Raw genomic sequence first — 94199 nt, forward strand, 5'->3', positions numbered from 1 at the left:
TTCTTTTTATAAAGGAGGAAGACGTTTGATTCAAAATACGAAGGAAACTTTGTGGACGAAGTCTTTTATTATGTTAATGGTTGGAAACTTGTTTTTGTTTATGTCGTTTCAGATGCTAATTCCGACTCTGCCGCCATATATTAAATCGATCGGAGCTTCTGGGCTTGAAATTGGGTTGGTGACGGCGCTATTTTCAATTGGCGCGGTTCTTAGCCGTCCGTTTATTGGCTTTATGCTTGAATATAGGGCGCGGAAACCGCTCGTGCTAATCGGAGCAGCTGCGTTGTTAGCGATCACAATCATTTACCCGCTATCCCAATTAGTTATAATTTTTCTATTGTTCCGGTTTGTTCACGGGCTTGCGTGGGGATGGTCGACAACTGTAAATGGAACGGCTGCTGTGGATGTCGTGCCGAATTCAAGGCTTGGTGAAGGAATGGGTTATTTTGGCCTTTCAGTTACAATCGGAATGATCATTGCTCCCAGTCTAGGTATCTATCTATTTCAGATTACTTCATTCACGAATCTTATTTATATTTCTAGCATTTTAGGTGTGATCGCGCTTGTCCTGCTAGCCATTGTGCGATATCAAACACCTGAAGCAGTAAAGAATATGAAAAAAGAGGATTTAACTTTCTCCTATTTCGGTTCGTTAGTAGAAAAATCAAGCTGGTTCCCTGCGTTCGTTACGATGATTATTTGTTTTGGATATGGCTCGATTGTTACGTTTATTGTCATTTTTGGCGAGGAGCGCGGCATTGACCAGATTTTTCTTTTCTATTTAGTAAATGCCATTATGGCTTCCGTAACGAGGCCAATTGCTGGAAAATGGTTTGATCAGCGAGGGCCAAAAGGACTCGTTCTCTTCTGCACATTTCTGACTTTTATTGGCATGTGGGCGCTTTCTTTCGCACATTCCAATATGCTAATTATTGTTGCCGGTATTCTGTTCGGAGTTGGATTTGGTTCCTTAATTCCGACATTACAGTCGTGGACTTTATCAATGACACCGGCAAACCGTCGGGGAGTCGCTACTGGAATGTTCTTTTCAGCGATCGACCTCGGGATCGGTTTGAGCGGGATCGTCTTCGGGGTTCTTGCCCAGTTTGTCGAAACGGCTGCACTTTTCCAAATTTCTAGTGCCTTTCTCATTATTGGCATCATTGTGACAGCTTTACACGGCCGGAAAAAAGCAGTTGCAAGACGGGAACAAACCTTACCATTATAAGAGCAACGAGCTGGCTTGCAGAGGAATAATCTTCTGCAAGCCAGCTTTTTTGTATTTATGCGTGTAAATTAAGTAGAATAAGAGTAGAGGATTATTTTCCCATTATTAAAATTGTTACAACGGAATACATTAATGTATCAAAAATGAAATTTTTCGTAAAAAATAATTTGTTAGAATACAAGGATAGAGATAAGTACGAAGATGAATGAATCTCTTTTGAAAAAGGACGGGGTAAGCAACACTGGTGCTGCGCTCCTTTCAACATTCGTAAAAAAGAGCTGGTTATTTTTCACGCAGCTATTTTTAAAATCAAAGCCTTGAAAAAAATACACAGCGGGGGAACGATATGACAATAGATAAGCAGCTAATAAATAAAACATATTATGAAACGTTAATGGAGGAGAATGGAAATCTGCATCCGATTAAGGTTCTTGGGAATATGTATATAGATGAACATCAAGAAGAAGTGTCCGATTTATCCTTTATCCGGTTTGCGCAGGGGGAAGTATATTATCATAATCGGGACTTTGAAGCGGCTATTTTTAAATGGGAGAATATTAATAATGAATTAGAACCGTGGGCAAAAAAGAATATGGCCGATGCTTATTCCGAGCTGGATTTACATTCTATGGCAGAAGATATTTATCTTTCAATTAATACGGAGTCAGATGTGTTGAAAACGGAAGCGCTGCTGCAGTTGTTTTCCCTTTACATCCAAAGAGGCAAGCTTGAGTTGGCAGTTGACGCTATCAAGAAAGCCGTGTCCTTAAATCCGGATTATCCGGATGTGACCGACATTGCAAGGTCATTCTTTGAGGAGCATCAGGACTGGCATCATGCGGTCGAACTTGCTGTGAACGAATCCGTTCGCACAGAAGAACTTGCATGGTTTGAAATCATTCAAGCTTATGTGGAGGAAGGGCGGACGGCAAAGCATGAACCAAATTATTTTAATGAAGCACTAACCACGTTATATAGAGTGAGCTTGGCTCGGTTTGAAAGCCTTGCTGTATCGTTATGGGAAAGCTATAAAAATGGTAATCTTTACTTTTCGTGGATTAAAGAGATTAATCACATTTTTTTACATATGGAGGGCGGAAGTTCACATACATGGCATGAACTGTCAGCCTTCTATAACGAAACCTATTTTGAATTAATCAGTGGGAACCATTTAGTAAGGGATTTGTCGGATTTGATTCCAAATCATTTAACAAACTGGGTGAAAATCACCGATCCTTCCCATGCCTTGATTGCATCTGCCTCCATTTTAGCTTGGAGCGAGATATTCACAACGAGTATCGATCCGTCAGCAATCAATAAAGCTGAGAATCACGTTACCCGGTCAGCTCGGTATTTTGATGGATTAGAAGATGGCTATCAGTTGTTTATGATGATTATTAACTGGGCGAAAAAGAACGGAGTCGAGCTTGGGCAGCGGTTTGAATGGATGGTCAGCGAGCTTCTTGATTTGAAGGCCCATCATCTTTTAATAGCTGGTGCAACCGGCAATGGGAAGTCGTCCTTTATCAATTCCGTACTTGGTGAAAACTTATTGGGTGATTCCACCTCCGCAACTGTTATGTTCAAAGATCATGAGGTGGAGGAAATCAAGGAAATTACTGATGAGGGAATACGTGGAATTTCGGATCTCGGTGAATTCCAAGCTAGTTCGGAACAGACGATAATCCGGTGTCAAATGCCAATTACATTTTTGAGTGATCATAAAATCGCTCTGATCGACACACCGGGATTAACAGGCCATAACAAATTCAGAAATGATGTTTTTCAATACTTGCAAATTGCCGACAGCCTGTTATTTGTCCTCAATGCTAATAAACCGTTTATGGATAAAGAGCTAGAAATGCTTATCAAAATTCGTGAGCAGGCACCGGAGCTTCCTATCCATTTTCTCTTAAATAAAATGGATACCATTTACAATGAGCAGGAAGCGATTGATTTAGTTGAAAAAACGACTTCCAGGGTGAATACTTATTTTCCAAATGCGGAGATCTTTGCTTTTTCAGTCCATTATGAAAGAAAAGAGCAGTTAAGGGATTTCGCTGATTTTATAAAGGGAATGAAGGGCAATCGAAATCTGGAAGGAGAACGTACAACTAAAGTGTTGCATTCCATTCGAAAAACGATTAAATATCTTTTGGAAAAACGTGTTGAAATGGAAAATGGTTTCATTGATTCGATTAAATGGAATGAAGAAATGGTAACGAAACTGAATGGGGCCATCCATCAATTGAGTGATATCGAGGAAGAAAAGACGCGTGTCATTAAAAGAGCGTACCGGAAGATTAAGGACGAATTAAAGCGAGGGCTCTCTGAGGATATTCCGGAATTACTGCGAAATTGCTCAGAGCTCATTCTTGAAGATAGCGATTTCGGGAAAATTCATGTCAAGCTAAATGATGAAATGAATAAAAGGATTCAGAGCCATATCGAAGAAACTGTTTTGCCTGATTTTCATCTTGCTATTCAAGAGTGGATTACTGAAGCAAATGAGGAATTTGGTCAGAGCCAGTTATATTTAAATGAAATGAGCGAAGGCTTTAATGATCTTTTCGGGGAAGAAAAACTAAAGTTAGAATGCGATTTTAAGGTTCTAGATGATTGGCGCCGGGACGCTGACCGGATGACGAGAGGCAGCGTACAACTTGAAAAGACGAATATTCTTCTGCGCTTCACACCATCGCAGTTTTTACTGAAAAGTGCCGGTAAGATTTTTGGTGCCTTGCCGCAAAATAAGAGCATGCTGCAAAATAAATATAAGCAGTTTATTGAAAATGAAGACTATAGCGAAGCAGCGGCTAGGATAACTGACAATTTCGTACAGCAATTCGAATTATTCGAAAAAGCGTTAGACAGAGACGTGAACATGTTTTTCCTGAAGCCGGTTGCTGTTTTAAAAGAAACGGTAGAAGAATCGCATACAGAAATCGAATCGAACAAGGATTCATTAAGTGATATGAGGCAGAATCCTGAAACATACAGGGACCCTTTAACACTTTTTGAATTAAAACTCCGCCAGTACGAATGGATGACAAGTGCAGGCGTGGAGAATTATCAATATCGTTAACAACTGCATAACATAATTTAGCCTAAAATCGGAAATAATATTTTAAGAATACACCTTCATATTAACAGAAGGTGTATTTTTATTTTTGCGTTTTCGTAAAGTTTGTTGCTTTTATAATGTGATTTTTATTTAATAATCTGAGTTGATTGGAGCGAAGGGCACTTGACTCCTGCGGGAATAGAGGGAAGCGGGAGACCCCGCAGGCGATAGCGCCGAGGAGGCTCCCGTCCCTCCCCGCGGAAAGCAAGTGTCCGCAGCGGAAATCAACGGGCAAAATTTGTAGGCTAAAACAACAATATATGCGAAAACAGCCTTTTATTTTTGCGTTTTCTCAAATCGTCATAATTGTAATGTTACTTATTTTTTGGTAAGTTATTATTATGTAACATTAGATTGTGGGAGGAAGTACGTTGGAGTGTGTCGATCCTATAAAAGACATCGAAAAGATTAATGCAATAAAAAGCAATTTACTGAAGCAATCAAAGAGAGATCTATTGCTGTTTGTATTGGGTATTAATACCGGAATTAGAGTACATGATTTACTTTCTCTAAAAATTGGTGATGTCTGGGACGGAAAAGGGATAAAGGAATTTCTATCTGTTAATGATGCTGATAGTAGAGATAAAAAAGTTCATTACATTAATAATCAAGTGAAAACGGTATTGCTAAGTTATTTAGCTGGCATGGAATTTGTGGAAAGTGATTATCTTTTTAAGTCAAAAAAAAATGATCTGCCCATTTCACGTCAGCAAGCTTATCGAATTATTAATCATGCGGCAAAAGAAGTTGGGATTACTGGAAAGATAGGTACTCAAACACTGAGAAAGACATTTGGATACCATGCTTATCGTAAAGGAATCGCGATTTCAATTTTAATGGCCATTTATAATCATCATACACATGCAGAAACATTACGCTATATAGGAATCGAAAAAGATGAGGAACAATTTATAAAGGTAGACGTTAATTTATAAACAAGGCTGTTTTCGTAAACTTTGTTGCAAAAAGAGGTGTAGTTGATTTCCGCTCCAGGATGCTCGCTTTCCGCGGGCGGTGATCCTCCTCGGTGCCTTGCGCCTGTGGGGTCTCACCTGTCCCGCTGCTCCCGCAGGAGTCTCGCACCTTCCGCTCCAATCAACGTCATACAAAACCTATTTAAAAACAACAATCATTTTAAAAACAGCCATAAATAAAAACCCCTCCACCTATCATAAAGGCGGAAGGGCTAAATAATCATTGATCATCATCTAGCGGCGCTGTCATGCTGACATTTGTCAGCTTTTTAACAACGTCATCTGTCACTTGAACCTGCAATGTTTCTTTGTTTTTCATAAACTTGAACACACCATTATTAAAATCGGTGCCATGCTCCTTAAAAAAGATTCCTTCGAACTCAACTTCTTTCGTATGGATGAAGCTTAACCGATAGTTTTCCTCTTCTTTAATTAGGTAGGCACGAACGCCTTTTTCAAACTGGCCTTCTTGGTCTCTAAGGGACCTAGCAACTGAAATAATGTGCAGATCGATGAAGGGAATTTCTCGTAACAGAGCGTTGATAATTGACCCTTTTGCGATCTGTTCCCACCGGCTCTGGGCTGTTTGGCCTAGAATGATTTGAGTTATATGTTTTTCTCGAGCAACTTCGGCAATTACTTTCGAGATCGGTCGTTTTTCATTATCTTTGAGAATAAATTCCTCGATGCTATGATGTTCAGCAATTTGCTTCCATCTAGTAATGTAATCTGATTTTTCAGCATCCAGTTCGTCAAAAGGCAAGGGATCAATGGTCAGAATATAGAGCGGGCAATCGAGCATGCTTGCAAGTTTACAACCACGTTGAATCAGACGTTCTCCATTTGGTCCATAATACACACAGACAAGGATGCTTTCGTCCATACGTCCTTTTACTTTTTTCATTTAAAATTCACCTCGAGTTAGATGGCATTTAACAGAGTATGGATTCCATTAAACTATGATTGACTATAGCCCATGACTCTTCGTCAGTCAATCCATATCTGTCGTTACAAGGATTTTTCGTAGTAAGGAGGGAAATTGATGTCTTTGTTTTACGTCGTAATTTTTTTGCCGTTTATATTTGCAATCTTTGTACCATTTATTTATAAGCTGTTCACACCGCGAATACATACGGGATGGTTTGTATTCCTCGTTCCGCTATCAGTATTTCTTTTTTTGCTGCAGTATATCCCCGCCATTTCAAAGGGGAATACGATCTTCTATGATCTCCCTTGGATGCCGTCATTAGGAATAAATTATACAACTTATATTGATGGGTTAGCACTCATTTTTGGACTGCTAATTACTGGTGTGGGTGCACTCGTTGTCCTCTATTCAATTTCCTATATGTCGAAGCACCGCGAAGCGCTTCATAATTTCTACGTTTATATGCTCTTATTTATGGGGGCGATGCTTGGACTTGTCTTCTCTGATCATATTCTAGTCTTATATGTGTTTTGGGAACTAACGAGTATCTCTTCGTTTCTACTGATTGCGTACTGGTATCAACGTAAAAGTTCACGTTATGGTGCTCAAAAGTCGATGCTAATTACGATATTTGGCGGCCTGGCGATGCTGGCAGGACTCATTATGCTCTCGATGCTGACGGATACTTACAGCATACGTGAAATGATTAGTAAGGCAAACGTAATTTCTTCGGATTCATTATTTCTTCCCGCAATGATCTTGCTTCTTTTAGGGGCTTTTACAAAATCTGCCCAATTCCCATTTAGCATTTGGCTGCCTGATGCGATGGAAGCACCAACTCCAATTAGTGCTTATTTGCATTCAGCTACAATGGTGAAAGCTGGTATTTATTTAGTTGCCCGATTTACGCCTGTTTTTGGGGGCAGCTCTGAATGGTTCTGGATTGTTTCAGGAATTGGAATGATTACGTTGATCTGTGGTTCCGTAACGGCAGTTAATCAAAAGGATTTAAAGGCATTATTGGCTTATTCGACAATTAGCCAATTAGGGTTGATTATGAGCCTTCTTGGTTTAGGGTCTGCAGCTATGTATTTTGGGGATGGCGATGCATCAACCATGTATGCCGTTGCGGTCTTAGCTGCCCTGTTTCATTTAATTAATCACTCGACATTTAAAGGGAGTCTGTTTATGGTTGTTGGAATTATTGACCATGAGACAGGGACGCGAGATATTCGAAGATTAGGCGGTTTAATGAGCTTAATGCCTGTGTCCTTTACTCTTACTATTATTGGTAGCTTTTCCATGGCAGGGCTGCCGCCATTTAACGGGTTTTTGAGTAAAGAAATGTTTTTCACAGGTGTTTTAACAGTCATAAAGTATCCGGTTTTTGGAATGGAGGCTTTCGCACTGCTTGTCCCGCTAATTGCATGGGTAGCAAGTGTGTTCACTTTTATTTATTGCATGATTCTTGTTTTGAAAACATTTTTAGGAAAGCATCGTCCGGAGAGGCTCGATAAAGTGGCACATGAAGCCACAATTGGAATGTTAATCCCGCCGATCATTTTAGCTTCTCTTGTCATCGTTATTTTCTTTTTCCCGAATGTGGTTTCACATAATTTATTGCAGCCCGCACTAGTTGGGATTTTGCCAGAGTTCGCTGAAACTGGTGGGATTGATGTGGAAATTAAACCTTGGCACGGTTGGAACACTGAATTATTTATGACGGTCGGAGTAGTCGTCTTTGGTGCTCTGATGTATCGCTACTTGAAAAAATGGTCTTTGTTCTATGGGCTAATCCCTCAATTTTTGATATTAAATAACATCTATAATCAGTCACTTAAATTGATGGAGACGATTTCACTAAAAGTAACCAATCGTTATATGACGGGATTTATCCGTGATTATTTAGTATATATTTTCTCTTTTATGATTCTTGTTCTCGGCGTTGCACTATGGCTGTCAAATGACTTTTCCTTTGATCCTTCAAATGACGCATCAATTAGTTTGTATGAGGGGGGAATCATCTTCTTGATGGCTATTACCGCATTGAGCGTTTTCTTTGCGAATTCAAGATTAACTGCCATTATTGCTGTTGGTGCACTCGGTTACCTTGTTTCCTTGCTCTTTGTTATTTTCCGGGCTCCTGACTTAGCACTTACGCAGCTCGTTGTTGAAACGGTGACAACCGCCTTATTCCTGTTATGTTTCCGCTATTTGCCGGAACTGCGTAAGGAAATCAGCCGGATTCGATTCAAGATGACGAATTTAGGCGTTTCAATCGGAGTGGGTGCCATTGTAACGCTAATGGCATTATCTGTAAATAATCACCGTCTCTTTGACTCAATTTCAGGCTATTTTGAAGGCGCGTATACACTTGCTGGTGCGAAAAACATTGTCAACGCCATTCTTGTTGATTTCCGTGGCTTAGATACAATGCTTGAAATTCTCGTTCTATGTATCGCGGGTCTTGGTGTTTACACAATAATAAAGCTTCAGTTAGCAGGGAGGGAGAAGGAATGAAGCCGAACGATGTGATATTGCATTCCGTGACAAAAGCCGCCGTTGTTATTATTCTTACCTTTTCCATTTATCTTTTCTTCGGGGGGCATCATAATCCTGGCGGAGGGTTTATCGGAGGACTTAGCACGGCGTCCGGGTTGGTGCTTCTCTACCTTGCATTTGATATCGAAACAGTGCGTACAAATATTCCAATTGACTTTAAAAAAGTCGCGGGATTCGGTGTATTACTTGCGATAATGACAGGGTTTGGCTCCATCTTTTTCGATGTGCCGTTTTTAAGTCAAACTTTCGGCCACTTTGATCTTCCGATTTTTGGAGAGACAGAGCTTGCTACTGCGGTTCTTTTTGATGTCGGTGTTGCCTTAGCTGTCATTGGAACTGCTATCACAATTATTCTAAGTATAAGTGAGGATGGATAGAAATGGAAACGTTAATGTCTATTCTTATCGGTCTATTTTTTACGATTGGAACTTATTTAATTTTGTCAAAAAGCTTGCTACGAATCATATTAGGGACATCGATTATAAGCCATGGTGTCAATCTTCTTATTTTAACAATGGGTCGGTTGAAAACAGGCGGCCCTCCATTATTAGGTGAGAAATTTATAGCTTTTACTGATTCACTGCCGCAAGCACTTATTTTGACAGCGATTGTGATCAATTTTGGGGTTACTGCGTTATTCTTAGTACTAAGTTATCGTACGTTTAAAACATTGGGGACTGATGATATGGACCAATTAAGGGGTATTGAAGATGAATAATATTGTCATACTGCCGATTATCATTCCCGCCATTGCGGGGCTGATATTGGTCATCTTTCGGAAAAGCGTTGGTTTTCAACGCTTAGTTAGTATTCTTGCTATTTTAGTCATGGGTTTTGTATCTGTCATTCTAATGGGGCAGATTAGAAGAGAGGGTATACAGACACTTCAGGCAGGAGGATGGGCGCCACCGTTTGGAATTAGCATTGTAGCAGATATGTTTTCCGCTTTACTTCTTCTGAGCACAGGTACTGTGGCCCTTTTCTGTTTATTATTCGCTTTTCAATCCGTTGGAAAAGAGAGAGAAGCTTATTATTTTTACCCGTTGTTTTTGTTTCTAATTACAGGTGTGAATGGATCGTTTTTGACGGGTGACTTATTTAATTTGTTTGTCTGTTTTGAAGTCATGTTAATTTCATCGTATGTGCTTATTTCATTAGGGGGAACGAAGTTGCAGCTTCGGGAATCTATCAAGTATATCTTGATTAATGTTGTCTCCTCTTCCTTATTTCTTCTAGCAATCGCTTATTTGTATGCAATGATAGGGACCTTGAACTTAGCCCATTTATCCATACGTGTGGCTGAGGCAGGGCAAGATAGCCTCATGACAACGGTTGCGCTATTATTTTTAATTGTGTTTGGAATGAAAGCCGCTCTCTTCTTGTTTTTTTGGCTGCCAGGCTCATATAGCGCACCACCGACAGCCATCGCAGCTATTTTTGCTGCCCTTTTAACAAAAGTGGGGATTTACGCGATTTTTCGTATGTTTACACTCGTGTTTTATCATGAACCGCAAATCACGCACTTGTTGATAGGTATTCTAGGAGCAATAACAATGATACTTGGCGCAATCGGGGCAGTAGCTTATTGGGATATTAAAAAAATCCTAACCTATAATGTCATTGTAGGTGTAGGGTTTATCATAGCCGGTCTAGCCTCGTTTACATCAACGGGCATGATGGGGTCGATTTACTATCTCATTCATGACATTTTTATTAAAGCACTGATTTTCCTTTTAGGAGGGACAATCATTCATCTTACTGGTACGAGTAAGCTGAATGAAATCAGTGGTCTCATTCGCAATCATCCCTATTTAGGATGGATATTCTTTATTGCAGCATTGTCCTTAGCAGGCATTCCGCCATTGAGTGGATTTTTGGGGAAAGTCTTTATTACACGCGGTACGTTTGAAACAGGGTACTACTGGTTAGGCGCAATTGGATTAATAACGAGTTTAATGGTTTTGTATTCAATTATGAAGGTTTTTATGAATGTCTTTTGGGGTGAAACTTATTTAAGCAAGGAGATGGAAAAAGGAAAAGCAAAGGGCCCTATAATGTTTCCGCTCGGTTTTCTTACCGCTATTACGATCTCACTAGGATTAGGAGCAGAAGGAATCCATGAATATGTCCGTCTAGCCACTGAGGGCTTATTGAATCCGAATCTTTATATAGAAGCGGTTATGGGCGGGAATCAAATCCGATAAGTAGTACGGAAACTGTCTGAAAATTTGAAAGGAGGTAGAAAATTGCCCATTCAAGTATTAATTAATCTTTTTATCGCCTTCTTATGGATGTTTCTTCAAGATGAATGGAGTGTCTTGTCCTTTTTTAGCGGCTATTTGGTCGGTTTACTCGTTTTATTTAGTTTGCGGCGTTTCTTTCCTACATCCTTTTATCCGAAAAAACTTTTTGCGTTTTTGAATTTATTTTTATTGTTTATTCAGGAGTCGATCTCATCCAGTATCGATATTATTAGAGAAGTGATAAGGCCGAAGATCAATGTAACGCCAGGAATATTTAGGATGGAAACAGATTTAGAAGGTGATTTGGAAATTACTTTGCTAGCATTGCTTTTGACTTTGACTCCAGGATCGGTCGTGATGGAAGTTTCACCAGATAATAAGGTTTTTTACCTTCATGCATTGAACTTGCCGGAATCAAAAAATGCTGTATTCCAGTCACAAGTTAGATATGAGAAAGCCATTAAGGAGGTAACCCGATAATGTTTAATCTATTTTTGATGGGCTGTTTATTTTTCTTGACACTTTCCATCATGGCTGCCCTCTATCGTGTCATTAAAGGCCCTTCTATGCCTGATCGGGTCATGGCATTGGATAACATAGGCGTTAACCTTATTGCCGGAGTTGCCATTCTCTCTATCCTTCTTCGTACCCATGCTTTTCTAGACATCATCCTTTTAATCGGAATCCTCTCCTTTGTTGGCACAATTGCCTTCGCAAGATTTATTGAAAGGGGTGTTGTCATTGAGCGAAAACATATACAGTGAAATTATCGTCGCTATTTTTTTGCTTATTGGAACGATTTTTAGTTTTCTGAGTGCGATCGGATTAATTCGTTTACCTGATGTGTATACTCGTGCTCATGCCGTTTCGAAAAGTGCAAGTTTAGGCGTGCTTTGTACGTTATTTGGGGCTTTTCTTTTTTTCTTGATAGCAGATGGTTATTTCAGTATCAGGTTAATCCTCGGAATCTTCTTCGTGTTTCTAACATCCCCGGTTGTGGCCCATTTATTAAACCGAGCTGCCTATCGTTCGAATGTAGAGCTTGCGAAAGAAAGTGTACAGGATGATTTGAAGGAATTTTTGGGAGGGAACGAGAAATAAGGAAGGAATGCAATAAAACCTGCTGATAATGATCTAATAAATAACGCAAGGAGGAGTGCTATGACCGGAATAGTTGCAATCATTATGGTTTTTTCAATTCCGATAGTCGCAATCGTAACAAGCCACCTTCAGAAACAGTCTAAGATTAAACACAAAATGATTCAAGATGAATTGGAACTTGAGAAACTAAAACACGATAACTATGTAATAGAAACACAAAAACTAAGAATTGAACTTGAACAAATGAAACTTGAAGAATCTAAAGATAAGCCTAAAATTATGTAATAAACTTGTTGTTCTTATTTAAAGAGGAGCAAGATTAAATGATAAAGAGCTGATTAGCATGTTTGATTTAATAAAACATCAAAAAAACAGAGTGTAAAATCGATATTATTTTACGCTCTGTTTTTTTTGTTTGAAATTGGCTGATAAAACCAGTATTTGGCTGACAAATCGGTGAAATTGGCTGACAAAACTAATATTTGGCTGATAAATCGTTGAAGTTGGCTGACAAATTTAAAATGGAGTTTGATGGTGATACATTTATGTATATGTTCCTAAAAAAAGGAAATAACGCTTGTGCCATTTACGCTATATGTCCTCTGTATACAAACAAATGTCTATATATGATAGAAAACCCTTGATTATTTTCTGAATAGGAGTAAAATTAGGATTATATTTTTAGAGATTAGGAGATGTAAGGGATGAAAGTCGTTAAATTTGGAGGATCTTCTTTAGCATCCGGAAAGCAACTCGAAAAGGTTTTTCAAATTGTTGTTTCTGATCCAGAGAGGAAAGTGGTCGTCGTATCAGCTCCAGGAAAACGTTCGGCTGAAGATCGTAAAGTAACTGATTTATTGATTGAGTGTGCAGAGCGATGTCTGCTGGATCAAGACGCAGATGAATTTGTAGAAGCTGTAATAGAGAGATATGCTGATATTGCAGAAGAATTAAACTTGCCTTCTGGCATTGTCGAGGAAATTCATGCTGATTTATTAAAAAGGTTGAATGGAGATAGAAGTAAACCTGATCGTTTCATAGATGCAATGAAAGCGAGCGGAGAGGATAACAATGCGAAATTAGTAGCTGCTTACTTCCGTAAACAGGGAGTTGAAGCTCATTATGTTAACCCAGGAGAAGCTGGGCTCCTTGTCAGCGATGAACCAGGAAATGCGCAAGTGCTTCCTGAATCGTATGATCGCTTGTTTTCGTTGCGTGAACGGTCTGGGCTCTTAATTTTCCCAGGATTTTTCGGCTATAGTGAAGAGGGAGAAGTGTTTACATTTTCACGGAGTGGCTCAGATATTACAGGTTCCATTCTTGCAAACGGATTGAAAGCCGACTTATATGAAAACTTTACGGACGTGGATGCCGTTTATTCAGTCAATCCGTATATCGTTGACAGGCCAAAGGAAATTAAAGAATTAACTTATCGGGAGATGCGCGAGTTATCTTATGCTGGCTTTAGCGTTTTACATGATGAGGCACTTGTTCCGGCATTCCGAGCGGGCATTCCCGTTCATATAAAGAACACAAACAATCCTTCCGCACCAGGGACGAGAATTGTAAATGACCGGGACAACACGAATGGGCCTGTCATCGGCATTGCAAGTGATCAAGGCTTTTGCAGTATTTATGTCAGCAAATACTTAATGAACAGGGAAGTTGGATTTGGACGCAAGCTATTAGGGATTTTAGAAAGCTTCGGTCTTTCCTATGAACATACACCTTCTGGAATTGACGATATTTCCATAATCTTAAGAGAAAACCAACTCAATTCCGCAATGGAAAACGAAATTAGAAAGCGTATTGATGCAGAACTCCATGCAGATGAAGTCATAATCGAGCGAGGCCTAGCTCTCATTATGGTCGTAGGTGAAGGTATGCGTCATAATGTTGGCACAACAGCGAGAGCTTCAAAAGCCTTGGCAAATGCAAAGGTCAATATTGAAATGATCAACCAGGGCTCCTCTGAAGTCAGCATGATGTTCGGGGTTAAGGAAATTGATGAAAAAAGAGCAGTACAGGCGCTGTACGAAGAGTTTTTTGCAGCAGTGCTAGTTTAATGGAATTGGCATCATCCGAAGATAGACGTAGTTGGGGTGCCTGATTTTATGTGGGGAGGATAAATGTATTTCCTCCATCTAGTAATAAAAAAAGAGTTGACGCAAAGCATCAACTCTTTTTTTATTAAACCAATTTCTCAAAATTCACGCGCTTATTCAGAGCATATATAATTGGCATTCCCACGGCCATGACGATAAATTCGCCGATTGCAGTTGTAAGCCACGTAAACATAAATGGCAAACCAAAAGCAAGATGAAGTTCAAGGGCGATAAGGAACATGGTAATCGTGAAGACAATCGTGTTCACTACCATCCGTGCCCAAATGTTTTTTACGAAGCGGCAGCAGGCAATTGTGATCAATAACGAAATCATCGTTTGTCCGACACCGAAAATTAAATCGTAAGCTTTCATTGGCGAAAACAATAGATTCGTTAAAAATACACCTAATACCATTCCATAAATATATTTTTTATTGAAAACGACTAGGTGGTTAAACATTTCGGATACCCGAAACTGGATTTGGGTAAACCCAAAAGGCTGAATTAGCATGGAGACTGCGATATATAAAGCTGCTAGTACTCCATTTCCGACAAGCGTTCTTATATTCATTATTCCATTCTCTCCTTAGTTTTTTATCGTGGGAGGGTTACGAACCACGTGAGTACGCTCAAATATAATATATTAATATAGGTGATGGAATTATTCAATGGAAAAGTGTGGGGAGGCGCAAGATTGAATGTAAGTCAATTTCTTTCATAAAATACTTCCGTTATATCCACTTTATCTCCTGTAATTTTAAGGCTGTTTTCGTAAAGTTTGTTGCTTCTATAATGTGATTTTTATTTAATAATCTGAGTTGATTGGAGCGGAGGGCACTTGACTCCTGCGGGAATAGAGGGAAGCGGGAGACCCCGCAGGCGGTAACGCCAGGAGGCTCCCGTCCCTCCCCGAGGAAAGCAAGTGGCCGCAGCGGAAATCAATGGGCAAACTTTTTAGGCTGAAAAACAACTATATATGCATATGCGATAATAGCTAATTTTAATAATTAACGTGGAGCCCTAATCAGGGAAACCATCGGATATATCGATGAATAACAAAACCAACAGACCAAAACGCTGAGCGAATTGGTCTGTGTTATGAATATTATTCATTTTATTTTACTAACATTTAAATCAACCGGATGAAGTTTATTTTTGCTTAAAGAAATCCATAAAAGCATGGTAAATTTCCAATCCCTGATAAAAGAACAGGCTTGAAGCAGTAACTGAAAATAAACCAATGATTAAGAATCGAATCCACATATATTTTCCTCCTTTATTGTCATTTCGAGTTTTGACAACTAAGGAGTGTGGACACATAGTTCGCCTGGTAAAAGACTGGGGTTAGGATAATAGATCGTCTGTCGGTTTGGAAAAAAAGGGCACGAAACAAGAAAAGAATGAGAATCAAAAAAGCAATGGATTCTGTTACTGCGAACGGCATAAATGGGTGCTTTTTATTATCAACTTTTAAATGAAGGCTTTCAGCTGAATCATTTATCACAATAATTGCTTTGCTTTTTTGCATCGTCAGCGCTTTGACATTCCCACCAGGGTAATGGGAGATCAGAAAAGATAAAAAGGCAAACAACAGCATAATCGATAAGACTCGCTTCTTTTCCATCTGCCCACCTCCCTTTAAAATGATTGTTTTTATCATAACGACTATTTTAATGTGTGTAAATATAAATATTCTGACATTTTTCTCGAATTGCATATTATTCTATGAATCAAGTTTTGAAAAGGAAGGGCTAAAAGATAGGAAGATGAAAGTTTATCCACTAACTTGTAACAAAGCTGTCACTTATAAAAACTTGACATTATTATTTTTATATATTATTCTAAATTTAGAGAAAATTTAATATTAGCGGATGACGGTTGTGGGAGAGTGCAATGCGACAGGCCACCGAAGGAGCAAGTTCCAAAAATACCCTTGGAACTAATCTCTCAGGTAGATAGAACCACAACAAGACGCATCTCTGGAGAGCGCGTTATAAAATAGTACGCCACCAAAGGGGAAACACTCAATTACTAATCGAGTTAAACTTTCAGGTAAAAGGACAGAGAAGGGGAGAAATACTACACTACCCTTCTCTGTTCTTTTTTGTGTTCAAAAAAGAGCAGTAGGTTGAATCCTATTTAAAAAGAAGGGTCCGTAGTAAAAAAAGACCTTTAACTATAAGATTTTCGGGAGGAAAGCAACAGATGAAAAAAGAATATGATGTGGTCGTTATTGGTGGAGGAACGGGCGGATATGTTGCAGCTATTCGCGCGTCACAATTAGGTTTAACAGCTGCGGTCGTAGAAAAAGGAAAACTTGGCGGAACATGCCTCCATGCTGGCTGTATCCCGAGCAAGGCATTATTAAGAAGTGCTGAAGTCTATGCGACGACAAAAAACGCAGAAGCGTTTGGCGTTATTGCCCCGGAGGTTGGACTTGACTTCTCTAAAGTACAGGCAAGGAAAGCAGAAATTACAGATCGTTTATTTAAAGGTGTACAACATTTAATGAAAAAAGGAAAAATTGATGTTTACGAGGGAAAAGGTAGAATCTTAGAGTCAGAAGATATCGCAGTGGAAATGAACAATGGAGATGGGGAAGTTACCTTAGCACCCCGAAATATTTTGATTGCAACAGGATCACGCCCAAGAACACTTCCGGGCTTAGAAGCGGATGCGAAGTATGTGATGACATCGGATGAAGCATTACAAATGGAAGCACTGCCAAATTCGATTATTATTGTTGGTGGCGGGGTTATCGGAATGGAATGGGCATCAATGCTCGTTGACTTCGGTGTAGAAGTAACCGTAATTGAATATGCGGATCGAATTTTACCAACGGAAGATAAAGATGTGTCAAAAGAAATCCAACGTTTAATGAAGAAAAAAGGTGTAAAAATAGTAACAGGGGCAAAAGTTCTTCCGGAATCATTGGAAAAAGGCGAGGGTGTTTCGATTAAGGCGGAGCATAAAGGGGAGGAAAAGTCATTTACTGCAGATAAGCTGCTAGTATCCGTCGGCCGATTGGCTAATGTAGAAGGCGTTGGCCTTGAGAATACGACAGTTGAAGTAGATCGCGGGATTATTAAAGTGAATGAAAACTATCAAACAAATGAACCAAATATATATGCAATCGGTGATGTCATTGGCGGTTTACAGCTTGCCCATGTTGCTTCACACGAAGGAATCATTGCAATTGAACACATTGCAGGGAATAGTCCAGCAACCCTTGATCCGACGCTTGTTTCAAAATGTATTTATTGCAGCCCGGAAGTAGCGAGTGTAGGACTAACAGAAGATGAAGCAAAGGAAAAAGGACATGACGTCAAAATAGGAAAATTCTCATTCCGAGCAATCGGAAAGGCTCTTGTGTTTGGTGAATCTGATGGTTTTGTCAAACTAGTTGTAGAAGAGGAATCTAATAAGCTATTAGGCGTGCATATGGTTGGACCGCATGTGACCGATATGATAACCGAAGCTGCGCTTGCCCGAGTACTAGATGCAACAGCCATGGATATTGCTAATACGATACATCCGCACCCAACGTTAGCTGAAGCAATTGGTGAAGCGGCGCTGGCGGTAGACGGGAAGGCAATTCACGCTTAGATACAGGTGTTACCCGATTTTTGGAGCATTTTGTTGAAAAGAGCTAGCGGGGATGCGAGTTATTATAACAGCAAAATTGAAGGGAGCTGAAAAAAATGAAAAGGAAAAAATTATCTTTTGCTGAGTTAATTAGAAGAAACAAAGAAGAGCTTCTAAGAGATAGGGCTCAACTCGAAAAAATTGAAAAACGTCTTGATGAAAGATATGAGAAGGCTAAATAAGGATGCACATGAAATAGAAGAGCACATATGATTAGAGGTTAACCCCATTTGGTTGGCCTCTTTTGTATGCCTGCCTAATTTGTAATTAGAACTTCAGCAAAATAATAGGATAAACTTGCGATAGAAATGTGGTTCAATTAGATGAAGAGTATTGGTTAAACAAAACGGATCAATTTATCTTTGTTTTTTTGAATTTTATTTTTGTTCTTTCAACATTTTTATTGATATACTATCGTTTTGCGTAGGAATTTGGACTGGAAAGAAAGATTCCCGAAAGAAATACAAACATAGCTTTCAATCAAACGCTTTGATTGAAAGCTTTTGAGTGTTTAGGATTTTTTAGAAACCGTTTAAAGTCATGTTAAAGTAATACATCGCCGTCACCGACGGCGGTCTAGCTGAAAGGAAATTAAGGAAATGAAAAAGTTAACATTTGTAATTCCAATTATGATCCTTGTAGCATTTATTGCAATGTGGATGCTTAAGAAGGATTACTCAGAAATTGACCTTGCAACAAGAATGATTATTGCAGCAGGTGCTTCTATTCTATCAGGGGTAATCTCGTTTTTTTTAATCGGTGCAGATAAAGGGAGAAATTAGAGTAAAGGAACGCCTTACATTTTTGCGAACGTCTATACTCTAAAAATAAGATTGTTTATTCGTACAAGGTAATTTGCAAAGAGTAAGCGCAATTGTTTGACAATTCTTCGGACTTGTTCTAATGATTATAGTAATTAATTTAACTTTATTCAGCAGAAGTCTCTTAGCGATATAAGTGGCAAGATGAATGTAAACAGGTAACCAATTCATTGGGGATTCAAACCCCGGCTGAATAAAGTTAAGCCTCCGGCGGAAGCCTCAGATTTTTAATGAAATTTATCGAGTAAGTAAGGTAAAAATCAGGGCGCAAATACGCCAAGGCGAATTTGATTAGAGCAGAAGTTTAGAGGTGTGTTATATGGGATTGCCAGACAAATATGAACCAAGTGATTTTTCACAAGAAAAGAAATTGAAACGGGCCGGCTTTTTTCGAGATATGACTAGTCAGAACGTCTCCTCTGGACTGATTTCTAGTACCTTGGTCATGACGGGTCCAGCCATTATTATTTTACAAGCAGCCTCTGCTGGTGGATTTACGGATCAGCAGACGATCAATTGGATGTTTGCTGTCTATTTCTTTGGCGGAATTTTTGGAATTCTGATGCCGTTGCTGTTTCGAATTCCGATTACCGGTGGGCATTCGATTACCGGTGTGGCCTTTTTAGCAACGGTTACTGCCCAATTTACATACCCGCAGCTGATTGGCGGATATGTCATGTCAGGACTACTAATTTTGTTAGTCGGGATGTCCGGCCTTTTTACAAAAATTATTAAATGGGTGCCAAAAGAGGTTATTGCTGCGATGCTGGGCGGATTAGTTGCTGGCTATGTTGTTCAATTGGTGTCTGCTGTTAAAGTGCTGCCGATAGTTGGCGTTGCTGCCGTCGTCAGTTTCTTCATTTGCACGAAATATATGAAGCGGCTTCCCCCGGTCATGGTGGCTGTTGTCGTTGCTTTCATTGCCTTGTTTCTAACACAGGATTTGGTCCCAGCTAAGGGAATTCCATTTTTCTTACCAACTTTACAAATGCCTGAATTCACCTTGATGGGCCTGCTGACACTTGCTCTCCCACTTGCGATGCTAATATTAAGCAATGACGCGGCACCAGGAATAGGAGCATTAGAAAGCTCTAATTTTAAGCCGCCGATTCGGAAAATCATTTCCTGGAGTGGTGTTTTTTCCGTTATTGCTAGCTTTTTTGGCGGACAAAGCGCCAATATTGCCGGTATGATGACAGCGATCTGTTCTGGTCCGGATTCCGGACCTAGATCTAAGCGGTATATGGCATCAGTAGTTTCTGGCATCGTGATCTTATTATTTGGTATTTTTGCTTGGAAGATTGTACCTTTCATTCAATCGCTGCCACAGGCATTTGTTTCCATGCTAGCAGGTTTTGCACTGATTGCGGTATTGCATTCCAGTTTGCAGATGGGCTTTTCCGGAAACCGCTATCGATTAAGCGCACTAACTGCTTTTATTGTTACCATGTCAAATGTGTCATTCCTGCATATCAGCGCGCCGGTATGGGGGCTTGTCTTCGGTGCAGTCGTGGCACGGGTGATTGAGAATAAGGATGTTGGTTAAGTTTTGAGTGCCAGTCAATGCATATGAGTTTTGTTGGTTGGCAAAGTGCACGGTCCAGTTTTGCGTCTTTTTACGGGGAAACGTGAAAAAAACACGACCATCTTTTTCATTAAAGAGAATATCTAGCCTCATTTCAAAATAAGATGAACTATCTTCTGTGGAATGAGGTGATAGAATTGAACAAAGATGTAGGTTCCTTGGTTACAAAGGAGATGCTAGCACATTACATTGAATTAAACCGTAAGAAAAAGGGAATTGAAACGCAATTGGATGAGTTGAAAAAGGTTATTAATCTTTATTTTGATATGTCAGTTGGTCATAATGTTAGAGGGGAAATTACCCTTAGTGATTACAAATTACAAAGACAAGTTAGGAAAATAGAAAAGTATGAACAAGAAGAAACAGTTAAAAGGTTAGAAGAATTAAATCTGATGGACCTTATTCAAAAAAGGCCTGATGAGAGAAAAATAAAATCAGCTTTAGATCTAGGATTATTAAAGGACGAAGATTTAGCAGGTTGTAGGATTATTAACACTTCACAGGCGATTTATGTAAAACATTTAGATTCTAAATAAGCTAATTAGGCGCCGGTCAAGTGAGGGAAATTGCAGTAAATACGGCTTCATCCGCTGAAGAGACGAGTGCAACTACCGAGATACAGCTTGAGGCATTCGAACAGATATCCGTTATCATCCAATATCCCAGAGGAAACACACAGAAATACCTAAAAGTTTCAACATGTAATTATAAGGCTCTTTACTTAAACTTTGTTGCTTATGAATCGAATAACCATGCTCTAAGACAAACTTTTTGTAAATTAATTTGAATGGTTTGAAGAAAGACGCCGGGAAGCCAATATGAATACGTTGGCTGAGCATGTACCAAAACAACAATCAATGCGAAAACGGCCAATTATTATCATAATGATTAGGTTCAGTCCTCACCACGCTAAAGTAGTGGGGACTGACCTTTTTTAGTTAGCCTAATAAGGAAGCAGAGCTATAGAAGCAATCCGTATGATTTTCAGATAAAGCTCACCTTGTTTTAACATCCATTACTCGTTTCCTAGTATTTAATGCTTCATTCCATCAGCAAATACCTCAAAATCAAGCTTTTCATAATATGGAGTATTTTTCTCTTCGCTAAACAATTGAAGATGTAATTTCTCTTCACTGCTTTTCTTCAATAACCTTCAAACAATTTTGCTTCCTATTCCTTTATTTCATAAAAACTTAACGACAAAAATGGACACCCGCCGAACAAGGCTATGTCTTTTTCATATGTGCAAAATTATTGGTTTTGTCTTTCCTTGGTGCCTGAAACCTTTTTTAGAAACCAATGGGGGGACGCTCTTTCTAGTCTTTTCCCAATGTCAATAATTTAGCTCCTGTTTTCTCTTTATTAATTATTTGAAAAACGATAGATGCGACAATAGTACTATTTACTAGGTAATTAGTTGACATTCCAACGCAATGGAATAAGATTAAATTAATGTAGATTTTTGTCTCTTTTTATCTCTTTTTATCGTAGATTAACAGTTAGTAAGCCTCAAATTCATGGGGACAAGGGATTAAAAAAGCCGAAGTAGGGGACGAAATTCTGTGAATTCCGAAATAAGGACTAAATTATTATTGATAATTTTTATGGAGACGTCTTCACTTCTACACTGATGGAAGTTTCACTTTCTCATTTTATACAAAATTTTAGTGCTTGAGGAATATTCATAATTATTGAAAAGAGGTGGGTTTATGATGAAGGATAAAAAAAATAGACCAACAAGCTGGTTTAAAGGTGTCTTATCTAATCGTAATGAATCAGAACATTTACATAATCATAGGGAAGAACTAATCTTGGAAAACGATGATAATGAAGAAGTACATAGTAGTATTGATGAAGGATTAGAAAAAGATTCATTAAATGACTCTATGAAAAACAATTTGCTATTCTTCAAGGAAAATCAAGATAAAGTTTCCTTAGATATAGTTGTTGCTGTTGAAAATTTATTGAATGATCGACAATTAGTTCTTTATAAAACAAATGGGCTAGAAGAACAATTGCAAAATGCTAATGAAACGATTATGCGTTTAAAAAATGAACTAACCAAAAAAGAACAAATGATTCTCGAAAAGGATAAAGAAATGAGAGCTTTAGAGGGGCAACTTACGAGTAAACAAATGAATTACGATCAGGTCCTAGAGGATTATAAAGACTACCAAAATACTTCTAATAATAGTTTTGAAAACTTAAAATATCAACTAGAAAAAGAAGTGAGTAAATACAGCAAACTTGATGAAGAATTTACTAAGTTTAAATACCAAAACATACAAAAAATAAAAGAGCTTGAGGATCAAATAAGAAACTTAGAAGTTGAAAATCATAATATTTCTAAGCAATATGAAGATATTTTTGAAGAGAAATCACAATTAGTGGAAACAATTAATGATTTCACAGATAGAATGTCTTTCTCATTTTCTCAAGTAGATAAATCTAAATCGAATGTTCCTCCTACTTCATCTAAATAATTAATAGAGATTAAACCTCAATATTTAGAACTCAAAAGAGATAAGGAGGGAATTTAAGCGTTGTATTCTCAAAAACTACTAGAATTCTTATATATTGAAAATACAATTGAGACAGCACATATCATCGTTAATCTAAAATTAGGGCAGGATGAAATTCAATTAAGGTGGGAAATAGATCAATATACAGCGAATCATCTTAAAATGCTAGAAAAGCAAGATGAAAACTGCAAATATAGATTATCACTCCGAAGTTTTTGGGATTCCACATTAGATCAATATTATTGTTGCTTGACAAAAACTTATCGAAACCAAAGTGAAAAATTACACTTTCATTGCTCCGAAACATTCATAGCGTGCTTAAAGTCTATTAAAAACATAGATAACTTAAGTGATTTAACGGCATTGCAGCACCCATTCATTACAATACTTCCTAATGAATGTATCTTTACGAATGATGAAGAAGCAAAACCTACATATAAATCTCGAATAGTAGTTGCAATGACAAGCATTGTAGCCATTCTCTTTTTGGGGTTTTCTGGCCATTCATATATTATTGAAACGGTATTTGCAGAGAAATCTCCGTTAACCTCTTTAGATTTAAAGGGCTCAGTCGTAGAGTTTGAAAGTGAGCAAACAAAGATGCAACTAAATCATGAAATCAACGAACTGTTGCCGGTATCTGGAAATATTGAGAATAGTGTTGAATCAATAATTGAGCCACCTATTCCTCATGTCAAAATGGATGAGCTACTTACATACAGCATTGAAAAAGGTTCAGTTGCTCTTACATTTGATGATGGGCCTTCTAAATATACAAAAGAAATTGTAGATATTTTAATCAAGTATAACGTGGGAGGAACATTTTTTTTCATTGGACATAATGTGAAAAAACATCCTAACATTGTACAGTACGTAGACGCCAATAATTTCTCAATTGGAAATCACTCAATGTCCCATAAGGAGTTTACTAAACTATCTAATGAGAAAAAAAGACTTGAATTAATCGAAACCAATCAATTAATTGAACAGATAATTAATGCTCCTGTTGTCCTCTTTAGACCACCTTATGGGTCAAAAGACCAATCAACAATTGATTTGACTAGGAACAATAATATGAAAATGGTCTTGTGGAATAAGGATACAGAAGATTGGAGATCACAGAATTCAGACAAGATTATGAACTCTATCGCCAGTTCCAAATCATCGGGAACGATTATCCTCTTACACGAATCACAAGCAGTTGTAGATACGTTACCGAAAATTATTGAATACTTACAGAATCAAGATTTACAACTAGTGAGTTTAAAATAATAAATTTCCAACAATAGGGTATACCCATTAATCTAAAAATGTGTGTCTCTCTTTACGTTACAACGATAATGTAGTTGGGGCATCATTTATACATCTACAGTGGAATTAAAAAAATAAGGTTTTCAATAGACTAGACAAGGGCGAATGGGTTAAAACCTATCGCTTTTTTCTATGCCTTCCCAGGGAGGTACTATACACCTTCCTAGTTCTTGATATAAGTCAATGTTATTCACGTTGTTTCTGTTATATTTTACTCAATCTCCCAAAGTTAACGAGGTGAAGTAAATGAAATGTGGTCATATTCACACTTTTTATCAATTATTTAGTATGAATTCCACTTACCAATTTAATCATTTATGATCCTGCTTCTTAATATTCCAAAAAAGTGCGTCAATTCCTTTCGAGAAATGTGAAAGAGGTTTTACCTCAGAAAGGTCAAAATGAAAGGGAGAAAAAAGAGTATTCGTATAGATTTCAGCCTCAGCTTTTTGTAACGGCCAAGGACGATGGTGTAAGTCAACGCTGTAAATGTTCGATCCTTTATCTGAACTAAACATGCAATACCGTTCTGTGAGCCAATGGTCTAATGTTCCCTCTTGAGTAAAATAAACCTCAGAAGAGTGGGCATAGTTGCAACTAAATTTTATTGGTTCGTCTATTTTTCCTTTACGAGTACTTTGGAAATGAAAGGCTTGTCCTTTTTGTTGAAAAGAAATTTGTGCGTAATAATAAGGTAGGTGGAACCAGCTCTTTCCTATCATGGTGGAGGCCCAGTTTCTTGAGTCAAGTGACAAAAAGTAGATTCCAGGTTTCCCATTATAAATTACATATGTCCTTAAATTTATTTCCGGAAATTTACAGGCAAGTGATACAGATGATAATCCACGTGGATAAACCCCCTCTGTAACAAATAGAATAACCCCAAGCCAAGCGTACTCACCAAAGATATCAATCTGAATGGAGGGAGGAATATATGGTCGCAGAGATTCAGAAGAAATAGGCCAATGAAGAAATAGTAAATTACTCCAAGTTTGCCTCATAACCCATTTATTCGAAGGTACTGGCCAAGGGCGGTGGGCAACTTCATTTATTAAATTCATAAACATAGCCCTCCTTTTTTAACGCTGGCGTTACATTTGTATTTTTCCCACCAACAATAGTATAGAATTACTATTTGTCTTTATTCGAATTTTAATATCTCCTACTAGTCTTTTTTTATGCTCTCTTTTTTGGCAGAACTCGCAGAATTTGTCCGTTATGAGATAAGGAATAACTAGGACAGTGCAAGATGGTTGAACGGTACTAGGCTGGAATCAAATCCTATGAAAGCTTTTTGTTATAGTAAAAAACTATCATAAAAAATAATTTTAATACTAATATTTACCAATACCAAATATAAATAAATTGTGAGATCTAATAGTTAATATTAAGATACCAACCTTGTTCGGATTTGTTTGAAATGTCAGGTTGTAATAAATTGTAATCTGTGTTTCTAGAATTATTATTCTGAATAATATTAATTAGGTGAAAAAATAGACTAGACGGAAAAGAAAGTTTGTTTTAAAATATTAATAGGCACAAAGCAGTAAATAGAAATATCAAAATATATTCAGATATTTCTAAATATTAGCTATGTTCTAATAGTAGAGATAAAAAAAGGGGGAAACGTTATGAAGAAGAAAAAGTTTGGCTATTTCTTAATGACGTCAGCATTAGTAGCCGGCATCTTAACAGGATGTGGAACTGGTGAAAAGTCGTCCACAGACTCGGGTTCGAGCACGAGCACGGAGAAAGGTGAAGTCATTAAAATTGGGGCAAACCTAGAACTTTCAGGACCGGTTGCTTCATACGGGTCTAGTATTGCTAAGGGAGTTGACCTTGCTGTTGAAGAAATTAATGCGAGCGGTGGAATCGATGGCAAAAAGATTGAAATTATTAAGGTAGATAATAAATCCGATGCAGCAGAGGCAACGAATGCTGCAATTAAATTAACGAGTCAAGATAAAGTGGCGGCGATTATCGGAGCTGCGACAAGCGGTAACACAGTAGCGCAGGTGCAAATTGCAAATGATACGAAAACAATCCTTCTTACTCCATCTGGGACAAGCCCGACTGTTACGATTGGAACAGATGGGAAATTGAATGAATATGCTTTCCGTACTTCTTTTATTGACCCATTCCAAGGAACAGTTGCAGCTAACTTTGCTTTGAATGAAATAGGAGTAAAAACGGCAGCTATTTATGCGGATAATGCAAGTGATTACGCAAAAGGTCTTGCTGCTTCATTTAAAGAAACATTTGAAGCTGCAGGTGGAAAAATCGTTTCTGAAGAGGCATATGTTGCAAAGGATACAGACTTCCGTTCAATATTAACACGTATTAAATCAAAAGAACCAGAGTTCGTTTTCATTCCAGGTTATTATGAGGAAGTCGGCTTAATCGTAAACCAAGCACGTGAGATGGGGATTGACGTTCCTTTAATGGGTGCTGATGGTTGGGATTCACCAAAATTAATTGAGCTAGCTGGAGCAGAAGCTCTTAATAACACATTCATTACGAACCCCTATTCGGCAGAAGATCCAGATGAAACAATTCAGACATTCGTTGCAAAGTTTAAAGAGAAATATGATGGCAATTCACCAGACGGTTTCAACGCACTAGGTTATGATTCAGTATATCTATTAGCGGATGCGATCAAACGTGGCGGAACGGATCCAGAGAAAATGAAGGATGCGCTTGCTTCCACAAAAGACTTTGTTCTTGTAACAGGTACCGTAACGGTTGATGACGTTCATAATCCGATTAAATCAGCCACTATTTTGGAATACAAAGATGGAAAGCAAATCTTTAATACAAAAGTTAATCCTTAAGGCTTAATTTAGAGAAATGGGGGGATTAATCCTCCCATTTCCCATTTATCTTCATATCATTGAAGATTTCTAGAAGGAGTGAAGAGTGGCATGGAGTGGATTCAACAACTTGTTAACGGTGTTTCACTTGGCAGCATCTATGCATTAATTGCACTGGGCTACACAATGGTATACGGAATTATTAAATTGATTAACTTCGCACATGGCGATGTCTTTATGGTCGGTGCATTTATTGGATTTTTTGCTATTACGGGCTGGGGATTAAGCTTCTTTCCTGCCCTATTACTTTCAATGGCTTTATGTGCAGCGTTTGGGGTTCTAATTGAGCGTATCGCTTATAAGCGATTGCGGAATGCGACAAGGATTGCAGCGTTAATTACGGCAATTGGGGTTTCCCTTCTTATCGAATATGGCATGATCTATTTCCGCGGTGCACAGCCGGAAGCCTATCCGAAAAATGTGATTCCAAATAAAACATTTGATCTCTTCGGTGCCCAAATTAGTAGCCAATCCCTTTTAATTCTTTCTGTTTCTGTCGTTCTTATGATTATTTTACAATTTATCGTACACCGAACAAAGATTGGAAAAGCCATGCGTGCAGTTTCTCACGATATGGATGCAGCAAGGTTAATGGGAATTAATGTGGATCGGACGATTTCATCAACGTTTGCCATTGGTTCCGCTTTAGCTGGAGCTGCCGGTGTTATTTTTGGCGTTTATTATACGAAGATTGATCCATTAATGGGTCTTATTCCTGGGTTGAAGGCTTTCGTAGCTGCAGTATTAGGTGGTATTGGAATTATTCCAGGGGCGATGGTCGGAGGACTTGTTCTTGGGGTTGTAGAGACAATCGTAAGTGCATTTGGATTTTCTCTCTGGAGAGATGCCGCAGCATTTATTATTCTTATTCTGATTCTTATTTTTAAACCTTCTGGCATCTTTGGGAAAAATACAAGAGAGAAAGTGTAGGTGATGCAACTATGAAGAAATCGAATAAGTTCTGGTTGTTTATAATCCTAGCTGTCTTCGTATATGGAATTATCCAGTTTTTAATTACGACTGGGGTGTTAAATCCGTTCTATAGTAATATGTTAATTTTTATGGCGATCAATACGATGTTAGCTGTGAGTCTACATCTTATTATTGGGATTACGGGTCAGTTTTCAATTGGGCATGCAGGGTTTTTAGCTGTTGGTGCTTATATTTCCGCAATCTTTACGATGAAATTGCATTTGCCGTTTCCAATTGCGATTTTAGCGGGGGGGATCGTTGCAGCAGCGGCGGGTTTAATAGTCGGGATTCCAACCTTGCGTTTACGTGGGGACTATTTAGCGATTGCAACTTTAGGATTTGCCGAAATTATCCGGATTGTGTTTTTGAATATTGAATATGTTGGTGGGGCTGCGGGAATGCAAGTTTCCCATTTGACCACTTGGACCTATACATTCATATGTTTATTCATTACGGTATTAGTTATTGTCAACTTTACGAACTCTAGACATGGTCGGGCTGCGATCTCAATAAGGGAGAATGAAATTGCGGCGGATGCAATGGGAATTAATACGACATATTATAAAGTTGTTGCTTTTGCTCTCGGATCATTCTTTGCGGGTATTGCAGGATCATTGTATTCTCATAACTTCTATATCATTCAGCCGGCGAACTTTGGCTTTTTGAAATCGTTTGATATTCTCATTTATGTCGTGCTTGGCGGGCTAGGAAGTTTATCTGGATCTGTCATTGCAGGGATTCTTTTAACGATTATTTCTACTTTCCTACAAGATTATCCAGAAACGCGAATGATCATTTATAGCTTAGTGCTAATCATTGTCATGCTTTATCGTCCTCAAGGGTTAATGGGGACCCGCGAAATAACAGACTTCTTTGGTAAATGGAAAGGTACGAAAGGAGGCAGCTCTTATGGAAAATAAGACTTTGCTTCAAGTAAAAGGTGCCGGTATTCAATTTGGCGGGTTAAAGGCTGTTTCTGGATTTAGTATGGAGATTAACCAAGGGGAACTAATTGGTTTAATCGGACCAAATGGTGCTGGGAAAACGACAAGTTTCAACTTGCTAACCGGGGTTTACGTTCCGACTGAAGGGGAAATCCTTTTCGATGGCAAGCGGTTAAATGGGTTGGCTCCTTATCAAGTAACTCGTTTAGGAATAAGCCGTACGTTCCAAAACATTAGGCTATTTAATGAACTCTCTGTATTAGATAATGTAAAAGTAGCGAATCATTCATTAGCGAAACATTCCATTTTAAGTTCGATCCTACGCCTCCCATCTCATTTTTCCGGAGAGAAGGAAATGGAGGAAAAGTCGATTGAATTTCTGAAGATTTTTGGACTCGATCGTTTTAAGGATGAAAAGGCAAAGAATTTACCGTATGGGCAACAACGGCGCTTAGAGATTGCCCGTGCGCTGGCAGCTGGTCCGAAACTTTTATTGCTTGACGAGCCTGCGGCAGGGATGAATCCACAGGAGACACAAGAACTAATGGAAATGGTTGCATTTATTCGCGAGAAATTTGACTTGACGATCCTTTTAATCGAACATGATATGCCTTTAGTCATGGGAATTTGTGAAAGGATTTATGTATTAGATCACGGGCAGCTCATTGCAGAGGGAACGCCGGATCAAATCCGAAATCATCCGAAGGTCATTGAGGCTTACTTAGGTGAGGAGGTCAGCAACTAGATGCTAAATGTCAATGAGATAGATGTTTTTTACGGAAATATACATGCACTTAAAGGGGTTTCATTAAATGTACAAGAAGGCGAGATTGTTACCCTGATTGGTGCGAATGGGGCAGGGAAAAGCACACTTTTAAAAACATTGTCGGGACTCCTGAAGCCTAAAAATGGCAGTATTACGTATTTAGAAAAGAATATTTCAGGAAGGCCTGTTCAGGAAATTGTGAAAGCGGGAATTTCTCACGTACCTGAAGGTCGCCGGGTGTTTGCAAACATGTCAGTTGAGGAGAACCTAGAGCTAGGTGCTTTTCTAAGGAATGACGCGTCTGAGATTCGTAAAGATTTTGAAAAAGTTTACGAGCTTTTTCCGCGGCTCCATGAGCGAAGGAAACAATTATCGGGAACGCTTTCAGGTGGGGAGCAGCAAATGTTAGCGATGGGACGGGCAATTATGGCAAGACCAAAGCTTCTTTTCCTTGATGAACCCTCCATGGGATTAGCGCCAATTTTTGTTAAAACGATTTTTCAAATCATAGAAGAAATTAATCAAGACGGTACAACGATCTTGCTAGTTGAGCAAAACGCTCATATGGCTTTATCGATTGCAAACCGAGCGTACGTGATTGAAACTGGAAAAGTAGTCATTTCCGGAACTGCAAAAGAACTGGCATCAAGTGAGGAAGTTAAATCCGCTTATCTTGGCGGACATTAAAAGTGGCTTGCCCTTTAAGGGCAGACCACTTTTTTTGTGTCTTTTCCAAAGAATCAATAGAAGGAGACCGAAAGATCAAAAAAGGCTGTGGAGGATAATGAAAAGCAACAAAGTTTAAGAAAAGAGCCTTTTAAATTGTTACAGCACCTTTGTAAGTATATAAAACTATCTGCTTCTTTATAAGATTGATAAAAATCACATATGTTGACAATGGGGTGTTTGAGTGTTGACAAATTATCAATATATTTATATATTAATAGCATTGAGCACTTCAAATGAAATTCTATTTAGACGATGCTATCGCTGCATAACTTGTAAAAATTCACTTTATAAATAACATAGCGTAATAGCTCAACGATTGAAGGGCTGAATGATTTTGGAAACTGGTCTCCAGCTTTTGGCTTGCCTGGATTAGAATAGTAAACACCTTTTTAAGTTAAAGGTGTTTTTTTGAGCAGAGCCTTTAGTAAATAGAAATGGTCAGAGGCGATGATTAATTGAAAAGAAAAGAAATTCAGATTGATAATATGCTGTTATTTACGATATTTTGTTTTATTATTTTCAGTCTTGTAGTCGTGTATAGCGGGTCAGGCCAATATCAGACGCATGATCCCTTTTATTTTGTGAAAAGACAAGTGATTTGGTACATTATTGGAATTGGTGTAATGGCTGGGGTGGCTTATTTCGATTTTGAGTTACTAGAAAAGTTAGCAGCTCCATTATATGTTACTGGAGTGGTGTTATTAACTCTAGTACACTTTTTCGGTACGTTCAAAAATGGATCCCAAAGATGGATCAACTTGGGCTTCTTTGAACTGCAGCCATCGGAGTTTATGAAAGTATTTATCATTATTTATATAGCAGTATTAGTGAATAAATTTGGGCAAAAGCCACTTTCTTTCAAAGGCAGTATTCCAATTACAATAAGGGTCGTTCTATTTACGATCATACCGTTTTACCTAATTCTAGTACAGCCTGATTTAGGGTCTGCTCTTGTAATCGCGGCTATAGCATTCACAATCATTTTGGTTTCAGGTATCTCTTTTAAAATGATAGGCTTATTAGCTTCTGGTTTTACAGTCATCATTGCATTTCTTGTTTATCTGCACAATCACTTCTTTGAAATTTTTATCAAGATCATAAAACCTCATCAGCTGGAAAGAATTTATGGTTGGTTAAGCCCTGATGACTTTGCTTCCACCTATGGATATCAATTAACACAGGCAATCCGGGGAATAGGTGCCGGGCAGATGAAGGGAAGCGGGTTTAACCTTGGGCCACAGGTGCAAAGCGGGAGGATTCCTGAAGCACACACTGACTTTATATTTTCTGTTGTTGGTGAAGAATTTGGTTTTATTGGCGCTGCAGTGTTAATAAGTTTGTATTTTATTTTAATATATAGAATAATTATCATTGCACTCAATTCCAATAATGTTTTTGGCTGCTATATTTGTGCTGGAGTAATTGGATTAATCTCATTCCAGGTTTTTCAAAATATTTCGATGACTATCGGGTTGATGCCAATAACTGGAATACCACTTCCGTTCGTGAGTTATGGTGGAAGCTCGCTTTTAACGAATATGATGGCCTTAGGATTAGTCATTAGTGTAAATATAAGATCGAAAAAATACATGTTTAGTGACGATTAGGAAATTCATTTGTTCTTATAGCGTTTTCTCGCAGGTAAAGGTGATCTCTCCATTGGGGCAGATCACCCTTTTTGTTGTTGAACTTTTGTCTGTTGTCGAATGTTTCGTTCGTAATAAAAAGTTGTGCATGCACAAAAAATATTTACGAAGACAAGAAACCCTGTTAATCTATTTACGTATAATCTAAATGAGCGAACTTCATTACTTTAAAAGTTGCACTAACGAAAATTATTTAGCTTATCGCAATGAGGAGGGATGAATGATGAATACTCAATCAAAACATGTGCCGGAAGAGCAGGGCTGGTTAAAACAAAGCACGAATATAAGTTTAGAAGAGGTAAATAACACCGTTCGCATCCCCAATAAAGGTGGTTTTTGGCGTAAGTTTATGGCATTTGCCGGCCCTGGTTCCTTAGTGGCGGTTGGATATGTGGATCCCGGAAACTGGGCGACATCGATTGCAGGTGGCGCACGTTTTGGTTACACCCTTTTGATTGTCATTTTACTAGCTAATTTAGTCGCCATGCTCCTCCAAGCATTGTCAGCAAAACTAGGTATCGTAACTGGAAGGGACCTTGCTCAAGCAACAAGGGATGCAACTGGAAAGAAAACGGCTTTTATTCTATGGGTTTTAACAGAGCTTGCCATTATTGCAACAGATTTAGCAGAGGTCATCGGTTCTGCGATTGCGTTAAATTTATTATTCGGGATTCCTTTATTACTGGGAATAGCGATAACTACATTAGATGTGTTACTTTTACTTTATTTACAAAAGAAAGGCTTTCGTATTATAGAAGCGATTATTATCGTATTAATGGTAACAATTTTTTCCGTATTTGCGTTTGAAGTTATCATATCGAAACCAGAAATTTCGGCATTATTTGGCGGATTTGTCCCGAAGGTAGAGATTGTCACAAATCCAGAAATGCTCTTCATTTCTCTCGGGATATTAGGAGCAACGGTCATGCCGCATAATTTATATTTGCATTCTTCGATCGTTCAAACGAGACAATATAAAAGAACGATAGAAGGGAAAAGAGAGGCGCTAAAATTTTCACTAATTGATTCCACATTTTCTTTAACTATCGCCTTCTTCATCAATGCTGGTATTTTAATTCTTGGAGCAGCTGCCTTTTATGGGACTAATTTAGATGTTTCAGAAATTGAAGCAGCTTATGAATTATTAAGCCCAACATTAGGAGTAGGTATTGCAAGTACATTATTTGCCGTCGCGTTACTTGCTTCTGGGCAGAATTCGACGATTACTGGAACAATAAGTGGTCAAATTGTCATGGAAGGATTTCTTCAATTACGGATTTCACCGTGGCTTCGCCGTTTGATTACTCGTTTAATAGCAGTTGTTCCCGCCTTTATTGTGACATGGATCGCAGGGTCAAAAGGGACAGGTGAATTACTGCTGTGGAGTCAAGTAATTTTAAGTCTACAGCTCCCATTTGCGGTTATTCCTTTAGTATTATTTACAAGTGATAGAAAGAAAATGGGCGAATTTGCAAACAAATTACCAGTGAAAATATTAGCATGGCTATGCACAATTTTGATTGTCATTTTAAATATATTCTTAATCGGTTATATCGTCGTTACTGGTCAAGATTTAGGGTAGTAGTGGAGAAAGGGTACTAAGCAGCCCTGAATTAATAAATTTTGTTTTGACAGATTAAATGAAAAGCATGTATTTTCAAAGACCCAAAATGGTTCTCGAAAATACATGCTTTTTTTAATGTAGAGTGTATAAAAGTCAAAATGTGACTTTGTATTTTTCACGTGGACAAAATCACCCGATTTGTCTCTTGATGGTGCCTGACACCATCATGCTGCGGACTAATGACTCCAACATGACCGGAAGCTGAACGAATGCACTTTCGATATGAAGTCGTTCCGTAAGTTTGTGGGCATCTTTTCCGAAAGGACCAACGTTCAATACTGGGGCTTGAAGTTGTTGCATTTCCGCAAAAGGAATGCTGTATGTGTCTCCCCATACTGGTGTGTTCCGTTCGAACGTCGTCCAGCCTTCATCAGTATCCTCGTATGAAAGGTAGCTTAGGTCACAGATTCCGTTAAAGTAATGGATTTGATTTACTTCTAAATTAAACTGTTCGCTGCCGACTTTTTTCATTAAATCGATCGCTTCAATAACGAATGGATCATTGGAAGTATTGACAGCTGGGTAGTATGGCGGTGCATATAACAGAACCATAGCGGGCCCGAGTTCTTGACACTGGATCATGAGTGAGTCAACGATACGGATAGACTTTTCACGGTCATCCCAATTTGTGTTGGCTAATACTTTCGTTTTGATACTTGTAATAGCATCAGATCCTAATTTTTTTTCAGCATGCTGGAGCAATTCTTCATAGCGCAGAACATTAACATTCCCAACTGGCTCAACGTTTTCGCGTTTACATATTTCTGAATACACTGCATTACAGGCTTTCGCTGCTTCTTTAGCCACATCTGTAAAAGTATTCATCACTTCAGCTGCGTTTCGATTCATAAGAAAGACGTTATAAAGAGCTGCTGCACGATAGGGCGTTTGGGTCGAATATTCCATTTTCAGATCTTTTTGATGGAGCGTAACTGGCAAAGGCGTGCTTTCACCGAGGTCAGATTCCCGGAATAACGGATTCCATTCCATGTGCTGTGTCAGAAAAGAGGCCATAAAGTTAGCCGTCATGCCGCTCATGGGCTCACCGACATGTGTTTCTTTTCCGTAGAATAAAACAGCTGGCATGATTTTTCCGATGGTTCCGGAATAAATATAATAATTCGGATCTCCCGGTTCCTGAGAGAAAGACGGTTCGCAATTAAGGAATAATTTGTATGATAATTGGTGTTTTTCACGCAAATGGACTAGCTCTGGCACTGCAGCCCGCATGCCATCAGAGTTTACTTCTTCATCTGGAACAGTTACGAGTAATAAATTGATTGGCCATTCTTCTATACTAGCTTTTTCAATCAAAGCCATTTGAAGGGCAAGACCCATTTTCATGTCCATTGTGCCGCGGCCGAATAAATAGTCGCCAGATTCGAGATCGATACGAGCATCTTCCGGGAGCTCGTCCGAACGTTCTTTCAACATTTGTGTCAGTTCTTCTGGTTGGAACGCTAATGGTCCAACATCGCCGTATTCCTCCGTGTTGACGGTGTCGAAATGGCTTATAAGGACGATTGTTTCTGTCACTTCTGGATTTTTATATAAGGCTGTGACGACATTCCGTCCTGACCCCGCGTCATGAAGTGCCGTGTAGGACGGGTTCACTTTGAAGTAATCTAGTTCCATAAACTTTGCTTTTATATTATGAGCGAATTCACGCTCTCCTTCTGTGAACGTTCTACTCTGCCAGCTTACGAGCTCACAAAGTAATGCGCGCAATGAGTCTGGTGTGCCCCATTTTAAATTACCCATGTCAATAACTCCTTTGTTCCAAAATAACTACTTAAATTGAGCAGGGGTTCTTGCCTAATATTAACGGTAGCGTATAAATTCGATATAATTTTGTGTTCATTGGGGATTATCCTAATATTTCCAAAATTTTTAGCTGTTTTCTTCTTTTGGGAAAAATCTTAAATATCGTTTTTCAATGTTTTGTATATGTTCAAGCATTTGTTCTTTTGCAAGTGAGACATTTTTAGTTTCAAGGGCTTCGATAAGTTTGACGTGTTCTTTATACGCTTCCGCTGCGCTTACTTGTAAAGTGCTCGACAAAATGAGGAAGGCACGGTTGATTCCAGTATTCATTTGTTGGATCATTTCCTGGAATTTCCTATTCCCGTTTCTTGATGCAAGGATCAAATGAAATTCGCGGTCAAATTGAATGAATTCATAATAGTTCTTGTTTGAAATCGCATCTAATTGTTTTGCTAAATTTCTTCTCAAATCGTTAATTAGTTCCTTGTCTACTGATGGCGTAATCTTTTCAATGTTGTAAATTTCCAGGACGCGCCGCAATTCCATGTATTCGAGGGAATCTTCTTTAGTGAAAGTAGCGACGGTGGCTGGACGCCCTTTTTGCAGTACAATAAGTCCCTCCATTGCTAGTCGTGTGAGTGCTTCACGGAGAGGAGTACGGCTAATGCCGAGGTCAGAGGCTAACTTTTCTTCCGGTAATTCTTCTTCGGGTGCAAGTTCAGCTGAGATAATTGCTTTCTTTAATAAGTTGTATGCTTGATCAGCCAATGAAACATTCTGAGTAATTTTTTTCAAAAACACTCCCCCCTCACAAATGTCAGTATACTGTATACATCAATGATAAATTATGCTAATCTATTTGTAAATTCAAATATTAAAATAATTACAAAAACGAGAAGGTGTTTAACATGTTTATTCAAAAACTCATAGAGCGTCTTGGAAGTGATAAAGTCAGTCAAAACGAAACCGAATTGTTCCGTCATAGCCATGATGAATCGTTTCATAAGGCAGTAGAGCCGGATGTCGTCTGTTTCCCTGAGAGTCGGGAAGACGTTGAAACGATAATGGATATTGCAAGGGAGTTTAAAATTCCAGTAACAGCGTTTGGAGCGGGATCAGGATTAGAGGGACAAGTTATTCCTATCCAAAAAGGTATTTCAATTAATTTTGAAAACATGAATAATGTAGTGAATTTTTCACCTGAAGATTTAATGATAACCGTACAGCCGGGTATTACACGCTTACAATTAAATAAACTAGTGAACCGACACGGTTTGATGTTCCCGATCGATCCAGGGGCGGATGCGACAATTGGCGGTATGGTGGCAACGAATGCGAGTGGGACAACTGCAGTTCGTTATGGATCAACGCGGGATCAACTGCTTGATTTAGAAGTTGTTTTAGCTAATGGAACTGTGATTCACACAGGTTCACACGCGAAAAAATCATCGTCTGGCTACCATTTGACAGGGCTGTTTGCTGGTTCAGAAGGTACGTTAGGTATCATCACAGAAATTACATTACGTCTTCATGGGATTCCGGAACATACGGTGGCGGCGCGATGTACGTTTGAAACGCCAGAAGCGTGCGCAGAAGCAGCGAAGACGATTTTACTAAGCGGTATTCCGGTGATGCGCATGGAGTTAGTGGATGCAGAGAGTATCTCAACAGTGAATGCGTATGGTGGCTATTGTCTTCCAGTTAGTCATTCCCTGTTTTTCGAATTTGCAGGCACCCTTGCTGGCGTGGAAGAAGAGGTGAGACTTGCAGAACAATTAATGCGCGAGCTTGGCTGCGGCAACTGGGACGTTGCAAGCGGATCTAAAGAACGGGCGGAGCTCTGGAAAGCACGCCATGAAATGGCGTACGCTTACCAGCATATTAAAGGAATGGCCAATACAGGAGCGGATGTGTGTGTGCCTATTTCACGTCTGCCAGAACTTGTCGTCTATGCGCGGGAGTTAATTGATGCAAGTGGATTAACCGGTGGTGTATTAGGGCATGTCGGCGATGGGAACTTCCATACAATCGTGCTTTATGATCCGAATGTGGCAGGTGAACAAGAAAAGGCTGAGTATACGAATGAAGCACTTGCAATAAGAGCGATCGAAGTTGGCGGCACATGCACAGGTGAACATGGAGTAGGGCTTGGCAAGAGAAAATTTCAAGAGATGGAGCACGGGACAGCAGTAGGCATTATGAAGCAAATGAAGCAGTTGTTAGATCCGGAAGGGCTATTAAATCCTGGGAAAATATTCTTTGCAGATTAATGGGGGGATTTTTCCTACGTGCTGAAGTTGTTAAAACATTAGCAAAAGCTAACAGTTTAATAAAAAGCCGGCAGTCTCGACAACCTTGAAAGGTTAACGAACTGCCGGCTTTTTGTATATACTAATAATGTCTTTTCCATGTGGACAAAATCAGCTGAATTGTCTTTCGACAGTGCCTGACACCATCATACTGATTACGCTGCTTTTTCAATGGAAGAAATGTATTCATTTCCCTTTTTAGCATCGAATCGGCCTTCCCATTTAGACATGACGACTGCTGCTAATGAGTTTCCGATGACGTTAACAACTGTGCGGGCCATATCGAGAATTCGGTCGATCCCAGCGATGAAGGCGAGACCTTCGAGTGGAATCCCTACAGATCCTAAAGTTGCTAAAAGAACAACAAAGGATACTCCCGGAACGCCAGCAATTCCTTTTGATGTAACCATCAATACAAGCATTAATGTAATTTGTTGGGTAATGCTTAAATCAATCCCGTACATTTGGGCAATAAAGATTGCTGCAAGTGCTTGATAAAGGGTGGATCCATCTAGGTTAAATGAATAGCCGGTTGGAATAACAAAGGAAACAACGTCTTTCGGGCAGCCGTATTTCTCCATTTTCTCCATTACTTTAGGCAATACTGTTTCTGAGCTTGCCGTAGAATAGGCTAATACGATTTCGTCTTTTAAAATCTTAACAAGATGAAGGACGCTTGTACCGCACATTTTCGCAATAACGCCAAGTACAACAACAACAAAAAAGATCATTGTTACATATACACAAATAAGTAACTTTCCAAGCGGAATTAATGACTCTACACCAAATTTTGAAACAGTTACACCAATTAGGGCAAAAACGCCAAATGGAGCAAATTTCATAATTTGATTTGTTACCCAGAACATGGCATCTGCGGTTCCTTGGAAGAAAGCCAAAACCGGTTTTCCTCTTTCGCCAATAGCAGCAATTCCTAATCCGAACATAACCGCAAAGAAAATGATTGCAAGCATGTCCCCATTAGCCAATGATTCAATGATGTTCTTAGGAACAATATTAACGAAAGTATCGGCAAGACTATGACTCTGTACTTCAGTTGTCGTATCAACGTATTTTTGAATATCCCCTTTAGCTAGCTTGGACATATCGATACCTTCACCAGGCTTAACGATATTAGCTGCAAGCAAGCCAACGATGATGGCAATCGTTGTAACAATTTCAAAGTAAAGAATTGTTTTTCCGCCGAGTTTACCTAATTTTTTCATATCCCCAGTTCCGGCCACACCGAGAATTAATGTAGAAATAACAATTGGTACAACAATCATTTTAATTAATCGAATAAAGATGTCTCCGATTGGCTGTAAATAGGTTGAAACTGCTGGGTTTCCGTAAAAAATCGCTCCAACAATTATCCCTAAAACCAATCCGACAAGAATTTGATAAGCTAAACCAAACTTAAACTTTTTCATTCAGTCACCTCTCCTTATATAATGAAAGCGTTTTCTAAGTTGTAAAAACCAATGTTTCAATTATTATATAGAAGAATTATCAAATCCGACAAAATCCGACATTAGTTTCGGGTATTATTTTTTTAGTCTCTGTTAGTGATTAATTTGATAAATAAAGGCTAGCGTGGCGATTTTGCCTGGCTGACAAAATCGCCACGTCCTTGAAAAAGAAATTCACTTTTTCTTCGTGCGATAGCGAGGATCGCTTTTCGGAAGGTAAATCGATCCCGCGGTTAATCACAACACTATTTAACACAGCTTTTTTTAAGAAGATTCATCAAACCTTTCAACTGTTTCCAGATACAAGACTTGAAGGAACTTCTTTATATTAATTTTTACTTTCATTGTTTCTCTGCTGTCATTTTCAATTTCTTTCATTCGGATCCTTATTTCCTGAAATTCAAAATAGCGGGGGGCATAATATTCAAATTTAGGATTCGTGTAATCAATTGTACCCAATGAAGCTAAATTATTGAGTGCAGCTAATATAGTTCTGCGGATTCGCTGTTCAATCGATTTACTCTCTTTTTTTATATCAGTCGTGTCAGCTTTATTTGAAAGTGCAGCAGCTTCGTATAAGTCTTTTAATGGGGGCAACAGAGTGAATGTACCTTTTTGGTTAATGAGAAATTCCATCATAAACACCATATCTCCGCTTCCTGCTTCACCAATAATACCCATATCATTCAATATCGATAAAACGATTTCTTTGATACTTCGCTGCTTTTTCATCATTTTAGCTGATTCGATGTGAGCTAAAGATTCCCTGATAGCCATGAGTGAATGTTTGAGACGAAATTGTTCGGCTGTTTTTTTCAAAATGCTATTCACTTCAATCCGATTGATCGGTTTATGTATAAAGAACTCGATGCCCTTTTCATAGGCTTCACCTACCATTTCTTTATTTACGATTTGAGAAATCATAATGAATTGACCTTGAAATCCCTGGTTTCTCAAAGTTTCAATCGTTTCGATCCCATCCATTTTGGGCATTAAAAAATCAATCAAAACGAAATCGGGGCGAGTAGAAAGGATGAGCGGAATTGATTTCTCTCCGCTTTCAGCCTCACCGATTACTTCGCCAAGTTCCCCGTCTGAAATGATTTTCTCCAGCATCCTTCGGCTTGCTGTATCATCATCTACAATAAAATACCGCAGTTTCATTCAACTCTCTTTCTAATAGTTCTAGTTGGAATTTGGACGGTGAAAATCGTTCCTTTGGCTTTCGATTCTACATGAATTTGACCTTCTAGAGAATTGACGATGTCTCGTACGTGCGAAAGGCCAATCCCAGTTGCAGCAACTCCATGATCGTTGAATTTTGTCGTATAACCTGGTTCAAAAATAATGGATAGATCCTCCTCAGAAATTCCTTTGCCAGAATCTTTTATAATGAAGCATATGTGCTCAAATTCCTCAATGATGTCTATATCGATTGTCCCGTTTTCTAAAGTTTCCTCGACTGCATTAGCCGTGAGATTATTCAATAGAGCGAGAAGCGGGATTTGTTGATCCGTTTCAAAATCATTTGACATCGACTGATTAAAAATAATTTTTTTCCCTAGAAGCTCACTATATTTTTCATTCGCTGTGAGCACAAAACCAAGTACATCGGAAAGAAAGACAACATCATTTCTTTTTTGATGAGATATTTTTGAAAGTCCTGAAAGAATCCGCTGTGAATCCTTTTTCACTTCGTGGATTTCTTGTGCAATGAGCAGTGCTTGCACGCTCAGTTCCTGAAGATTGCTCTTTTTTAATTTTCGGTATAAATCATGGCTAGAAGCTGTAATTTGTTCGATATGATCCATTGATTTTTGCAAATAGAGTGTCTCGGCATACAATTCCGAACCAACTTCGAGCATTTCTTGCATCCGTTTCTTTTGTTCCGAAACTGTAATACTACTATATAGTCCGACTACAAAGTAGCTGCGGAATAATGCAACCCCACTTAATAATGCCCATTCATGAAAGCCTAAATTTTCATGGTTTAACAGCCAATAGCGCATGAGGTGCTCCACGCCGTTTCCTATAAATTCTAATCCGGCAGCTAAGGCACCGAGCAGAAGTGGAGAGGTTTTGTATTTCTCTATTTTTATGATGCTAAAACCAAGAGCAAAGAGAAAATAAAACAGAAAAGCAGGGAAATGATTCTTCAAGCTTGTCCAAAAAGGAACAGGATCAATTAGCATATCTCCAAAGATACGAAAACAAACGACTGCCACGCCAGTTATGACCCCTGCTCGAATCAAAGAAGCCGGTGGGCGTATCAGTGTAAGAAGGAAAAAAGTGATACTTCCTAAACCGAAGCGAAAATCCTCTCCGTTAAAGGGAATCACTTTGATTTCACTGGCAATCGCGGTCAGCAGGGCGGTAAGAAACAATATACCCCAGTCGGATTGGTTAAAACTTTTAGTCGAAAACCTTTTTGCAGTATCCATTTATTACTCCATTTTTTAGACATATATGTGAATCTCCTTTATGTAGGAAACATCCTAATTATAATTCAATAGCAAAACAAAAGAAATTCACATTGGAAATATCCTTTTTAACTTTATCCAGCAGAAGTCTCTAAATGATAAGTGGCGAGATGAATGCGAATAGGTATTTAATTCGTGGGGGTTCAAACCTCGGCTGAATAAAGTTAAGCCTCTGGCGGATGCCCCAGATTTTAAATGAATCTATCGAGCAAATTCGATGAAAATCTGGGCGCAAATAGGCCAAGGCGAATTTGATTATAGAATTTCACATCTTCATGCAAAGCAGTGGTATACAAAAAATAAATTTTCTATTTGTTTTTTAGAAAATCAGATGATTATTATTTTTACTTCGCCTAGAATAAATTTAATCAGCTAGGAATGACAGGAGAATTAATATATTTGTTAAATGGGTTGTTGTATAGGGCGAGAAATGGATCGATTAATTTAGGGAAAACGAAGTTGGGAGGAATAGCGTGAAAACATGGACGAAACATGAAGATCCTAATAATAAGTATGGAGCCACTTTTACTTTGGGAGATAGAAATATCGAGCTGCCCGAAGGTGTGGTAATTTCAGTTACAAGAGGGGAATTATTTAATATTCCACGATTAATTTTAAACGGGATTTTGAACCAATTTATTATGAAAGCAATGACCAAAAACGAGGACTTACTATATGCTGAATTGACCGGTCAAATGCAGGGAGGAATTGGTCAAACAATGACCGTTTGGAAAAGTGGGAAGCAAATGAACCAATTCAGAACAACGGGTTCCCATAATTTTGCACGAAAATTTTTTAGCTGGGTGTTTTATAGTGGGAAAGTACAATCCTATTTTTTGACTTGGGGACACGAGGGAACTCTTCCCGCTTCAGAGGAAATAACTGCATTTATAAAAACATACGGCCGACATTTTGACGGAGGAAAACTGATTAAGAAAGCTAATCCACCTAAAAGCAGTACCCCGAATGATTTTCCAATGTAATTTTTATTTGCTTTTCAATACTGACCTGATTACTGCTTTCAAACTTCCTAGGGGGGTTGGAAAGTCTTGAATCAGTTCTTTTTTTTGCCTTCTTCATTCGTTACTTCTCTGTAACCATTTTTAACCACTATTTAACACCTTCCATTCAATTCAAATGTATAGTAAAGATATTCCAAAGAGAAAGAAGGAGTTAAGATGAAGAAAAAAATTATGGCTTTTACAGGGACTGTGGCACTTGCATCAATGCTAATGGCTAGTGGGGCTCAGGCTGTTGAGTCGCCCAAGGAAACAACCGTTTCAGCTGTACAATCAGTGAATTATAATGGCACGGACCAAGCAACAGAACGATTGAAGCAGCAAATTAGTTTATTGGAACAGGCGGTTGCTCCGGTTTCGGCGAAAGACGCAGCTGCCAAGTGGGCGAAAGCTTTGTCCGATCGAAATGGAGCTTATCAATTTGCTTTATTTACAGAAGCCTATAAGAAAACAACACTCCCATATTTTGAATATGAAGGCTGGGTAACAGGTGGCTCAAGTCCATGGGTCAACGATTTAAAAATAAAAGAGGAAAAAAAGGTAAACCAATCGACCTACACGTTTAAAATTGAGTTTAAACTTCAGTCATCAACTGGCTCTTATGGGAAGGAAAGCGCAACAATAACTGTCAAACAGGTAAATAAAAACTGGTACATCGATAAAGCTGATCTTAAAGCAGATTCTGCCTTAATTATCCGCACACCTTATGAAAATAATATGACGATATACAAAGCAGCTGAATATTCTTTCTCTATTCCCGCTTCGTGGACTAAGAAATATAATGTCACAGAAAAAAATGGAAACCTTGTGTTTAAGTACAAACCAAAAAATACCTCAATAAGTGAAAGAACCCTTTTTAGTATCGATAAAATTAAAGAAACGGTTTGGGAAAAGGACGGATATTCTGAAGGTTTATATAAACAGCTAGGAGTGAAGGATGGGTATGTCTATGCGATGCTGCCAGCTAGCGAGAACCAATATGCTGATCGTCCAAATAGTGTCGAGTATAGAGAGTTCCATGATATGTCCCTTCAATTCAATATGATACCTGCAACGTTTAAGTTTGAAAATAATAAAACTAAATGAGAATGAAGAACCCTTTATTAAAATAAACATTTATAGAGGTGTTTTCGTGGAGATAACTAGATATTCGTGGGCAACAGTATTCATTGAATCAAGTAGAAGTTCAGTCTTAATTGACCCATTAGGCGATGAAATCCCTAATCAGGAAAAACTGTTGGCAGCGCGCCTTGAGTTGTTGTAAAATGCAACTCAAGGTTTTTTCATTGCAGAAAAATTCCAATACTCCCTTTGATTAAGAAGATAATCGAGGATGTCATTTCTTTTATATTGCTCCATGCTCCAACCAATGTAGAAATATAAATGCATTGCGCCATAAAGAAGGATGCAATAGTATGGGAGCGGGAATGATTCAAATCTTTAATTTTGAGAACGAGCTTATCTCAGATAGAATTAAAAAGGATGAAACTGAATTAGGATTAGTTCACTGGCCTGTAGAGTTTGACAATTGTTGAAGGAGAGAAAGTAAACATGCCAATAAATGAAATACAAAAGCTCATAAAAGCCGATTGTAAAAATCGCAGTTTTATATTAGGAATTGATGGTTTAGGAGGAGCAGGGAAAACAACCTATGTCCAGTCAGTTTTAGATATTTTTGAAAAAAAAGGCATTAACGCAGTCGTTTTACATATGGATGATTTTATCCAGCCTGAAAAGATACGCTATGATTCTGCTAAAGAGGAATGGTATTGTTACTATTACTTGCAATGGAGGTATGATTACTTCATATCAGAAATTTTGACGCCCATTCACTTGGGAAAGGAAATTCAAAAGGAAATAGAATTATATGATAAAACGACAGATACATATAAAAAACACTATATAGAAATATCGAGGGATACAGTCGTCATAATAGAGGGGATATTTTTACAACGGCCTGAATTAAGTCCTTATTTTGACTATGTTATTTTTATAGATCTCCCCAAGGAAGAACGATTAAATAGAGTGATAAAAAGGGATACATATATTGGCGGGAATCAAGCCATCCAAGAAAAATATGAGCAGCGTTATTTCCCTGCGGAAGAAAAGTATATGACAGACTGTTCTCCTGCAAAAAGAGCGAATTATATTATAAGGACCTAAAGGTTACAAAAACGAAATGGCGTATTTACGCCACCATGTACTATGAAGACTATATGACATACTTAAGCCAAACTAACACAATATGGTGGCGCGAGCAGAGCAAAACTTCACTTGCTTATTAAGCAAACCAGTCTATTTGCAGATGAGATTGGCTATAACTTATTAAGTTAAGCGGCGCTCCGTCCCCATTTCTTTCATCGAAAGGTTACAAAACGTAACAGAAGATCATCTTAATCTGTTACCGAATTGTAACCCTTTTTGTTTCCATCCCACTTATGATGAAAGCATATCAAATAATATCAAGACGATTTTATGGGCTAGGTTGGGTGAAAGATATGCAAGAAGCAGATTTTAATCATTTTTATCAAAAGTATCATGGCCATCTATTTCAGTTTTTGTTTTATATGGTGAATGACCGTGCCTTAGCGGAAGATCTTGTTCAGGAAGTATATATTCGTGTATTGAAGTCATATGACCGCTTTGAGGGAAAGAGCAGTGAAAAGACTTGGCTATTCTCAATCGCTCGAAACGTTGCCATTGATTCTTTCCGAAAACAGAGAAGCTTGAAGCAACGTGTCTTAGGAAAATTCAATTTGAGCATATATGAGCTGAGCGATCAAAAGCCATTACCTGAAGAAATAGCTTTAGCAAAAGAAGAGATAGGTTATTTGTATGACTGTTTGCAACTTTGTAGCATTGACCAGAGGATGGTCATTATTCATCGCTACATCCATAAGAATTCAATTGCTGATACAGCTATAAGTTTAGGCTGGAGTGAAAGCAAAGTAAAAACAACACAGCACCGTGCGTTAAAAAGACTAAAGAAACATATTCAAGAACGAGGGATGGGATTGCCAGGTCATGCCAGTGGACAATAAAATTTTTTCTATATCCCATCTATTTCCTATATTGTAAAATATAATTAGATAAAGTAATTAAATGTGAGGTTTGATATATGAAGGATGGGAAGATTTTAGTTGTAGAAGACGAAGTGTCAATACGGAAACTAATTGTTTTTAATCTGCAGCGTTCTAATTTCGATGTCCTTGAAGCGGGAGAAGGGAAGACTGCGTTAATGCTCGTGAAAGCTGAGGAGCCATCTCTTATTGTGTTGGATTTAATGCTGCCGGATATGGATGGCTTTGAAATCTGTACACAGCTTAAAGAAAATCATCCCGATCTTCCAGTTATCATCGTTTCGGCACGAGGGCAGGATATGGAAAAGATCATGGGCCTTGAACTCGGAGCGGATGATTACATTGTTAAGCCTTTTAACCCCCTTGAGCTGGTTGCAAGAATCAGGTCCGTGCTAAGGAGAACGAGAATGGAGTCTGTTAAGGAACAGCGAAACAAAATCAAATCAGGTCCGTTCAATCTTGAAATTAAAACACAGCGTATTTATAAGAACGGGAAGTTGTTAAAACTAACCGCTCGCGAGTTTCAGTTAATGAAGCTTTTTCTTGGAAGAGTGAATGAACCTATTACAAGAGATGACCTTCTAGATGAAATTTGGGGATTGGATTATTTTGGCGATTCTAAAACAGTAGATGTCCATATTCGCAGATTAAGAGAGAAAATTGAAGAAGATCCGTCTAACCCCATTTTTCTAAAAACGATATGGGGTTTTGGCTATTCATTCCAAGAGAGTGTGATGGAGGAATGAAGAAAGGCATTAAGCGAAGGCTTGTCTGGAGTAATTTGTTATTAATTATTGTTACTGTTGCTCTATTTGAAACGATTATTTTATCGGGATTAATGTACTATTATCAAGGAAGCATTAAACAAACGTTAAAGGATCAAGGAGCGATGTTCTCCTCCTTTTATGAACAAGAGCTCATTAATGCTCCACTAGAGGATCAGGCCGAACAGTTATTGTACCAATATAAATTTTTAGTGAATGTGCAAGTTCAGCTCATTAATCAGAACGGAAATGTAGTGGCAGAGACACAGAAAAGCCAGCAAAGAAATATTCTTCATTTAAACGATGTTAAAAGTGGATTAAGCGGAACGACAGGGTATCTTACTAGTAAAATAGAAGGTGAAAAAGTGTTATCAGTTACCCACCCCTTAATAGCCGGGGGAAATAGCCTAGGGGCTATCCGCCTAACGACCTCAATGGAGCAATTAAATGAAGTCTTTTTAAAAAACGCAGTCGTTCTGTTGTCTGTTGGGGGAATTGTTATCATCATTGCTGCCTCGCTGGGCTTTTTTTTGGCCAACACAATTACCAAGCCGGTCAGCCAAATAACAAGGGCTGCTAAGGAGATGGCTGCCGGCAAATTTTCAACAAGAGTAAAAAAGGAAAAAGATGACGAGATCGGAAAGCTGGCAGAAACACTCAATTTTATGGCGCAGCAGGTTCAACAGCATGAACAATTTAAAAATCAATTTATCGCCTCTGTCAGCCACGATTTGCGCACCCCTCTCACCTCTGTAAAAGGGTGGGCTGTCACCTTGCATTCGATGACTCAAGATCAATTTTTTAAGGAAGGTCTTGAAATTATTACGGATGAAAGCGACCGCTTAAATCATCTTGTTTCGGATTTACTTGACCTTTCCAGCTTATCGAGCGGCAAGCTTTCTTTCGATTTTGAGGACATAGACATAGCTGCTTTGATACATGAAGTCGTTCACCAGTTTGAACCGAGAGCGGCCGGAAAAGATATCTCTTTAGTAACCCAGCTCGGTGAAAATATTGGATTGATTCGAGGTGACCGAAACAGATTGAAGCAAGTATTGCTTAACCTGCTTGATAATGCCCTTAAATTTACCTCACCCGGTGGATCGATTCGCATTCTTCTTGAGAAGAGGGTTGACACTGTCTTCATTCATATTATTGATACGGGCATCGGAATTTCCAAAGAAGATTTGATCGACGTGAAAGAAAAGTTTTTCAAAGGGAAAACGAAAGGGTCTGGAACTGGTTTAGGGCTGGCCATCTGTGAGGAAATTATGAAAGGTCATATGGGGGAATTTGTGTTGGATAGTGAAGAAGGTAAGGGGACGACGGCAATAATTAGCTTTCCTCTGTAACTAATTATTAACCTTTTCTTAATCGATTACTAGCGATTTCTCTTTCAATAACGACTAAAGTCAAGATAGAAGGAGAAATGGAGGAATGAAAAATGAAAAAGCAACGAGCCTCATTAATATCTCTAGTCGTAGCAGGCACCCTAGTTTTGGGTGGATGCAATTTTTTGCCTGAGCCGACAAGTCTTATACAAGCGCCTGCACATGCCAGTGCCGACTCTGAAATCAATCAAAGCCTGGACACACTTGCCAAACGGTATTTACCAAAGGGGACAGAGCTTTCTATTCCTAATGCACCAATTGGAGCGAGCGCCGTCTTATCAGCTGATTTTGAGGGAGATGGACAAAAGGAAGTAGTCGTCCTCTATCATTCAAAAGACGCAGAGAATCAAGTTGGAGCATTTGTTTTAAAAAAGAAGAAGGGAAACTGGGAAAAAGTATTTGCGAAGAAAGGGTCTGGGTATGAGATCAGTTGGGCGAGTGTGGCTGACGTAACAGGTGATGGAAAGAATGAGCTGTTGCTTGGCTGGAAAGTGGGGAGCCTGGCAGGAAACGTGCTTGAAATTTACACTTGGGAAAAAGAGGGCTTTAAAATCCTGCAAAAAATAAATTACCATCAATTGGAGGAAATCCGATTTAGTGATGAACCAATGACAAGGCTTGCCGTCTGGAAAAAGGATATTGGAGACGCGTATGATATCGAATTGCTGAAATGGGAAAAAGATCGTTTCGTAGCTGATGAAGCTCATTATCCTTCCTATTTTCCAAAGGCGGTTAAATATTATGAAGGGCGAACTGAGGCCGTTCCTAATGCCGCTTATTATTGGTATTATCTTGCTGATGCCCAATTAAAAGCTAACCACCCTGAGCTTGCGTATAGTGCTGTTACAAAAGGAATGGAGAATAAAATGGTCGTTCCTTCCTATGACAAATTTGCAGAGCTGAAAGAAACGATAGAAGCAAAACTTTCTGAACTAGGGAATGATATTCAATATGAAATTCGTGATGCTAGAATCCATCTTGCTATACCTAAAGAAATTGCACCATATGTAATGATCGAAGAAGAAAGTGGCCCTCATAACAACTATATTGTTTCCGCTTTCGTTTCACCGAAGCAAAGAGAGAAACAATTATTATTCGCAGTGGAAATTTATGCAAAAGACATGATTCAGGATCGTGATGAGATTGGGCTTGAAAGCTTAGCGGAAACCGAACAATTTTTATATTATGTAAAAAGAAACAATGAAGAATTTATTCATCACAAAGATTCTAGTACGTATGAAATTTACGAAAAGGCATTCGCTTTAAAGGACAAAATCATTCAGAGCATAAAGCCTGGGAGTGTTTATCCGATATACAGCAGCCGCGAGGAAGAAACGGTTATCCAAATGACAACTGAAGCAGTGAATAAATACTGGTATGTTGTCAGAGGAGGGGAAATGCCTGAGGGGCATATTGAATCATTTCCTATTAATGGGTTAGATTATCGTTATATGGGATCCGATTTAGATACGAAATCCAAGCTAGTTAACTATCTGTCTGAATCATATGCTTATGATTCGATCCAGTCATATATAAAACGAGCTGGAATTGTCGAGCATAATGGAATCCTTGCTCAGCCTAATGCGGATGGAGGCTCCATTGCATCTTACGATAAAGCCACTGTTGTTCAGTCAACAGGAAATGGGATAATGGCAGAATTTGATCTCAAAGTACCACTTGGTGATAGCTTAATATATGAATTTATTCATATCGAATTTCAAAAGACAGAGGATGGGTGGAGAATTTCCTCTGATCCAGGCACATTCTAAAATAGGGACAGCAGCTACGATAGTGGGCTGCTGTTTTTTTGTACTTTCAATCTGAGTAACTGATAAAAAAGGAATTCGCTGATATATTTGAAAGTACGCTGATAAAATACCAAAAGTCGCTGATATATTTGAAAAGTCGCCGATAAAATACCAAAATTCGACGATATATTTTAAAAATGAGCGATATTGGCAGTCTAAGTACCAGTCAAGTCCGCTGTTTTATAGAAAGATGATCAATACGCTCTTTTTTACTTTATACCGTAACATCTGGCTACTGATAAGTTTTCTTTATCTAGATAAGGAGTAATATGGCGACTAAACTTTTTAAAAGCTTTGTCAAAGAAAAAAACAAAGAGCCGGAAGGGCTCTTTGCTCAATATTTTACTAGAAAAAGGAATAGGAGGAAGATCAGCATCTGGCAAATGAGTATAATTAGGAACACTGCTATGATAAAAGATAGGTATTTTCTAGATTTGAGTTTTTTCATCGTATTTGTCTAGATTATCCCCTTATTTGATAATTCTTTTTGCTCCTACATAACAATTCTTCCAATAAGCTGAATTCATTGACTGGACTTTGACGCCATTTGATGTTGCCCCGACAAATTGTTGATTCCCGATATAGACAGCTACAAATGAAACCGATTTTCCATTTGTTTGATAGAATACTAAATCGCCTGGCTGAAGCTGATTCACTTTTACGCTTGTGCCTAATTTATATTGATCTGCACTTGTTCGGTGCAGTTTCACTTTTAAGCTATTAGCATAAACATACTGTGTGAATCCTGAAGCATCAAAACCATTTGGTTTGGTTCCGCCATATTTAAATGGGGAGCCAGTGAATTTCTGGGCATAGGAGGCAACCTGCTGACCCTTTGTTTGCGCTGCTTCTGCTTGCAGGCCGAACAATGATGAAAACATAACCGCTAAAGCCGTGACGAGAGCTAATACAAACGATGATTTTTTTACTGATACACTTGCCATAACAAATCCCTACCTTTATTCTTTTATTTTTCCTACACAATTGATGATAAAGGATAAAGGAATTTAATGGGTTTCTAAATAGTTAAAAATGATTACATAAAGGTTAAAAACCAAGCCCTGAACTCACTGTCTCCCCAACATGAACAAAAACAATGGATTTGTCTTTCTTTGGTGCCTGACACTTTTTTCTTGACTGCGTTTGGGAATGGGAGTAGATTTAAATAAAACATTTGCGGATTGTTCTAAAATGAACAGTTCTAATATGGATGAGGTGGAATAGTATGGATTTTGAGCAACAATCCTTCGTGCGATCATCAAAGCTTTTAAAGTCGTTCTGGCATGTGCAAAGGAATTTAGCTCGATATGTGCAAAAAACGGCAATGGCAAATGATCTATCCGTACCACAATTTTTTCTGTTAAAGACAATTGCACCGCTTGGGGCAGTGACACAAAAACAGCTAGGGGAGACAATACAGCTTCCAAAGAGCACATTAAGTCAAGCGGTTGATGGACTTGTACAAGCGGAATTGGTCATGCGTCAACCTGTAAAAGATAATCGCCGAGAAATGCAGCTGACAATAAGCGAAAAAGGAAAAACGTTGTTTGAGACGATTCGTTTACAAAAAGGCAGTATTCAACAAACAATGGAAAAAGCGATTGATACACTTACTGAAGAGCAGTACGAAGAATTACTCGCTATACATCTCAAAATTGCGACGTTTTTAGAAAAAGAAGCCACAGAACAAGGGGAATGTTCGAAATGATTAAACTGCTTAAAAACCTATCAGTATATAAGTGGATCGTTCTATCCGTGGTTGGGCTTGTTTTCGTGCAGTCCATGGCAGATCTCTTTTTGCCAACACTAATGGCGGACATTATCGATAAAGGAGTAGTGGTCGGTGATAAAGCTTATATCTGGAAAACTGGAGGATTGATGCTTTTAGTTGCTGCATTTGGAGCTTCCGCATCTGTTGTTGCGAGCTATTATTCATCTAAGGCGGCAATGGGACTCGGACGGGATATTCGTCGTAAAGTTTTTAATCATGTTGAGAAATTTTCATTGCAAGATTTTGATAAGGTTGGAACAGCATCACTGATTACGAGAACTACGAATGATATTACACAAGTCCAACAAGTCGTGATTATGATGCTTCGCATGGTCGTAAGTGCACCGATTATGTTTGTAGGGGGTGTCATTATGGCTGTTTCAAAGGATGCAAAATTATCACTTGTGATTGTTGCGACGATCCCAATATTAATTGGAGCAGTTCTCCTTATTGTGTATAAGGGGATCCCACTTTTCAAAACTGTTCAAATACGATTGGATCGTTTGAATTTAGTTTTGCGTGAAAATTTGACGGGTATTCGAGTTGTTCGTGCTTTCAATCGTGAAAAACAAGAGAATGCTCGTCTGCAAAAGGCTAATAAAGAATTAATGGATGTTTCAATTAAAGTTAATAAGATTATGGCGTTTATCATGCCCGTTATGATGCTTGTGATGAACATAACGGTTGTTGCCATCATCTGGTTTGGTGGGATTCGAATTGATAATGGCGGAATGCTAATAGGGGACTTGATGGCCTTTATTCAATACGTCATGCAAATTATGTTCGCACTTATTATGGCATCGATGATGTTTGTGATGGTCCCGAGAGCTTCCGTGTCAGCAAAACGTATCAACGAGGTACTAGATATGGAACCGACATTTCTCGACGAAGGGACAAAACCAGCAAATCGAGAACAGGGCTCACTTGAATTTGACCGTGTTGCATTTAGCTATCCGGGTGCAGAAGAGCCGGCATTATCAAATATTAGTTTTCGCGCACATGCAGGTGAAATGACTGCGATCATTGGCGGAACGGGTGCTGGGAAATCAACGCTTGTGAACTTGATTCCTCGTTTTTATGATGTCACAAGTGGGACCATTCGGTTAAATGGTGTCGATATTCGCGAGTCTTCTCAAGAGGAAGTTCGTTCGAAAATTGGTTTGGTTCCCCAAAAAGCACTGCTGTTTTCGGGTACAATTGCTGAAAATATTCGCTTTGGCAAACAAGATGCAACGCAGGATGAAATCGAGCATGCCTCACGGGTCGCACAAGCAGAAGATTTTATTAACCAAATGAAGGACGGCTATGATTCCGTTATCACACAAGGTGGTTCAAACGTATCGGGCGGTCAAAAACAACGTCTGTCGATTGCACGGGCCTTGGTCAGAAAACCGGATATTTATATTTTCGATGATAGTTTTTCAGCCCTTGACTATAAAACAGATGCAAAATTACGTGCTGCGTTGAAAAATGAAACAAAGGACTCTACGGTGATCCTTGTTGCTCAGCGGGTCAGCTCTGTAGTCGAAGCAGATCGAATCATCGTATTAGATAAAGGGGAAATCGCTGGAATTGGTACGCACCAAGAATTGATAGAAAATAATGATGTGTATCGTGAAATCGTCGAATCACAGCTCTCAGAGGAGGAAATCGCATGAGTGAGCAAAGGAAATCGCAATCTCAAGGCGGCGGTGGGGCAATGGGATTTGGCGGCGGAAACATGATGATGGCTGGACAGAAGGCAAAGAATTTTAAAGGAACGTTCAGACGTCTGATTGCCTATCTAAAACCACAGCGTAACCAATTAATCGCCGTGTTTTTCGCCGCGATTATGAGTACAATCTTTATGATTGCTGGACCGAAAATAATGGGGAATGCGATTACGGAGTTATTTGAAGGTGCTTATAGTAAGTTTAAAGGTGTACCTGGAGCTGAGATTAACTTTGATAAAATTGGTCAAATACTACTTGTTTTAGCTGGACTATATATAATTAGCAGTCTCTTTAGCTATATTCAGCAGTACATCATGTCTAGTGTTGCACAAAAAACGGTGTATCATTTGAGGGAAGATGTGAATGAAAAGCTGGCAAGGCTGCCGCTCAAATATTATGACAGCAGGCCAAATGGGGAAACGTTAAGCCGTGTGACGAATGACATCGATACGATCGGGAGTACGCTCCAGCAAAGTGTTACGCAGTTCATCACTTCAATTGTAACGATTGTCGGAATTATCATTATGATGCTGACAATCAGTCCGATCTTGACGCTGATTGCAATTATTAGCTTGCCACTATCGATTTTTGTCATCCGACCGATTTTGAAAAGATCACAAAAGCATTTTGCTAATCAACAGCGAACACTTGGGCAATTAAATGGGCACATTGAAGAAATGTATACAGGACACCAAGTCGTAAAAGCATTCGGCCATGAGAAAAAAGCCGTTGCTCAGTTTGATAAGGTAAATGAAGAATTATATGAAGCGGGACGTAAAGCTCAATTTATCTCAGGAATGATTATGCCGATGATGTTTTTCATTGGGAATTTGAGCTATGTCTTGATTAGTGTTGTTGGTGGGATTTTAGTAACCCAACGTTCGATTTCAATCGGTGATATTCAAGCATTTATTACGTATTCGCGTCAGTTTACACAGCCAATTACGCAAACTGCAAACATTGCTAACATCATACAGTCAACGGTTGCAGCAGCTGAGCGTGTCTTTGAACTACTTGATGAGGAAGAAGAAATAAAAGAAGTGACGTCGGCAAGTTTAAAGCAGGCAAAAGGTGCAGTTACTTTCGAACACGTCGATTTTGGGTATGGGGAAAATTTATTGATAGAAGACATGAACATTGAAGTGCAGTCAGGGCAAACGGTTGCGATTGTTGGACCAACTGGAGCGGGGAAGACAACATTAATAAATCTATTAATGAGATTTTATGAACTGAATGGCGGTACGATTAAAATAGACGGTCTTGACACACGAAGCATGTCACGTGAAGATCTCCGTGCGACTTTTGGAATAGTGCTCCAAGACACATGGCTCTTTAATGGAACGATAAAAGACAATCTGGCTTATGGAAAGGAAGGTGCGACAGACGAAGAAATATTCGCAGCTGCCAAAACAGCCCGTGCCCATCAATTTATCCGTACGCTTCCAGAAGGCTATAACACAATCTTAAACGAGGAAGCATCGAATATCTCTCAAGGGCAAAAACAGCTTTTAACCATTGCTCGCGCCGTTTTAGCCGATCCGCCAATTATGATTTTGGATGAAGCCACGTCAAGTGTTGATACAAGAACCGAAGTACTTATCCAGCAAGCGATGAAACGCTTAATGAAAGGGCGAACAAGCTTCGTCATTGCGCATCGTCTCTCAACAATTAGAGATGCTGATTTGATCTTAGTGATGGATCAAGGAAAAGTCATTGAACAAGGAACACATCATGAAATGTTAGCATCAAATGGTTTCTATGCTGAGCTCTACAATAGTCAGTTTTCGAAACAAACGGCGATATAAAGATGTGGCCCGATTCCGCAATGGAGTCGGGTCTTCTTTGAAATGTTAAAGCGGCCCATTCATTTCCTTTTAGTGAGTGTGACGGTGGAGTAGGATTTTTATTAGGCAACCGCTGTTTAAGAAATTGGAGGTAAAAAATGCTGCACATTCTTAAATAGTCTAATACTGCTATCATTTACTTAGATTACTTATATAAAGGCTGTTTTCTAAAAGATTGTTGCTTTTATCACCATTGAAAACGGTGAGTGGATTGGAGCGGAAGGCACTTGACTCCTGCGGGAGATAGAGGAAAAGTCTAGACCCCATAGACGGAACGTCGAGGAGGCTCGACTTCCTCCCCGCGGAAAGCAAGTGCCTGCAGCGGAAAGGAATGGGTATTGTTTATTCGATAACAACAAACTTAACGAAAACAGCCTATATAAAAGTAAAGTCCATTCACAGAAAAAAAAGTTTATATCCGCCGAAAAAGAATATTGACAATTCCTTAAATTTTTTTTATTCTATATGTAACCGGTTACACATCATGAAAAAATAAAAATAAATACATTTTTTGATATAATTTTACTTTTATTGATCAATATGTAACCGATTACAGATATTAAATACAGGATGGCTAAAATCTCCCAATTATGTAACCGGTTACATGTAGGTAGGTGATTAAATTGTGAATGTCACAATAAAAGATGTAGCAAAGCTAGCTGGTGTTTCGGTTGCTACTGTTTCAAGAGTTATTAATAACAAAGGATATGTAAGTGCAGAAACAGTCCATAAGGTAAAAGATGTAATGAAACGATTAAAATATGAACCAAATCAAGTGGCAAGGGGGTTAACTGCAAAGAAAACCAAAACAATTGCCTTAATCGTTCCTGATATTTTAAATCCCTTCTTCCCAGTTTTAGCTAGGGGCGTAGAGGACGTTGCTACACTCCATGGATTCACACTAATATTATGTAATTCTGATGAATCTGGCATTAAAGAGAAATCATATATCGATGTACTTAGGAAAAAATATGTAGATGGCATCATATTCGCTTCCAATAATCTTAGTTTAGAAGATATCGAAGGGCTGGAAAAAGCTAATATCCCTTTAGTTGTTTTAGATAGGGCGCCTAATATGGAGACAAATTGTGTCATACGTGTTGATAATTACAGCGGAGCCATTCAAGCTGTACAGCATTTAATAGATGTAGGGTGCAAAAAAATTGCCCACATATATGGCCCTCTAGAATACAATACTGCGCGTGAAAGGTTAGCTGGATATGAAGATATTGTGAAAAATTCACCCTGGTTTACACCTACTTTGATGGTGCCTGGTGATTTTACAATAGATGGAGGAAAGAAAGCAACGGAAGAGCTTCTTCGGAATCATCCGGATATAGATGGGATTTTTTCAGGTAATGACATGATGGCAGTTGGTGTGTTGAAACAATTACACAGTAAAAACATTCAAGTCCCTGACCAAATTGCAGTGTGTGGCTTTGATGGGATAAATCTTACCGAAATTACACAGCCGGAACTCACAACTGTCGTTCAACCCATCTACCAGGCAGGCAAGCTAGCCGCAGAAAAGTTAATTACCAGAATAAATAAACAATTAATAGAAAATGAGATTATTAATTTAGAAGTTTCCCTAGTTGTAAGAGATTCAACAAGAAGGAAGGTCGAAGGGGAAAAATGATACCGAAAATTGCGATAATAGGAAGTCTGAATATGGACTTTGTTGTCCAAACAACAAGGCATCCAGTTGAAGGTGAGACACTCCTAGGAGAAAAGATAAGCTATTTCCCAGGAGGTAAGGGTGCAAACCAAGCTGTAGGTGCTTCTCGGCTTGGTGCTGATGTCAAAATGATAGGGAGTGTAGGAAACGATCTCTATGGAAATGAGTTAATTTCATCCCTAAAGTCGGATGGGGTTGATGTATCTTCTATCAAGGAGGTTGATTCGACCTCCACTGGAACAGCCATTATATTGTTAGCTAAAGGAGAAAATAGCATTATCGTTATTCAAGGTGCTAATGCAGAATGCTCGCCTAAAGATATTGATCATAACATTGAGATCATCAAGGAATCGGATATTGTCCTTATACAAATGGAAATTCCATTAGAGACAGTTTGCTATGCGGTACAGGTTGCAAAGCGGTTAAACAAGACCATTATCCTAAACCCTGCACCAGCGCAGCATCTTCCAAGTGAAATACTGAATTGTATTGACTATATTACTCCTAATGAAACGGAGCTAGCCATTCTTACAAAAGATAAAGCAGAAAGCGATGATCTAGAAAGCAAAATTGACACTTTGCTACTGGCGGGGGTCAAACATGTAATAACGACACTCGGTTCAAACGGAGTTGCTTATAAAGGAAATGGACAAAGTTTACAGAAAATTCAAGGTTACAACGTACCTGTTGTAGATACAACTGGAGCAGGCGATGCATTCAATGCAGGGTTTGCTTACTCAATCGGTCAGGGAAAATCAATAATCGATTCTATAGTATTTGCCAATAAAACAGCTGCATTAGCGATCGGAAAATCTGGCGCACAGTCAGGTATGCCTCTTCTAAAGGAAGTCTTGGAATTTTAATGGTAATAATATTCAGAATCAATAAACTATTAAAATATTAAACCTAAACTAGCTACAATTTTTTTAAAATATATATTAATAAATTTATAGGAGTGTTTATAAATGAAGGTACTTTTTGTTGGAGAATCTTGGGTTGTTCATATGGTTCACGTGAAGGGGTATGACAGTTTTACTTCAACCAAATATGAAGAGGGCGCTACACATTTACTTACTTGTTTAAGAAACGCGGAGATCGAAGTAGATTATATGCCTGCTCATGAGGTTCAAGTTCGTTTCCCTAAAAAATTGGAAGAACTTCAGCAATACGATGCAATTGTTCTAAGTGATATCGGTGCCAATACGTTCTTATTACAAAATTCGACGTTCTACCAAATGGAAATAATTCCAAACGCTTTAGAATTATTCAAGGAGTATGTTGAAAAGGGCGGCGGCTTATTAATGATTGGCGGCTATCTATCCTTCATGGGTATTGAAGCAAAAGCTAATTATAAAAATACGGTACTTGCGGATGTTCTTCCTATTGAAATGTTAGACACAGATGACCGTGTAGAAATGCCACAAGGAATTAAACCAGAAACTGTAAAGAGTCATGCTATTACTGAAGGAATGGAAAACTGGCCAAACTTCCTCGGTTATAACAAATTTAAACCGAAGGATGGTTCAGAGGTTCTAGTTAACATACAAGAAGATCCGCTTCTTGTGATAGGCCAATATGGTGAAGGAAAAACAGCATGCTTTGCAAGTGATTGCGCGCCACATTGGGGACCAAAAGAGTTTATGGACTGGGAGCATTACCAGCCATTGTGGGTTCGGATTTTAGAACACATCAAAAAATAATAGTAGCGGGTTGGTGATCAAAATGCGAATAGATGAAATCGTTCAGGCAAATAAAGACGAATATATTGATTTCTTGTCGCGATTAGTCCAAACAGATACTCAAGTCATCGGGCACGGAGTGCTAGGTGGAAAAGAGAAAGCTGGGCAAGAAATCATCAAGCATAAACTATTGAACCTTGGCTTTGAGATTGATGAATTTTTGGTGGATGATGAAAAAATCAAAAAATACCCCGGTGCCAATTTAGGTCATGAAAATCGCGACCGACCTAATATTGTAGGAACTTTAAAGGGAGCTGGCGGCGGAAAATCTTTAATCCTAAATGGTCATATCGACACAATGCCATTTGGTGATCGGGAAAAGTGGTCAGAAGACCCTTTTCTTGGACAAGTTCAAGGAGATGTCCTTTACGGGCTTGGTTCTACCGATATGAAAGCTTCTTTAGCCGCAATGATTTTAGCAGCACAAGTCATCAAAACCTCAGGGTATAGATTAAAAGGTGATTTAATCATCCAATCTGTCGTAGATGAAGAAGGTGGAGGAAATGGAACTCTTGCGTGTGTAGAACGTGGGTATACAGCTGATGCAGCTATTGTGGGAGAACCTACCCAATTACATTTACAGCCTGCACATATGGGGTTTTTATTTCATGAAATTATTGTTGATGGGCACAGCCTCCATTCTAGCCAGCTTTGGGAAGGTGTCAATGCCATTGATAAAGCGATTAAAATCTATCAGTCTCTAAAGGATTTGGAGCATAGATGGCTGATGACAGAAAAACACCCGCTTTTACCTGGCCCTACTATAAATTTGGGAGTGATTGAAGGAGGGATTGCTGGTTCAGTTGTACCAGGATCGTGCACGTTAAAAACATGCCTTCATTACCAGCCTAAGCAAAATGAATCATATGAACAAACGAGAGAGCGTGTGAACCAACAAGTTTTAGAGGCCATTGAAAGCGTTGTCAAGGGGGATGAATGGTTAAAGGAACATCCTCCTCTCGTAAATGTCTTTCAGGAAGGCTATCCTTTTGAGACACCAATTTCTCATCCGCTCGTCCAAGAGATGAAGACTATTATAGGGGACGTACTTCAGGAAGAGGCTGTAATTGAAGGAATGCCGGCAGGATGTGATGCTCGTATCCTTTCAGGATTCGGCAACATACCTACAATTATTGTTGGATGCGGTGATCCAAGGCAGTGTCATTGCATTGATGAATCAGTTCCAGTTTCTCAGTTCTTAAAGTTGATTGAAATTTATGTGAACTTCATTATTTCTTGGTGTGAAGTGGAGTCTGTAGATAATAAATAATGGCTGTACTAAGTATCCCTACTCCTCTGTGGATATAGCATTGGATACGCTTCAGTGTATAGCCGGCGACTTAACATAACGCAAGCATTTTTTAATAAAGGCGCTTTTCTTAAACTTTGTTGCTTTTGAATAAAAAAACTATGTTCTAAGACTATCTTTTTATTCATTAAATAAAAAATTTAACAAACCCTAAAAAACATTGGAGGAGAAATTTATGAAAAAAGTACTTTTACTGATCATTGCAGCAATGGTTGCCATATTGTCAGCTTGTGGATCGTCTGAAGGGAAAAATGCAGGATCTGACAAGAAGGACGATGGAAAGTTAACGATTGGGGTTACGACAGCTACGCTTCGTCACCAATTCTTTATTGATATTGACAATGGGATGAAAAAAGCAGCAGAAGAAGCAGGAGTAGAATTATTAGTAAATGACCCGAACCTAGATTTAGCGAAACAAGTGTCTTCGATTGAAGATTATATGCAAAAGGGAGTAGATGCTTTAGTCGTTCTAGCTGTAGATAATGCAGGTGTTGTTCCTGTAATTGAAGAGGCGAAGGATAAAGGGATTCCCATTATTACTGCAGACTCAGTTGTGGAAAGTGAAAGTGTAGACACTTTCATTGGAACAGAAAACTATGATGCTGGAAAGCAGTTAGGCGAGTATTTAAAGAAGGATATTGAAGCAAAAGGAAAAGACGTACAAGTCGCTGTTGTCACTCATGAACAATCTTTCGTACAAAAACAAAGATTAGAAGGATTGAAAGAAGTGCTCAAAGATATGAAAAACGTAAAGATATTGAACAGCCAGCCAGGTTATGACCGTCAAAAATCGATGGCTACAGTTGAAAATATTCTTCAAGCTAACCCGAATGTCGACTATATTTATGCTACTGCGGAGAACAGTGTATTAGGTGCATTAGCTGCTCTTGAATCAGCAAATAACAAGCATACAAAAATTGTTGGATTTGATGTGACAGAAGAGGCAGCTGAAGGAATCCGTGAAGATTATATTCTTGCAATGATCCAACAACAACCTTCTAAAATCGGTGAAGAATCTATTAAAGCAGCTCTTGAAGCAATCAAAGGCACGAAATTAGATAAAAACATTACTGTTCCAGTTATTCTAGTTGATAAAGAAAATGTTGATGAACATTTCAAAAAATAATCAGGGAGATCTTTCTCCCTGATTTTAACTCCAAACGAGAGGGGAGTTATTATTGAACTCACCAATAATTGAGTTGAAAAATATTACAAAAGAGTTTTCTGGTGTTAAAGCGCTGAAGGGTGTATCGCTAACCGTTCATCCAGGTAGTGTTCATGCACTTGTAGGTGAAAATGGCGCAGGAAAGTCTACCTTAATGAAAATATTAACAGGTGCTTACTCAAAAACGAGTGGAGAAATTTATTATAATGGTGACATCATTGAGAATATGGATCCGAAAGCATCAAAGAAAATTGGGATTCATTGTATCTATCAAGAATTAAATGTTGCAAATTACCTAACAGTTGCAGAAAACGTTTTTCTCGGCAGTCAGCCTGTAAACAGCATGGGGCTAATTGATTGGAAAAAAATGAATGAAAAGGCAAGAGGAATTTTCACATCGTTGCAAATTAATCTTGATCCTAAACATTTGGCAAAAGATATTAGTATCGCCCAAAAACAAATGATAGAAATTGCCCGTGCTATTTCTCAAGAAGCAAAAATATTAATAATGGATGAACCAACTTCTTCCTTATCTGAAAGAGAAACAGAGATTTTACTTTCTTTAGTGACAGAACTAAAGAACAAGGGTGTCAGCATTCTATATATATCTCATAGAATGGATGAGATTTTCAAGGTGTGTGATACTGTAACCGTTTTACGAGATGGCACGCATATTAAAACATTGTCAATGAGTGAAATCGAGAATGTTGATACACTTGTAGAATTAATGGTTAACCGTAAGATGGATGATTATTTTAATAAGGTTGAAGTTCCTATTGGTGCACCTATATTAAAAGTAGAAAACCTTTCTAAATCCGGGGTACTTAAAGATATTAATTTTGAGTTACGGCGTGGGGAAATTCTAGGGATTGCTGGACTGGTAGGATCAGGTAGGACAGAAATTGCCCAGGCACTATTCGGATTGTTAAAAAAAGATTCGGGTGAAGTTCTGATAGACAATGAGTTAACAACTATTAAAAATCCTAGTGACGCTATTAAGCTAGGTATCGGTTTCGTTACAGAAAACCGCAAAGAAACAGGGCTTGTACTTAAGCAGACAGTAAGAGATAACATATCTCTCCCAAATCTTAAAAAGTATACTAAAAGCCTTATTGTTAATAAAAAGGCAGAAAAAATAGAATCGGAAGACTATAAGAAGAAACTAAATATTAAGGCTAGATCAATAGAACAGACGATTTCTACTTTAAGTGGCGGAAATCAACAAAAAGCAATTATTTCCCGCTGGATGATTCAAGAACCGCGTATCCTTATCTTGGATGAGCCATGCCGTGGGGTAGATGTAGGAGCAAAAGCCGAAATCTTTGCGCAAATTAGCAAACTTGCTGAGCAAGGAGTTGGGATTATTATGATATCTTCTGAACTATCAGAGATCGTTGGGATGAGTGATCGTACAATAGTAATGAGAGAAGGCGCTATTGCGGGTGAGCTTAAAAAAGACATGATAACCTCTGATAATATTTTGAAATTAGCTTTTGGAGGTGGAATAGGTGCTTAAGAGTACTTCATCAAATGTGAACCTTAATGAAAATAACCAAATGACAAACTGGAAAAAAACACTTTTTGTCATTTTCGATAAAGGAAGTACAACAATAGGACTTGCTCTTCTCTTTATTATAATGTCCATTGTTACAACAGATTTTTTAACAGTTGACAACTTAATCAACGTTATGCGCCAATCTGCTGTGCTATGTATTATGGCTGTAGCCATGACCTTCATAATAATTACGGGAGGAATCGATTTAAGTGCAGGGTCCCAGCTGGCAGTCAGCGGTGTGGTAGTGAGCGGACTGATCGTTGCAGGTGTACCTATTCCCCTTGCAATTCTCATTACTGTAATGGTGGGTGCGATGATTGGCTTATTTATGGGAACGGTTATTTCTACACAAAATATCCCTCCGTTTATTGTAACTTTAGCTATGACCACCATTCTAAGTGGTATCGCTTTCGTGTATACAGCAGGTACGCCAATTGTTATTACTGATGCTGCTTTCCGTCAAATTGGCCGAGGGTATATCGGTCCGATTCCTACGGCAATTGTCATCATGGTTCTAGTTGCAATCATTGGCTATGTTTTATTATCGCACACCCGTTTTGGAAGATATGTTTATACAATAGGTGATAATGAAGAGGCTGCTAGATTATGCGGAATAAATGTAAAACGAGTTAAAACGGGCGTATATGCATTTGGTGGTGCAATTATGGCGATTGCAGGAATTGTACTTGCCTCTCGTCTTTCTTCAGGCTCACCGAATGCAGGAACAGGTTCTGAATTAGATGCAATTGCAGCTGTTGTTTTAGGAGGGACAAACCTTTTTGGCGGTGAAGGGAAAATTTCTGGAACGTTAATGGGTGTGGCGATTATCTCCATTCTGAATAACGGATTAAATTTATTAGATGTTTCTTCTTATAATCAATTAATGATTAAAGGTGTCGTTATTCTTTTAGCGGTGTGGTTAAATTCAATGAAAGCAAGAAGAAAGGCTTAGGTGAAAAAAATGAGCGGTGGAATATTTCCAGAAAAGAAACTTGTATTAGAAAATATATTTAATGTAAGCAAACCAATCATTGGTATGGTTCATTTAAAACCACTTCCAGGAGCTCCACATTATAAAGGTGAAAGCATTGATGAGATGATTGAATTTGCCTTGGAGGATGTTCGTCGATTGGAAGAAGGAGGGGTAGATGGGCTGCAAATAGAAAATGCATGGGATATCCCCTTCCCGAAGCCTGAAAATTTTAGTTTTGAAACAGTAGCAGCCATGACAGCAGTAGGAGTTGAAATTGCAAAAGCTTCAAAGCTGCCGCTTGGTGTAAATTGTTTGGCTAATGCCGTTATTCCAGCTATTGCGATTGCGAAAGCATGTAAAGCTAAGTGGGTAAGATCTAATCAATGGGTAAATGCGTATGTTGCGAATGAAGGGATCGTAGAGGGTGCCTCAGCAACGGCAATGAGATATAAGGCTAGTCTTTTCGGTGATGATATTAAAGTTATGGCTGATGTTCATGTAAAACATGGAAGCCATTCCATTGTGGCAGACCGCAGCTTAGCAGAGCAAACAAGGGATAATGAGTTTTTTGATGCAGATATTTTAATAGCTACAGGTAATAGAACTGGTGACGAAACATCATTAGATGAGTTGATTGGGATAAAGGAAAATGCTAGCTTGTCAGTAATTATTGGCAGCGGAATGACAGCGGAAAATGCGAAAAAAATCCTCTCTATAGCTGATGGAGCCATTGTAGGAAGTTCATTAAAAGAAAATGGAAATTGGTGGGAGAGAGTGGATATTGAGAGAGTAAAACAGTTTATGGACGAAGTTAATTCACTCCGGTAGAATAGGAAGTTTTTGACATGCGAAAAATCGCCGTACATGGATTTATTAATGCGGATTTAATTGGATTGGTCGATCAGTTTTCAGAGGTTGATCAGGAAGTTGAATTTAAAGATTTACAAATAACTCCAGGAGGATCAGCAGCGAATGTCGCTGTTGGTCTATCCCGTTTAGGGGAGGAAGTATATTTTTTGGGGGCCGTTGGTGAAGATGCTAACACCTCTTTTCTTTTAGAAAGTTTAGAGAAGGTTAGACTTGACTATGTCCAGAAAGTTACTGGAGTAGCTTCGGGAACGGCGATAGCATTGGTTGACAATATGGGTCTAAGAACGATGTATACTTATCCTGGAGCAAATTTAAAATATGACCCCAGTCAGATACCGGCATCATTTAGTGAAAATGTAGGATTTTTGCATTTGAGCAGCCCAAACCTAAATTTAGCTAAATCATTCCTTGAGTGGAAAGAAAAGAACAAAAATCTAAAGATTTCGTTAGATCCCAGTACATTATTGACTAAGAAAGGCTTGCTCTTTTTAGAACCATTGTTGTCCAAATCAGACATTTTGTTTTTGAATCGCTCTGAAATAAATGATTTATTTCCAGATCAAGAAATAGACAAAGCTATTCAATCCCTGCACGAATTTGGTATTGAGCAAATCTTTGTCAAATTAGGTAAAGATGGTGCGCTGTCAAGCTTTTCTTCAGAGGGAATGATCGAGCACCTTATGTTACCTTCTTTAAAAGTAGAAGCAATTGATTCTACTGGGTCCGGGGATGCTTTTGCTGTAGGTGTATTATATGGAATCATGCGAGGATGGTCACAAGAGTCAATTTTGCAGACTGGAATTAATTTGGGTGGGCAAGTAGTATCTCAAATAGGTGCTAGAAAAGGATTGCCTTTTTCTATCGAATAGGGGGAGTTTCAATGGGGATTCAGGATATTATAAAATATATTGATGAAGATGACGCCATATCATTTTTACAATCTTTAATTCAATTGAACACAATAAATCCACCTGGGATGGAAAAAGCGTTAGCTGATTTAATTAGACTCCGTTTACGAGATACCGATTTATTGATACATTCTGATGTTGTTGAAGAAGATAGAGTAAATTTAATTGTTTCAACTACTAGTGAAGAACAATTAAATAATACATCAAAAACACTTGTTTACAGTGGTCATTTTGACACTGTTCCTGTCGGCAATGTCGAATGGACTTTTCCGGTTTTTGAAGGAAAACAAGTAGAAAATCGAATATATGGACGCGGCTCCTCAGATATGAAAAGTGGAGTTGCAGCAATGATATTAGCGATTGAATGTATACAAAAAGCAGGCATAAAATTAAATGGAAATCTTCAATTCATTGGAACCGTTGGAGAAGAAGTAAATTGTCTTGGTGCCAAAGAAGTGGTTAAAAAAGGGCAAATTGATCAAGCTACGGCTATTGTTATTAGTGAACCTACTTCTAATGAGGTTGCTGTTGCACATAAAGGAGCACTTTGGCTTGAAATCTCTATTTATGGTAAAACAGCCCACGGTTCGATGCCATCACAAGGTATTAATGCAATATTGGCTATAAATCACTTTATTAATGAATTAAATAATTATCATATCAAATATGAGCGCCATGATATATTAGGGGATTCTACTTTAAATATCAGTATGATTAATGGGGGAGTAGGCCCTAATGTAGTGCCTGATCAGTGCAAAATGACAATTGATATTCGAACTGTCCCAGGACAAGACCATCAGGAAATTATCGAAGAAATAAATAAACTCTTACAAAAAGTTTCTGAGGCAAAGAACGTATCTTATGAAATTGACGTAATAAACGATATGGGGTCTGTATATACCCCGCCAGATCACCCGTTTATCCACTCAGCTATGGAAATAGCTCAATCATATTTGCAGGAGAATCCTTATCTAGGGGGAGTAAATTATTACACAGATGGATCTATATATAGGAAACATCTTCAAAATGTTCCGATTTTAATCTGTGGGCCCGGTGAGCCAACAGTGGCCCATCAGCCAGATGAATGGGTTGACGTACAAAAATATCTAGACTCCATTCGCTTCTATATTTCTCTTGCTATTAGTTATTTAAAGTAATGAAAAGAACGTAGAATTTGAATAAAATATATCCATAATATTGTTTAACAGCGCCTTTTATTTTAACACTAATATTCACGTTTAATAAAAGACACCTATTATACTATCGTGAAAAGGAATGTGGGGATTATTGAATATGAAGGTAGTCGTTATTACAGGTGCCGGTAGTGGGCTTGGTGCTTCTTTGGCTAAGAAATACTCCAAACTAGGTTACCATGTATGTTTACTTGGAAGAACTAGATCAAAACTTAATCTAACGGCTGAAACATTAACTCAGAGCTATTCGATTTACGAAGTGGACGTTACATCTAATAGCGATGTAGCAAAGGTAATACAATCTATTAAAGATGAAATAGGACCCATAGATATATTAATTAATAACGCAGGAATGGGTGTTTTTGGTTTAGCTGAAAACTTAAATGAAAACTCTGTTCATGCAATGATTGATATAAATTTAAAGGGAACTATATTTTGTACACAAGAAGTATTACCCGACATGAAAAAGCGAAATCAAGGATTCATTATTAATATTGTCTCAACTGCTGGAGTAGAAGGGAAAATTAACGAGACGGTTTATTGTGCAAGTAAATTTGGCGTAAGAGGATTCACTGAAAGTTTGGCACTTGAACTAAAGGAAACCTCTGTTGGGGTGTTTGGAGCTTATATGGGTGGTATGAAATCAGAATTTTGGGATGGCATATTTACTCAAGAACAAATCAAGGACTTTATGGATCCTGATGATGTAGCTGATATTATTATTGAGAACACTAAACTGAGAAAAAACCTTTTAGTTACGGAAGTTATTATTAAAAACAAAATCTAATTCTCTATTTATGATGTTGAGACCACCCCGCCTAGTTCATGAGGGCACTGGAAAAGCCCGTTTATAGTGAAAAAGAAGCTAATACCTACTACATATAGGTTCTTAGCTTCTTTTATATTCTGTAAATGGATAATAATCTTTAATAACTACATGTTAATGTTCGTTAATTGTATATATCCCACCAAGTAATTCAAATGCTGATTCGTTTTTATCGCTTGATAAGTTTACCTGAAATGGCTTTTCTCCCTGATTTTTAAGTGCCTCAGAAACTATACCGTCGCCAATGGGGCAACAGAATACGAAATTGCCGCCAGGAAGTTGGATCGTTTGACATCTTGCCTGAAGGTCTTCATTTATGAATTCTTTCCCGGCTTTTAAATCTAGCCAGTTGGACCATTTTTCTACTGTATTTTTCAAGTCTTTAACTGCGAAGTTTACATGAGAGAAAGTAGTTCCGGCTGGATGAGGCATAATCGCCTTTTTTTCAGTTAATTGATTTCTTCTATCCTCATCACTTTCATTCCATTGAATGATAAAAGGCAGTTCTAGCCCCTCATCTTCATCACCAATATATAGCAACTTCCACTCTATTACACTTCCATCCGGTCTTTTACGATTCATCGGAACAGGACCATTAACCGTCAAACCTTTTTTACGAAAGTAGTGCGCTGCTTCTTCAATATCGGTTGTACGAATGGCAACGCGTGAAAATCCTTCTTTATATCGATCTCGTACGACAGTTTCAAAAAAACTATTTTTAAGATGTTTTGTTCGTTCGAGTAAATCGCGATCATATGTACTTAGAAACTCAATATAACTTAAATCGAAATAACTAAGTGCATTGTATGTACCATAATTCAGGTGTTTTCCACCTTCAACGGCGTGTATTCCATTTTCTTTGAAGATTGCTATCGCCTTACTGGGTTCCTCAACAAAGTGAACGATGTGATCAAACGTAAAACGCATTTGTTTTCCTCCAATCTTTAAAAAAATAATAAAAGGCTTAACCAACAGTGGGGGAGGTAGACTTGGAAAGCAACGTCTGCACAAGCACCCCCACGTAAAAACTAACGCTTTTCCTTCTTTCGAATCTCTGCCAAGGCTTTCCTTGTCCTGTGCGTCAATTCTTCCCTGATGTAAGTTTCATTTTATCGATCGGTTTTCTTTTATTCTCAAAACATTAAAATACTGTGCTTTAGGGTGAGCAAAAACCATCGCTGAAACAGAAGCTTCAGGTTCTATCATACAGCCTTCAGTTAAATGAACGCTAATATCTTCTGGGCTAATTAACTGTGCATCACTGAAACTGGAAAAGTCAACCACTTAATATTAAGAATGAGAAAATATGTTTAAGAAACATAAAATGGCACACCTACCAATAGTCTAAAATACAACTAATAGATCGTTAACTAAATAAGGGTAAAACAAAAATGAGTATTGACAAAATTTTCTTAAAATTATAGGATTAAACCTATCGAAATTATAGGTATTTGAGAAATATAAGAAAAAAAGCGTTCTGGAAATGATCATAAAAAGGGAGATTTTCATATGAGTTTTATTCGTAATGAATTGGAAAGAAACAATCTTGAGAAACTTTCAAAAGCAGTATCAGACTTTTCATCCAGGGCAAACCAACTTGATGAAACGAGAGATTTTCCTTTTGAGAACATAAAGGAATTAAAAAAAATAGGCTACACAAAGCTTACTCTTCCCAAGGAATTTGGTGGGGGTGGGAAAGGATTATATGAATTTATTTTGTGTCAAGAGAAAATTGCGGAGCATTGTGGACCAACAGCATTGTCGATTGGTTGGCATGTCGGGAACGTATTACAAATGCAAGATGGGAAAAGAGGATGGAATATAGATGTCTTGCATGAAACTTTTGAAAAAATCAATAACGGAGCGCTTGTGAATCGCGCTGCTTCAGAACCTCAAACAGGCAGTCCTACACGTGGCGGAAAGCCAACAACAACTGCTGTAAAAACAAACGGAAAATGGGTTATTAATGGCAGAAAGAACTATACCTCCATGGCCCCGGTATTAGACTTGTTTATTGTTAGTGCATGGATCGTTGAAGAGAGTAAAGTAGGTTGGTTCTTAATCGATCGAGACACTCCAGGCTTATCAATTGAGAAAACCTGGGATGTTATGTCCATGCAAGGGACAGCAAGTGAAGATTTATTATTGGAAAATGTGAGCATTGACGAGAAGTATCTAGTTGAATATGCAAGTTCGGGTTTTGACACCAGTTCATTGCTTCACATACCAGCATGTTATTTGGGAATAGCTTCAGCAGCTCGGAATTATGCTGTTGATTTCGCAAAAAACCATTCCCCTAATAGCATTTCTGGGACGATAAGTGAACTGCCAAACGTGAGAAATAAAATTGGAGAAATGGAAATAGAACTCCTTCAAAGTCGTTACTTTCTTTATGGTGTAGCAGCTAAATGCGAAGCTCAGCCTGAACTTCAACAAGAGTTACAGCCACAACTAGCTGCTGTAAAAAAAGCTGTTACGAATTCAGCCATCTCAATTGTCGATCAATCAATGAGAGTGGTTGGTGCTGTTAGTTTACAAAGAAGCAATCCGCTACAAAGATATTATCGTGATGTAAGATCGGGGCTGCATAATCCCCCGATGGACGACGCAACGATAAATTTACTGGCACAATATGCAATTGAAAAATAAATAAGTGACTAGTAAACTTGAACAATAATTTCATTTAAAATTATTGTTCTTTTTTTACGTTAGGCTAAGTAAAAATTGTTTAATTTATACTGAATAATTTAGCGGTTTTAAGAACCTTCTTTTGTTCTCATCAACAAGAATGTATGATTTCTTCTCTTATAAGTATTATAATGGCAGTGTATATATACTAGATAATAAAATGGTAAGCCAATAAGAAAACTGAATTGATTGGGTGAAGGCATGGATAAAGCAGTACGTTTAATAGTGAAGAATTCATATTTAGGAAATTTTCAAGCAGGATATCCTCTAATAACTGAGGATGCCATCCTCAAAATTCCAGATGGAATCGTAGAAGGCGCAATTTTTGATCTTGTAGATGAGAAAAATAAGTTTCTAGCTAAAGGTTATTATGGCAAGCAAAACAAAGGGAGGGGCTGGATTTTAAGCAGAAACGAGCGGGAAGTGATTGATCAGGTATTTTTCGAGAAGAAATTCAATATTGCCTTGGAAAATCGGGAATCTCTTTTTAAAGATCCAGATACAACCGCTTTCCGGGTCTTCAACGGTGAAGGAGACGGAATTGGCGGATTGACGATTGACTATTTTGCTGGTTATTACGTGATCAATTGGTATAGTGAAGGAATTTATTATTTCAAGGATGAGGTTATTCAGGCGCTCACAAAAGTCGCTGATGTAACAGGCCTATACGAAAAGAAACGATTTGCCGTAAAGGGCACTTATATAGAGGATGATGATTTCGTAACAGGGGAGCAGGCTTCTTTTCCTCTTATCGTAAAAGAAAATGGCATTAACTTTGCAGTTTATCTAAATGATGGTGCAATGGTAGGGGTATTTTTAGATCAAAGGGACGTAAGAAAAACGATTCGGGATAAATATGCGAATGGTAAAACGGTATTAAATACGTTTTCGTATACAGGGGCATTTTCCGTTGCAGCTGCACTAGGTGGTGCAGTGAAAACAACAAGCGTCGATTTAGCGAATCGCAGCAAAAGCAAAACGATCGAACAATTCAGTGTGAACGGGATTGATTATGAATCACACGACATTATTGTTGAAGATGTGTTTAATTATTTCAAATATGCAGTTCGAAAGCAATTATTATTCGATATGGTTATCCTTGATCCACCGAGCTTTGCACGTTCTAAAAAGCATACATTTAGTGCAGGAAAAGATTATCCAGCACTGCTCGAGCAAGCAATTCAAATAACCGAAAAAGACGGAGTTATCATTGCTTCTTCCAACTGCAGTACCTTTAGCATGAGTAAATTTAAAGACTTTATAAAAAAAGCCTTCAATCAAACGGGAGGGAAATACAAAATTCTCGAAGAATTTAGTCTTCCTGAAGATTTTAAGACGATAAAGGAATTTAAAGAGGGGAATTACCTTAAAGTTGTTTTTATTAAAAAAGAGGTATAACTTTTCTCGGATATAAGAAAAGTTATATTTACTAATCAAGTAAAAAAGAGGTGCTTAGAATTTTCTAAGCACCCTTTTTTATAAGTGTTTCCCTTTAAACCAATCCCTGTACAATCATGGCGTCGGCTACTCGGATAAAGCCTGCGATATTAGCGCCAACAACGAGGTTGCCAGGATAGCCGTAATCATCAGCAGCTTTCACACTGCTGCGGTAAATGTTTGTCATGATGCTGTGGAGTTTTTCATCCACTTCTTCAAAAGTCCAGGCTAGCCTTGCACTGTTCTGGGCCATTTCAAGAGAAGAAACTGCTACGCCGCCTGCATTGGCAGCTTTTCCTGGTGCGAAAAGGATGTCATTGTTAAGGAAGACATCAATAGCTTGCAATGTTGATGGCATGTTGGCTCCTTCGCCGATCGCTTTGACCCCATTAGCAACGAGGATATTTGCTGAACATTCATCAATTTCATTTTGAGTTGCACATGGCAATGCAATGTCACAAGGGATGGACCAGATTCCAGAACAACCTTCGACATATTGGGCGTGCGGATGTTCATTAACATATTCATAGATCCGTTTATATTCGACTTCTTTGAGACGCTTGATCGTTTCAAGGTTCAGACCATTCTCGTCATAAATATAGCCATTTGAATCACTGCATGCAACCACTTTAGCACCCAATTGGATAGCTTTTTCAATCGCATAGATTGAAACATTGCCTGATCCGGATACAATTACTGTGCTACCCTCGAAGGTAAGCCCCTTGTCTGCCAGCATTTCTTCAACAAAATAAACGGTCCCATAGCCTGTTGCTTCTTTGCGTCCTAGGCTCCCGCCGTATCCAAGACCTTTCCCTGTTAAAACGCCGGCTTCATACGCACCGCGGATCCGCTTGTATTGCCCGAACATATAACCAATTTCTCTTGCACCGACACCGATGTCTCCAGCAGGCACATCAACATCAGGTCCGATATATTTGCAAAGCTCAGTCATGAAGCTTTGTGTGAAACGCATGATCTCACCGTCTGATTTTCCCTTCGGGTCAAAATCAGATCCGCCTTTTCCTCCGCCGATGTGTTGCCCAGTTAAGGAGTTTTTGAAGATTTGTTCAAATCCGAGGAATTTGATGATGCTAGTATTAACGGAGGGATGGAAGCGGATGCCGCCTTTGTAAGGACCAATCGCACTGCTATACTGAACACGGAATCCACGGTTCACCTGTACTTTCCCTTTATCATCTGTCCAAGGAACGCGAAAAGTAATCACTCTTTCAGGTTCCACGATTCTTTCAAGTATGCCGTGATTGATGTATTTTGTATGTTTGGAGAATACAGGTACGAGTGAATCGAATATTTCCTTTACTGCTTGATGGAATTCAAATTCGAAAGGGTTACGAATTTTTACTGTTTCATACACTTCATTCACATAATCAATCGCAGCTTTAGTTTCGTTACTTTTCACTTCCTCTAATGTTTTCATATTTTATCAGTCTCCTCTAATATCGAATGGATGGTAAAATTACGACAAATACTGTATTTAAACTGCATATTTATTTAAAAATTGGATTTTCTATTAAGGAAATTTTATAATGAAAAAACAATCTAAACAATATGAATAATAGATAATATCAATGCCGTCATGAGATGAATGGGGAGAGGTGAGCGATATGGAGTTACGACAAATCCAATATTTTATGGAAGTTGCGAAGCGAGAGCATGTGACGGAGGCCGCTGTTGCCTTGCATGTAGCCCAATCCGCTGTCAGCAGGCAGATTGTTAATTTGGAATCAGAGCTAGGGGTTGATTTATTTATCCGTGAGGGCAGAAACGTTCGCTTGACTCTTATTGGTAAAATATTCCTTGAGTATATGGAAGAAGCAATAAGTGTAATTGAGAATGCAAAACGTGAAGTAGACGAGTTTTTAGATCCGAAGAAAGGGACGATCCGCATCGGCTTTCCGAGCAGTTTAGCTGCATATACATTACCTACAGCGATATCTGCTTTTCGAAGTCGCTATCCGGAAGTGAAATATCAGCTGAAACAAGGCTCCTACCATCAGTTAATTGAAGGGGTCATAAAAGGCGAGATGGACATGGCACTGCTAGGCCCGGTGCCAAAAGGTGAAAAAAAGGTAAAGGGAAATATTTTATTTACCGAAAAAATTGTTGCCCTGCTTCCAATCAAACACCCACTAGCTGATAAAAAGTCTTTGAAATTAAGTGAATTACGAGATGCTTCATTTGTATTGTTTCCAAATGGCTACATTTTACGCGAAATTATCGTGAATGCTTGTGGGCAGCAAGGTTTTCAGCCTAAAGTATCTTTCGAGGGGGAGGATATTGACGCGATTAAAGGATTGGTCTCAGCTGGTCTCGGTGTAACACTCATTCCCGAAATTACGTTGATTGACAGCTTGCCGCGCCAAACAGTAAAAATTCCGGTCATTGATCCCCAAGTCACCCGAACAGTTGGGGTGATCACACCGAGTGACCGCGAGATGCTTCCGACCGCAAAACTATTCCAAGAGTTTTTAAATGAATTTTTTGCGATGCTTGGCAGCTTCCAAAAATAGGACTATCGTGTCTTTCTGCAGTGCCTGACTATCAGGTGCCAGGCACCATCCGTGGACAAATCACGAATGAATGTCTTTCTGCAGTGCCTGGCACCGTCCGTGGACAAAACACAGATAAATGTATTTTTAAGGTGGACGTTGATGATAAAAAAACACGATGGTGCTCTTAAAAGAACTCCATCGTGTTATTTAAAGAAGAATTATTCCAGACCCTCAATCACTATTTCCTTTGCAGGTGAGAAGTCTTCTCCGGTATCCAAGTAGTTAACCTTAACTTGATCTCCTTCCTGTAAATAAATAGACATTGGACTGTTTTCAGAAGATATCACATAGCTATGACGGTTATCTAATAGGAATGAAACAATCGTGAAATCACCAGACCTTTCTTTGTAGACTCTCACAACAGTTCCACGAATATGTTTTTCTTCCGCTTTGGAGCTGCCGTCCACGGTACTGCCTCCTCTTTGTAAGGCTGTTTTATACAGTTTTAACGCTTCATTTGGAGTAATCGCATAGGCAGAAATCTCTGGATTTGCCGCTGATACGATAAAGTAATTTTGCAGGAACCCATTCGAATCCAGTACTGGAGTTAACCAACTTGCTTCACCGTAAAAGTTATAAATAACGGGCATTTCTCCATACCACTCTTTTTCGATAAATTTCTTTTCAATAATTTGCAAAGCCCCTTGTGAATCCATGTACGATTCTTCAAGATTCCCAGTATAATAAGTTGCTTTTCCGGTTCTTGAGTTTGTAAGCGAGTATCCAAGCATCGAATCGACCCCTGCTTTAGGACTAGTGAAATCAGTGAAATAATGCATCACACCATTTTCGTCAAAAATCGGACTGACATTGGCGACAGTTCCTTCATCGGAAGGAAGTTTCACGTCTCTTTTTCCAAATAGGCTATTCCAAAATCCATGTACGTAATTTCCATAATAGCTATTTTGTAAACTAACGGCTTCAGGTGAGACTGCTCCGTCAATAAATGCGGGAACATCTGCTAAAATATAAGTTTTTGTTTCTCCACTCTTCGGGTCAACCATGACAATTCCCTTCACTTTAAATCCATTACGGGCGGAAATAAATTCACCAAAAGAACGAATATAAAATGGTTTTCCATTATCATCAATCTCTAATCGTGGATCGCCATAAAAAATATGCTTCGGATATTGCATACGAATATGTCGTTCAATATCTTTATTAAAATACGAAGAAGGAGTATAAATCATTTCCGCTTTTACAAATTTAGGGGTTGCCGAAGAATCGGTTGCGCTGATCGTAAAGTAACCAGGCGTCACTTTCCCATTCAACCATTTGAAAAAGCCAGAAAACTCGACTGGCGCAATGTAGACATATTTCCCATCCACCTTCTGGATTTGCAGATGTCCCAGTTCATAATAACTCGTATTCGGAACTTGGCTAAACGCTTTCCTCATTTTATTACGGGCGAACTGCGGTGGAACACTAGCTGGTGTTTCTTTCTCATCAAACGTCTCAATTTCCATTTTAACTTCCATTTTTGCCGTTTCATATTTTTCATCGGCATTAGAAAGAAATGCGGTGAGGAAATACCCGCCTATAAAAAGACTTCCTAAGAACAGAACTGCTTTGATCATCTGCTCCTTTCCGGAGGCAAAGAACATTCCTGCCGCGGTAATGATGATGAGAAAAAACCATAAAGAGGAAAAATTCCGATCTAGATTAGTAAGATAATAGAAAGAAAATACAAGGAATACTGAAAGCAGGATGGTAGCAATCGGGGCAGCAGTTTTCCTCAGTTGCATACCCCTTTTTTTATTTGCTTCTTTATTTTTAGAGTAGGGGATTAGCACAAGCGAGGCTGCTAGCCCAGCAATAAGTGAAAATAGGTAAATGTTTCCCATAAATTGTCCCTCTTCGAAGTTGTTATTGTTATATTTAAGAATAATATAACAGAAAAGTTCCATAGAGTGTTATTGGTGTATTTTTCCAGGTGGATAAAAAGAGGTGGTGCCTGGCACCACCCGTGGACAAATCATATGCAAATGTCTTTCATCGGTGCCAGGCACTTTCATCTTTCTACATTATGAGCGGTGTTTTTCCGTAGAAGCGTAAAAACGATCTCTTACACGTTTAAGCCTAGCGTGGTAATTAAGGATATCTAGACGGGCCTTTTCTGCTTCAGGAGCGATAGGTCTCAGATTCTCCAAATCCCAATAGTCCACAATAACATCTAACACTTGATCAAAATATTCTAGTGGCCCGTAATTCGCTTCCTTTGCAATAATGGCCATTCGATCTTCGAAATCAGGCATAACTGCACCAGGCATTTGGAAATTCTTAATTACGTGCCCAAGGTAATAGCAATAATTCGGTTCCAATTGTAAATGGAATTTGATGACGTCACGATAAAAAGCATAATGAAGGATTTCGTCTTTTGCCAGTCTTCTAAGAAGAGTCGCCAAGTCCTTATCATGTTCCCCTGCTACTTTTGCAACGTTATTATAAAAAACCATCGTTGCTAATTCTTGGAGAGCCGTATATACCATCGTTTCAAAGGGAGTGTGGAAATCAGGCTCCCATCCTTCTTCAACCGTTTGCTTATGCAATTGGCGAAGTCGCTTAGGATCTACATTTCTTGTGATTAGTAGATAATTCTCTAAAAGGTTCGAGTGCTGATCTTCTTCTGCAGTCCAAGTATGAACAAAATCCTTGATTACAGTGAGAGAACCTTTAAAGGTTTGATTGAGATAGGATGTGAACCAAGGTAAGTTAACCTCTGTTAAAAGTGCTGTTTCTACAGCTGTAACTACTCCTTGCGGTAGTGTTACTTGTTCTGGAGTCCAAGGAACTCTTCGAAAATCCTGTGCTTTGTCCCAAGGCAGAAAGTCATGATATCCCCAATCAATTTTTTCCGCTCGTTTCTTGTGTTCCTCGTAAAGTTCCTTCAACTGCGGTTCAAGCCTAAAGTCTAAATGGTTCGTCAGCAAATGTGTTTTCCTCCTCTTTTTAATATTCCTATTTTTCCGTTAAATCATTCTGTTCATTTATATCACATAAACACTATCGTTAACAGATTAATTCATAAATATAGGGTAAACCAGATAAGAGCAAGGTGAAACTAACAATAAGTGGTAGTTTCTCATAATATAAATAACGCAGATTTCCTTAATGGAAACTGCGTTATTTTCATCTCTATAAAAAGGAAGGGAGGTGTCTTCAGAATAATTAGGTTCCTCTTCACACAATTCACCGCACTGATCACAGCTAATAAAAGTGTCGTTTGTGTGGAATCCAACATACCCATGCGTTATTCTTGGATTTCCCAGGTTGTTTCCCATTCTACTTCAAAATGATAATTACATTTATGACAGTAAAACTCGGCAGACCAAAAGTATTCCTTTTCCTCCCGTTTTCTTTTTTCATTGTAAAAGCCCTTTCAACTATTCCTCATTATTTGGAATCGCACAGCTCCCATCCGTACAACTGGCATCTGCTGCTCCTCCAACAGAAAGGTCTTTCAATTTAGGTACAGATGACTCCTCTTCCCATACTTTTTGCAGCGCATTTGCAAATGTTTCAGGAGGCTGAGCACCTGAGATTGCATATTTTTGATTAATAATAAAATAAGGCACGCCACTAATGCCATATTGCTGAGCTATGGCTTCATCGATTCGAACATCATTGGCAAAGGCAGTTTTGTCTTGAAGAATATTTAATGCTTCCTGACGGCCAATCCCGACTGTCTCTGCAATATCTGCCAGTGTTTCTTGATCACTTAAATCCTTTGATTCTGTAAAATAAGCATGAAGAAGTTTTTCCGTTAGGACGGATTCTTTTCCAGCTGTTTTTGCGAATTTCGCGAGGCGGTGGGCATCAAATGTACTTCCAGGCTTCATCTCATCAAAATTGAACGTCAATCCTACACTCGCTGCTTGCAGCCCAACGCTCTTGTTTGCTTCCTTAGCTTGTTCAATGCTCATCCCATATTTTGCCGCCAGTACTTCGTGAATATTTTTACCACTATACTTTGGCGCATTTTGATCAAGTTCAAAGCTTTTAAATTCGACCTCAACTTGATCTTTATGTGGAAAATGGGCAATTGCTTCTTCTAACCTGCGCTTCCCGATATAACAAAATGGACAAACAAAATCAGACCAAACTTCAATTTTCATACCGTCACCTCAACTATTTTACATTTCTTTCAATAGTAGCATATCCTGTGAGAAATCATTTGAAAGATGCTCATACAAAAAATGATTTGTCCAAAGTGAATTTTTTAACAAATAATCTTAAAAACTAACAACAAGCACTATATAACTCAATATAATAATTGTACCAACATGCTATTAGAAAGAAGTAAGGTCCCATTCGGTAATTATATGTGGAGTTTAATGAATACGATCCCAATATAATGTGGTGATATCAGGTGAAAACTGATTTGAATAGTCCATACATGTTTCAAAATTTACAGGAGCGAAATATGACGTTTGAGCAAGTGTTTAACCGAATTCTATTGTTCATGAATAGAAATCCCTCCGGAAATTATCGGCTAATGGTCGGGACTGATTCCCAAGTCCATTGTAAGCAAACTGTATTTATTACGGGAATCGTCATTCAAAATGAAGGGAAGGGTGCATGGGCCTGTATAAGAAAAGGAATTATCCCCCGTAGAATGCTTCATTTGCATGAGCGGATTTCCTATGAAACTTCCTTAACTGAAGAAACTGTTTCAATGTTCACTTCGGAGCGGAAAAATCAAATGATTGATATTGTGCTCCCCTATATTTATCATGGAGCAACATTTATAATGGAAGGCCATTTGGATATCGGGGCAGGAAAAAGGAATAAGACGAGGGAATTCGTGAATGAGATGGTGTCAAGGCTCGAATCAATAGGAGTCGAACCAAAGATTAAGCCGGATGCGTTCGTGGCCTCAAGCTATGCTAATCGTTACACAAGATAGATTGATAAAAGCGTATAAATAAAGCGGAAGACTCAAAACCAAAGTTCAGATAACACAACAAAATATTGTTGAGTGAATGAGTTAACTTCCACCACATACAGATAGAAAGTGAAGTCAGGCTTTTTGAGTCATCCTTTTCTTTATATGTTTTACAAGGATATTAGGGATTCGCGATATTCCGTCTAACGGAAGAATCTATTTCGAAATGTTAATGTTCGCGTGATACCCTTCTTCTATTTTTGCAGCGACCGCTTCTGTCAGTTCGGCTGTGATTTCAGGAAGTGACGTATTTAATATCGAATTCGCCATTTTTGCCATCAAGCCTTCTGCATTGATATCGAGGAAGCCGGTCATATTTGTATTAGTTTCATTTCGCACTTCCGCACGGAAATAGCCATTGCCTGTAAACTTTTCGTTCATCCCTATTAAATCAAATGTTACTTTTGTCGGTTCTTGCCAACTCGTAATATCCACTTTCAATTGAACTTTTTTCTTCATAATGCCAATATCGGTTTTAAAGCTCCAGGTTGATTCCTTTTCGCTTATAATATGGTGTTCCAAATAACCAGGTACGAGTGGTGCCCAATTATCGATCCTGCTTACAAATTCCCATACTGAACGAATGGGCATATTCACTTCAACTTGATGGCTATAACTCGGCATTCTTTTACCGCCCCTTTTGATAGAGTCTTTACATAAATATCTATTCAAATTATTAGGCTGGTATTCCATTCAAGTTTTTAGTGATAGGCGTCGTTCGTGAGTAGGTGTGAATTTTGAAATTAAATAATAAATTGGTAAAGGTCAGAGTTGAATTAAGGTAGGATCTAACTATCCACTTGAATCAGAGTTGTTATCGCTTGATTTCTTGTTTTATTTTGCTCAATTTACAAGTTCTACAATTTACTTTGGTTGGAATTTTAACTTATTTTACTAAGTGTACTTTTTCATTCAGTTGCATAAACCAAGCCCTCGTCAACTCTGGATCTTTATCATTAACAAAGATTTTCCTGTTTTTCAATTCAATATAGATGTAAGGTGAAGAGTCTTTCTGGATAAAAAGCAGACTGCTGCCATAATCCTTAACCTTAAAACGCCCTTTCGCCAAAGTTGGTAGCCCTACACCGTTCTGTTTCCACGTGATTTCGGGCATCCCCTCCATTAATTCAATCCGCTTAATATCCTCTATCGCCCATTCATTTCCATATATGCCTGTGATTTCAAAGCTGTCTTTTTTGATAATTAATTCATAACCCTGATAGCTAGACATAGAAAGAAAGATTAGGGTTCCCAATACGCCTACAAAGAGGACTGTACTGATCAAATAACTGCGCTTTCGTTTTTTTGGTACTTCATATTTAGACAAATAAATGAGTCCCCCAAGTAAAAAAACGAGCATGAATCCGAATTGAACTTCCATTGCATATTTGAATTGTGTGAAAAGCAATGGCAGGAGGATCAGCATGCCGCCAGCAGTTGCAATCAGTAAGGCCCCAACCTTTTGCGGAAAACCATTTGCAATCAATTGCTGCTTTTCTTCCTCCGAACGTGAAGCAAGTCCAGAAATCAGCCAATAAGCTTCCTTTTTCCGAATGGCCCACCCAAACACGGAAAACAAGAGGATTAGAAATAATTGAGTACTTACAAGTGCCCACATAAAAAGGCCTCCTTTAAAAGTGTTAAATAACAAAACCATCTTAAGAGAGATTTTTACAGTTTAATCTATCTAAAAGAAAATGACAGAAGGGAAACGAAAAATAATTTTTTTAGAGTCTTTTGGCCTTTGGAGCTTAGAATATCTAAGGTTTTTTTGTGTCTTTTCTTTCAGGTAGTAAAATGATTGGCCTAGAAAAAATTTTCGCTTAAATCATTTGCCAGCTTCCTTTTTTCGCCCGAATCGGGGCAATTTCGCTTAATTATTGGATTTTAGCCTGATTAAGGGTTCCGAGTTTATTTTCATTCAGCTACCAATAAAAAAGAAAGTATTTCCGGCAACTAATTACTTCTCAATTGCCTGAAACCCTTTCCGTTTTTCTAGTTATTGCTTAATATTTCCTTTACCCGACCGACTTGTCCGTCTTCAAGCCTAACTTTTATTCCATGGGGGTGGGAGCTAGATTTAGTTAATATATCTTTTACGATCCCGCTAGTCAGTTTTCCTGTCCGTTGGTCCTGTTTCAATACGATATTCACCTGAATACCTGGAGAAATATTTGACCGATTTTGTCCGTTCATATTAAACGCCCGTCCGTCTTCGCTGATTATTCGTCTTTTTGGTTTGCTGGCTTTTCAAGGGCTGAGTCTTCTTAATGAGACCATTATTTGATTGACCTGCTGTTGCGTTTTGTTTTTTACTAGCTAGCTTTTGCATCATCGCATCCTTAAGATTAACCTTCTTTTTTATTTCTGTTTGCTGCTCATTTTTTTCTATATTAGTCATATGAGTGAATCTCCTTTTTCTAGTATCTCTTCATTATAATTGAATTGAAGTCATCATGATAGGGGAGAGAAAATAAGAGAAAATCCCTCACTTTAGTCGTGGTTTCGATTGATTCCCGTATTTTAATAGGAGAAAGTCAGAAGGGAAGCCAGACACTTTCCGAAACAATCGTTTTTAGAAAGTGTCTGGTTTTTCTTATTGCAAAGATTTTTCATAGATTTTTAAATTGGCATAGACGGTTTCCAAAGTAGGGGCTTTAATCCTTTTTGCCTGTGCTTGCTCTAATAAGTAGCCAAAGAAATGCTCAGCCTCAATTGGCAATTGTTTCTCCATATCCCTTTGGAGGGAGGACTTCATATCATAGCCGATTTCTTTTAGTTTATTCATTTGAACCCCTTCTATTTGGTCCATGATTGGTGCGCCGATAGCCCTCATGATTTCGGTTGCTTCATGAAGAACTCTTTGAATCGTTTGAAAACCAAATTCCAGATCACGAATAGGTCCTATTGGTGAGCGGAAAAGGGATGTAACACCAGATAGTGTCGAGATAAATAAGTATTTATGCCACATTTCCTGTTCAATATTTTCCGAAAGGCGGAAGTTTGCCTTTGTTCCTGAAAATACATCCATCAATTTCAAAATCCGTTCTGTTTTCTTTCTGTTTCTTTCCCCGAAAACAAAATCATGGATCGGACTTGTTTGAACGACTTTGCCGTTCTCATCAAGGGTCGTTTCAATAAAACACAACCCACCAAGAACCTGTTCTTCCCCAAACGTCTCAATTAGTTCATTAACATGGGCAATTCCATTAAGGAGAGGAAGGATCAGTGTATTCTCGCTGACATAAGGTCGGATACTTTCAATGGCGTCCTGCAGATGATAAGCCTTCGTTGAAAGAAGAATGACATCGAAAGGATCTGCTTCTTCCCCAGTTAAAAGGGTCTTCGGCTTCAATTTAATATCTCCATGAATACTTTCAACGATCAGTCCGTCCCGATTCAACTGCCGTTTTCTTTTTTCTCGAACAAGAAATGTAACATCCTCGCCCTTTTCTAAAAGGCGCCCGCCAAAATAGCCTCCAATGGCGCCTGCACCAATAACTAATATTCTCATTTCAATTTTCTCCTTTAGTCTGATTTGGTGGTGGAATAAAGGAAGGAGTAAAATTCTGTTGTCCACCCCCATTATAATATTGAGGCACTTCTCCAGGCAGAAACAAGTCACCGACTTTAACTGAATTAGAAATTTCAATTGGCTCCTTTTTTAGAGGAATAATGACATTCATTCGAACGGTCATATTGATATAGAGTTCTAGATAGGTGTTGTTAATTCCTGTCGGAACGATTTTTGTTTCCACATTTGAAGTGACAGCACCGAGAAATTCTAATTTAACTGGAATCTGGGGTCCTAAATTGGAAAGTAAAGTCATATTTGTCGCCATCCCTAAAGGAATTTGATAGACAACACCGTTTGTTTTTCGAGGATCGGCCTCTTTAACCTCTTTCCCTTCTTTGAACTTTTCTAATTCTTCTATTTCACCAGCTTCTACATAATCCAAGTATTTTTGTACCCAAATTGTTGCTTCAGAAATGACTTTATTATAATTTGGATTAAAACTATAACTTGTTTCCCCGGCATTTTCGTGTTTCACAATCAATTCATTAATATCAATGCTGTCAGAGATTTTTTTCGAAATCGCATCATTGATCGCTTGAGCTGCTAATTGACGTGATTTAGTTACGGCTATGCTCATTAATGACGGTTCAAGATTTTTGTTAATGATAATCAAACTGATCACCGTGAATATATTAAAAATAATAAACGTAATTAAAAATACATATTTAAATGGCAGAGGACCTTTGAAAGTCTTTCTCCTTTTTGAAATCACATAAAACCCTCCTGCTCCGAATGAATGCTTTCACTCTTTTTCATTTCAACTTGGTTTCTTTCGTGTTCATCAGGTGTTCTTAAAAGGGGATAAATGGTTTATATTTTAGGAGCTTAAGTTTAATTATTTCAGCGGGATTGGCCCCTTTGTACAAATATATGTTTGTAATAAGAAAATAAAACGGAGCGTTTTGTCTCTTTTTGTGGGATTTTGTTGAATATTATGGAGTGAATGTCACCATATAAAAAACACACGCATTCGCGGAGCAATTGCAATCAGCCTAACGAAGTGACATTGTCGCATAAGTATCCGGTATCGCCGCGTAAATTTCGGAAAAGCCCTGCATAAAGTTATAGAACTCCCGTATAAATTTTAGGGTGATTTACCTTTTGATAACTAAAGCGTAAGAGGTAAAATGTTAAAATTAATGCTAAGTGTGCTAAATATTAGGTAATAATATTGGATAAAAGGTACCGGATTGTGTTCATACTTTCATTTTTTCTTTAAAAAGTTGATTTTTATCATTCAATCGTTTGCTAATTTTTTTTTTATCTGTTATCATAAAGAGAATTATTTTTGTTCGCTATGTAAGGAAAGAATAAGTTTGATACTTTTCGCCTGAATATGTTTGAGCAAGAATAGTAATACATTGTGTGTTTATACACTGGGAGGCAACAAAAATGGCTACAGGTAAAGTTAAATGGTTTAACGCAGAAAAAGGATTTGGATTCATCGAAACATCTGAAGGACAAGATGTATTCGTTCACTTCTCAGCTATTCAAAGCGAAGGTTTCAAATCACTTGACGAAGGTCAAGAAGTTTCTTTTGATGTTGAAGAAGGCCAACGTGGACCTCAAGCATCTAACGTTGTTAAATTATAATAATAATTAGCAATGGAAAAACAGACTCTAAATTTTAGGGTCTGTTTTTTTTGCGTTCATCTTTTAGAAATTGCAATATATCTTGTCATTCATTTGTAATTCGTGTAAAGGGTTATTTCAGTTCTTTTCCCTAATTCCCTTTAAGTTCATCGAAATTAGAATATAATAAGAAAGATAAACATTTAACGTAAAAGGTAGGATATCAAAATGATTGTAAAAACAGAAGAAGATTTAAAAGCCCTTAAAGAAATTGGCAAAATCGTAGCAATAATACGTGATGAATTAATCCAGAAAGCCAAGCCTGGCATCACAACAAAGGAGCTGGATGATTACGCTGGCAAGCTTTTTGAAGAGCATGGAGCGATTTCGGGACCTAAAGGGGAATATGACTTTCCTGGTTTCACTTGTATTAGTGTTAATGAAGAAGTGGCACATGGGATTCCTGGGCAGCGGGTCATTCAGGAAGGTGACCTCGTAAATATTGATGTTTCCGGTTCGAAAAATGGCTATTTTGCTGATACCGGTCTTTCGATAGTTATCGGTGAAACGGACAAAAAACTAATGGATCTTTGTGAGATTGCTCAAAAGGCTTTTGAAGAAGGCTTGAAAAAAATAAAAGCAGGGTCAAAACTCAGCATGATTGGAAAAGCGGTCAACAGAACGGCCAATCAGCATGGGTATACAGTGATTAAAAATCTCACAGGCCATGGAGTTGGCAGATCTTTGCACGAGAAGCCAGATCACATATTAAATTACTTTGAACCATGGGACTCTCAATTGCTAAAGGATGGAATGGTAATTGCATTCGAACCCTTTATATCAACGGGAGGGGAAGAAGTCGTTCAACTTGATGATGGCTGGACATACGTCACACCTGAGAAAAGCTTCGTCGCACAGTGCGAACATACGATTATTGTCACAAAGGGAGAACCGATTATCCTTACTAGGTGATTCAGGCATCTATCGAGTATTTATACACGAAAGCCCTCTATTTTTTAAAAATAGAGGGCTTTTTTGTATGGATTATTTTTCAACCCATATTTCAAAAAGGGGGATATCCCTCTTTTGAAGATTCCTTATTAAAAACTTAGACGTGTAAAAATTTAACACAAACCGGATCTGGGACAATCACATCAGATTGTAATAATGTTAATTTACCTGTCGTTCCATCTCTCGAAAATAAGACAAGGTTACTTGAATTTTGATTGGATGCAATTAAAAACTTTTCAGTAGGGTCCAACACGAAGTCCCTAGGCCAATTTCCCTCAGTTGAAGTATGTTCTACAAAGCTGACCTTCCCTGAATCCTGATTGACACTAAATACAGCAATGCTGTCATGCCCGCGGTTTCCCGCATAAATAAAGCGACCGTCAGATGAGATGTGGATGGCGCTGCCTTGATTGTTGTCGTTAAAGTCTTCAGGAAGTGTAGAAATGGATTGAAGCTGAGTAAAACTGCCATCCACCGCATGATAGTTTAATACAATGACCTCTGAACTAAACTCAGTCATGACATAAGCGAATTTTCCATTCGGATGGAATACAAGATGTCTTGGTCCACTGCCTGGCTTCACCGACAAACTGCTTTTTTCTGTCAATACTCCCTCATTTACCAGATAGGTAAAAATTTTATCAATTCCAAGATCGACGACTGCTACGTACTTCTCATCTGGAGTAGGTCCAGCATAATGGGTATGCGGTTTCTCCTGCCTTTCATCCGGCCCTGAACCAGTATGTTCGATGACAGAGCTTGGTGGTTGAACCAATCCAATATCATGATTCACTAAAAAGGACTCGACCGTGCCTTTGTGATAATTTGAGCTAAAGATCACGCTGTTTTTGCTATCAACACTCACATGGCAAGGAGGAGCCCCTTTTGAAACTTGGCTACTTAAATCCTTTAAAGTACCATTTTGAGCATTAATTTCAAAAGCAGCAATCCCGCCTGCGTCACCTTCCTTCACAACCGAGTAAAGAAATTGGTTGTTCTTGCTAATCGTTAAGTATGTTGGATTATCAAGCTTTGCAGCCAATCTGACGTCAGTTATTTTTCCTGTTTCAGTATCTAAGGTAAACGTATAAATGCCCTCGCTGTTCCCCTTCGTATACGTTCCAACATATCCAATTAGTTTGCTTTTGACCATAAAATAATTCCCCCTTATTTCAAACTAGATGATAATTACTCTATCATAGAATTCCGCAAAACAAAAAATATCCATCGGCAAAGTGAATCGAATGATAGGTTTCTTAGTGAATTGATATATTTAGAGTTGAAAGTAAAACTAGCAAAGTCGATAATAAATCTGTGAAAAGGATAATAATAAAATTTATGCACGACTGTAAAATACCTCCATTTAACCAAGTATTGTTTGCCTTCCAACTCAGAAGTAAATAAATCCCCATCTTACATTCCGCCAACAAACTTAATGGTTTTAACTTTATTCAGCAGAAGTCTCTAAACGATATAAGTGGCGAGATGAATGCAAAAGGTATCCAATTCAGTGGGGGTTCAAACCCCAGCTGAATAAAGTTAAGCAGCTCGATAAAAATCTGGGCGCAAATACGCCAAGGCGAATTTGATATTACCTTTCAATATTTTCATATATTTTGGAACCTTATCATGTTAAAAAAGTCTAATGAACACAGGGAGGGGGATGATGGTGTTTTCAGAAAATGATGTTCTTCTGGCGCAAAGTGGTGATCAGGAGGCTTTTATGCGATTAATTAATAATTGCGAGAATTCCTTGTACCGGGTAGCTAAGGGGATTCTAAAGGGAGATATGGAATGCGCGGATGCCATTCAGGAATCCCTTTTAAAAAGCTATCAATCCATTTCCAAGCTTAAAAATCCGCATTATTTTAAAACATGGCTTATTCGGATATTGATCAATGAATGCAACGATATTTTGAAGAAAAAGAAAAGAAATCTTCCGCTAAAAGGTGTAGAAAGCATCGTGGATCAACAATCGGACAAAAAAGGATTTGATGAGCTATCTGCAGCCATATCTGAGCTAAATGATAAATACCGATCAGTCGTGGTTTTATTTTATTTCGAGGAGTGTTCGATAAAAGAAATTGCAGAGATTCTCAAAATAAGAGAGGGCACAGTTAAATCAAGATTAAATCGTGCTCGTTCAATGCTTGCAACCTGTCTTAATGAAGCCAATGAAGAAAGGGGAGCTGAAAATGGACCATTCAAGAATTGACATGGAAATAAAAAAAATGATCAAAAAAGAGGAACTTGAAATACCTGCCGCTGTCAAACAGAGAATGAATCAAACACTTTATAATCTCCCAAAGCAAAAAAAGGGTCATTATTTTGCCTCTCCATTGAAGTATTTATTAAGCGGTGCAGCCTGTATCCTGCTAACCTTGGCGGCAATTTCTTACTTTTTATCTAATGAAACGGCTTCTCCACCTCTTGATAAAAACCATACAAGCGGAGGAAAAGAGGATGGAAGTGAGGTAATTATCCACGATTATATGTATTCCGGTGAGAGTGAGCACTGGAGGGGATCGGTTGAGTTTTTTGGAAAAGGTGTGTTTTATAAGAGGGAAGATGGCAGTTTTTTGGACTATGACAGTGAATCGGAAAGCTTTTTTCTTATCGAGTATAAAGGGGATCTTGAAGAAATAGCAGGCATGGAGGTTTCCTACAATTATAAAACCGGTACAGGAGGAGGTAGCGGCACGATAGATGAGATGGATCAAAAAACGATTTCAGGCAGTTCAGGAGGAAACGGGGCGATGATGCAAAAAGATGAAGTCGTCGAAGTGACAGTCGAGTGGGAAGGAAAAAAAGAGTCCCTCTTCTTGAAACCGGACGATATTAAAAAAAGCGGAAATTGGGAGGTTACCCCAACTATTCCGTCACCGCCCATTCCTGCAGTAGACGGGGAGCATATCTATACTTTGAGAGGTTTGAAGGGAAAGGCGTTCTATCTTGATACTGGAGAATTAAAAGCAGGCGTTGCTTATAAAACAAGATGGTTCTTTTGGGGAGATGACCTGAAGGAAGACCCTGGTCAATGGCTCAGAATAACCGCTGTTCAAAAGGATACAGGTAAAAAAGAAAACATTGTCGTTTCTGATAATTGGGAAATAAACAATCCACAATATGTGGACATGAAAGATGTTCTTAAGGCTCAGGCCTCTCAGCATGTCATGATGACATTGCCGTCTCCGGGTTTATGGCGCCTTGATGCTTATATAGGAGATAAATATTATGCAAGTATTGTTGTAAAAGTGAAGAAGTAAGAATTTGAAAACCCCCACCAAATTAGATGTGTTGGTGGGGATTTCTTCTCTTATTACAAGGTATTATTGCGGTGCAAATGAGGCTTGTCATCATCAGTTAAAGATTGAATAATATTTCTTGCTGCTTCCAATAACCCATTGATAGTTGGCATAATATTCACTCATCCTCTTATGTCCAACTTCATTCATTTCATATCTCCTCTTTTTTTGCTTTGTTATTTTAAAAAAGGAATATACTATTTGGAAGGGCGGAGAAATCCATCTTTTTTAATAAAATGTCAGCATTTACTATATTATTGATGGTGAAAAAATAAGTGTTGTTTTGATCGTCGTAGGTCATTATATATGGACTTCCTTCAATGGGAAAGATAATGATCACTTCATCAATTAGGTCATTGATCCACTGGTTGTGTACCTTTATGGAAGGATCTAAAGGAATTTTAACCATAAACCCTTTCTTTGGTATTGGGTTAATGTTTTTGTAAAGATCTTTAATTTCAGATAGAAATTTTCCTGCTACTGATTGAATATCAGGATTTGTGGGAATCGTTTTTATGATAGTTCTTTTTTCAATATCAAAGATTTCGATTTGATTGTTATTTTGAGCCTGTGTGTGTGAAATAATGATAAAAAATCCAATAAATATGATGAAAATCTTCGGAAACATAATAAACCACCTCATAAATAATATTTCCGATGGATACATATTTTATCAAAACATGATCGTACGTTGTGATTGGCAGGACTAGACATCTTTACCTTCATAAGCTAGTATCATTAGCGATACTAGTTTTTTGCGATGATTGACCATACTAATAGTATGTTTAATCTGAAAAAACAGATGGAAAATGTAGTGCAAAAAAGTTAGGTTATTCCTATTTCAAAAATTCGATTATATACAAGGAGATACATATGACACATTCTCTTATTACTAGTATGAAGCCGTTTATACAAGAAGTCTGGAAAAAATACGAATTTGAACAACCGACAACGATACAGACAAGGGCGATTCCAGCCGCTTTAGAAGGAAAAGATCTTATTGCTGAATCACCGACTGGAACAGGAAAGACGCTAGCTTATTTGCTACCAGTTCTTGAGAAATTGGATGCTGATAAAAAAGCAGTACAGGCTGTGATCATTGCCCCGTCCCAGGAGCTAGTTATGCAAATCTTGGAGGAAGCCCAAAAATGGGCAGAAGGCAGCGGCATTCGGTCAGCATCCTTTATCGGCGGGGCGAACGTAAAAAGACAACTGGAAAAGTTGAAAAAGCACCCCCATATTGCCATTGGAACGCCGGGAAGAATGCTCGAATTAATCAAACAAAAAAAGCTGAAAATGCATGAAGTAAAAATGATTGTGCTTGATGAGGGCGACCAGCTGTTAGTTCCTGAGCACATGGAAACGGTCAGGAACATTGTCAAATCAACATTAAGTGAACGGCAGACCGTGCTTTTTTCTGCGACTCTCCCCGAAGCTACTGAGCAGCTTGCACAGGATCTGACAAAGAATGCTGAAGTGATAAGGATTGAAAAGGATGAAACGATTGATGCTTCGGCCGTCGATCATCTTTACTTTGTTGCGGAGCAAAGAGATAAGATAAAAATGCTCGAAAAAATCTCTAGACTTGAATCAATCAAAGCTTTAGTTTTTGTCAAAGATATTGGAAATCTAACGGTCATAGCTGAAAAATTAGCATACAACCATATTTTATCAAGCTCCCTTCACAGTGATTTAAATAAAATTGATAGGCAAAATGCCTTGAAGGACTTCCGTACCGGTAAAACGAATATGCTGCTTGCGACTGATGTGGCTGCAAGAGGGTTAGATATTAAAGGCGTAACCCATGTCGTTCATACTGATTTTCCGAAGGATCTCAAACAATATGTCCACCGCTCCGGAAGAACAGGCAGATTTGGCGCTAGCGGAACGGTCATTTCTCTTGTCACCGAAAGAGAAGAAAGAGAACTAAAAAAGTTTGCGAAAGAACTCGGAATCCAAGCTGAAAAGAAAGTGATGCGTGGCGGTAAAATAGTCAATGCAGACTAGCGGGTAAATATACTTGAATAAGGAATAATAAAAGGCAGATACTACTCATTGAACCAATCTTACTTTTCATGATATTTAACTTTATTCAGCAGAAGTCTCTAACGATATAAGTGGCGAGATGAATGCAAACAGGTATCCAATTCAGTTGGGATTCAAACCCTGGCTGAAAAAAGTTAAGCCTCCGGCGGATGCCTCAGATTTTTTAAAAGAATTTATCGAGCAAGCTAAGGTAAAAATCTGGGCGCAAATACGCCAAGGCGAATTTGATTATGAATAAAAGGAGTAGTGATTGCAATGGGCAGAAAAAAACTTGGAAATGCAAATGCACAACGAAACAATAATGTGAAAAAAGGCAATCGAACAAGCTCGGAATTGGTTGAATTTACAACTGGAAGCGAAAATCCTAGAAAGAACAAGCGGCAAGATTAGCAGCTGTCTAAAAGAAATTAAAAAATCCTCTTTCTTAATTGGAAGAGGATTTTTTGTTGTCATATTTACTCCATATCTACTTTCTTTAGCGGCTTTTTCGCCGGTCCGCTGAAAACTTCTCCATTATAAGAAAACCGTGATCCATGACAAGGGCAGTCCCAAGTTCTGTCACCGTGATTCCACTCGGTTTCACAGCCGAGATGTGTGCATGTCGTATCGACAAGATGAAGTTTGCCGTCCGTATCTTTGTAGGCACCGGTTCTTTTTCCGTTAACCATGACGACGGCGCCCTCATCAATTTCTAAGTCACTCGGTTCCTTCGGCGCTACTTCAAGTTTGCCTTTTATCAAATGCCCTGCCACATCAGTGTTAATCGAAATGAGTTTCTTAATGCCTGGATCGGCTTGAAATCTCGCCGGGTCGAATAGCTCCTGGTAAGGATTTTTCTTTTCTAAGATAATATCTTTTAGCAGCATGGCAGCTGCTGTTCCGTTTGTCATTCCCCATTTCCTGTAACCTGTTGCAACAAGGATGTTTGACCTTTTGGATGTAATCGGGCCGATATAAGCAACTTTATCAAGCGTAATTAAATCCTGAGCTGACCAACGGTATGGAAAATCAGTGATTCCAAAAACCTTTTCTGCAAAATTTTCAAGTGCTTCATAATGCTTTATTGTGTCAATTCCTTGGCCGGTCTTATGACTTTCACCGCCAACAAGGATTAACTTTTCCCCATTATAGGGCGTATACCGAAGTGAGCGGGTCGGCTCGTCAGCACTAATATACATTCCGCCTGGAAAATCCTTTTTCGCCTTTATGCCAAGAATGTATGATCGGTCAGCATGCATCCTCGCAAAGTAAAAGGCCATCATGTCGACAAAAGGGAAATGGGATGCGGCGATGACGTGTTTGCATTTAACCCGATGTCCGTCCCTTGTTATCACAACAGGATGATCGCCTTCCCCGATATCAGTAGCTGTCGTGTTTTCGTAAACAACCCCACCGAACTCGACAAAATCCTGCAATAACCGTTGTAAATATTTTAGAGGATGAAACTGTGCTTGATTCCTCATCATTAAAGTAGCCTTTGTGCTGATATCAAAAGGGATGCCATCTACTAAGCTGCCGTTAATGCCGATTTTTCGATAGGCGTCCAATTCTTTTTCGATCTTTTTTGCGTATTCGTCTGAGGTGGCATACATAAAGGCATCCTCATTACTAAAGTCACAGTCAATTTGCTTTTCCTTTGTTGTATTTCGAATAAAATCTAGTGCACCAGTGGATGCTTCGTAAAAAAGCTTTGCCTTTTCTAAGCCAAAATGGCTGATAAGCTCATCATAAATAAGACCATGCTGTGCGGTAACTTTTGCTGTTGTATGGCCAGTTGTACCACTTAATATTTGCCCTGCTTCCAAAATAGCGACTTTAAACCCTTCTTTAACAAGCAGATACCCGGCCGTAATTCCAGTAATCCCGCCTCCGACAATGACAATGTCAGCGGATATGTGTTCGGATAATTTCCCGAATGATGGAAGAGAGAGATCTCTCCAATAAGATTCCGGATATTGGGGCATTTTAAAATTCGATTTAGTCATATGTCTCCTCCTGTATCACTATACTCATACATAATTTTTCCAATAGGTGGCATTTGTATTCAAATATAGGTAGATTAACGCCCTATTTTTCGTTGACGTTAAAAAATGTTATTGATATAATTCCATCTAAATCAATTCAGACTATTGTGTTTTTTGTTAGGCTGTTTTTGTAAACTTTGTTGCTTTTTTAGTGTGATATTATTCAATTATCTAAGTTGATTGGAGCGGAGGGCACTTGACTCCTTGAAAATGCTATCGCATTTCCTTCGTGCGTGGGTAGATTCAAGGATGGAAATTCATTATCCTGCGGGAAATAGAGGGAAGCGGGAGACCCCGCAGGCGGTGACGCCGAGGAGGCTTCCGTCCCTCCCCGCGGAAAGCAAGTGCCCACAGCGACAAAAAACAACGGGCAAACTTTGAAGGCTAAAACAGGCTAGATTAACACAGCCAATAATAAAAGGGGATGGATAAGGAAATGAATTTTGAAACAGCTGTTTTACATAAAAACAAAAAGATAGATCGTGTGATTAAAAGTAAAGTAACACCAATTTATCAAACATCTGCATTCGCTTTTAATGATTTAGAAGAGCTAGAAGGTTTCTTTCAGGGAAATGGAAATTATCTGTATTCACGAGTAGGGAATCCCAACACAGATGAGCTTGGCGAAACGATCGCCCGGTTGGAGGGGGCGCCTGCTGGAGTGGCCGCTTCTTCAGGGCTTTCGGCAATTTTGGCCGGGGTATTAGCGGTCGTTAGTAACGGCGATCATATTGTTGCTGCAGATGATTTATACGGCGGAAGCTTCCACCTAATAAGAGAAGAATTAGGTCAAATGGGGATTGATGTAACGTTCGTTTCTTTCGCAGATATTAATAAAGTTGAAGAAGCGATCAGGGAAAATACGAAGCTTTTGTATACTGAATCCATTACGAACCCTCTTTTAAGGGTCGAGGATCTTGCCAATGTCGCAGAGCTTGGAAAAAAGCACAAGATTACTACATTAGTAGATAATACATTTGCAACGCCTTATCATTGTCAGCCTTTTCTTCAGGGGATTGATTTAGTTGTGCACAGTGCGACGAAATATATCGGCGGACATAGTGATATTACAGCCGGTGTCGTAGTCGGTTCTGAAGCGCTCATTGAAAAAGCAAGGGCCAAAATCGTCAATCTTGGGACAAATTTAAGTCCGTTTGAGGCGTGGTTAACATGCCGAGGGTCGAAAACACTGGCGCTAAGAATGAAATCACAATCATTAAATGCAAAATTATTAGCTGAAGCACTACTCGGCAACCGACATGTTGAGAAGGTATATTACCCGCTCTCTTTCCGCGATGAGGGCTTTGGCGCAATCGTTACGATCGAGTTAGCTGAAACGGTAGAGGTAAACGAATTCTTTAAAGGACTGGAATGGATAAAAATTGTTCCAACTCTTGCAGGAGTTGAAACATCTGTATCACATCCATTAATAACCTCTCATCGCGCTCTTCCGCCAGAAACTAGTAAAGAACTTGGTATTACTAATCATGTAGTCCGAATTTCAGTCGGGATTGAACATATAGAAGATATCATTCAACAATTTGAAAAGGCAATTGAAAAAGCTGTCAAATAAGAGGTTTCGTTAAATATATCTGCATTGTTGTAAAAATAAGGCTGATTTCGTAAAGTTTGCTTTTTTATAATGTGATTTTTATTTAATAATCTGAGTTGGTTGGAGCGGAGGGCACTTGACTCCT

Annotated in this window: 85 protein-coding genes, 1 pseudogene and 2 riboswitches; of the genes and pseudogenes, 61 read left to right on the forward strand and 25 right to left on the reverse strand. The window is 38.5% G+C overall.

Annotated features, from left to right (window positions below; translation table 11 throughout):
- The first annotated feature begins 70 nt into the window (after window positions 1-70).
- The 3 genes from BGM26_RS15635 to BGM26_RS15645 all read left to right on the forward strand — a co-directional run bounded on the left by BGM26_RS15635 (window position 71) and on the right by BGM26_RS15645 (window position 5287).
- On the forward strand, window positions 71-1228 hold the full coding sequence (locus tag BGM26_RS15635; protein WP_217041200.1) for an MFS transporter: 1158 nt from the start codon (window positions 71-73) through the stop codon (window positions 1226-1228).
- Between the two features lie 346 nt (window positions 1229-1574).
- Complete coding sequence (locus BGM26_RS15640; RefSeq protein ID WP_217040905.1) at window positions 1575-4313, forward strand: dynamin family protein; 2739 nt, start codon at window positions 1575-1577, stop codon at window positions 4311-4313.
- A 410-nt stretch (window positions 4314-4723) separates the two neighbouring features.
- Window positions 4724-5287, forward strand: a complete 564-nt coding sequence (locus tag BGM26_RS15645; protein WP_217040906.1) for a tyrosine-type recombinase/integrase — start codon at window positions 4724-4726, stop codon at window positions 5285-5287.
- 259 nt (window positions 5288-5546) lie between these two features.
- Here the strand turns inward: BGM26_RS15645 and BGM26_RS15650 are convergent, their stop codons facing one another.
- Window positions 5547-6230 carry a universal stress protein gene (locus tag BGM26_RS15650; protein ID WP_217040907.1) on the reverse strand — a complete coding sequence of 228 codons (684 nt, stop codon included), beginning with the start codon at window positions 6228-6230 and terminating at the stop codon, window positions 5547-5549.
- Between the two features lie 138 nt (window positions 6231-6368).
- Between BGM26_RS15650 and BGM26_RS15655 the strand changes: the two genes are divergently transcribed.
- The 9 genes from BGM26_RS15655 to BGM26_RS15695 all read left to right on the forward strand — a co-directional run bounded on the left by BGM26_RS15655 (window position 6369) and on the right by BGM26_RS15695 (window position 14226).
- Complete coding sequence (locus BGM26_RS15655) at window positions 6369-8774, forward strand: Na+/H+ antiporter subunit A (RefSeq protein WP_217040908.1); 2406 nt, start codon at window positions 6369-6371, stop codon at window positions 8772-8774.
- Window positions 8771-9193 carry a Na(+)/H(+) antiporter subunit B gene (locus BGM26_RS15660; protein ID WP_217040909.1) on the forward strand — a complete coding sequence of 141 codons (423 nt, stop codon included), beginning with the start codon at window positions 8771-8773 and terminating at the stop codon, window positions 9191-9193. The genes BGM26_RS15655 and BGM26_RS15660 overlap by 4 nt, the downstream gene beginning before the upstream one ends.
- 2 nt (window positions 9194-9195) lie before the next feature.
- Window positions 9196-9534, forward strand: coding sequence for a Na(+)/H(+) antiporter subunit C (locus BGM26_RS15665; protein WP_217040910.1), 339 nt, complete (start codon window positions 9196-9198; stop codon window positions 9532-9534).
- Window positions 9527-11020, forward strand: coding sequence for a Na+/H+ antiporter subunit D (locus BGM26_RS15670; RefSeq protein ID WP_217040911.1), 1494 nt, complete (start codon window positions 9527-9529; stop codon window positions 11018-11020). The genes BGM26_RS15665 and BGM26_RS15670 overlap by 8 nt, the downstream gene beginning before the upstream one ends.
- A 42-nt stretch (window positions 11021-11062) precedes the next feature.
- Entirely contained in the window at window positions 11063-11539 is a 477-nt protein-coding gene (locus BGM26_RS15675; protein ID WP_217040912.1) for a Na+/H+ antiporter subunit E, read from the forward strand.
- Window positions 11539-11823, forward strand: a complete 285-nt coding sequence (locus BGM26_RS15680; RefSeq protein WP_217040913.1) for a Na(+)/H(+) antiporter subunit F1 — start codon at window positions 11539-11541, stop codon at window positions 11821-11823. Before BGM26_RS15675 ends, BGM26_RS15680 begins: the two co-directional genes overlap by 1 nt.
- On the forward strand, window positions 11801-12160 hold the full coding sequence (gene mnhG, locus BGM26_RS15685; protein WP_217040914.1) for a monovalent cation/H(+) antiporter subunit G: 360 nt from the start codon (window positions 11801-11803) through the stop codon (window positions 12158-12160). Before BGM26_RS15680 ends, mnhG begins: the two co-directional genes overlap by 23 nt.
- A gap of 60 nt (window positions 12161-12220) precedes the next feature.
- Window positions 12221-12445, forward strand: a complete 225-nt coding sequence (locus tag BGM26_RS15690; RefSeq protein ID WP_217040915.1) for a hypothetical protein — start codon at window positions 12221-12223, stop codon at window positions 12443-12445.
- Between the two features lie 419 nt (window positions 12446-12864).
- Window positions 12865-14226 (forward strand): aspartate kinase, encoded by a 1362-nt coding sequence (locus tag BGM26_RS15695; RefSeq protein WP_217040916.1) that lies wholly within the window; start codon window positions 12865-12867, stop codon window positions 14224-14226.
- Window positions 14227-14350: 124 nt separating this feature from the next.
- On the opposite strand, the gene BGM26_RS15700 is transcribed toward BGM26_RS15695, so the two are convergent.
- Window positions 14351-14836 carry a QueT transporter family protein gene (locus BGM26_RS15700; protein ID WP_217040917.1) on the reverse strand — a complete coding sequence of 162 codons (486 nt, stop codon included), beginning with the start codon at window positions 14834-14836 and terminating at the stop codon, window positions 14351-14353.
- A 9-nt stretch (window positions 14837-14845) separates the two neighbouring features.
- Window positions 14846-14890, reverse strand: a riboswitch (PreQ1 riboswitch).
- Between the two features lie 657 nt (window positions 14891-15547).
- Complete coding sequence (locus BGM26_RS15705; RefSeq protein ID WP_217040918.1) at window positions 15548-15889, reverse strand: hypothetical protein; 342 nt, start codon at window positions 15887-15889, stop codon at window positions 15548-15550.
- A gap of 345 nt (window positions 15890-16234) precedes the next feature.
- Window positions 16235-16339: riboswitch (glycine riboswitch) on the forward strand.
- A 131-nt stretch (window positions 16340-16470) separates the two neighbouring features.
- On the opposite strand from BGM26_RS15705, the gene lpdA reads away from it, so the two are divergent.
- The 7 genes from lpdA (at window position 16471) to BGM26_RS15740 (ending at window position 24110) form a co-directional block, all read left to right on the forward strand.
- Window positions 16471-17871, forward strand: coding sequence for a dihydrolipoyl dehydrogenase (gene lpdA / locus BGM26_RS15710; protein ID WP_217040919.1), 1401 nt, complete (start codon window positions 16471-16473; stop codon window positions 17869-17871).
- A gap of 95 nt (window positions 17872-17966) precedes the next feature.
- Window positions 17967-18092 carry an FbpB family small basic protein gene (locus BGM26_RS15715; RefSeq protein ID WP_217040920.1) on the forward strand — a complete coding sequence of 42 codons (126 nt, stop codon included), beginning with the start codon at window positions 17967-17969 and terminating at the stop codon, window positions 18090-18092.
- Window positions 18093-18509: 417 nt separating this feature from the next.
- Window positions 18510-18692: a histidine kinase gene (locus tag BGM26_RS15720; protein WP_217040921.1), complete on the forward strand. Its 183-nt coding sequence runs from the start codon at window positions 18510-18512 to the stop codon at window positions 18690-18692.
- 358 nt (window positions 18693-19050) lie between these two features.
- The gene (locus tag BGM26_RS15725; RefSeq protein WP_217040922.1) at window positions 19051-20277 is read left to right on the forward strand and encodes a benzoate/H(+) symporter BenE family transporter; all 1227 of its coding nucleotides are present in this window, start codon (window positions 19051-19053) and stop codon (window positions 20275-20277) included.
- A gap of 176 nt (window positions 20278-20453) precedes the next feature.
- Window positions 20454-20852, forward strand: a complete 399-nt coding sequence (locus BGM26_RS15730; RefSeq protein WP_254119602.1) for a hypothetical protein — start codon at window positions 20454-20456, stop codon at window positions 20850-20852.
- Window positions 20853-22028: 1176 nt separating this feature from the next.
- Window positions 22029-22799 (forward strand): coiled-coil domain-containing protein, encoded by a 771-nt coding sequence (locus BGM26_RS15735; protein ID WP_254119604.1) that lies wholly within the window; start codon window positions 22029-22031, stop codon window positions 22797-22799.
- A gap of 60 nt (window positions 22800-22859) precedes the next feature.
- The gene (locus BGM26_RS15740) at window positions 22860-24110 is read left to right on the forward strand and encodes a polysaccharide deacetylase family protein (protein WP_217040924.1); all 1251 of its coding nucleotides are present in this window, start codon (window positions 22860-22862) and stop codon (window positions 24108-24110) included.
- Between the two features lie 350 nt (window positions 24111-24460).
- Here BGM26_RS15740 and BGM26_RS15745 read toward each other — a convergent pair whose 3' ends face one another.
- Entirely contained in the window at window positions 24461-25210 is a 750-nt protein-coding gene (locus BGM26_RS15745) for a YqjF family protein (protein ID WP_217040925.1), read from the reverse strand.
- Between the two features lie 570 nt (window positions 25211-25780).
- Here BGM26_RS15745 and BGM26_RS15750 point away from each other — a divergent pair.
- From BGM26_RS15750 to BGM26_RS15780, 7 genes are all read left to right on the forward strand, one after another.
- Window positions 25781-26980 (forward strand): ABC transporter substrate-binding protein, encoded by a 1200-nt coding sequence (locus BGM26_RS15750; protein ID WP_217040926.1) that lies wholly within the window; start codon window positions 25781-25783, stop codon window positions 26978-26980.
- Window positions 26981-27070: 90 nt separating this feature from the next.
- Window positions 27071-27949, forward strand: coding sequence for a branched-chain amino acid ABC transporter permease (locus BGM26_RS15755; protein ID WP_217040927.1), 879 nt, complete (start codon window positions 27071-27073; stop codon window positions 27947-27949).
- An 11-nt stretch (window positions 27950-27960) separates the two neighbouring features.
- Complete coding sequence (locus tag BGM26_RS15760) at window positions 27961-28911, forward strand: branched-chain amino acid ABC transporter permease (RefSeq protein WP_217040928.1); 951 nt, start codon at window positions 27961-27963, stop codon at window positions 28909-28911.
- On the forward strand, window positions 28901-29680 hold the full coding sequence (locus BGM26_RS15765; RefSeq protein ID WP_217040929.1) for an ABC transporter ATP-binding protein: 780 nt from the start codon (window positions 28901-28903) through the stop codon (window positions 29678-29680). Before BGM26_RS15760 ends, BGM26_RS15765 begins: the two co-directional genes overlap by 11 nt.
- Entirely contained in the window at window positions 29681-30388 is a 708-nt protein-coding gene (locus tag BGM26_RS15770) for an ABC transporter ATP-binding protein (RefSeq protein WP_217040930.1), read from the forward strand.
- A gap of 497 nt (window positions 30389-30885) precedes the next feature.
- Window positions 30886-32037 (forward strand): rod shape-determining protein RodA, encoded by a 1152-nt coding sequence (gene rodA, locus BGM26_RS15775; protein WP_217040931.1) that lies wholly within the window; start codon window positions 30886-30888, stop codon window positions 32035-32037.
- A 262-nt stretch (window positions 32038-32299) separates the two neighbouring features.
- A complete protein-coding gene (locus BGM26_RS15780; protein WP_254119606.1) occupies window positions 32300-33658 on the forward strand; it encodes an Nramp family divalent metal transporter in 1359 nt (452 codons plus the stop codon).
- A 171-nt stretch (window positions 33659-33829) separates the two neighbouring features.
- On the opposite strand, the gene BGM26_RS15785 is transcribed toward BGM26_RS15780, so the two are convergent.
- The gene (locus tag BGM26_RS15785; protein ID WP_217040932.1) at window positions 33830-35461 is read right to left on the reverse strand and encodes a M20/M25/M40 family metallo-hydrolase; all 1632 of its coding nucleotides are present in this window, start codon (window positions 35459-35461) and stop codon (window positions 33830-33832) included.
- Between the two features lie 129 nt (window positions 35462-35590).
- A complete protein-coding gene (locus BGM26_RS15790) occupies window positions 35591-36259 on the reverse strand; it encodes a GntR family transcriptional regulator (protein ID WP_217040933.1) in 669 nt (222 codons plus the stop codon).
- Window positions 36260-36372: 113 nt separating this feature from the next.
- On the opposite strand from BGM26_RS15790, the gene BGM26_RS15795 reads away from it, so the two are divergent.
- Window positions 36373-37734: an FAD-binding oxidoreductase gene (locus BGM26_RS15795; protein WP_217040934.1), complete on the forward strand. Its 1362-nt coding sequence runs from the start codon at window positions 36373-36375 to the stop codon at window positions 37732-37734.
- A gap of 194 nt (window positions 37735-37928) precedes the next feature.
- Here the strand turns inward: BGM26_RS15795 and gltP are convergent, their stop codons facing one another.
- The 3 genes from gltP to BGM26_RS15810 form a co-directional block, all read right to left on the reverse strand.
- Window positions 37929-39200 carry a glutamate/aspartate:proton symporter GltP gene (gene gltP, locus BGM26_RS15800; RefSeq protein WP_217040935.1) on the reverse strand — a complete coding sequence of 424 codons (1272 nt, stop codon included), beginning with the start codon at window positions 39198-39200 and terminating at the stop codon, window positions 37929-37931.
- Between the two features lie 303 nt (window positions 39201-39503).
- Window positions 39504-40397, reverse strand: coding sequence for a response regulator (locus tag BGM26_RS15805; protein WP_217041205.1), 894 nt, complete (start codon window positions 40395-40397; stop codon window positions 39504-39506).
- Window positions 40398-40399: 2 nt separating this feature from the next.
- The gene (locus BGM26_RS15810) at window positions 40400-41680 is read right to left on the reverse strand and encodes an ATP-binding protein (RefSeq protein WP_217040936.1); all 1281 of its coding nucleotides are present in this window, start codon (window positions 41678-41680) and stop codon (window positions 40400-40402) included.
- Window positions 41681-42192: 512 nt separating this feature from the next.
- Between BGM26_RS15810 and BGM26_RS15815 the strand changes: the two genes are divergently transcribed.
- The 8 genes from BGM26_RS15815 (at window position 42193) to BGM26_RS15845 (ending at window position 49742) form a co-directional block, all read left to right on the forward strand.
- Window positions 42193-42702 (forward strand): hypothetical protein, encoded by a 510-nt coding sequence (locus tag BGM26_RS15815; protein WP_217040937.1) that lies wholly within the window; start codon window positions 42193-42195, stop codon window positions 42700-42702.
- 195 nt (window positions 42703-42897) lie between these two features.
- A complete protein-coding gene (locus tag BGM26_RS15820) occupies window positions 42898-43824 on the forward strand; it encodes a hypothetical protein (protein WP_217040938.1) in 927 nt (308 codons plus the stop codon).
- Between the two features lie 46 nt (window positions 43825-43870).
- Window positions 43871-44002 (forward strand): hypothetical protein, encoded by a 132-nt coding sequence (locus BGM26_RS21735; protein ID WP_302053252.1) that lies wholly within the window; start codon window positions 43871-43873, stop codon window positions 44000-44002.
- A 287-nt stretch (window positions 44003-44289) separates the two neighbouring features.
- Window positions 44290-44901, forward strand: a complete 612-nt coding sequence (locus tag BGM26_RS15825) for a nucleoside/nucleotide kinase family protein (RefSeq protein ID WP_217040939.1) — start codon at window positions 44290-44292, stop codon at window positions 44899-44901.
- 335 nt (window positions 44902-45236) lie between these two features.
- Window positions 45237-45779 (forward strand): RNA polymerase sigma factor SigX, encoded by a 543-nt coding sequence (locus tag BGM26_RS15830; protein WP_217040940.1) that lies wholly within the window; start codon window positions 45237-45239, stop codon window positions 45777-45779.
- Window positions 45780-45856: 77 nt separating this feature from the next.
- Complete coding sequence (locus tag BGM26_RS15835) at window positions 45857-46564, forward strand: response regulator transcription factor (RefSeq protein ID WP_217040941.1); 708 nt, start codon at window positions 45857-45859, stop codon at window positions 46562-46564.
- Window positions 46561-47934: a sensor histidine kinase gene (locus tag BGM26_RS15840; RefSeq protein WP_217040942.1), complete on the forward strand. Its 1374-nt coding sequence runs from the start codon at window positions 46561-46563 to the stop codon at window positions 47932-47934. The genes BGM26_RS15835 and BGM26_RS15840 overlap by 4 nt, the downstream gene beginning before the upstream one ends.
- 92 nt (window positions 47935-48026) lie before the next feature.
- Window positions 48027-49742: a DL-endopeptidase inhibitor IseA family protein gene (locus tag BGM26_RS15845; RefSeq protein WP_217040943.1), complete on the forward strand. Its 1716-nt coding sequence runs from the start codon at window positions 48027-48029 to the stop codon at window positions 49740-49742.
- 509 nt (window positions 49743-50251) lie between these two features.
- Here the strand turns inward: BGM26_RS15845 and BGM26_RS15850 are convergent.
- Window positions 50252-50725, reverse strand: coding sequence for a C40 family peptidase (locus BGM26_RS15850; RefSeq protein ID WP_217040944.1), 474 nt, complete (start codon window positions 50723-50725; stop codon window positions 50252-50254).
- A gap of 281 nt (window positions 50726-51006) precedes the next feature.
- Here BGM26_RS15850 and BGM26_RS15855 point away from each other — a divergent pair, with 281 nt between their 5' ends.
- The 14 genes from BGM26_RS15855 to BGM26_RS15920 all read left to right on the forward strand — a co-directional run bounded on the left by BGM26_RS15855 (window position 51007) and on the right by BGM26_RS15920 (window position 67285).
- Entirely contained in the window at window positions 51007-51489 is a 483-nt protein-coding gene (locus BGM26_RS15855; protein ID WP_217040945.1) for a MarR family winged helix-turn-helix transcriptional regulator, read from the forward strand.
- Window positions 51486-53210, forward strand: coding sequence for an ABC transporter ATP-binding protein (locus tag BGM26_RS15860; protein WP_217040946.1), 1725 nt, complete (start codon window positions 51486-51488; stop codon window positions 53208-53210). The genes BGM26_RS15855 and BGM26_RS15860 overlap by 4 nt, the downstream gene beginning before the upstream one ends.
- Entirely contained in the window at window positions 53207-55069 is a 1863-nt protein-coding gene (locus BGM26_RS15865; protein WP_217040947.1) for an ABC transporter ATP-binding protein, read from the forward strand. Before BGM26_RS15860 ends, BGM26_RS15865 begins: the two co-directional genes overlap by 4 nt.
- Before the next feature lie 664 nt (window positions 55070-55733).
- Window positions 55734-56747 (forward strand): LacI family DNA-binding transcriptional regulator, encoded by a 1014-nt coding sequence (locus tag BGM26_RS15870; RefSeq protein ID WP_217040948.1) that lies wholly within the window; start codon window positions 55734-55736, stop codon window positions 56745-56747.
- Window positions 56744-57649: a ribokinase gene (rbsK, locus tag BGM26_RS15875; protein ID WP_217040949.1), complete on the forward strand. Its 906-nt coding sequence runs from the start codon at window positions 56744-56746 to the stop codon at window positions 57647-57649. The genes BGM26_RS15870 and rbsK overlap by 4 nt, the downstream gene beginning before the upstream one ends.
- Before the next feature lie 102 nt (window positions 57650-57751).
- The gene (locus tag BGM26_RS15880) at window positions 57752-58486 is read left to right on the forward strand and encodes a glutamine amidotransferase (RefSeq protein ID WP_217040950.1); all 735 of its coding nucleotides are present in this window, start codon (window positions 57752-57754) and stop codon (window positions 58484-58486) included.
- A gap of 22 nt (window positions 58487-58508) precedes the next feature.
- Window positions 58509-59795 (forward strand): M20 family metallopeptidase, encoded by a 1287-nt coding sequence (locus BGM26_RS15885; protein ID WP_217040951.1) that lies wholly within the window; start codon window positions 58509-58511, stop codon window positions 59793-59795.
- 214 nt (window positions 59796-60009) lie between these two features.
- On the forward strand, window positions 60010-60960 hold the full coding sequence (locus BGM26_RS15890) for a substrate-binding domain-containing protein (RefSeq protein ID WP_217040952.1): 951 nt from the start codon (window positions 60010-60012) through the stop codon (window positions 60958-60960).
- 52 nt (window positions 60961-61012) lie between these two features.
- Window positions 61013-62515 carry a sugar ABC transporter ATP-binding protein gene (locus BGM26_RS15895; RefSeq protein WP_217040953.1) on the forward strand — a complete coding sequence of 501 codons (1503 nt, stop codon included), beginning with the start codon at window positions 61013-61015 and terminating at the stop codon, window positions 62513-62515.
- Window positions 62516-62555: 40 nt separating this feature from the next.
- Window positions 62556-63506, forward strand: coding sequence for an ABC transporter permease (locus BGM26_RS15900; protein ID WP_217041206.1), 951 nt, complete (start codon window positions 62556-62558; stop codon window positions 63504-63506).
- Between the two features lie 9 nt (window positions 63507-63515).
- Entirely contained in the window at window positions 63516-64355 is an 840-nt protein-coding gene (locus BGM26_RS15905; protein WP_217040954.1) for a BtpA/SgcQ family protein, read from the forward strand.
- A gap of 17 nt (window positions 64356-64372) precedes the next feature.
- A complete protein-coding gene (locus BGM26_RS15910; RefSeq protein WP_217040955.1) occupies window positions 64373-65266 on the forward strand; it encodes a carbohydrate kinase family protein in 894 nt (297 codons plus the stop codon).
- 11 nt (window positions 65267-65277) lie between these two features.
- A complete protein-coding gene (locus BGM26_RS15915; protein ID WP_217040956.1) occupies window positions 65278-66462 on the forward strand; it encodes a M20 family metallopeptidase in 1185 nt (394 codons plus the stop codon).
- Window positions 66463-66598: 136 nt separating this feature from the next.
- On the forward strand, window positions 66599-67285 hold the full coding sequence (locus tag BGM26_RS15920; RefSeq protein ID WP_254119610.1) for an SDR family oxidoreductase: 687 nt from the start codon (window positions 66599-66601) through the stop codon (window positions 67283-67285).
- 153 nt (window positions 67286-67438) lie between these two features.
- On the opposite strand, the gene BGM26_RS15925 is transcribed toward BGM26_RS15920, so the two are convergent.
- Both BGM26_RS15925 and BGM26_RS21835 read right to left on the reverse strand, forming a co-directional pair.
- Window positions 67439-68251 carry a VOC family protein gene (locus tag BGM26_RS15925; RefSeq protein ID WP_217040958.1) on the reverse strand — a complete coding sequence of 271 codons (813 nt, stop codon included), beginning with the start codon at window positions 68249-68251 and terminating at the stop codon, window positions 67439-67441.
- Window positions 68252-68428: 177 nt separating this feature from the next.
- Window positions 68429-68578 (reverse strand): annotated as a pseudogene (locus BGM26_RS21835) (vitamin B12 dependent-methionine synthase activation domain-containing protein); the annotation flags it as partial.
- Between the two features lie 255 nt (window positions 68579-68833).
- On the opposite strand from BGM26_RS21835, the gene BGM26_RS15935 reads away from it, so the two are divergent.
- Together BGM26_RS15935 and BGM26_RS15940 are read left to right on the forward strand one after the other, a co-directional pair.
- Window positions 68834-69973 carry an acyl-CoA dehydrogenase family protein gene (locus BGM26_RS15935; protein WP_217040960.1) on the forward strand — a complete coding sequence of 380 codons (1140 nt, stop codon included), beginning with the start codon at window positions 68834-68836 and terminating at the stop codon, window positions 69971-69973.
- Between the two features lie 240 nt (window positions 69974-70213).
- Window positions 70214-71410: a class I SAM-dependent rRNA methyltransferase gene (locus tag BGM26_RS15940; protein ID WP_217040961.1), complete on the forward strand. Its 1197-nt coding sequence runs from the start codon at window positions 70214-70216 to the stop codon at window positions 71408-71410.
- 94 nt (window positions 71411-71504) lie between these two features.
- Here BGM26_RS15940 and gdhA read toward each other — a convergent pair whose 3' ends face one another.
- Window positions 71505-72887 carry an NADP-specific glutamate dehydrogenase gene (gene gdhA, locus BGM26_RS15945; protein WP_217040962.1) on the reverse strand — a complete coding sequence of 461 codons (1383 nt, stop codon included), beginning with the start codon at window positions 72885-72887 and terminating at the stop codon, window positions 71505-71507.
- A 187-nt stretch (window positions 72888-73074) separates the two neighbouring features.
- On the opposite strand from gdhA, the gene gltC reads away from it, so the two are divergent.
- Window positions 73075-73980 carry a glutamate biosynthesis transcriptional regulator GltC gene (gene gltC / locus BGM26_RS15950; protein WP_217040963.1) on the forward strand — a complete coding sequence of 302 codons (906 nt, stop codon included), beginning with the start codon at window positions 73075-73077 and terminating at the stop codon, window positions 73978-73980.
- A 200-nt stretch (window positions 73981-74180) separates the two neighbouring features.
- Here gltC and BGM26_RS15955 read toward each other — a convergent pair whose 3' ends face one another.
- The 3 genes from BGM26_RS15955 to BGM26_RS15965 form a co-directional block, all read right to left on the reverse strand.
- A complete protein-coding gene (locus tag BGM26_RS15955; RefSeq protein ID WP_217040964.1) occupies window positions 74181-75866 on the reverse strand; it encodes a hypothetical protein in 1686 nt (561 codons plus the stop codon).
- A 180-nt stretch (window positions 75867-76046) separates the two neighbouring features.
- Window positions 76047-76952: an acyl-ACP desaturase gene (locus tag BGM26_RS15960; RefSeq protein WP_217040965.1), complete on the reverse strand. Its 906-nt coding sequence runs from the start codon at window positions 76950-76952 to the stop codon at window positions 76047-76049.
- A gap of 453 nt (window positions 76953-77405) precedes the next feature.
- Complete coding sequence (locus tag BGM26_RS15965; protein ID WP_217040966.1) at window positions 77406-78137, reverse strand: DsbA family oxidoreductase; 732 nt, start codon at window positions 78135-78137, stop codon at window positions 77406-77408.
- Window positions 78138-78445: 308 nt separating this feature from the next.
- Between BGM26_RS15965 and BGM26_RS15970 the strand changes: the two genes are divergently transcribed.
- Window positions 78446-78928: a ribonuclease H-like YkuK family protein gene (locus tag BGM26_RS15970; protein WP_254119612.1), complete on the forward strand. Its 483-nt coding sequence runs from the start codon at window positions 78446-78448 to the stop codon at window positions 78926-78928.
- Between the two features lie 195 nt (window positions 78929-79123).
- On the opposite strand, the gene BGM26_RS15975 is transcribed toward BGM26_RS15970, so the two are convergent.
- The 6 genes from BGM26_RS15975 to yunB form a co-directional block, all read right to left on the reverse strand.
- Window positions 79124-79591, reverse strand: coding sequence for an SRPBCC family protein (locus BGM26_RS15975; RefSeq protein WP_217040967.1), 468 nt, complete (start codon window positions 79589-79591; stop codon window positions 79124-79126).
- Between the two features lie 262 nt (window positions 79592-79853).
- Entirely contained in the window at window positions 79854-80585 is a 732-nt protein-coding gene (locus BGM26_RS15980; protein WP_217040968.1) for a DUF3784 domain-containing protein, read from the reverse strand.
- 377 nt (window positions 80586-80962) lie between these two features.
- Window positions 80963-81163, reverse strand: coding sequence for a YwbE family protein (locus BGM26_RS15985; protein ID WP_217040969.1), 201 nt, complete (start codon window positions 81161-81163; stop codon window positions 80963-80965).
- Window position 81164: 1 nt separating this feature from the next.
- Window positions 81165-81368, reverse strand: coding sequence for a hypothetical protein (locus BGM26_RS15990; protein WP_217040970.1), 204 nt, complete (start codon window positions 81366-81368; stop codon window positions 81165-81167).
- Between the two features lie 195 nt (window positions 81369-81563).
- Complete coding sequence (locus BGM26_RS15995) at window positions 81564-82481, reverse strand: ketopantoate reductase family protein (protein ID WP_217040971.1); 918 nt, start codon at window positions 82479-82481, stop codon at window positions 81564-81566.
- 1 nt (window position 82482) lies between these two features.
- A complete protein-coding gene (gene yunB, locus BGM26_RS16000) occupies window positions 82483-83256 on the reverse strand; it encodes a sporulation protein YunB (protein ID WP_217040972.1) in 774 nt (257 codons plus the stop codon).
- Window positions 83257-83936: 680 nt separating this feature from the next.
- Between yunB and BGM26_RS16005 the strand changes: the two genes are divergently transcribed.
- Together BGM26_RS16005 and map are read left to right on the forward strand one after the other, a co-directional pair.
- On the forward strand, window positions 83937-84137 hold the full coding sequence (locus BGM26_RS16005) for a cold-shock protein (RefSeq protein WP_217040973.1): 201 nt from the start codon (window positions 83937-83939) through the stop codon (window positions 84135-84137).
- Window positions 84138-84344: 207 nt separating this feature from the next.
- Window positions 84345-85088 (forward strand): type I methionyl aminopeptidase, encoded by a 744-nt coding sequence (map, locus tag BGM26_RS16010; RefSeq protein ID WP_217040974.1) that lies wholly within the window; start codon window positions 84345-84347, stop codon window positions 85086-85088.
- A gap of 136 nt (window positions 85089-85224) precedes the next feature.
- Here the strand turns inward: map and BGM26_RS16015 are convergent, their stop codons facing one another.
- Window positions 85225-86280, reverse strand: a complete 1056-nt coding sequence (locus tag BGM26_RS16015) for a lactonase family protein (RefSeq protein WP_217040975.1) — start codon at window positions 86278-86280, stop codon at window positions 85225-85227.
- Between the two features lie 513 nt (window positions 86281-86793).
- On the opposite strand from BGM26_RS16015, the gene BGM26_RS16020 reads away from it, so the two are divergent.
- Together BGM26_RS16020 and BGM26_RS16025 are read left to right on the forward strand one after the other, a co-directional pair.
- The gene (locus BGM26_RS16020; protein ID WP_217040976.1) at window positions 86794-87342 is read left to right on the forward strand and encodes a sigma-70 family RNA polymerase sigma factor; all 549 of its coding nucleotides are present in this window, start codon (window positions 86794-86796) and stop codon (window positions 87340-87342) included.
- Window positions 87323-88393, forward strand: a complete 1071-nt coding sequence (locus BGM26_RS16025) for a DUF4871 domain-containing protein (RefSeq protein ID WP_217040977.1) — start codon at window positions 87323-87325, stop codon at window positions 88391-88393. Before BGM26_RS16020 ends, BGM26_RS16025 begins: the two co-directional genes overlap by 20 nt.
- A gap of 220 nt (window positions 88394-88613) precedes the next feature.
- On the opposite strand, the gene BGM26_RS16030 is transcribed toward BGM26_RS16025, so the two are convergent.
- Complete coding sequence (locus tag BGM26_RS16030; RefSeq protein ID WP_217040978.1) at window positions 88614-89060, reverse strand: hypothetical protein; 447 nt, start codon at window positions 89058-89060, stop codon at window positions 88614-88616.
- A 245-nt stretch (window positions 89061-89305) separates the two neighbouring features.
- On the opposite strand from BGM26_RS16030, the gene BGM26_RS16035 reads away from it, so the two are divergent.
- From BGM26_RS16035 to BGM26_RS21740, 3 genes are all read left to right on the forward strand, one after another.
- On the forward strand, window positions 89306-90439 hold the full coding sequence (locus BGM26_RS16035) for a DEAD/DEAH box helicase (RefSeq protein ID WP_217040979.1): 1134 nt from the start codon (window positions 89306-89308) through the stop codon (window positions 90437-90439).
- Window positions 90440-90557: 118 nt separating this feature from the next.
- On the forward strand, window positions 90558-90716 hold the full coding sequence (locus tag BGM26_RS16040) for a hypothetical protein (RefSeq protein WP_217040980.1): 159 nt from the start codon (window positions 90558-90560) through the stop codon (window positions 90714-90716).
- A gap of 17 nt (window positions 90717-90733) precedes the next feature.
- Entirely contained in the window at window positions 90734-90868 is a 135-nt protein-coding gene (locus tag BGM26_RS21740) for a hypothetical protein (protein ID WP_302053253.1), read from the forward strand.
- A 65-nt stretch (window positions 90869-90933) separates the two neighbouring features.
- Here BGM26_RS21740 and BGM26_RS16045 read toward each other — a convergent pair whose 3' ends face one another.
- A complete protein-coding gene (locus BGM26_RS16045) occupies window positions 90934-92463 on the reverse strand; it encodes an FAD-dependent oxidoreductase (RefSeq protein WP_217040981.1) in 1530 nt (509 codons plus the stop codon).
- A 475-nt stretch (window positions 92464-92938) separates the two neighbouring features.
- On the opposite strand from BGM26_RS16045, the gene BGM26_RS16050 reads away from it, so the two are divergent.
- Window positions 92939-94075 (forward strand): trans-sulfuration enzyme family protein, encoded by a 1137-nt coding sequence (locus BGM26_RS16050; protein ID WP_217040982.1) that lies wholly within the window; start codon window positions 92939-92941, stop codon window positions 94073-94075.
- The last annotated feature ends 124 nt before the right edge of the window (window positions 94076-94199 follow it).

The organism is Bacillus sp. FJAT-29790, assembly GCF_019039215.1.
Classification (GTDB): Bacteria; Bacillota; Bacilli; order Bacillales; family Cytobacillaceae; genus Cytobacillus.

What these genes read in the sequence shown, in the direction of transcription:
- BGM26_RS15635 (WP_217041200.1), top strand. Translation starts at nt 71, where the DNA reads ATGTTAATGGTTGGAAACTTGTTTTTGTTTATGTCGTTTCAGATGCTA.
- BGM26_RS15640 (WP_217040905.1), top strand. Translation starts at nt 1,575, where the DNA reads ATGACAATAGATAAGCAGCTAATAAATAAAACATATTATGAAACGTTA.
- BGM26_RS15650 (WP_217040907.1), bottom strand. Translation starts at nt 6,230, where the DNA reads ATGAAAAAAGTAAAAGGACGTATGGACGAAAGCATCCTTGTCTGTGTG.
- BGM26_RS15655 (WP_217040908.1), top strand. Translation starts at nt 6,369, where the DNA reads ATGTCTTTGTTTTACGTCGTAATTTTTTTGCCGTTTATATTTGCAATC.
- BGM26_RS15660 (WP_217040909.1), top strand. Translation starts at nt 8,771, where the DNA reads ATGAAGCCGAACGATGTGATATTGCATTCCGTGACAAAAGCCGCCGTT.
- BGM26_RS15665 (WP_217040910.1), top strand. Translation starts at nt 9,196, where the DNA reads ATGGAAACGTTAATGTCTATTCTTATCGGTCTATTTTTTACGATTGGA.
- BGM26_RS15670 (WP_217040911.1), top strand. Translation starts at nt 9,527, where the DNA reads ATGAATAATATTGTCATACTGCCGATTATCATTCCCGCCATTGCGGGG.
- BGM26_RS15680 (WP_217040913.1), top strand. Translation starts at nt 11,539, where the DNA reads ATGTTTAATCTATTTTTGATGGGCTGTTTATTTTTCTTGACACTTTCC.
- BGM26_RS15690 (WP_217040915.1), top strand. Translation starts at nt 12,221, where the DNA reads ATGACCGGAATAGTTGCAATCATTATGGTTTTTTCAATTCCGATAGTC.
- BGM26_RS15695 (WP_217040916.1), top strand. Translation starts at nt 12,865, where the DNA reads ATGAAAGTCGTTAAATTTGGAGGATCTTCTTTAGCATCCGGAAAGCAA.
- BGM26_RS15700 (WP_217040917.1), bottom strand. Translation starts at nt 14,836, where the DNA reads ATGAATATAAGAACGCTTGTCGGAAATGGAGTACTAGCAGCTTTATAT.
- BGM26_RS15705 (WP_217040918.1), bottom strand. Translation starts at nt 15,889, where the DNA reads ATGGAAAAGAAGCGAGTCTTATCGATTATGCTGTTGTTTGCCTTTTTA.
- lpdA (WP_217040919.1), top strand. Translation starts at nt 16,471, where the DNA reads ATGAAAAAAGAATATGATGTGGTCGTTATTGGTGGAGGAACGGGCGGA.
- BGM26_RS15715 (WP_217040920.1), top strand. Translation starts at nt 17,967, where the DNA reads ATGAAAAGGAAAAAATTATCTTTTGCTGAGTTAATTAGAAGAAACAAA.
- BGM26_RS15720 (WP_217040921.1), top strand. Translation starts at nt 18,510, where the DNA reads ATGAAAAAGTTAACATTTGTAATTCCAATTATGATCCTTGTAGCATTT.
- BGM26_RS15725 (WP_217040922.1), top strand. Translation starts at nt 19,051, where the DNA reads ATGGGATTGCCAGACAAATATGAACCAAGTGATTTTTCACAAGAAAAG.
- BGM26_RS15735 (WP_254119604.1), top strand. Translation starts at nt 22,029, where the DNA reads ATGAAGGATAAAAAAAATAGACCAACAAGCTGGTTTAAAGGTGTCTTA.
- BGM26_RS15745 (WP_217040925.1), bottom strand. Translation starts at nt 25,210, where the DNA reads ATGAATTTAATAAATGAAGTTGCCCACCGCCCTTGGCCAGTACCTTCG.
- BGM26_RS15750 (WP_217040926.1), top strand. Translation starts at nt 25,781, where the DNA reads ATGAAGAAGAAAAAGTTTGGCTATTTCTTAATGACGTCAGCATTAGTA.
- BGM26_RS15755 (WP_217040927.1), top strand. Translation starts at nt 27,071, where the DNA reads ATGGAGTGGATTCAACAACTTGTTAACGGTGTTTCACTTGGCAGCATC.
- BGM26_RS15760 (WP_217040928.1), top strand. Translation starts at nt 27,961, where the DNA reads ATGAAGAAATCGAATAAGTTCTGGTTGTTTATAATCCTAGCTGTCTTC.
- BGM26_RS15765 (WP_217040929.1), top strand. Translation starts at nt 28,901, where the DNA reads ATGGAAAATAAGACTTTGCTTCAAGTAAAAGGTGCCGGTATTCAATTT.
- BGM26_RS15770 (WP_217040930.1), top strand. Translation starts at nt 29,681, where the DNA reads ATGCTAAATGTCAATGAGATAGATGTTTTTTACGGAAATATACATGCA.
- BGM26_RS15780 (WP_254119606.1), top strand. Translation starts at nt 32,300, where the DNA reads ATGAATACTCAATCAAAACATGTGCCGGAAGAGCAGGGCTGGTTAAAA.
- BGM26_RS15785 (WP_217040932.1), bottom strand. Translation starts at nt 35,461, where the DNA reads ATGGGTAATTTAAAATGGGGCACACCAGACTCATTGCGCGCATTACTT.
- BGM26_RS15795 (WP_217040934.1), top strand. Translation starts at nt 36,373, where the DNA reads ATGTTTATTCAAAAACTCATAGAGCGTCTTGGAAGTGATAAAGTCAGT.
- gltP (WP_217040935.1), bottom strand. Translation starts at nt 39,200, where the DNA reads ATGAAAAAGTTTAAGTTTGGTTTAGCTTATCAAATTCTTGTCGGATTG.
- BGM26_RS15810 (WP_217040936.1), bottom strand. Translation starts at nt 41,680, where the DNA reads ATGGATACTGCAAAAAGGTTTTCGACTAAAAGTTTTAACCAATCCGAC.
- BGM26_RS15820 (WP_217040938.1), top strand. Translation starts at nt 42,898, where the DNA reads ATGAAGAAAAAAATTATGGCTTTTACAGGGACTGTGGCACTTGCATCA.
- BGM26_RS15825 (WP_217040939.1), top strand. Translation starts at nt 44,290, where the DNA reads ATGCCAATAAATGAAATACAAAAGCTCATAAAAGCCGATTGTAAAAAT.
- BGM26_RS15830 (WP_217040940.1), top strand. Translation starts at nt 45,237, where the DNA reads ATGCAAGAAGCAGATTTTAATCATTTTTATCAAAAGTATCATGGCCAT.
- BGM26_RS15835 (WP_217040941.1), top strand. Translation starts at nt 45,857, where the DNA reads ATGAAGGATGGGAAGATTTTAGTTGTAGAAGACGAAGTGTCAATACGG.
- BGM26_RS15840 (WP_217040942.1), top strand. Translation starts at nt 46,561, where the DNA reads ATGAAGAAAGGCATTAAGCGAAGGCTTGTCTGGAGTAATTTGTTATTA.
- BGM26_RS15845 (WP_217040943.1), top strand. Translation starts at nt 48,027, where the DNA reads ATGAAAAAGCAACGAGCCTCATTAATATCTCTAGTCGTAGCAGGCACC.
- BGM26_RS15850 (WP_217040944.1), bottom strand. Translation starts at nt 50,725, where the DNA reads ATGGCAAGTGTATCAGTAAAAAAATCATCGTTTGTATTAGCTCTCGTC.
- BGM26_RS15855 (WP_217040945.1), top strand. Translation starts at nt 51,007, where the DNA reads ATGGATTTTGAGCAACAATCCTTCGTGCGATCATCAAAGCTTTTAAAG.
- BGM26_RS15860 (WP_217040946.1), top strand. Translation starts at nt 51,486, where the DNA reads ATGATTAAACTGCTTAAAAACCTATCAGTATATAAGTGGATCGTTCTA.
- BGM26_RS15865 (WP_217040947.1), top strand. Translation starts at nt 53,207, where the DNA reads ATGAGTGAGCAAAGGAAATCGCAATCTCAAGGCGGCGGTGGGGCAATG.
- rbsK (WP_217040949.1), top strand. Translation starts at nt 56,744, where the DNA reads ATGATACCGAAAATTGCGATAATAGGAAGTCTGAATATGGACTTTGTT.
- BGM26_RS15880 (WP_217040950.1), top strand. Translation starts at nt 57,752, where the DNA reads ATGAAGGTACTTTTTGTTGGAGAATCTTGGGTTGTTCATATGGTTCAC.
- BGM26_RS15885 (WP_217040951.1), top strand. Translation starts at nt 58,509, where the DNA reads ATGCGAATAGATGAAATCGTTCAGGCAAATAAAGACGAATATATTGAT.
- BGM26_RS15890 (WP_217040952.1), top strand. Translation starts at nt 60,010, where the DNA reads ATGAAAAAAGTACTTTTACTGATCATTGCAGCAATGGTTGCCATATTG.
- BGM26_RS15900 (WP_217041206.1), top strand. Translation starts at nt 62,556, where the DNA reads ATGACAAACTGGAAAAAAACACTTTTTGTCATTTTCGATAAAGGAAGT.
- BGM26_RS15905 (WP_217040954.1), top strand. Translation starts at nt 63,516, where the DNA reads ATGAGCGGTGGAATATTTCCAGAAAAGAAACTTGTATTAGAAAATATA.
- BGM26_RS15910 (WP_217040955.1), top strand. Translation starts at nt 64,373, where the DNA reads ATGCGAAAAATCGCCGTACATGGATTTATTAATGCGGATTTAATTGGA.
- BGM26_RS15915 (WP_217040956.1), top strand. Translation starts at nt 65,278, where the DNA reads ATGGGGATTCAGGATATTATAAAATATATTGATGAAGATGACGCCATA.
- BGM26_RS15920 (WP_254119610.1), top strand. Translation starts at nt 66,599, where the DNA reads ATGAAGGTAGTCGTTATTACAGGTGCCGGTAGTGGGCTTGGTGCTTCT.
- BGM26_RS15925 (WP_217040958.1), bottom strand. Translation starts at nt 68,251, where the DNA reads ATGCGTTTTACGTTTGATCACATCGTTCACTTTGTTGAGGAACCCAGT.
- BGM26_RS15935 (WP_217040960.1), top strand. Translation starts at nt 68,834, where the DNA reads ATGAGTTTTATTCGTAATGAATTGGAAAGAAACAATCTTGAGAAACTT.
- BGM26_RS15940 (WP_217040961.1), top strand. Translation starts at nt 70,214, where the DNA reads ATGGATAAAGCAGTACGTTTAATAGTGAAGAATTCATATTTAGGAAAT.
- gdhA (WP_217040962.1), bottom strand. Translation starts at nt 72,887, where the DNA reads ATGAAAACATTAGAGGAAGTGAAAAGTAACGAAACTAAAGCTGCGATT.
- gltC (WP_217040963.1), top strand. Translation starts at nt 73,075, where the DNA reads ATGGAGTTACGACAAATCCAATATTTTATGGAAGTTGCGAAGCGAGAG.
- BGM26_RS15955 (WP_217040964.1), bottom strand. Translation starts at nt 75,866, where the DNA reads ATGGGAAACATTTACCTATTTTCACTTATTGCTGGGCTAGCAGCCTCG.
- BGM26_RS15965 (WP_217040966.1), bottom strand. Translation starts at nt 78,137, where the DNA reads ATGAAAATTGAAGTTTGGTCTGATTTTGTTTGTCCATTTTGTTATATC.
- BGM26_RS15970 (WP_254119612.1), top strand. Translation starts at nt 78,446, where the DNA reads ATGACGTTTGAGCAAGTGTTTAACCGAATTCTATTGTTCATGAATAGA.
- BGM26_RS15975 (WP_217040967.1), bottom strand. Translation starts at nt 79,591, where the DNA reads ATGCCGAGTTATAGCCATCAAGTTGAAGTGAATATGCCCATTCGTTCA.
- BGM26_RS15980 (WP_217040968.1), bottom strand. Translation starts at nt 80,585, where the DNA reads ATGTGGGCACTTGTAAGTACTCAATTATTTCTAATCCTCTTGTTTTCC.
- BGM26_RS15985 (WP_217040969.1), bottom strand. Translation starts at nt 81,163, where the DNA reads ATGAACGGACAAAATCGGTCAAATATTTCTCCAGGTATTCAGGTGAAT.
- BGM26_RS15990 (WP_217040970.1), bottom strand. Translation starts at nt 81,368, where the DNA reads ATGACTAATATAGAAAAAAATGAGCAGCAAACAGAAATAAAAAAGAAG.
- BGM26_RS15995 (WP_217040971.1), bottom strand. Translation starts at nt 82,481, where the DNA reads ATGAGAATATTAGTTATTGGTGCAGGCGCCATTGGAGGCTATTTTGGC.
- BGM26_RS16005 (WP_217040973.1), top strand. Translation starts at nt 83,937, where the DNA reads ATGGCTACAGGTAAAGTTAAATGGTTTAACGCAGAAAAAGGATTTGGA.
- map (WP_217040974.1), top strand. Translation starts at nt 84,345, where the DNA reads ATGATTGTAAAAACAGAAGAAGATTTAAAAGCCCTTAAAGAAATTGGC.
- BGM26_RS16015 (WP_217040975.1), bottom strand. Translation starts at nt 86,280, where the DNA reads ATGGTCAAAAGCAAACTAATTGGATATGTTGGAACGTATACGAAGGGG.
- BGM26_RS16020 (WP_217040976.1), top strand. Translation starts at nt 86,794, where the DNA reads ATGGTGTTTTCAGAAAATGATGTTCTTCTGGCGCAAAGTGGTGATCAG.
- BGM26_RS16025 (WP_217040977.1), top strand. Translation starts at nt 87,323, where the DNA reads ATGGACCATTCAAGAATTGACATGGAAATAAAAAAAATGATCAAAAAA.
- BGM26_RS16030 (WP_217040978.1), bottom strand. Translation starts at nt 89,060, where the DNA reads ATGTTTCCGAAGATTTTCATCATATTTATTGGATTTTTTATCATTATT.
- BGM26_RS16035 (WP_217040979.1), top strand. Translation starts at nt 89,306, where the DNA reads ATGACACATTCTCTTATTACTAGTATGAAGCCGTTTATACAAGAAGTC.
- BGM26_RS16040 (WP_217040980.1), top strand. Translation starts at nt 90,558, where the DNA reads ATGAATGCAAACAGGTATCCAATTCAGTTGGGATTCAAACCCTGGCTG.
- BGM26_RS21740 (WP_302053253.1), top strand. Translation starts at nt 90,734, where the DNA reads ATGGGCAGAAAAAAACTTGGAAATGCAAATGCACAACGAAACAATAAT.
- BGM26_RS16045 (WP_217040981.1), bottom strand. Translation starts at nt 92,463, where the DNA reads ATGACTAAATCGAATTTTAAAATGCCCCAATATCCGGAATCTTATTGG.
- BGM26_RS16050 (WP_217040982.1), top strand. Translation starts at nt 92,939, where the DNA reads ATGAATTTTGAAACAGCTGTTTTACATAAAAACAAAAAGATAGATCGT.